Origin of the sequence: Saccharopolyspora sp. CA-218241 (assembly GCF_050954615.1) — a bacterium.
Classification (GTDB): Bacteria; Actinomycetota; Actinomycetes; order Mycobacteriales; family Pseudonocardiaceae; genus Saccharopolyspora; species Saccharopolyspora cebuensis.
This window is the reverse complement of sequence record NZ_CP191860.1, coordinates 2941957-3053024: the sequence shown is the minus strand read 5'-3', so window position 1 is coordinate 3053024 and position 111068 is coordinate 2941957. Positions and strand designations below refer to the sequence as shown.

Here is a 111068-nt window from a genome sequence, read left to right as displayed (position 1 = left end):
CCAGCCACGACGAGCGGCTCGGCGAGGTCGTCGACCTGCTCGACGGCGCGGACCCGGCCGCGGACCCGCTGCGCGTGCTGGCCGGGACCGCCGAGGTGGTGCTCGACATGTACCTCGCCGAACCCGCCGTGTCGCTGAAGCGGTTCGCCCTGACCCGCCAGGTGCCGTCGCTGCGGGACAAGGAGATCACCAGCATCGACCGCTACCAGCGGGTCTTCGCCCGGTTCCTGCGCGCCCGCTACGCCGACCGGCCCGGCGGGGAGCTGCACGCGGCCGTCGCCGCCGCGGCGGTGGTCGCCGCGCACAACCACGTCCTGCGGCAGTGGCTCAAGAGCGGGGGAGCGCGCGACGCCAAGGCCGAGCTGCGCACCGCGCTCGACTCCGTGCACGCCGCCCTGTCGGCACCGCGACCGGCGGAGCAGGACAACGTCGTGGTCGGCGTCCTGCGCACCGCAGCGCCGCCCGACGCGGTGCTCGCGCAGCTCGAACACGCCCTCCGCGACCTCCCGCAGCACTAGGCACCCGGTGCCACGAGACGGCCGCTCGGCTCCCTTTTTGGTTTAAGAACATCTATTACTTCAGTGTTGAATGAAATTAATACCTCCGACAACCCCCGAAAAGATCCGCCACGAGCAACACCGCCAAAGCTCATGACCTGGTTCAACACGACGGAGGAGCGGGGTGGCCCGCTAGCCTGGAGACCCACGGCGCCCACCGGGAGCGAGGGATCGGATGCCCCAGGAGAACCCGCTGCGGCGGGTCGTGCTGACCGTGGTGGGCAGCGTGCTGGTGCTCGCGGGAGTGGCGTTGCTGGTGCTGCCCGGCCCCGGCCTGCTGCTGGTGCTCGCGGGATTGATCACGCTCGCGGAGACGTTCCCGGCCCTCGAGCGCTACATCGAGCCGGTCCGGCGGCGGGCGCTGAAGGCCGCCGAGGACAGCGTGGCGACTCCGCCGCGGATCGCCGGGTCCGTGCTGGCCGGGCTGGCGCTCATCGGCGCCGGGATCGTGTGGGGCGTCGTGCCGCAGGTGCCTCTGGCAGGGTGGAGCACCTGCGCGAGCCTGATCCTTTCCGGGCTGGCGCTGCTCGGCCTGCTCTACTACAGCCACCGGCGCGTGCGGGCAGCGTCCAAGGGCCGAGCCCGCTAGGCGCGGACGTGGTGCTCCGATGCCGAGGCCGGTCCGCTCGCCGCGCCGGGAACGCCGACATCGCGATGCTCCACCGCGGCCGCGAGGTACCGGCTGGGGCCCCTCGGTGAGCTGTCATCGTGACCAGCCTGGCGCCAGGCGTGCCTCGTTCTGCGGGTGGGCTGGCGACCGTCGGTCCTGACCACCTCAGTATCCGCACCGCCCTCATCGCGGGCGGACTACGCTCGAGCGTCCTCCACGCACGCCATTTCGCTCTACGAATTCGGCGGCTCCCGGACGGCGTCGGCTGCCCCGGCTGAGCAAGACCCGTACCCGCGGGCCCGTGTTCGTTACCCACTGTCTGCCCGGCCCGGGCGAGGTGTCTCCCCGCGTGAGGCATGCCAGGACACCGGCCTCGCCCGCCTTTCCTGCGGTCAGGCCCGAGCCCTGTTCGCCGAGGTCCTGGGGAGCCTGGCTCGCCCTATGGGGGGTGTGACCGAGATATGTGCCAAAGGGGCAACGGGATGATCTTGAGCCCGTCGGCCGTCACCCATTCGGCTCAGTGTGGTTGGTGGTGATGTTGAGCGCCGTCTGGGGCCTGGGGTGGGTTGTGACATCGATTGAACGGACCGCGTATCCGCGGTTCAAGCGGCTGATCACCGCACATGAGCTGCACCTGTTCTTCTCTCCGAGCCGCGACGAGCTGGAGTGGGCGGCCGATGCCACGGACTGCGATGAGCATCTGCTGGCGCTGCTGCTGATGCTGAAGTCGTACCGGCGCATGGGGTGTTTCCCGGCGCTGGAGGACGTCCCGGAGATGGTGGTGGAGGCCGGGCTGGAGCTGCCCGGTTTCTCGACCTTCGACAAGATGGCCTCGAAGATCCGCACCGAGGTGAACGCCTCGATCTGCGCGGGTATCCACGACCGCATGAGCGCTGCTCAGCGGGCAGGACTCATGCGGCTGGCTGAAGAAACCCGCCAAGGGCCCGACCTGGTCGCACTTCAAGAACCTGACCAAGCGACTGGAATGGCTGGACGAGCTCGGCGACACCGAAGTGTGGATGGACGGAGTCGCCGCGGGGAAGGTCACCGACTTCGCCGGGGAAGCGGACGCGGCGGACGCCTCGGAGCTGCGGGACTTCGTCCCCGTCAAACGCATCGCGCTGGTCGCGGCCCTGACGCACAAGGCGCGGATGCGGGTGCGGGACGACCTGGCGACGATGTTCTGCAAGCGTGTGGCGACGAAGATCAAGAAGGCCAAGGCGGAGCTGGAGGAGATCCGGCTCGCCGAGCGGGAGATCGTCGAGTCCCTGATCGGGAACTACCGCACGGTGCTCAAGCACGTTGACGAGGGCGGCCCGGCCCAGGAGGCGCTCACGAAGGCCGCGGCCATGACCGCCGAGGTCCGCCAGGCCCTGGATGGTCTGGACGAGGAGGCGCCGGTGGACGAGGTTGCGACGCGGCTGGAGGGCAGGGTCTCCCCGGCGGTCCTCGCCCTGGTGAAGGCTCAGGTGGTGCAGGCGGGCGGGTTCGGCGCGGTCACCCGCGCGGTGGACGGCTTCGGCGGGTTCGCGAAGCAGTACGAGCAGATCGAGAAGGTCTCCGCCCATCACGGCAACTTCTGGGAAGTGCTGCTGTACGGGCAGATCGGCCGGGACCGGGCGGTGATGTTCGACCTTGCCGACAACGACAAGCTGAAGTTCACCGCGACCAGCGAGGACAGCCGAGTGCTGGACGCCCTCGCGCACGCCCAGCGGCACCAGGCGGCCCGCGGCGAGTACATCACCGCCTTCAACGAGGAGGGCAAGGAGGTCGACGTCTCCTTCGCCACCCAGAACTGGCGCAAGGCAGTGGTCGACAAGACCCGGACCGGGCAGTTCGTGCGCGAGCACTTCGAGGCGATGGTCTTCACCGCCCTCGCCGAGGAACTGCGCACCGGGGATGTCGCGGTGGCCGGCTCGGAGGAGTACGCCGACTGGTCCGAGCAGCTGCTGGCCTGGGAGGTCGTCCAGGAGACGCTGGGGTCCTACCTGGTGGAGGTCGGCCTGTGCGAGGCGGGCGAGAGCACCGAGTTCAACGCGAAGTTCTTCCGTCGGCAGCTGGAGGACAAGCTGCGAGGCGCCGCCGCGACGGCGGATGCCGGGTACCCGGAGAACGAGGGCCTGGTGATCGATCCGGAGACGGGCATCCCGTCGCTGAAGGCGTTCAGGGCTGACGGTCAGCGGCCCTCGGCGAAGCGGCTGGAGCAGGAGATCAAGGCGAGGATGCCCGAGCGTTCCCTGATGGGGATCGTGGCCCGGACCGCGTACTGGGTGGAGTGGTGGCGCCGCTTCGGCCCGCCGTCGGGCAACGAGCCCAAGCTCACCGACCCCTTGGGCCGCTACGTGATCGTGACCTTCGTCAAGGGCACCAACATGGGCCCGTACGAGGCCGCCCGGCATATCCCCGGTGTGAGCGGGCACGAGCTGTCGTACGTCGCCAACAAGCACTTCTCGATCGTGCTGCTGAACGAGGCGGTCGCCGACTTGGTGAACGCTCACGCCCGTCTGGACATCTCGCAGGCGTGGGGCGACACGGCACCGCCGTGGCTGCGGACGGCACCCACATGGACACCTATCTCGACAACCTGCTCTCCGAGACGAGCGTGAGGTACGGCAAGCCGGGCGGCATCGCCTACCACCACGTCTCGGACACCTACATCGCGCTGTTCACGCACTTCATCCCGTGCGGGGTGTGGGAAGCCGTCTACATCATCGAGGGCCTGCTGAAGAACACCAGCGAGGTGCAGCCGACCACCGTGCACGCGGATACCCAAGGCCAGAGCTTCCCTGTCTTTGCGCTCGCCCACCTGCTGGGCTTCGACCTGATGCCCAGGATGGAACTGGAAGGAACTGACCTTCTACCGACCCTCCAAGCAGACGGAGTACGTGCACATCGACGCCCTGTTCGGCGAGCCGGGCAAGAACACAATCGACTTCGACCTGATCGAGTCCCAGTTCCGCCACCTGATGCGGGTTGCCGTCTCCGTACGCGAGGGCACCATCTCCTCCTCCACACTGCTCAAGCGGCTGCGGTCGGGGTCACGGAAGAACGCCACCTACGCGGCCTTCCGCGAGGTCGGCCGCGTGATCCGCACCGTCCAGCTCCTGCGCTACCTCTCGGACGCGCCGCTGCGCCGGCGGGTGACCGCAGCGACCAACAAGGTCGAGTCGTTCAACCGGTTCTCCCAGTGGATCGGCTTCGGCAACCGCGGCGTCATCGCCGACAACGACCCCATCGAGCAGGAGAAGGCGATGAAGTTCAACGCGCTGCTCACGAACGCGGTGATCTTCCACAACGCCCTGGACATCGCGGAGATCGTGCGGCAGCTGCTGGAGGAGGGATGGGAGATCGACCCGGAAGACCTGGCACTCATCTCGCCGTACCTGACCGAACACATCAACCGGTTCGGCGAGTACAGCACCCACGAACTCGGCATCCAGCCCGACGCGTACGACCCGAAACTCGACGTCGATTTCACCCCGCTGCGCGAGCAGGATCTGACCGTCGCCGGACTCGGCCAGGCAGCTTGAGCCGACCGCGAGCCTTCTTGTGCGGGCACTGGTCGTACAGTCGAAGCGGCGCCCGAAGCCACCTCGCATGGCTTCGGGGGCCGCTTCTCGTGGTGCGGTGTCAGGCGCGGGTGGGAGCGATGTAGCGCCGGACGGCGACCATGAGGCCGAAGGCCAGGGCGAGACCGGCCAGATGGGAGCTGCCCAGGACGGTCTTGGCGGTGGCGCCGGTGAGGTCCTGTCGTGGGTGACGACCTGGCCAGTGGCGTAGTAGGCGCCCCAGGTGATCAGCATGGCCACCGTCAGGATGACGACGCGCGCGCCGACGGGGAGCCACTGCGGCCCCTTGGTGGCCCCGGTTTCCTATCTCTGACCCACGGTGCGAAGTAGCCATCGGTTCCCTGCCCCTCCCCGTTGCACGGCCAGGGATGCTTTTGAGGGTATGGCATCCGGGTGCGACCGCGCCGTACTGTCCATGCCCTGATCGAGCGCGGCGCGCTCGGCGTCGTCCGGTTCAGCGGTGCGCGGGACGTCCCCGGAGGAGTCCCCGAGCTCGTCGGGACGCTGTGGCGGCAGACCAGGCAAGGGCATGATCGCTTGCGTGTGCGGGCGGAGCCGCCGCTGGTCATGTCGTGCGGATCGGTCCCACACGGTGGGTTCCGGTGAGCAGGGCTTCGGCATGCTTACGGAAAGCGGTGACCAGACGGCCGCGGTCGCCGGAGCGCGTGGCGAGTACGACCTGGCTCGGTTCGACCCCGCGCAACGGGACGGTGGTCAGGCTGGGGTGCAGGCCGGTCGCGTGGTCGAGGGGCGGCCCGATGGCCACGGCCTGCCCGGCGGCGATGAGTTCGTGTTTGTCCTCAAGGGCCTCGACCAGGGGGCCGTCGGGCGCGGGCCGCCCGTCGGGCCGGGGATCGAGCCGCCAGTAGGCGTTCAGCAACGGGTCGGACTGGCGTACGTGGGGGATCGGCTCGTCGGCAATGTCGCCGAGGGTGACCGACTCCTTGCCGGCCAGACGGTGGTCCCGGGGCACGACCAGTACGCGCGGTTCGTCGTAGAGGACGGTGACGCGCAGCCGGTCGGTGGGGAACGGCAGACGCGTCACCACCGCGTCGACGCGGTGCTCCAGCAGCGCGCCGCGCGAGTCGTTCCAGGCGAGCAGGCGGGTGTGGACCTCGGCGTCGGGATTGAGGTCCCGCAGGGCCCGCACGGCCGCGGTGATGACCAGCCCCTTAGTGTAGCCGATGGTGATGCTGCTGGGCCGGGCCGCGGCCCGGGTACGGGCCATCGCCTCGACCGCGGTGCGCAGTAGCCCCTGGGCCTGGGACAGGAAAACCTCGCCGGCCTCGCTCAGCCGGGTGCCGCGCGTGGTGCGGTCGAGCAGGCGGACGCCCACTTGCTGTTCGAGGCGGCGGATCTGCCGGCTCAGCGACGGCTGGGTGGTGTGCAGCGCCTCGGCGGCACGGCCGAAGTGCTGGTACTCGGCGACCACCGTGAAGCACTGCACCAGCCGGAGATCGAGATCCACGGGTGCGGGGAAGTGTTCGGACACCACCCCACTCTAACTGGCTTTATACGCAGTCCGTATTACCTGTACCGGAACAATTATTGGACTGCGCGCTCGTCGTGGCCGCACCGTGGTGACCATGACATCGGACAGCGTGACACCGTTTCGTATCGACATCGCGGACAGTGCCCTGGAGGATCTGAAGGACCGGCTCCACCGGGTACGCCTCCCCGGCCGGGAGACAGCGCCGGACAGCAGCCAGGGAGTGCGGCGGGAGCGCCTGGAGGAGCTGCTGGAGTACTGGGCCACCGGGTACGACTGGCGCGATCTGGAGCGGCGGCTCAACGAGCTGGGCCAGTTCCGCACGACCATCGACGGTCTCGGCCTCCACTTCATGCACGTACGCTCACCCCGCCCCGACGCCACCCCCCTGTTGCTGCTGCACGGATGGCCGGGCTCGTTCCTGGAGTTCCTCAAGACCATCGGCCCGCTCACCGAGCACGGCTTCCACCTCGTCGTCCCCTCGATGCCCGGCTACGGCTTCTCCGACCAACCCGCCTCGACAGGCTGGGACCCGGACCGGATCGCCCGCGCGTACGGCGTGCTCATGCGACGCCTCGGCTATGACTCCTACCTGGCCCAGGGAGGCGACTGGGGCGGTGTCGTCGCGACCCGCATGGGGGCGCAGCGCCTGACGGGCCTGCGTGCGATCCACGTCAACTTCCCCGAGTTCCTCGCCGCACCACCGGTCGGCGACGACCCGGCCCCCGAGGAGAAGGCCGCACTCGAACAGGGCAGCCGCTTCTTCGCCGTCCATTCCGGATACCACGTCGTGCAGCGCACCCGGCCGCAGACCATCGGCTACGCCCTGACCGACTCCCCGGCCGGGCAGGCCGCCTGGATCTACGAGAAGTTCCTCGACTGGGCCCGGCCCGAGACGCCCTCACCCCCGACGAGATCCTCGACCACATCTCCCTGTACTGGTTCACCGGCACCGCCGCTTCCTCCGCCCGCCTGTACTGGGAGTACGCCCCGCAGCCGCTCGCTCCCACCGAGCTGGACCTTCCCGTCGGAGTCAGCGTCTTCCCGGACGAACTGACGCGTACCCCGCGCGTCTGGGCCGAGCGCGCCTATCGCGACCTGCGCTACTTCAACGACGACATCCCCGCAGGCGGCCACTTCGCCGCCCTGGAGCAGCCTGAGCTGTTCATCGAGGAGATCGTCAAGTTCGCGCGGACGGTGGCCGCGTGATGACGGTCGAGATCAGCGGGGGCACGGACGGCATCGGGCGTGGGGACTGGGTCGTGGCCGTCGGGACCGACAGGGCCAAGGCCGAGCCCGGCGCCCAGTTCCAGCGCCCCAGGCGTTCGGAGACCGCCGACGGCCCGGCGTCCGACTCCGCGCCGACCTACCTCATCCGTTTCCCGCTCAGCCACGGCCCGGCCGGCCTGCTCGGCCGCGCCGTCGATCCGGTCGTGCTCGACTTCGGCGGCGCCGGGCGTTTCGAGACCGCCGTCAAGGCGATCCCGGGCCCTCGGGCATTCTCCCTCGCCGACGCACGACGCCTCTACGACCGCACCCGGGAGGTGCTTGCCCGATGAAGTGGGTCAGCTACCGCTCCGCCGACGGCTCCACGCGCTGCGGCGTGATGCGCGACAACAAGATCCACGCCGTGGGCACGGGCCTGTTGGAGCTGCTGCGCGCCGAAGGCGGGCTGGAGGCCGCCGCAACCAGGGAACCGACCGAGATCGTCGAGCCGGCCACCGCCGACCTGCTGGCACCGATACCGGTCCCCCCAGCGGTCCGGGACTTCGCCGCGTTCGAACGTCACATCAGCAACGCGGGTAAGGCAGCCGTCGGCGACGGCAGGGTCAGCCCGGTCTGGTACGAGTATCCGCTCTTCTATTTCTCCAACCCGGCGGCGATCAAGGGACCGCACGACGAGGTCGCCATCGCCCCGGGCGCTCAACTGTGGGACTACGAGGTCGAGGTCGCTGCGGTGATCGCCGGGGACTGCTCGGACCTCGACGCCGCCACGGCGGAGAATCACATCGCCGGCTACCTGGTCTACTGCGACTGGAGCGCACGCGACATCTCCGCGAGCGAGATGGGATTCGTATACGGCCCCTCCAAGAGCAAGGACGCCTCGACCAGTCTCGGCCCGTTCCTCGTCACCCCCGACGAACTAGAGCCCTACCGCACGGGCCGGGGCTATGCGTTGCGGATGGACGGGTACGTCAACGATGAGCATTACGGCGGCGGCAGCTGGGACGAGATCCACTGGTCGTTCGGCGAGATGCTGGCGCACGCGTCGCGCGGCACCTCGCTGCGAGCCGGTGACATCATCGCCAGCGGCCCCGTGGGCACCGGCTGCATCCAGGAGTTGTCCGGCTGCCGCCCCTACCTGGCACCGGGAGACACGGTCCGGATCGAAGTACAGGAACTCGGCGCGATCTCCGCACGGATCACCGCGCCAGAGCCGTCCTGACTTACCGGACGCACCAAGAACGACCTTGACCATTCCACTTGCCGGGAGACCGCCACGATGCAGCTCGCCAGCAGCTTCGCTCGCGCCGACATGGATCTGAACGCCGTCCGCGAGGTCAGCCTCACCATCAACGCGACCCACCTGTTCGTCTACTTCATCCCCGAGGCACCGGAAGAGGCCGCCAAACTAGGCGTGACCGAGTACGGACCGGCGTACTTCGCGTTCCGCTCTGCCCCGATGGGCACAGTCCCATGGCAGGTCACGCTCGCGGCCTTCTACAACTTCAGCCCGCGGTCGGTGCGGGCCATGGCAGGCGTCTGGGACACAGCGCCGCCACCGGAGTGGCAGGCCGCTCGTTTCGCAGCCGTCGGCCGTGCGTTGCGGCGCGTCGGCGTGAGCCTCACCGCCGATCAGATCGCCGAGGCACGATCACTGATCGACCCGGTCGTCGCGAGCGCCGACCACGCCGGGAAGACGATGGCCGCCGCCAACGCCTCGGTCCCCCTGCCGGCCGATCCGCTCGTCGCGCTGTGGCAGCAGATCACAGTGCTGCGCGAGTGGCGCGGCGACGCGCATATCACCGTGCTCGCAGCGGACGGCCTCGGGCCGTGTGACTGCAACGTGTTGCAAACCGCGACAGGTCACTTCCCGGAAGCCATCGCGCGCGCCACCCGGCTGTGGGACGACGAGGAGGTGGCCGCGGCAACGACACGCCTTGTCGCACGCGGCTGGCTCGACGCCGACGGCACCGCTACCGATGCCGGCATCGCGGCGCGCGAGCAGATCGAGGTCGAGACCGACGAGCACTGCGCGGCGCTGTGGACGCCGATCGGCGACGCCGGCGTCCGTCGCCTCACCTCGCTCATCAGGCCGATCCACGACGCGTTCACCGCAGCCGGGACATACCCCTTCCGCGTGGAGACGGGAGACACGCGGCCCGCCGACCCGGAAGCCGCCAGGTAGGCCCCGTTCTCGCGCAGCCGTGACGAACGGACATGTAGCGCAGGGTGGCGCTGGGGGCTGGACCGAGCGCGAGGCCGGCGATACAGCGATCAGCGGTAGCAGTGATTCCGCTGTCGGACTATCGACACACCTGACGGCTCGCCAGGGTGGTGACGCAGTAAATGCCGGATTTACTGCGGCGGAGCCCCCACCGTGATCACCGCGACCTGCGGCGGGGTATTCCGGTTGCCGGGATGAGGTGTACGCATTTACTGCGGCAGCACTGGGAGGGCGGAGCGGGCGTGACGATCGAACCGGCGACCGATCTCGGGAGTGGGGGCGCACTTCGGTTGCCACGCGCTCGGGTCGTACCTCTGTCCGCCCCGCCGTGTCTTCCTGTCGAGGGAGGCCGAGGTGCCGCAGTGCTCGTTGCCGCCGGTCAGGTCGTCTCGGACCAAGGCAAGGAGCTGTGTGTGAGCTGCGAACGCCGCGCTCGACCACCTGGGCGGCATCGACGTGCTGGTGGCCAACGCCGGACGCAACACCCACGTGCCCGACGGTGTCCTCGCCGCGACCGACGACGACTGGCAGGCGACCTCGACGCCAACCTGCTATCGGTCGTCCGCCTCGACCGCGCGCTCGTGCCGCACATGACCGCCCAGGGTCACGGCACCGTCGTCCACGTCTCATCGAACGCCGCCCGTTACCCACCCAACGGCGCCGCCTACGCCGCCGCCAAAGCCGCCCTCAACTCCTACAGCAAGAGCCTCGCCCACACCTGCGGTCCGCACGGCGTGCGCGTCACCGCGGTCATGCCCGGCGTCATCGAGAGCGACGCCGTCGAAGCCAGCCTGCGGCAGGCAGCCGAACACGCCGGACGCGACCTGGCCACCATCCGCAACGAATTCCACCAGCGCCTTGCCGCCCCGCTCGGCCGCCCCGGGCAGCCTGAGGAAACCGCAGAACTGATTGCCTTCCTCGCTTCCCCGCGCGCCTCCTACCTCACCGGCATCGCCATCTCGGTCGACGGAGGCATGCTGCCAACGCCCTGACGCACGACAGCCCCGGTGCCAGGAAGTCGTGGCGGGACAGCGAACGACGTTCGCGGGGCTGCTGAATCTCAGTGCTCGCCCCGGCTGCCCAGACGCTCTCACGATCGCCCGGCCCGCGGTCCTCTGCGGGCCGGGCGATCCTGGCCTCGACAAGCCGGGCACCTGGATCATGGACCTGTCGCTGCTGTCGAAGACCGCGCGCCGCTTCGCCACGGAATTCCTCGATCGGCTCGTCCTGACCGCCACCAGCAGCCGCTGCCGCAGCCGTGCCCGATCAGCCAGGCTCATCGCGGCCCGCGACCGTCGCGAGCTGGCGGCGCCACTCTTCGCGGTCCGCGCCGACTCGTGCTGACCGAACGGGACGTCCTCGACGAGCTCCAGCAGCCGACGGACGTGCTCGACGGCCACGTCCGGAACGTCGGCGAGCTCCGGGAAATGGCCGAGTCGCTGGTACGCCTTCAGCCACACGACCAAGGCCAGAAGCTGCTGCTCGGTTCAAGTCCTGCCGCGCGCCCACGCGATCTCATCCATCGATCGTCGGCGTGAACGCCTCGGCCAGCTCTCGTGGAAGGAGATCGGAAGAACACTCCGCGATCGATCACGTAAGGGCCCGTCGCATTTCCTAAACTACACGATCTTTCACGAAACTATACATGCGTGTAGTATGATGCCCAGTTGGGTAGTATGGTGCACACGTGGGTAGGAAGGGTGATCATGCAGCCGGCTCCGGAGGAGGAGGACCTCACTGCTCGTGCTCGGATCCGGGACGCCGCGCTTCGGTTGTTCGGTGAGCAAGGATTCGATCGGGCGACGATCCGTTCGATCGCGGACGCCGCGGGTGTGTCTTCTGGGTTGGTGCGTCATCACTTCGGCTCGAAGGAGGCGTTGCGTGACGAGTGCGACGCGTATCTGGCCAGAGCTTTGGTGCGACTCAACGATCAGGTCCGCGCCCACATGTCCACGAGCGAGACGAACTACCTGGCTGTCGCGGTGTCGGTGTTCGCGCCGTACCGGAGCTACATCGCCCGGACGCTGGTCGAGGGCCGAGTGGCACCGTTGTTCGACACGCTGACCGACCTGGGCGCGGAACGGCTCGCGGAACTTGACGAGAAGCGTGCCGATCCACCGGAGGTTTCGCGGGATGCGCGGGCCACGGTGGCCGCCGCGATGTCGCTTTCGGTCAGCGTGCTCTACGAACACGTCTCCCGACGTCTCGGTGTCGATGTCTTCAGCGCCGAGGGACAGGGCTTGCTCGCCCGGATCCTCCTCGACATCTACTCGCACCCCTGGCTCGACCCGGAAGAGGCCGCCACGCTCCGGGCTCGTCTACCCGAGGGCAGCGGCTCCGGCGAAGGTTCCGTCGAGGAGAAGGCTCGCGATGACTGAACTGATCTCGGTGAGTGGACTGGTCAAGACGTTCGACGCCACCCGGGCGCTGGACGGGCTGGACCTCACCGTCAACGCTGGCGAAGTGCACGGCTTCCTGGGACCTAACGGTGCGGGGAAGAGCACCACCCTCCGGATCCTGCTCGGTCTGCTGCACGCGGACGCGGGCGCGGTCCGGCTGCTCGGCGGCGACCCGTGGAGCGAGGCGACCGAGTTGCATCGGCGCTTGGCGTACGTGCCGGGCGACGTCACGCTTTGGCCCGGACTGTCCGGAGGCGAGGTCATCGACCTCCTCCTGCAGTTGCGCGGCGGCCGAGTCAACACGTCAAAACGGGACGAGTTGATCGAGCGCTTCGACCTCGACCCGCGGGCCAAGGGCTGGGCGTACTCGAAAGGCAACCGGCAGAAGGTCGCGCTGATCGCCGCGCTGGCCTCCGACGTCGAGCTGTTGATCCTCGACGAGCCGACATCGGGCCTGGATCCGCTGATGGAGATGGTGTTTCGCGAGGTCGTACGCGAGGAGCAGGAGTGCAACGGTCGTACGGTCCTGTTGTCCAGTCACATCCTCGCCGAGGTGGAGGCGCTGTGCGAACGGGTGACGATCATCCGGGGCGGCCGGACCGTCGACGCCGGCAGCCTTGCGGAGATGCGGCACTTGACCCGTACCTCGATCCGGGCCGAACTCTCCTGTCCCGCGGACGGCCTCGCCAATGTGCGAGGCGTCCACGAGCTGCGGATCGATGGCGACATCAACGGTGACATCGTGCACTTCGACGTCGATGCCGAGGCATTGGGGCCGATACTGCGCTTCCTCGACTCGCACGGTGTGCGGGCCCTGACCAGCAGCCCCCCGACGCTCGAAGAACTGTTCCTGCGGCACTACGACAACACGACCGAGGCCGCGCGGTGAACGTGCCCACGGGAACGTGGCGCCTGGCACGGTTGGCCGTCCGCCGAGAGCGCAACATCGCGCCGTGGTGCATCCTGGCCGTCATCTGTCTGGGCCTGACGATGGTCTCCTACATCGACCGGAACATGGCGACTCCGAGCGTGATGGCAACCTACGTCGAGACGATCAACGACAACGCCTTCTTCCGGGCGCTCGGCGGCGGGACTTCGGTGATCGCCGACCGTGGGTTCATGTCCGCCTGGCGCAGCGGTGGTTTTCTCTACCTCATCACCGCGATCACCGCACTGCTCACGGTCGTGCGGCACACCAGGGCGGACGAGGACGCAGGCCGGACCGAACTGCTGCGTTCGGGTGCGGTGAGCCGGTTCGCCGCGCTGACCTCAGCGCTGCTGGTGGCCGCGGCGGTCTCGCTGGTCGCTGGTGCGCTGACCGCGGTCGGGCAGATCGGCGTCGGGTTGGCGCCGTTCAGTTCAGTGACCTACGGCGCCGCCATCACCGCAGCCGGCTGGTTGTTCGGTTCGTTTGCCGCCGTGGCCGCCCAGATCGCGCAGAACGCCCGTACGGCCAGGACGATCACGCTGTTCACCTTGGCGATCGCCTACCTCGCTCGCTACGCCGGCGACGCGAGCGGCCAGGCATGGCTGACGTACCTCTCGCCGATGGGGTGGATCCACGCGGTCCAGCCGTACCGGTACGACAGGTGGTGGGTGTTGGCCGTTCTGGTCGGGCTGGTGGCGATCCTGGTGACCGTCGCCTACCTCCTCAGCGCTCGCCGTGACCTCGGGGAAGGTCTGCTCCCCGAGCGCCGTGGGCGAGTCACCGCTCCGGCTTTGCGCGGTCCGATCGGGCTGTCCTGGCGGCTGCATCGCGGCCTTTTCGTGAAATGGGCGATCGGGATCGGCGTGTTCGCCATCGGTGCCGCCGGGATTGGCACGATCGTTCCTGACATCGACGTGCTGCCCTCGGGCAGCTTCGGTCTTCTGCAGCAGGGATTCGGCGGTGGCGGAAGCTCCGTCGACACCGCCGACTTCTTTCTGTGGGCTGTCATCCTGCTCTTCGCGCACGTTATAGGCATCGTTCCGGTGCTGATGATCCAGCGGCTGCGGGATGAGGAACGGTCAGGCCGGGCCGAGCTGGCTCAAGGCACTCCAATGACCCGTGTCTGGTGGGCGGCCGGGCTACTGGTCGTGACCGCGCTCGGCACGGCCGGGTTGTTCACGACGGCCGGGCTGGTCCTCGGTTTCGGCTACGGCTTGTTCACCGACGGACTTGCGGGCCCGCTGGGGCGGGTTCCCGTCGCCGCACTGAGCTGCGTCCCCGCGGCGTGGCTGATCGCGGCAATCTGCTTCCTGGCTTACGCGCTGGCGCCGCGGCTTGCTGTACCGGTCTCGTGGGCGGTTTGGGGCTGGACTACCCTGCTCGGAAAGGTCGCCGGACCACTTTACGACGTGTGGGGCGGCACGCCGTTCGAGCCGTACCACTACGTACCCAACACCCTGGCAGGCCAGCCGTTCAGCCCGTCCACGATCCTGACAATGCTGGCGATGACGGCCCTGCTCGTTTGGGTAGGGCTCAGCGCCCTGCGACACCGCGACTTCGGTCGATAGTTTTGCAGACGCGAACCACACGCTCATGGACGTCCGAGGTGGGTGCCGCCGTGATGGTCCACGACGGTCGCCCTCCTGATGACATGTAGCGACCGTTGCGTGCGAATACTTCGCCAGGTGACGCTGCGGTGGCCAACGAGACGGGCTCCGCTGCGGCCAGACGCCGAGCAGGGGCAGAGCTTGACCCCTTCTGGCGGTGAAGCGATCCGCGCGCTGCTATTCGTTCCTTGCTGAGCAAGGCTCAAGTACGATCCCGCTGCGCCAGCACATGGCCACCGACTCGGCAATGGCCGCCGGTCAGTCGCTATCCAAGCCGTCGGAGCGTTGTCGCCCCGACAGAAGGGGAGTCGGCGGTACGCCGGATGGCCGGAATGGGCCGTCAGCTTGGCGCGGACTCCGGATGAGGGCGTTGGGCTTGCCGGCCAGGATGGAGGCCACGTAGCGATCGACCACGGGTAGGCGGGCAAGGTTGAGCGTCGCACGCCGGATCCGTAGTTGCCAGCGCGACTCGGGCAGGAACCAGCGGGCACCGGCCCGACCGACCTTCTGCTTCTCCCGCGCCACAGGACGCCAGAGCTGCTCGTACTGGACCAACGCTTGGTCAATCGGCGCATGTGCCAACCGGTCGGCCAACAGATACGCGCCTGCGATGCCCAGCGACGCCCCTTGTCCGGCGAGTAGCGAAACGGCATAGCAGGCGTCTCCGACCAGCACGACCCTTCCTCTGCTCCACTGGGGCATTTCGATCTGGGCGACTTGGTCGTAGTAGATCTCCTTCGGTGGAGGGCACTGATCGAGCGCGGCGGGCGTCACCCAGCCCAACCCTGCGAAAGCGTTGACCACAGCCGCCCGGATGTCTTCGGGCAGCGTTGGATCAGGCGTGCGGCGCACCCCGAAGGTCGCGACGCGCCCGTCGCGCAAGGCGTAAAAGCCCATCTGCCGGTCAACAGTGTCGGTGAGGCAGGCTCGGTCTTGCAGTAGCGCGTGGATCTCCGGGGCATCGAAGCAGAATGCCGTGGTGTGGAAGCCGAGGTAGCGCAAGAACCGCGCCTCGTTGCCGAACACCAGGCTTCGAACGGTCGAGTGGATGCCATCAGCGCCGACGAGCAGGTCGGCATCGAGACGCGTCCCGTCCTCGATCTCGACTCGGACCCCGTCGCGGTGGTGGGTCACGGCGCTTGGGCTGGTGCCGAATCGCAGGTCGACGTCCGGCGACAGGTTTTCGCGCAAGACCCGCTCGAGATCCGGGCGCATCAGGTTCAGCAGGGGGCCGTTTGCAAACTGCCGGGGCCGCACGCCGGCACGACGTCGACCACGTTCGTCGACGAAGGTCGCCTCCGCGATGTCATAGGCGACGTCCTGGATCGCGGGCAGCAGGCCCATCGACTCGATGGCGTCGTAGCCGGGGCCGAAGAAATCCATCATGTATCCGTGCGAGCGAGGAACGGTCGCCCGCTCCAGCAGCACAACTTCGGCACCGAGCGTCGACAACCGGTTCGCCAGGGCCAGGCCGGCGATGCCGGCACCGGAGATCACCACCTTCATCAGCTTCCTCCTCTGCGGTGTTCAACTAACGAGGCGGTTGCGGTGTTCAACTAACGAGGCGGTGCAGAATGACCGCGGTCGGACCGGTGTCCATGCCCGTGCCGAGCCCTCGATGCAGCAGCAGGCCGTCGACCACGGCGATCAAGGCAGCGGCGGTCTCCGTGGGTGCGGATACACCGCGCTCACCCAACCACCGGCCGAAGCGCTGCCGGAACTCCGCGACTACGACGCCGATCTCCCCGCGGAGCTGCTCGTCCCTGGTTGCTGCCAGGTATGCCTCGATGAACAGCAGTGACGTCGGATCGTCCCCGGTATACCGGTCGACCGAGGTGAGCATCGCGTCGACCGCCTCGGCCGGGGTGGCCACCGCGCCCAGGAAACCATCCACGTCGGCCAACACCTTGCGCATGAGACCGACCACGGCCTCGTTCAGCAGCGCCGGCAGGGACGGGAAGTGGTAGTGGACCACGCTCGGCGTCACCCCGGCGCGTTCGGCCAAGATACGCGTGCTCACCGCCGTCCAACCGCGTTCGGGGATGAGTTCCGTCGCTGCGGTCAGCAATCGTTGTCGGACCTCGTGCCCGCGGGCGGCTGCCGGAGAACCCATAGCGCTCCTCCCTTTGTGCAAATGTACAGGACGAACGACCTGAACGACTGCACTAATCGTAGATCATGGTCGGATGGTGGGGCCAGCGGCAGTGCTTCGCCCAGGCGTGCATTGGGGCCGGATCGATGGCGGACGTCGCGGGTCGTTCGCATCGGAGCTGACAGCCGTAGCAGCACGTCAGCGGGCAGTTGAGCGTTCTGGAGCGGATCTTGCGGCGATGGCATTGATGGATGGTCGGGTGCGAAGCCGGATGAGGGTGGCGCCAGCTTCAGGCCGGCGTGGATTGGCGGGCTTTCTTGTGGAATCGGGTGGCGATGCCCCGCCATTGCTTCAGGCGATGGATGCAGCGTTCGGGGGTCCCCGCAGGTACTCGCCGAAACGGGCGGATCTGGTGGGGGTTGGGGAAGTCGTTCGCGGCGACGCAGGTGTTCGCGAACGAGGGCTGGAGCGCCTGCGGCGGTTCCCGGAGATCGGCCGGGACGAGCTGGCGACGTTCTTTGCGGGGGACCTTCGCCGGCTGGTCTTACGGAGGCGCGGTGCACCCGCTGGACGGAGTGCTGGTGACCGACCCGGAGACCCGCATGACCCGGTTGCGGTGACTGGCCACCGGGCCGGTCGGGGCCTCCCCGCGGCGGTGAGAGCCGAGGTGGCGAAGCTGGGAGTTCCTGCGCCCGCTGGGCGCGGACAGCTTGGACCTTTCGACGCTGCCGCTGAGCGGCGCCGGTTCCTGGCCACGGTCGGGCGTCGGCTGACCGCGCAGGCCGTGCAGCGGCGCGATCCGCAGCGCCGTTGCACGGCCTGCTGACGCTGCTGGCGCAGTCGGGGATCGACGTGCTTTGACGAGGTTGTGCAGCTGTTCGACCAGGCGGTTCAGCCGGTGGCGGGGCGGGCGCGCACGTGGATCCGTTCGCCTTGGGCGCCGAAGAGGCTGAGGAACTCGACGGGTTGGTCTCCGGCGTTGCCGAAGCCGTGGGGGGTGCGGGTGTCGAATTCGGCGGCTTCGCCGGGGGTCAGGACGACGTCGTGGTCGCCGAGCAGCAGTCGGAGGCGGCCGGAGAGCACGTACAGCCACTCGTAGCCTTCGTGGCTGCGCTGTTCCGGGGCGGCGCTGGTGCGGGCCACGGGCATGATCTGCTTGAAGGCGCGCAGGCCGCCGATGTCCCGGGTGAGCGGGATGAACGTCATGCCGTGGCGGGTGAACGGGCGCGGGTGGACGCGGGGGTCGCCGGTCTGGGGTGCGCCGACCAGTTCGTCGAGGGGGACGCCGTAGGCGCGGGCCAGCGGCAGCATGAGTTCCAGGGTCGGTTTGCGGTTGCCGGATTCCAGGCGGGACAGCGTGCTGGTGGAGATGCCGGTCGTGTCGCTGAGCTGGGTCAGGGTGATGCCGCGGTGCTTGCGCAGGGCGTGCAGGCGGGGTCCGACCTCGCTGAGCACGGCGGTGAAGTCGTCGTTCATCCTTCCATTGCCGGACCGGCAAAGAAATTTGTCAAGCGGGGCGGTGGTCCGGAGTATCGCCGGTGTGGACGAGACGAGGAGGAGCGGGATGGCGACCGAGCGGTATTTCGACGTGGTGGTCGTGGGCGGTGGAGCGGCCGGGCTCGGCGGGGCGTTGACGTTGGCGCGGGCGCGGCGGTCGGTCCTGGTGGTCGATGCCGGGGAGCCGCGCAACGCCCCGGCCGCCGGGGTGCACGGGTACCTGGGGCATGACGGGTTGCCGCCCGCGGAGCTGCTGTCCCGGGGGCGCGCGGAGGTGCGCGGTGCCGGTGGGGAGATCGTGCGGGGCGAGGTGGTCGGGCTGCGGCGGCGGGACACCGGGGAGTTCGAGGTGTCGCTGGCCGACGGTTCGTCGGTGTCGGCGGCTCGGTTGCTGGTGGCCACCGGGTTGGTCGACGAGTTGCCGGAGGTGCCGGGGCTGGCGCGGCGGTGGGGTGCGGACGTGCTGCACTGCCCGTACTGCCACGGTTGGGAGGTCCGGGACGAGCCGATCGCGGTGCTGGCGACCGGGCCGATGGCGGTGCACCAGGCGTTGCTGTGGCGGCAGTGGAGCGAGGACGTGACGCTGCTGGAGCACACGGCGCCGGGGCCGGACGATGCGGAGCGGGAGCGGTTGGCGGCGCGGGGCGTCGCGGTGGTGCCGGGTGAGGTGACCGGGGTGGAGGTCACCGGCGACCGGCTCAGCGGGGTGCGGCTGGCCGATGGCCGGGTGGTGCCGTGCCGGGCGCTGGTCGTGGCGCCGCGGTTCACCGCTCGTGCGGAGGTGCTGGCGGGGCTGGGTCTGGAGCCGGTCGCGCAGGAGCGCGGTGGTGCGGTCCTGGGCAGCGGCGTGGAGCCCGGTGCTGCGGGGGCGACGCGGGTGCCGGGGGTCCGGGTGGCGGGCAACGTGTCCGACATCGCCGGCCAGGTGGTCGGGTCGGTGGCGGCCGGGGTGCAGGCCGCGGCGGCGCTGAACGCGGAGCTGGTCGAGGCGGACACCGAGCGGGCGGTCGCGGCGCAGCGGGCGGAGGTGCGGGCCTACTGGGAGGACCGCTACGGCGGTGGGGACCGGGTCTGGACCGGTGATCCGAACGCGACGTTGGTGCGGGAGGTCGCGGAGCTGGTGCCGGGATCGGCGTTGGACCTGGGCTGCGGGGAGGGCGGCGATGCTGTGTGGCTGGCCGCGCGGGGCTGGCGGGTCACGGCGGTCGACGTCTCGGAGAACGCGGTGGCGCGGGTGGCCGGGGCGGCGGCGGAGGCCGGTGTCGCGGGGCGCGTCGACGGGCAGCGGCACGATCTGGCGGAGTCGTTCCCGGAGGGCGAGTTCGATCTGGTGTCGGCGCACTTCCTGCACACGTGGGGCGGGATGCCGCGGGAGCGGATCCTGCGGCGGGCGGCGGAGGCGGTGGCGCCGGGTGGTGTGCTGCTGGTCGTCGGGCACCAGGGGCCGCCGCCGTGGGATCCGGAGGCCCACGCGGAGGTGCACCTGCCGACGGCGGAGGAGGTGCTGGGGTCGTTGGAGTTGGCGCCGGGCCGGTGGGAGGTGCTGCGCTGCGGTCCGCACGAGCGCGAGCAGCGGGCGCCGGACGGTGCGGTGGTCACGCGCACGGACAACGCGGTGAAGGTGCGGCGGGTGCGGTGAGGGGCGGCTGGGGCCGCCCGGTGGTCGGCCCCAGCCCGTCGGCCTGTCGGGCGAGCAGGCGGGCTTCGCACTGTGTGCCGAAGCTGCTCCGCGGAGAACTCCGCTTCGGGGGTGGGTGGGGCCGATTACGATGCTGGGCCAGCATCCCGACCTACCCGCCGGAGTGACGTTTTCGTGCAGCTCGACACCGCTGTCTTCCACCTCTTGCGCCGCGCGATGCAGGAGCACAGCGCGCGGTGGCAGGCGCGCCTGCCGCAGGTGACCAAGCCCCAGTACGCGGTGCTGCGGGTGATCGGGGCGCGGCCGGGCATCGAGCAGAGCGCGCTCGGTGTCCAGGCGGCCATCGACAAGGCGACGTTGGCGGCGATGCTGCTGCGGATGGAGGAGCGCGGGTTGCTCCGGCGTTCCGTCGATCCGGGGGACCGGCGGCGTCGGCTGCTCGAGCTCACCGCTGCGGGGCACGCCGAGTTGCGGTCGGCGGCCCCGGTGGCCGATCGGGTCGATGCGGAGATGCTGGACCGGTTGTCGCCGGAGGAGCGGGCGCAGCTCCACGACCTGCTGGTCAAGCTCGCCCCGGTGGAGTGAGGGCGGGGCTTGGCGATGAGTTCGCGGCCCGGTGCTGGTCCACCCTCGGGAAGGACCGTGAGGAGGAGAGGGCCGTGCGCACACTTGCGATCACGCAGAACGTGACCGTCGACGGGTCGATCGAGCTGCTGGGGGACTGGTTCGATCCGCAGGGACAGGCCGATACCGAGGATCTGCTGGCGGAGCTGCACCGCCAGGACGAGCGCGCCGACGGGTTCCTCGTCGGGCGCCGCACCTTCGAGGATCTGCGCGGGTACTGGCCGGGGCGGACCGACGATCCGACGGGCATCAGCGCCTACCTGGACCGGGTGCAGAAGTACGTGGTGTCGTCGACTTTGGTGGATCCGGGGTGGCAGCGCACCGAGGTGCTCGCCGGTGATGCGGTGGCGCGGGTGCGCGAGGTGAAGGAGCGGGCGGGCCGGGACGTGGTGGTCACCGGCAGCATCGCGCTGTGCCACACCTTGATCGAGGCGGGCTTGGTGGATGAGTTCCGGCTGTTCGTCTACCCGGTGGTGCAGGGGCGCGGCCGGAGGTTGTTCCCGGACGGGGTGCCGTTGTCGCTGCGGTTGCTGGAGTCGAGGTCCTTCCGCAGCGGTGTCACCTTGTCGCGTTACGCCACGGGGTGAGGTCGGGAGCGGATCGCGTCCGCGCTGTCCCGTGGCGTCGAGGCGGGGTGTCCGCCGGTGTCGCGGGGCGGGGGTGGCGCCCGGTGGTTCAGTCGTAGCCGCGGATCAGGTGGCTTTCGTCGTCGTGGTCGCCGCGGGTCTCGGCGGGTTCTCGGTCGGCGACCGGGACGTCACCGACCAGGGCGGAGGTGTCCTCCGGGCTGGTGCGGAGGTCGAAGGTCGTCATGGGGCGGCTCCTCTCCTGGCTCTGGCGCCGATGGTGCTCGCACTTCCGGGTGATCGCACCTTCGGGTGATCACCGGTGCGATCCGCGGGGCCGGGTGCTGACCTCGGCGAATGATCCAGATCACAGTACAACGTTTCGATCACGCCCCGCACCTCGGGTGACGTTGCACGATGGTGCTTCCCGTCGGTTCAGCAGGAACCGAGAACACCACCACCACCAGCTCACCCATCCGGGAAATCCCCCGGGCGCGGACCGCGCCGAGGGGAAACCTTCCGGTAGCTCCGATCCGGGGGGCCGCGGCACCGGCCGCGGCCCGTGGTGCTGTGCTGGAGGCCGGAAGGAGGTGCGCGGTGCACGGTGAGTACAAGGTTCCGGGCGGCAAGCTCGTGGTGGTCGACCTCGACGTGGTCGACGACCGGCTGTCCGGGGTGCGGTTGAGCGGGGATTTCTTCCTGGAGCCCGACGAGGCGCTGGAGGCGATCAACGGGGCGCTGGCGGGCGCGTCGGTGGAGGCCGACGCCGCGGAGCTGGCGGCGCTGGTGCGCGCGGCGCTGCCAGCCGGGGCGCGGCTGGGCGGTTTCAGCGCCGAAGCGGTGGCCGTGGCGGTGCGCCGGGCGGTGGCGCGGGCCTCGGAGTGGACCGACCACCGGTGGGCGCTGGTGCGGGAGGGCCCGCGCGCGCCGCTGATGCACATGGCGCTGGACCAGGCGCTGGCCGAGGAGGTCGCGGCGGGTCGTCGGCCGCCGACCCTGCGGTTGTGGGAGTGGGCCTCGCCCGCGGTGATCATCGGCAGCTTCCAGTCGGTGCGCAACGAGGTCGACGAGGCCGGGGCGCGGCGGCACGGGGTGGAGGTGGTGCGCCGGGTCACCGGTGGCGGGGCGATGTTCGTGGAGCCCGGCAACACCGTGACCTACTCGCTGTACGCGCCGTCATCGCTGGTGGCGGGCATGTCCTTCGCCGATTCCTACGCGTTCCTCGACGACTGGGTGCTGGGCGTGCTCGGCGAGCTGGGGCTCAACGTGTGGTACCAGCCGCTCAACGACATCGCCTCCGGCGGCGGCAAGATCGGGGGCGCGGCGCAGAAGCGGGTGGCCGCGGGCGCGGTGCTGCACCACGTGACGATGTCCTACGACGTCGACGCGGCGAAGCTGGGCGAGGTGCTGCGGGTCGGGCAGGAGAAGCTGTCGGACAAGGGGTGACCAGCGCGGTCAGGCGGGTCGACCCGCTGCGGCGGCAGACCGGCCTGGCCCGGGAGGTCGTCATCGAGCGCCTGGTGGAGGGGTTCCGGGCGCGGTTCGGCCTGGTGGACGGTCCGGTGACCGATCCGGAGCTGGCCCGGGCGCAGGAGCTGATCGACACCAAGTTCGCCACCCCGGAGTGGCTCCACCGGGTGCCGTGATCAGGTCGGCAGGCCGGGCAGGCCGGGGGTGGTGCGGCGGCGCCGCAGCCACACCTGGCGGGTGCCGTCGGCGTAGAGCAGCACGCGGGAGAGTTCCCAGCCGGAGAACTCCGCATGGATGCTGAGCTGGGTGGCGGCGCTGAGGCGGGTGACACCGGGCGGCAGGCGCAGCGGCCGGTACTCCCAGTCGCGGTCGTCGGTGGCCGTCACGGCGTCACCACCTGAATGCCGCCGCCGGTGGCGGACCCGATGTGGACGGCGCCGGCGGCGGGGTCCACGGCCACCGAGTCGGGCTGGCCGAGGGTGGGCAGGCGGTGGACCTCGCGGGGTTGCCCGCCGGCGACGTCGTAGGCGACGACCTCGTTGGTGGCGGTGAGGGTGATCCAGGCGAGATCGCGGGCGGGGTCGTAGGCGATGTCGTAGGGGGCGCCGGGCACGGGGTAGCGCTGCTTCATGATCAGCGGGTCGGTGGAGAAGGCGAGCAGTTCCCCGCCGCGGGTGTCCACGGCGAGGATGCGGCCGTAGCGGTCGGTGGTGGCCTGGGTGGCGCCTTCCCCGGCGCGCAGCCCGGGGCCCTTGCTGCCGTCAGCGGTGTCGACGGGGGTCAGCGAGGTGGTGAGGGAGTCGAGCAGGTGGAGGGTTCCGCCGGTGGCGATGAGCTGTTCGGGCCCGGTGAAGCCGTCGGAGGTGACCGGGGGGCGCCCGTCCTGGCGGATGGTGACGGCGCGGGTGTCGCGGTGGGCCACGGCCAGCCGTTGCGCGTCGAGGTCGAGGGCGTCGACGGGGGCGCCGGGCACGTCGGTGATCTCGGTGCGGGCGGTCGTCAGGTCGGTGCGCACGACCTGGTCGGTGTCGGGCAGCGCGGTCAGGGCGTGCCCGTCGGTGACGCGGAGGCTGGCGGGGGCGCTGGGCAGTGCGACGGTGCGGTCGGGCCGCCCGTCGGTGCGCAGCAGCAGGGCGTTGCCGGTCGCGGCGACGAGGGTGCGCGTGGCCGGGTCGTAGGCGAGGTGCTGCACGGGGGGCGCGGGGGTGGTGGTGCCCGCGGGGTCGGCGGTCACCGGTGGTGAGGTGGCCGGGGTGGCGGCCACGAGCGTGTCGGTGACCTGGAGCGGGTCGCCGCCGCCGTCCATGCCGCAGCCGGTGAGCAGGGTCGCGGCCAGACAGGTGACGACCAGGCGACGCAACGGGGGGACCTCCTTGGCGCGGTGCTCGCGGGGTGCGGGGCAGCTCTCCCCCAGCATCCCCGATGGCTTCGCGGGCCCGGTCGGGTGGTTGCTCGCGGCGGGTGGTGCGGGCGGGCGGGGCTAGTCGGCGCCGGGGTCGCTGACGTCGTCGAGGGCGGCCCGGATGGCGGCGGGGAGGGTGAGGTCCTCGCTGGCCAGCGCGGTGGTGAGCTGGTGGCCGGTGCGGGCGCCGAGGACCGGGGCGGTGACGCCGGGGCGGTCGCGGACCCAGGCGAGGGCGACGTGGGCGGGGGCGGTGCCGAGTCCTTCGGCGGCGGTGAGCACGGCGTGCACGATGCGGGCGGCGCGTTCGGTGCGGTGGTGTTCGACGTAGCTGGCCAGGTGCGGGGTGGCGGCGCGGGAGTCGGCCGGGGTGCTGTTGCGGTACTTGCCGGTGAGCACGCCGCGGCCCAGCGGCGCCCAGGCCAGCACGCCGAGGCCGTGGTGGGCGGCGGCGGGCAGCACTTCGCGTTCGGCGTCGCGTGCGAGCAGGGAGTACTCGACCTGGGTGGCGATGAGGGGGGCGCGGCCGGGAGTGGCGCGCTGGTGGGCGGCGGCGGTGGCGGTCTGCCAGCCGGTGTAGTTGGCGACGCCCGCGTAGCGGACCTTGCCGCTGGTGACGGCGGTGTCGACGGCGGCGAGGGTTTCGTCGAGGGGCACGGTGGCGTCCCAGCCGTGCAGCTGCCACAGGTCGATGTGGTCGGTGCGCAGTCGGCGCAGGGAGCCGTCGAGGGCGGTGAGCAGGGCACCGCGGGAGGCGCCGCCGCCGACGGGGCCGGGGGCGCGGCGGGCGGCGGCGGTGGTGGCGATGACGAGTTCGTCGCGGGGGACGTGGTCGTGCAGCAGGCCGCCGAGGATCCGTTCGGCGTGCCCGTCCTGGTAGACGTCGGCGGTGTCGACGAGGGTGCCGCCGGCGTCGTGGAAGGCGGTGAGCTGCTCGGCGGCGTGCTCGGCGTCGGTGTCCTGCCCCCAGGTCATGGTGCCGAGGGCGAGGCGGGAGACGCGCAGTCCGCTGCGTCCGAGCTGTCGGTGTTCCACGAGTGGTGAGCGTATTCGGTGCGGGCGTGGCGGGCGGTGAGGTCGGTGGGGTGTCGCTGCCACGAACGGATCGTGTGCCGGATCACAACCGGGTCGCCCTGCAGCGTGCGGCGGTCGCTGTCGGTGATCGAGCGCGGGTGACCTGCGGTGGGGGTTCCGGCGGGGTGCGGCCCGGCCGGTGGGGGCGATGCTGCAAGATTCGGCGCGGGGTAGGGGCATCGGCGCAGGTCCGGTGGTCAGGTTTCTTTCGAACGTGGGAGTGGATTCGTGTCGTGGTTGCAGGCCATGGTGCTGGCCGTGGTCCAGGGGCTCACCGAGTTCTTGCCGATCTCCTCGTCAGGTCATCTGGCGATCGTGTCGGAGTTGTTCTTCGGTGCTGATGCGGGCGCGTCGTTCACGGCGGTGACGCAGATCGGCACGGAGCTGGCGGTGGTGATCTTCTTCGCCAAGGACATCGTGCGGCTGGTGGTGACGTGGTTCCGCGGCATGGTGGACGCGGAGGTGCGCAAGACGCAGGACTACCGGCTGGCGTGGTACGTGATCGTGGGCAGCATCCCGATCGGGGTCCTGGGGCTGCTGTTCCAGGACTACATCCGGTCGGCGCTGCGGAGCCTGTGGATCACCGGGGCGATGCTGATCGTGTTCGGCGTGCTGATGGGGCTGGCCGAGCGGTACGGCAAGCAGCGCCGCGGCCAGGACCAGCTGACGTTGCGCGACGGTGCGGTGATGGGTGTGGCGCAGGCGATGGCGCTGGTGCCGGGCGTGTCGCGGTCGGGCGGCACGATCACCGCGGGCCTGACGTTGGGGCTGGACCGGCCGACGGCGGTGCGGTTCTCCTTCCTGCTGGCGATCCCGGCGGTGTTCGCGGCGGGCCTGTCGGAGCTGCCGCACGTGTTCGACGAGGGCGGTCCGGGGCTGCAGCCCACCGGGGCGCAGATGATCGTGGCGACGCTGGTGGCCGGTCTGATCGGGTACGCGTGCATCGCCTGGCTGCTGCGGTACGTGGAGCGGCACAGCGTGTACCTGTTCGTGTGGTACCGGATCGGGTTGGGTCTGCTGGTGTTCGCGCTGCTGGGCTTCGGCGTCATGCAGCCCTGACCGCGGCGCTCGGACAACGCGGCCCGGTCCCCGCTCGGGGGGCCGGGCCGTCGTGTTCGCGCGGTGACTACCCTCGGCGACGTGGCGACTCTCATCCTGGTGCGACATGCCCGGTCGGCGGCCAACGGCGCGGGAACCCTGGCGGGCCGCACGCCCGGCGTGGGTCTCGACGAGACGGGGCGGGGGCAGGCCGCCGGGTTGCCGGAGCGGCTGTCCGGGCTGGGGGTGCGCCGGGTGGTGGTGTCCCCGCTGCAACGCTGCCAGGAGACCGCGGCGGGGGTGGCGGCCGCGCACGGGCTCGAACCGGTCGAGGAACCCGGGCTGGCCGAGGTCGACTACGGCGACTGGACCGGGCGCCGCATCGCCGACCTGACCGAGGAACCGCTGTGGAAGGTGGTGCAGCAGCACCCGTCGGCGGCGGTGTTCCCGGGCGGTGAAGGGCTGGCGCAGATGCAGGCGCGGGCGGTGGCCGCGCTGCGCGAGCACGACCGCGCCGTGGAGCGCGAGTTCGGGGAACGGGCGGTGTGGGTGGCCTGTTCCCACGGCGACGTGATCAAGTCGGTGCTCGCCGACGCGCTGGGCACCCACCTGGACGCGTTCCAGCGCATCGTCGTCGAGCCCTGCTCGGTGAGCGTGGTGCGCTTCACCGAGACCCGCCCGTTCGTGCTCAAGGTCAACGACACCGGCACGGACCTGTCGGGGCTGGTGCCGCCGGAGCACCCCGCGTCGGACGCGGTGGTGGGCGGCTCGACCGGCACCCCGGAGTGACCCGGTGCCGCGGCCGGTACCGGACCTGCCGGAGTTCCTGACCGGCCGGTGGGAGCTGCGGCGCCGCATCACCGACCCCGCCGGGCGGCTGCTGGGCACCTTCACCGGGCACGGCTGCTTCACCGCCGCCGAAGCGGGGTGGCTGGACTACCGGGAACGCGGCGAACTGCGACTGGGCGAGCACGAGGGCCCGGCGTCGCGCCACCTCCGCTACGAGCTCACCGGCCCCGGGCAGGCGCGGGTGCACTTCGGGTACGGCGGGTTCTTCCACGACCTGGACCTGCGTCCCGGGCGGTGCCGCGCCGAACACCCGTGCCGCGCCGACCGCTACCGGGGGGAGTTCGAGGTGGTCGACGCCGACCGCTGGTGGCAGCGGTGGACCGTGACCGGCCCGGCGAAGGACCACGTGCTCACCACCTGGCTGCACCGCTGCCCGCACGACGAGAGCTGACCACCCGGGCGCCGGAGTTCGGGGCGGGGCGGTCCCGGCGTCGGGGTCGGTCAGTCCGCCGTGCGCCCGGTGCGGCGGGTGTAGGCGCGGGCGGCGCGGGCGCGGTCGCCGCAGCGGGTGGAGCACCAGTGGCGGCGGCCGTGCCGGAGCAGGAACCGGTTGCAGGGGCTGGAGCCGCAGGCGGTGAGGCGTTCGGCGTCGGGGCCGGTGAGCAGGTCGGCTGCGTCGGCGGCCAGCGTCGCCAGGGCGTGCTCGACGACCTGCGTGGTGGGGTGCGGCGCCGCCCGGTAAGGACCGGTCGTGTCGTCCCAGTGCAGCAGCGGAGCGGTCGGCGCCCTGGTCAGCGCGTCGTTGATCGCGGACACGGCGGCGGGCAGCGCGGGCAGGCCGGCCGCGCGGGAAGCCAACAGCGACCGCACCTGCTCGCGCAAGGCGCGCAGCTGGCCGGCGCACATCTCCCGCATGTCCGTCCCGGCCGGCGCGAGGTCGCGTTCGGACAGCCACTCGTTGGCCGCGGCGGGACTGCCGAGCAGGTCGACGGAGTGCCCGCCGGGCAGTGCGACGGAGCTGTTGGCTAGCGCGAGGGAGAGGTATCGCTGCGCCCCCGGGGCGGGCGGCAGGCCGGTCTCGACGGACGCGATCTCCTCCATGCCCCTCATGTTACACGCCCCTCCATCCATGAGTATCACGCTTTATTTGCGTTCATCCGTGACTCTGGCCTAGCGTGGCTCTCACGTTTTCAACATTCGCAACCGTGAGAGGTTCTTCCGTGTCTTCATCCGGCGCCCCGCAGTTCCCCGTCCGCGTCTTCGGCGGCCCGACCGCCCTGTTCGAGTACGGCGGCCTGCGCTTCCTGACCGACCCGACCTTCGACGCCCCCGGCGACTACCCGGCACCGGACGGGCCGTCGCTGACCAAGACGGCCCCGCCGGAAGGCGTCCCGGCCGACCTCGGCCGGGTGGACGTGGTGCTGCTCTCCCACGACGAACACCCCGACAACCTCGACGACTCCGGCCGCGCGCTGCTGGCCGAGGTGCCGCTCACCCTCACCACCCCCGGCGGCGGGCAACGCCTCGGGGACCGGGCCCGAGGGCTGGCCGACTGGGAGTCCGTCGAACTGGACCGCCCCGGCGGCGGCACGATCACGGCGACGGGCGTGCCCGCCATCCACGGTCCCGGCGACCGCGAGGACGTCGAGCCGATCGCCGGGCAGGTCGTCGGCTTCGTCCTGACCGGCGAGGGCCTGCCGACGGTCTACATCAGCGGGGACAACGCCTCGCTCGACGCGGTTCGCCAGATCGCCGAGCGCTTCGGCCCGGTGGACACCGCACTCCTGTTCGCCGGGGCACCGCGCTTCACCGGCCTCTTCGGCGGTGAGCCGATCGTCCTCGACAGCGCCCAGACCGCCGAGGCCGCCCGGCTCCTCGGGGCCCGCCGCGTCGTGCCCGTCCACTACGACGGCTGGGCCCACTTCACCGAAGGCCGCGACGCACTGGAGTCCACCTTCACCGCTGCCGGCCTCGCCGCCCGCCTCGACTGGGGCCGCGACAGCTGACCACCCGTGCAGCGCCCGCCCGGAGCGGGCGGGCGTCAGTCGCGGAGCTCGACGACGTGGCAGCGGGTGCCGGTGGGCAGGAACCGCTGGGTGCCGCCGGTGAAGCGCACCAGCACCTGGTCGTAGCGGGTGGGGGTGACCTGGTCGACGACCCCGACGGGCCCGATCGGGCCGAACAGGCGCACCTCGGTGCCCGGTTCGAGGTCTTCGGCGGGGACCCGGTCGACGTTGACGGCGGTGGAGGACGGCCACACCCAGCGGGTCGCCACCCGCCAGCAGGTCCAGCCCGCCAGCGCCAGCACCGGAACCGCCCACGTGGTGAGCCCGCTCAGCACCAGCCCCGCGGCCAGGCCGCCGAGCAGCGCCCACCACCCGGAACTCACCGGCCAGCGGCCCAGCTGCAGCCAGCCCGTGGTGCGGATGGTGCCGTCGCGGCGGGTGCCGCGGGCGCGGGGGCGGGTGGTGTCGTGCTCGCCGTAGTCGTCCCCACCGGTGTCGTCGACCAAGCCCCGGCCCCCGTCGACGTCCTCGCCCTCGGGGAGCCGGATCTCGGTGGTGTCGGCGACGGCGTCGGCGCAGGCGCGGGCCGCCGCCGGTGGCTCGTCCGCGAGGCGCTCCGGCGGCGGGCTGGGGAGGCGGGGGAGCTCGGTGGTGCGAGCGGTCGAGGGGTTGTCCGGGGGCACGGCCAGCGGCACGTCGAGCCGCTCGCGGGCCGCGTCGGGGTCGAGCAGGTTGCTGAGCATGGTCAGCCGCAGGTCACCGGCGGCGTCGGGCCGTGGCTCGTCGGCCAGCAGCGCGCGCACCGGCAGCCGGTCGGTGGGCGGTTCCTCGTCGCGGTTCACCATCGTCCGGTCCACTCCAGGTCGCCGTCGTCGTCGCGCTGGCAGCTCGCGGCCGCCCCGGAACGCAGCACGGCGCTGTCGCCTTCGCGGTCGCAGCGCTGGCCTTCGCGGACGACCCGCATCCCCTCGTCATCGTCGTCGTCGCTGGACGTCGTGGTCGTCGTCGAGGTCTCCGGGGTGTCGTCCTCGCGCGGCGGCAGCGGCGCCGGTGGGGGAGCCGGCGTGGGCGGGGACGGCGGCGGTGGGGTCGTGGTGGGTTCGGACGAGTCGTCGCCGGTCGTCGACGTCACCTCGCCGGTGGAGGTGTCCTCGCTGCGGGTGGCCGGGGCCGGCGGTGCGGTGCTGCTCGGCGCGCCGGTGGTCGTGGTCGCCGCGACCGGGCCCGGGGCGGGCGCCGGTGCCGGTGCCGGGACGACCGGTGCCGCGGTGGGGCGGGGGCTGTCGGGCAGGGCCACCAGCGCGCTGGCGCCGGTGGCGGTCAGCAGCGCCACCGCGGGCAGCAGGCGCGCAGCCAGCGGTGTCCTCCACCACCAGCGGCGGAGCTGATCGGGATGGTCGGCGGGCAACTCGTTCTCCTCGTTCGGCGATGCCGATGTGCGTTTCGCGTTGTCCCCGACCTGGCCGGTGGATCGTAACGAATCCGAGTCCTCCCCGTCACCGCCGCGACAGCCGCAGCAGGGGCCGGCGGCGGCGTGCGCGGCGGGAACGGCGCCGCTGTGAACCCGCCCACCCGCGGCGGCATCCACAGTGCCCAGCGGGCCGGACACGCCGCGTGCGCGGCCACCGCGGGCACCGTCCACAGCGGAGCGCACCGGGCGGCGGCGGCAGCGGGCGTTGAACCGGGCATGAGGCCGGCTTGAGGTCGCCGACGTCCCGGCGCGGCCCCGGGTGCGGCTCGGTAGGGTCCGTGGCGGGGGTGGCACGTGATCGAACTCAAGAGCTCCGGGGAGCTCGACGTGATGCGCGAAGCGGGGCGCGTCGTGGCCCGCGCGCTGCACGCGGTCCGCGAGCACGCCGCGCCGGGGGTCAGCACCGGCGAGCTCGACGCCGTGGCCCGCGCGGTCATCGACGACGCGGGGGCGCAGCCGCTGTTCCTCGGCTACCAGCCGCGGTGGGCGCCGAGCCCGTTCCCGGGGGTGATCTGCGCGTCGGTCAACGACGCGGTCGTGCACGGCATCCCGGGTCCGCTGCGGCTGGCCGACGGCGATCTGGTGAGCATCGACTGCGGGGCCCGGCTGGAGGGCTGGTGCGCCGACGCGGCGATCACCTTCACCACCGGCACCCCCGACCCCCGCGACGAGGTGCTGCTGGCCACGGCCGAGCAGGCGCTGACCGACGGCATCGCCGCCGCCCAGCCCGGCGGGCGCGTCGGGGACATCTCGCACGCCGTCGGCATCGTGGGGCGCAGCGCCGGGTACGGCATCCCGGCGCCGGTCGGGGGCACGGGGTGGGCCGGGAGATGCACGAGGCGCCGTTCGTGCCCAACGACGGCGCCCCCGGGGCCGGTCCGCCGCTGCGGCCAGGCCTGGTGCTGGCGCTGGAACCGATCTTCCTGGCCGGGGGCGCCGACGCGCTGCGCGACGGGGCCGACGGGTGGACGTTGTTCACCGACGACGAGTCCCGCGCCGCGCACGTCGAGCACACCGTGGCGATCACCGCCGAGGGGCCCCGGGTGCTGACGCTGCCCTGACGTGCTGCGCGACCCGGCCGGTGGGGTGACGATGGCCTGGCCCGCGGTTCCCGCCCGACAGGAGGCGCCGAGCATGACCGGCACCCGCAGCAGCGTCACCAGCACCGGCGTGGACTGGCCGGTGCTGCGCGTGGACGACTGGGCCGAGACCCGCCGGACGCTGCACATGTGGATGCAGGTCATCGGCAAGGTCCGGCTGGCGCTCGGCCCGATGGTCAACCACTGGTGGCAGGTCCCGCTCTACCTCTCCGCGCGGGGCCTGACGACCTCGCCGATGCCGCACCGGGGCAGGCTGCTGGAGATCGAGTTCGACTTCTGGGACCACGAGCTGCACCTGCGTTCCAGCGCGGGACCGACCCGGCACCTGGTGCTGGAGTCGCAGCCGGTCGCGGCGTTCTACCAGCGGGTGCTGGACGTGCTGGCGGAACTGGGCATGCCGGTGCGCATCGACACCACCCCCACCGAGGTGACCGAGGCGATCCCGTTCCCGCGCGACACCCAGCACAGCACCTACGACGCCGGGCAGGCGCACCTGTTCTGGAAGCAGCTCGTGGCGGTGCAGCAGGTCTTCACCGAGTTCCGGGCCCGGTTCATCGGCAAGGTCAGCCCGGTGCACTTCTTCTGGGGAGCGATGGACCTGGCCACCACGCGGTTCTCCGGCCGCCCGGCGCCGCGGCACCCGGGCGGGGCGCCGCACTGCGCGGACTGGGTGATGGTGGAGGGCTACTCCCACGAGCTCAGCAGCGCCGGGTTCTGGCCCGGCGGCAGCGCGGAAGGCACCTTCTACTCCTACGCCTACCCGGAGCCGCCCGGCTACGCCGAGCGGCCCGTGGAACCGGCCGCGGCCGGCTACGACCGGCAGGTCGGGGAGTTCCTCCTGCCCTACCAGGCGGTGCGGTCGGCGGCCGACCCGCGGGGCGCGCTGCTGGAGTTCCTGCAGACCACCTACGCGGCGGCCGCCGAGGCCGGGCGGTGGGACCGGCAGGCGCTGGAGGACGACCCGCTGCGGCGCGCCTCGCCGCGCTGATCAGCTCGCCCGCGCCCGCGCGGCCGCCCAGTAGCGGTGCACCTGGTGCGGGGCGAACGTGCCGCGGTCGGTGGCGATGGTGGTGACGAACTCCGGGTCGGTGACGTCGAAGGCCGGGTAGCGGCCGGTGACGCGGTCGCTGGCGGTGCGGGCGCCGAGCGCGTGCAGCACCTCGTCGCCGTCGCGGTACTCGATGGGTACGTCGGCGCCGGTAGCGGCGTCCGGGTCGGGCGCGTGGCACAGGGCGTGGAAGGGCACGTCGAAAGCGCGGGCCGCCACCGCCAGCCCCAGGGTGCCGACCTTGTTGATGACGTGACCGTCCATCGTGACGCGGTCGCTGGCGGTGACCACCGCGTCGATCTCCCCGGCGCGCAGCAGCGCGGCGGGCATCCCGTCGGTGACCAGCGTGGTCGGCACGCCCATCTCGGCGAGGGTTTCCGCCGTGAGCCGGGCGCCTTGCAGGTAGGGGCGGGTTTCGGTGCACACGAACGACACGTCCGCGCCGCGCCGCAGCAGCGCCCGCACCAGCCCGACGAGGTAGAGGTCGCCGAAGCAGTGGGTGAGCACCCGGGCCCGGTCCCCGAACAGGGCGGCTGCCGCGGTGCCCATGTCGGTGCTGCGGCGGCGGTAGTCGGTGTCGGCGGCGCGGGCGCCGCGTTCGGCGGCGGCGGCCACCTCGGTGTCCCCGGCGTCCAGGGCCTCATCGACGGCCGCCAGCACCTTCGCCACGGCGCGGCGCGGCTGGTCGTTGGTGGGGCGGGTGGCGATGAACCGCTCACCGGCGCGTTCCAGGGCGCGGCGGGCGGTGGCCGGGTCGGTGCCGCCGGTGCCGCGGGCGGCCAGCACCATGCCCCACAGCACCGCGAAGTAGGGCCCGGAGGACTGGGTGACCATGTCGCGGATGGCCTCGGCGACCTCGTCGGGGGTGCGGGCCAGCACCCAGGTCCGCTGGAACGGGAACACCCGGCGGTCCAGCAGGTGCACGCCGTCGTCGGCCAGGCGGACGCTGTCGGCCAGCACGGGCAGTTCGGGGTGGGCGGAAGCAGGCACCATCGGTCGTCCTCGTCCGGGTGAGGGGGTGGTGCTCAGCGTACGGGGGCGGGGTGCGGGGCCGACGTGGCCCTGGGACCGGCGCAGGATGCAGGTCTGCGCCGGAGCCAGGGCCACCCGGTCACCGCTTCTTCTTCGGCGGGTCCTTGCGCAGCAGGTCGGGACCGATGACGCGGCGCACGACCCGGCGCATCAGGCTGCGCCGCCGCGGCGGGGCCGCGGGGGCGGGCTGCGGCGCCGGGCGGGGCTGGGTGACCGTCGGCTGCTCCCCGGTGTTCGGTGCGGGGGTGTTCGGTGCGGGAACGGCCGGAGCGGCCGACGGTGGGGTGCCGGTCAGCGCGGGGGACGGCGTCGGGGTGGGGGCGGGTGCCGGGGGCGGGTCCGGGTTGAGCCGCTTGGCGAACTCGGGTTGTTCGTCGCGGATCGCCGGGATGTAGGGCTGGGTGACCTCGACCCGGGGCACGTCCGGCCACAGCGATGGGCGGGCGCTGCCCCGGGCGGGCAGCGCGTCCAGCGGGAGTTCACCGCTGATGCGGGTCGTCGGCCGACCCGGCTCCGGTCGTACCTGCTTCTGCTGCACATCCGAGGGGACCACGGGCTGGAACCACGGTCGCGCAAGATCGTCTTGAATGGTCATCCGTATCGACTCTGCGGGTGAACGGCCAGGGTCACCGGAACGGGGGCGCTCCGGCTGATCAGACCCTACCGGTAACGGACCGATAAAGCACACCCCTGTGTGCGCTCGCTCTCCGGGACGCGCCCGGTGCGTCCGGTTTCGCCCGGTGACCGGGTGATCACTGCTGGTCGGATTCCACCGCCCGGCGCAACCGCGCGAACTCCGCGGCGAGGCTGGCGGCGCTCCAGTGCGCGTTGAGGCCGCTGGGGTTGGGCAGCACCCACACCCGGGCGCCGGCGATGCCCCGGTCGTGCGGTCCGACCATCGCGTTGCGGACCCCGAAGGCGGTGCGGAACGCGGTCAGCCCCACCACCGCGACCCACCCCGGCCGGTACTGCCGCACCTTCTGCTCCAGCGCCGCCCCGCCGGCGGCCAGCTCTTCGTTGGACAGCTCCGCGGCGCGGGAGCTGGCCCGGGCCACCAGGTTGGTCAGCCCGAGGCCTTGGTCGAGCAGTGCGTGCTGCTCGTCGGGCCGCAACTGGCGCGGGGTGAACCCCGAGGAGTGCAGGGCGGGCCAGAACCGGTTGCCCGGGCGGGCGAAGTGGTGCCCGGTGGCGCCCGACCACAGGCCGGGGTTGATCCCGCAGAACAGCACCCGCAGCCCGGTGTCGAGCACGTCGGGGATCACCGCGCCTTCGGCCGCGGCCAGTTCCTCCGCGCTGGGTCGGGTTCCGCTCACCGTCGCCACCTCCACTGCTCGCCGGTCCGTCGCGGCAGACCGTATCTGGCGGCCCGGCGGGCCCCGACGGCCGCACCGTTCTCCACTGTGGAGCGACACTGGGTCCTGCCGGGTTCCGCCGAACCACGCGGAAATCCGCCGTGTGGCGACCACAGTGGACCCGACATGAATTGTCACGGTGACGGATCGGGTGGCCGGGTGGGCGGCACCGGGTCAGGCGTGGGCCTGCTCCCGGCAGAACCGCAGCGCATCGCGCCCGTCGTAGGAGCCGCGGGCCGGATCGGCGAACACCGCGCCGCGGCGCAGGGCGGCGAACAGGTCCCGGCGCAGCACCGCCCCGGCGGCCAGCACACCGCTGGTGGTGGCACCGAGCACGCCCGGACCGGCCCGGGTGCCCGCCCCGGCGAGGTACAGGCCGCTGATCGCGGTGGTGGCCCCCGGCCGGTGCCTGCCGAACTGGTCCGGCGCGGCCGCCAGCCCCAGCGCCGCGCCCCCGCTGGCCAGCGTGTAGCGCTGCTGGGTGAGGGGAGTGGAGGCCTCCTGCCACACGACGTGCTCGCGCAGATCGGGCACCACCTCGGTGGCCAGCCGCAGCATCTCCTCGACGACGGCGGCCTTGCGGCTGCGGTAACCGGGGTCGCGGCGGTAGCGGTCGCCGCCGCGCACGCCCCAGGACTCCGGGTGCGGAGGCGCGAAACCCATCAGCTCCAGGGTGCTGCGCCCTGGCGGTGCGTGGTGCGCGGAGTCCGGGTCCTTCACCGCAGCGGAGCTGACGAACAGCCCGCCGACCGGGTGCGCGCCGTCCACGCCCCGGTAGAACCCGGCGGGGTCGGTATCGCGGTGCAGCCAGTAGTTCGTGTTCGGCATCCGGGCGGACAGGTCGATGTCGAGTCCGAGGTAGACGGTGCAGAACGGCGGGGACATCCGGTAGCGCCCGGCGCTGCGCGCGGTGCGGTCCGGGACGCGCTCCAGCAGTTCCAGCAAGGTGCGCGGCAGGTCGGCGCCGGAGACCACCACCGGGGCGTGCAGGTGCTCACCGCCGCGCAGCGCGACACCGCGGACCCGGCCGCCGTCGAGCAGGATGCGTTCCACCCGCTGCCCGGTGCGCAGCCGCCCGCCGTGCCCGGTGAGCACGTCCACCAAGTGCGCGACCAGTTCCTGCCCGCCACCGCGCGGGAAGTAGGTGCCCGACTTCAGGAAGTGGTGCAGCAGGGCCGCGTGCAGCGCGGCGGGCGCCTGGTCCGGGGGCGCGCCGTAGTCGCCCGATTGAGCGCAGAGCACCGCGCGGGCCGCCGGGCTCAGGCCGCAGCCGTCGAGCAGCCGCGACAGCGGCCGGGCCGACCAGTAGGCGGTGCGCGGGCAGCGCACCGGGAACAGGGCCGTCTGCGCGGCGGTGGTGGGGATCGTGGTGCGCTCGGTCTCCCGCCCGATGCGGCGCAGCACCCCGACGCAGGTCCGCAGCCCCCGCTCCTCGCGGGGGAACGCCTCGACCAGCGCCTCCAGGTAGCGGTCCCACCCGCGTGGCACCCGGAACCGGCGGCCGGGCAGCAGCAGCGTGTCGAACCCGTCGGGGTCCATCGGGCGGAACTCGATGCGGCCGTCGAGCCCCACCCCGCGCAGGATCGTCGGGATCACCCCACCGGGCCCGCAGTCACCGAGGTAGTGCACGCCCACGTCGAACTGGAAACCCTTGCGGCGGAACGCCTGGGCGCACCCGCCGGCGACGGCGGCCTGCTCCAGCACCACGGTGCGCAGCCCGTGGGCGGCCAGGTAGGCCGCGGCGGTCAGGCCGCCCAAGCCCGAGCCGATGACGATGACGTCCCAGGACGCCGCTCCCCGAACCGACATCGCGTGGCCCTCCTCGACGTGTCACCCGCAGCACACCAGCCCCCGGCCCCAGCGACAATGATCTCCACCTGGTCGCGTGACCGATGTCGCGCCGCCTCGCGGTGGAGCTCATCGACGGTTCCGCCCGCGCCCACCACCCCGCCCGGACCGCACGGCGCTGAGGCCCCTCACCTCGCGCTCAAGCGCGAGGCGTCCTCCGTCGCGAGCAGGCTGGCGAGCACGCGCAACCGCTCGGCGTCCGCGGACCCGGGAACCGCGGTGTAGGCGATCAGCGCGGGGCCTGGCCTGCCCGGCAGGGGGTAGGCGTCCCAGTCGAGCGTGACGGTCCCGACCTCGGGGTGCTCGAACCGCTTGCGCCCCCGGGTCTTCTCCCGCACGTCATGCCTGGCCCACAGCTCGCGGAAGTCGGAGCTGCGCACGCTCAGTTCGCCGACCAGCTCCTGGAGCCGCGGGTGGTCCGGGTCGGCGGCCGCGGCGGCGCGCAGCATGCCGATGTACTCGACGGCGCTGGCTTCCCAATCGGGGCAGACGTAGCGGGCGTCGGGGTTCAGCACGATCGCGCGCAGCACGTTGCGCTCCGGGGCGGGGACCGCGTCCAGCCCGCCGAAGAGGCTGCCGGCCAGCGGATTCCACGTCAGCACGTCGAGATGGCTGCTGAGCACCATCGCCGGTCCGGTGATCGTGCGCAACAGCCGGTGGGTCGTTTCCGGCACCCGCTCCGGGACGCGGCGCCGAGGCCCGGCCGGATGCCGCGCGGCGTGGCCCAGCGCGCGCAGGTGCCGGAACTCCTCCTCGGTCAGGTCCAGCGCCCGGCCCAAGGCGTCGAGCACCCGGTCCGACGGCCGGACACCCCGGCCCTGTTCGATGCGCTGGTAGTAGTCCGTGCTGACGCCCGCGAGCATCGCCAGCTCCTCGCGCCGCAACCCGGCGACCTTGCGGCGGCTGCCGGACTCGAGGCCGAGATCGGCCGGGAGCACCCGGCCGCGACGGATGCGCAGGAACTCGGCGAGGCGCTGTGCCGGGGTCGTGGCCATGCCGCCATTCTCCCGCAGTCGGGCGAACCACGGTGGGACTGCGGATCCCAGGCACATCGTGACGCCCCAGCCGCCACCGGTCTCGGCGAAGCTCGCCCCGACCGGCAGTTCGCCTCTTCGAAAGGACATCCCATGTCCACCGACACCATCACCCGTCCCCGCCCCGCGCTGCTCGACGCCGGCGTGCTCGGCTTCTACGTCGATGGGCGCTGGCAGCGGCCGCGCTCAGCCGAAACCGTCGCCACCGCCGACCCGACCACCGAGCAGGTGCTCACCCGGATCGGTGTGGCCGGCCCGGACGACGTCGACGCCGCGGTGCGGGCGGCTCGCCGGGCCTTCGACGGCTGGGCGGCGCTGCCCCCGCAGCACCGGTCGAGGGCGCTGCTGCGGATCGCCGACGTGCTCGAGGCCCACCGCGACGAACTGGCCGCGCTGGACTCGCTGGACATGGGATCGCCGCTACCGCTGTCGCGCGGCATGGTCGACCACGCCGTGGAGATCTACCGGCACTACGCGGGATGGCCGACCAAGCTGACCGGGCACACCACCCCCGCCGAGCCGGGCCAGTTGCACTACACGCTGCGCCGGCCGATCGGGGTGGTCGCGGCCATCGTCGCCTGGAACGGGCCGATGCTGCAGGCCGCGTGGAAGCTGGCCCCGGCCTTGGCCGCCGGCAACACCGTGGTGCTCAAACCGTCCGAGCACAGCTCCCTGTCCGCGCTGCGGCTGGCGCAGCTCCTCGGCGGGACCGAGCTGCCGGCCGGTGTGGTCAACGTGATCACCGGGCTCGGCGGGAGCACGGGGCAGGCCCTGATCAGCCACCCCGGCGTGGACAAGGTCTCCTTCACCGGGTCCGAACCGGTGGGCAAGCACGTCCTGCGCACCTCGGCCGACACGCTCAAGCGGGTCACCCTGGAGCTGGGCGGGAAGACCCCGCTCATCGTGTTCCCGGACGCCGACCTGGACGTGGCCGCCGCCGGTGCCGCCGCCGCGTTCTGCATGGGCACCGGGCAGGGCTGCGTCGCGGGCACCCGCATCCTGGTGCACCGCGACATCCGCGAGGAGTTCGGCGGGCTGCTGCGCCGGGCGATGGCCGAGTACGTACCGGGGGACCCGTTCGACCCGGCGACCACGATGGGGCCGCTCGCCTTCCCCGCGCACTTGGACCGGGTCACCGGCTACGTCGACCTCGCCCGATCCGAGGGCGCCACGATCAGCACCGGGGGCACCGCCTGGACCGGCCGGGACTGTTCCTCGCGCCCACCCTGCTGGACGACGTGCGCAACGACATGCGGGTGGCCCAGGAGGAGATCTTCGGCCCCGTCGCGGCACTGATCGGCTTCACCGACACCGCGGAAGCCGTGCGGCTGGCCAACGACACCAGCTACGGCCTGGCCGCCTCGGTGTGGACCCGGGACCTGTCCGCCGCGCACCGGGTCAGCGCGGAGCTGCGCGCGGGCACGGTCTGGGTCAACAGCTGGGGCGCGATGGCGCCCGGCACCCTTCCGTTCGGCGGGTTCAAGCAGTCCGGCATCGGCCGCGAGCACGGCCCGGACGCGTTGCTGGCCTACACGGAGACCACCAGCGTCATGGTCGCCCTCTGACCCGCGGAACCACCCGGGAGGCGCCGCGGTCGCCTCCCGGGGCCGCCACCGGACACCGCGACGGGCTCACGTGACCGAGGTCGCTCCGCCTTCCCGCCCCGCGGTCTGGACGGGGCAACTCCGAAGGGATAAGGAAGACGCGTGCACTCGCTTCCTGCCCACGACACCCCCCGCCGAGCCGGGAGGTGCGCGTGAACGCGCCGCTGGCCCGGCGGCTGGGCACCGCCGACGCCACCGCGATCGGCCTCGGCTCGATGCTGGGCGCCGGGGTGTTCGCCGCGTTCGCCCCCGCCGCCGCGGCCGCCGGAACCGGACTCCTGCTGTCGCTGGGCATCGCCGGGCTGATCGCCTACTGCAACGCGGCGAGCTCGGCGCAGCTGGCCGCCGTGTACCCGGTGTCCGGCGGCACCTACATCTACGGCCGCGAACGACTCGGGCACTGGTGGGGATTCACCGCCGGGTGGGGGTTCGTGGTCGGCAAGACCGCGAGCTGCGCGGCGATGGCGATGACCTTCGCCGCCTACACCGCACCCGGCTACGAACGCCCCGCCGCGATCGCCGCCGTCGTGCTGCTGGTGGCGGTCAACCGGGCCGGGATCACCCGCACCGCCGCGCTGACCCGGGTGCTGCTGGCGGTGGTCCTCGTCGTGCTGCTGCTCGTGGTGGGCCTGGCGGCCACCGCCGCCGACCCGGCGCGGGCGGTGACCGGCGGCGGGTGGTTCCCGCACGGCGCCGCCGGGGTGCTGCAAGCGGCCGGACTGCTGTTCTTCGCCTTCGCCGGGTACGCCCGCATCGCCACCCTCGGCGAGGAGGTCCGCGACCCGGGCCGGACCCTGCCCCGCGCGATCCTCGCCGCCCTGGCCCTGGCGGTGGTCGTCTACGCCGCGGTGGCCGCGGCGCTGCTGCTGGTCCTCGGCCCGGAGCGGCTCGCCGAGTCCACCGCGCCGGTGGCCGAGGCGGTCACCGCCGCCGGGCACGGGCCGCTGGCGGTGCTGGCCCGCGTCGGCGCGGCCGCCGCCAGCCTCGGGGCGCTGCTCGCGCTGATCGCCGGGGTCGGCCGCACCGGGCTGGCGATGGCCCGGCACGGCGACCTGCCCGGGTCGCTGGCCGCCGTGCACCCGCGCCACCACGTCCCGCACCGCGCCGAACTCGTCGTCGGCGCGGTGGTGATCGCCCTGGTGCTGTTCACCGACCTGCGGGAGGCGATCGGCTTCTCCAGCTTCGGGGTGCTGATCTACTACGCCATCGCCAACGCCGCGGCCTTCACCCAGCCCGCCGAGCACCGCCGGTGGCCGCGCGCGGTTCCCGTCGTCGGCCTGGCCGGGTGCCTCGTGCTGGTCGTCACGCTGCCCGCGGTCTCGGTGATCGCCGGGGCCGCGGTGTTCGCCGCCGGGCTGCTCGGGCGGCTGGTCCTGCGTCGGCGCCGAAGCTCACCCTGACGCCGGTTCCCCCGCCGCGCCCCGCTGGCTACGGTGTCGACGCTGAGCGACCTCGCCGGGCAGGAGGACCATGCAGCCGCTCCGGATCGGCATCCTCGGTGCCGCCCGCATCACCGAACGCGCCGTCCTGGTCCCGGCCCGCGACGCCGGGCACCGCCTGGTCGCGGTGGCCGCGCGCGATCCGCGCCGCGCCGCCGACGTCGCGCACCGGCACGGCATCGAGCGCGTCCACGACCACTACGCCGACGTCCTGGCCGACCCCGACGTCGAGGTCGTCTACAACCCGCTGCCCAACGGGCTGCACGGGCCGTGGAACCTGGCCGCGGTGCGGGCGGGCAAGCACGTGCTCACCGAGAAGCCCTTCGCCAGCAACGCCGACGAAGCTCGCGAGGTCCGCGCCGCGGCCACCGCGGCGGGCGTGACCGTCGTGGAAGCGTTCCACTACCGGCACCACCCGCTCGCCCACCGGCTGCGCGCCCTGCTCGCCGACGGGGAGCTCGGCGAGCTGCGCACCGTCGAGGCGGAGATGAGCACGCCCGCCCCGGCCGACGACGACCCCCGCTGGTCGGCGGCGCTGGCCGGGGGCGCGCTGATGGACCTCGGCTGCTACAGCCTGCACCTGCACCGCGCGCTGGCGCCCTGGGCGGGCGGAGCACCCCGGGTGCGCACCGCGACCGCCGCGGAGTGGGCACCGGGCGTGGACCGGTGGCTGGAGGCGGAGCTGGCGTTCCCCGGTGGCGCCACCGGGCGGGCGCGCTGCGACATGGCCGCCGCGCACCGCCGGTTCACCTGCCGGATCACCGGCAGCCGCGGCAGCGCGGAGGCCGCCGACTTCGTCCTGCCGCACACCGACGACCGCCTCACCGTCACCACCGGCGCCGGCACCCGCGTCGAACACCTCGGGCGGCGCTCGTCCTACGCCTACCAGCTCGACGCCCTGGCCGCCCACCTGCGCGACGGCGCCCCGATCGCCACCGACGTCGACGACGCGGTCGACACGATGCAACTCATCGACGACTGCTACCGCGCCGCCGGACTCGGCCCGCGCCCCCGCGCCGAGCGGCCCTGAGCGACCTCGCCGCGGGCCTGTACGGCGAGCGGCCGGGTCGGGCAAGGTGGCCGATCATGAGCGCCTCGACCGACGTCCCGGCCCCCTCCCGGCGGTGGCCGGCCCTTCTCGGCCTCGCCGCGCTGGTGCTGCTCGCGGTGCTCACCGTGCTCGCGGGCCGCCCGGCCGCACCCGTGGCCGCCGACGCCCCGGCGTCGGTGTTCAGCTCCGGGCGGGCGATGGACCACATCGAGCGGCTCGCCGCCGCGCCGCGCACCCCCGGCTCCGAACACCACGCCGCGACCCGCGAGCACCTGGTCGACCTGCTCACCTCGTGGGGGTGGCGCACCGAGGTGCAGCGCGAGGTCGGCGCGGCGGTCGGTGACGGCGGCACGCAGCGGCTCGCCGCGGTGTCCAACATCGTCGCCACCCTGCCCGGCACCGACCCGACCGGCACCGTGCTGCTCGCCGCGCACTACGACTCGGTCCCGAATTCGCCGGGTGCCGCCGACGACGGCATCGGCGTGGGCACCCTGCTGGAAACCGCCCGGGCGATCGGTGCCGGCGGTGCCGCACCGCGCAACGACCTCACCATGCTCATCACCGACGCCGAGGAGGTCGGGCTGCTCGGCGCCGAGGCCTTCGTGCGCCACCACGCCGACGAGCTCGGCACCGCAGTGCTGCTCAACCACGAGGCGCGCGGCAACGCGGGCACCCCGACGACCTTCCGCACCACCTCGCCCAACGGGGCGCTGCTGGAGGTGCTGTCGCACGCCCCGGGGACGGTGGCGAACTCCGCGTTCGAGGCGGCGTTCGAGTCGCTGCCCAACGACACCGACGTCACCCGCTTCACCGAGGGCGGCCTGCACTCCTACGACACCGCCATCACCGGCGGCGGCGCCTACTACCACACCCCGCTGGACACCCCGGAACGGCTCAGCGAGTCCTCCGTGCAGCACATGGGCCGCGCCAGCCTGGCGATGACGCGGGAACTCGCCGCCGCCGACCTGGCCGCCGTGCCCGCGGCGGGCGAGGACCTGGTCATCACCCTGCCGTGGGGGCCGGTGCCCTACCCGCAGGCCGCCGAAGGGCCGCTGGCGTGGGTGCTGCTGGGGCTGGCCGCGGTCGCGGTCGGGCTGGCCCGGCGCCGCCGGGAACTGACCCTGCCGCGCACCGCGCTCGCCACCGCGGGCACCGCCGTCGCCCTGGTCGCCGCCGGGGCCGCCGCGTTCGCGGTGTGGCAGGTGGCGGTGGCGCTCGACCCGGGTCAGGCCTCGGCGTTCGCGGGCGTGCCGTACCGGCCCGAGCCGTACTCGGCGGCGCTGCTGCTGGCCGCGCTCGGCGCCGTCCTGGCCGTGCACGCGCTGCTGCGCGGGCCGCTGGGCACCGCGGCGCTGGCTGCGGGCGGCTGGGTCGTCTTCGCGGTGCTGGGCGTGGTGGCGGCCACGACGATGCCGGGGGTGTCGGCGCTGCTGGTGCCGCCCGTGCTGCCGGTGGTGGCCGGTGCCGTGGTCACCGGTCTGCTGCCCCGCGGGTGGGAACCGGCCCGGGTGGTCGTGCTGGTGCTCAGCCTGGTGCCCGCGGTGCTGCTGCTCGCCCCGGACGTGATCAACTCGTTCCACGTCGACCTGGAATTCGGCGGGGTGCTCGGCGCGCTGCTGCTGGCGGTGCTGGTGTGGTCGGCGCTGCCGCTGCTCGGCAGGCTCCGGTCCGGGCGGGCCCGCACCCCGCTGCGCGCCGCCGGCGCCCCGGTGCTGGGGATCGCGCTGGTCGCGGCGGTCACCGCCGCCGGGCTGGTCGCCAACCGCCCGGAATTCACCCCGCCCCGCCAGGAACGGGTCTTCTACTCCGTCGACGCCGACACCGGAACCGCCCACTGGGCCTCGCCGATCACCCCGCGCACCGACTGGGGGCGGTCGCTGCTGCCCGAGCCGCCCGCGGTGCTCGACGAGGCGTTCCCGTGGCTGGACGACGAACCGCTCGCGCACGGACCCGCACCGGCGGCGGACCTGCCCGCACCCGAACTCCACGTGGTCGCCGACCGCCCGCTGCCCGACGGCACCCGGGAACTCGCCCTGCGGCTGGTCTCGCCGCGCGGCGCCACCGCGCTCGGGTTGTGGATCGACGGCGACCAGGCCGCGGTGCGGGCCGCGACCGTCGCGGGCCGGGACCTGGACCTCGGTGCGGGCGGGGACTTCGGGTTCATCTTCGCCGGGGCGCCCCGGCGGGGACTGGACGTGCGGCTGGTCGTCGACCCGCACCACGAGGCCCTCACCGTCCGCGTCGCCGACCGCGGCCACGACACGCGCGCGGTCCCCGGCTTCCGCGCCCCCGACGACGTGGCGCTGGTGACCCCGGCCGTCGCGGTGACCCGGACCCGGACGCTGTGACGGAGGAGTCCGGGTCACCGCGGGAGGCGGCAGCACGGCTAGAGCTGGGTGGCGCCGCCGTCGACGAGCAGTTCCGCGCCGGTGGTGAAGGTGCTCTGATCACCGGCCAGGTAGAGGGCGGTGGCGGCGACCTCGTTGGGGCGGCCGGTGCGGCCGAGCGGGGTCGGTGGGGCAGGTTCGGCCGTGGGCCGGTCGCCGTGCGGGAAAGCGGCGCGGAGCTCGTCCCCGCCCGGGGTTGCGACAGGGCCGGGGGTGAGGGTGTTGACGCGGATGCCGCGGTCGGCCAGCTCGGCGGCCCAGGTGCGGGCGAGGCTGCGGATCGCGGCCTTGGTGGCGGCGTAGACGCCCAGGCCCGGGGTGGCCCGCAAGGCCGCGCTGGAGGAGAGCAGCAGCACCGAGGCGCCGGCCGTCAGCAGCGGCAGCGCCTTCTGGACGGTGAAGACCGTGCCCTTGAGATTGATCGAGGTGGTGCGGTCGTACTCCTCCTCGGTGATCGCGCCGAGCGGGCCGTAGTCCCCGACCCCGGCGTTGGCCACCACGACGTCCAGGCGACCGCTGCGGTCCGCGATCTCGGCGAAGAGCCGGTCGAGGTCGCCGAGGTCCGAGACATCGCCGCGGAGGGCGATGCCGCGGGCGCCGACCTGCGCGACGGCGGCGTCCAGCTCGGCCTCGCGGCGGCCGGTGAGGTGGACGGTCGCGCCCTCGGCGGCGAAACGGCGGGCGATCGCCAGGCCGATGCCGCTGGAGGCGCCGGTGACGAGGGCGCTCTTGCCGTCCAGCTGTCCCATGGGGTTCTCCAATCCTTGTCGTAACAATTTTTGTTACATCGATGACCGCAGGAGGTGATCCCCTCGTCGCGGGGGAGTCGGCGTCCGAGGTCAGGCGGCGTTCAAGACGTCCCGCAGCACGTCCTCCAGCGTGGTCCTGGCCAGCTCCCCGCGCAGGGCGGCCTCCACCTCGTCGTACACGGCGGTCATCGCCGGTCCGATGCCGCGGCCCACGACGCACTCGGGGTCCGGCGCCGCGCGGTGCAGGGCGAAGACCGGACCCGGCTCGATCGCCTGGTAGACGTCGAGCAGGGTGATCGCCGCCAGGTCCCGCACGAGCATCCAGCCTGCCCCCGCCCCCCGCTGCGAATCGGCCAGGCCCGCCTTGCGCAGCTCGGCCAGCAGGCGGCGGATCACCACCGGGTTGGTGTTGACGCTCGTGGCGATCTGCTCGGAGGTGGCGACCTCGTGGCCGCGCCGCTGGTACAGCCCGATCCACGTCAAGGCGTGCGCCGCGATGGTCAGCCTGCTGTTGGCGCTCACGCCGGAATCCCGCCTCTCACCCCTCGGTCCTGGTCGTAACATTAATTGTTACAACGACGCGCCGCAAGCCCCGCGCGAACCCCGGCGAAGCCGTGGCCCCGGGTGCGCGGGTGACCGGTCAGCCCGCGCCCAAGCGGGCGTCCAGCGCGTCGAGATCCGGGAGGAACCACACCTGCCGGGACCGGTTCGACTCCCGGACGAGGGCGCGCAGGGCGGAACTCGCCTCCAGGTGGCGGGAGATGTCGCCGAGGACCACCAGGCGCAGCCGGTAGTTGGCGAACTTCTGCAGCACCTCCCCGGCGAAGCGGTTGCCCAGCGAGAAGAAGCGCTCGTCGAGGCGGCTCGCGGGCACGGCCACCACCTCGGCGCCGAGGAACGCCGCGCCGATCAGGTCCAGCGCGTCCTGCTCGGTGGTCACCGCGGGCCCGTCCGGGTCGCACACCAGCACCGGCACCCCGGCCCGCTCCTGCAGCACGTCAGGCATTCCCGGCCTCCTCGCCCAGCAGTCCCGCGTCGGGATCGAGCACGGAATCCAGCAGGTGCAGCAGATCGGCGGTGGCGGCGGCCCCGCCCAGGACCACGAACTTCATCCGGTGGCGCTCCTCGTCGTGCACGGTCTGGACCCGCAGCGGGTGCCGCGCGTCCCCTCCGGCGGCGGCCAGCACGAGCGTGCTCAGCCGGTCGGCCGCGGCCCGGTCGACCCCGTCGACCTGCACGATGCTCGACACCTCCACCGCCGCGGGCCCGGCGGGCCGTTCCGGTGCGGCGCGGCCGGTCAGCGCGTCGAGGTCGGTGCGGGCGATCCGGTACTGCTTGCCGATCCGCACCGCGGTCAGCCGCCCGGACCGGATGTAGCCGCGCACCGTCCGCACGTGCAGGCCGAGCAGGTCGGCGACCTGCTCGACGGAGTACATTTCTTCCGTCATCGTTCCCTACCATAGCCGCTTCGAGGAACGTTGGGGAATCTTTTCGTGCGGCGGATCGATCCTCGTCCCGGCGAGCGCGCCGTGCGATACTGACCGGCTGACCTCGTGGCGAAGGAGCAGCCGATGGCACCGGACCATCCCCCGACCAGCGACGCGGACCTGCGGGAGCGCACCGTGGGAGAGGCGCCCCCGCACGAGGCCCCCATCGCCCTCGCCGAGTACGACCCACGCTGGCCCGGGCGGTTCGCCGGGGAAGCCGAGCGGATCCGCCGCGCCCTCGGCCCGGTGCGGGTGGAGCACGTCGGTTCGACCTCGGTGCCGGGGCTGTGCGCCAAACCCGTCCTGGACGTGCTGCTGGTCGTCGCGGACTCCGCCGCCGAGCGGGACTACGTCCCGGCGCTGGAGGCGGCGGGCTACGCGCTGCGGATCCGCGAACCCGACTGGTTCGAGCACCGGATGCTCACCCGCGCCGATCCCGCCGTCAACCTCCACGTGTTCAGCGCCGGCGCCGCCGAGATCGACCGGATGCTGCGCTTCCGCGACCGGCTCCGCGCCCACGACGCCGACCGGGACGCCTACGCCCGCGCCAAACGCGACCTCGCGCGGCGCACCTGGCGCCACGTGCAGCACTACGCCGAGGCGAAAACCGCGGTGGTGGAGGAAATCCTGGACCGCGCCGGCGAGTAGGGGATCACCGCAGGCGGTAGTGGTAGCCGTAGGCGTGGTCGAACCCGGCGCGCGCGTAGAGCGACCGCGCGGCCGCGTTGGACTCGGCGACCTGCAGGTACAGACCCGGGATGCCGTGCTCGGCGGCCCACCGCGCCCCGGCCCGCAGGATCGCCGCCGCCACGCCCCGCCCGCGGTGCTCGGGACGGGTGGTCATGCAGTAGATCCCGGCCCACCGGTCGTCCCCGCCCACCACCAGGCCGATGCCGAGGACCCGGTCGCCTGCGGTGACGCTGGTGCGGGCGGCGGGCAGCCGGATCGCCGCGACCACCTCCTCGGCGACCTCGCGGGCGTCGTCCTCCCCGTCGAGCTCGACGAACGCCTCCTGCCAGCGCGCGGTGGGCCCGGCCTCGACGTCGACCGCCCACCCGGGTTCGGCGCGGGCGACGGTGCCGGTGGCGGCGGTGAGCACGTGCACCGGCACCTCCCGGCGGTAGCCGCGGGCCTCCAGGTGCGCATCCAGCGCGCGGTGCCGCGCGGCCGGGCTGACCTGCACGGCGGTGGGCAGGCCGCGCTCCCGGTAGAACTCCTCGACCTCGGCCAGCGGGGCGGGCCCGTCACCGGGCAGGGCGGCGTTGCCGGAGCGCAGCCGCCGCACCCCCGGTGTGTGCCGCACCCACCAGCCGCCGACCCGCCGGGTGACCGGGGCGGGCCAGGCGTGGAACGCGTGCCGTTCGATCCGCTCGTCCATCGCGCTCACCTCGCACCGTGCCGCCCGCGGCGGGCGGCGTCGCGCATCCTACGGCGCGGGGGTCAGCGCAGGACGGGCAGCGGCGAGCGGCTGCTGCGCCCGGTGGCGGCCTCGATCAGCCCCACCGGTTCGGCGACCTCGGCGAGCAGGTGGGCCGTCTCGCGCAGTGCCGCCGGTGCGACCTCCGGGGCGCGTCCCAGCGCGTCGAGCACGTCGAGGAGGTGCACCACCGACTCCATCAGCACGATCCGGATCGCCTCGGACCACGGTGCCACCGCACCGGAGCCCGGCCAGGGACCAGCGCCGTGGCCGGGCGTTGCCGCAGCGCGGTGACGGCGCGGGCCCCGAGGTCGGCGTAGTGGGCGACCAGCTCGGCCCGGTCCAGGGTGGAGGCGGTGTCCCCGGCGGACGGCCCCGCCCGGATGGGCCACGAGTTCATCGGCATCGTCGAGGACACCGGCTCCGAGGTGACCACCGTCAAGGCGGGCGACCTCGTCGTCGCCCCCTTCGCCCTCTCCGACAACACCTGCGAGTTCTGCCGCGAGGGCCTGCACACCTCCTGCGAGCACGGCACCTTCTGGGACGGCGGTGTGCCGGAGGAGGGCGGCCAAGCCGAAGCGGCCCGCGTCCCGCTCGCCGACGGCAGCCTCGTCAAGCTCCCCGTCGCGCCGGACTCGGCGCTCATGCCGTCGTTGCTGACGCTCTCGGACGTGTTCGGCACCGGCTACCACGCCGCCGTGGCGGGCGGGGTCAACGCGCGCACCCGCGTCACCGTGATCGGTGACGGCGCCGTCGGCCTGCTGGCGGTGCTGGCGGCCAAGCGCCTCGGCGCCGAGCAGATCATCCTCATGGGCCACCACCCGGCGCGCACCGACCTCGGCCGGCAGTTCGGCGCCACCGACGTCGTGGCCGCCCGCGGCGAGGAAGGCATCGCCGCGGTCCGCGAGCTCACCGGCGGGCACGGCACCCACGCGGTCCTGGAGGCCGTCGGCCACCTGCCCGCCTACGAACAGGCCCTCGGGGTCGTCCGCCCCGGCGGCGTCATCAGCCGCGTCGGCGTCCCGCAGTACGAGGACGCACCGATCGGCTTCGGCAGCCTGTTCCGCCACAACATCCGCCTCGCCGGCGGCCCGGCTCCGGTCCGCGCCTACATCGAGGAACTCATGCCCGACATCCTCGACGGCAGCATCGAACCGGGTAAGGTCTTCGACGCCACCACCGACCTCGACGGCGTCCCCGCCGGCTACCAGGACATGGCCGACCGCACCAGCCTCAAGGTCCTCATCAAGCCCTGACCCCAGGGGGCACCACGGCGGGGGAGGTCTTCGACCTCTCGCAGAGCCGTGACGGGCAGGCCGCGACCGGCGATGCGGTGCGGGAATCCCGCCACGAGCTGGCCCGGGATGGAGGACCAGCTCGGTGCACTCGGCTGGTCCGCAACGCCATCGTGCTGTGGACCACGAAGAACACCGACGCCGCCGTCGCCCAGCTTCACGTCGAAGGCCACGAGGTCCGAGACGAGGACATCGCCCGCCTGTCGCCGCTCGAGCACCGCAACCTGAACCTGCTCGGCCGCGGCGGGCAGGAGTGGGTGTCAGGAGTCGATCGGATCCGTGACGGGCAGGCACTCGGCGAGCAGGGCGACGATGTCGCGCCAGGCTCGCCGTGCGTGCCGTGGGTGGTAGCCGACGCCGGGAGGCGCGGTGTGGTCGACCGGTGGGTGGTGGAAGGCGTGGAGGGCTCCTCCGTAGACCACGAGGCGCCAGTCGACGCCCGCGGCCTGCATCTCCGCGGTGAACGCCTCCCGTTGCGCGGGCGGCATGATCGGGTCTTCCGACCCGACCCCGGCCCACACCGGGCAGCGGATGCGTGCCGCCTCGCCCGGTCGGCCCGTGGTCAGTGCGTTGACCGTCCCGATCGCGCGCAGGTCGACGCCATCGCGACCGAGTTCCAGTGCGACTGCGCCCCCGGTGCCGTAGCCGACGGCGGCGGTCCGGTCGGGGTCTGCCCGTGATTCGGCACGCAGCACACCGAGCGCGGCGTGACCGATTCCGCGCATGCGGTCGGGATCGGCGAGCAGCGGCATGCAACGGGCCAACATGTCCTCCGGGTCTTCCAAGTAGCGTCCGCCGTGGAGGTCGAAGGCCAGCGCCACGTACCCCAGCTCGGCCAGGGCCTCGGCCCGCCGGCGCTCGACATCGCTGAGTCCCATCCCCTCGGGTCCGATCAGGACTGCGGGCCGGCGCTCGGCACCGGCCGGGAGCGCGAGGTACCCGATCATCGTCAGGTCGTCGGCCGGGTATTCGACCGCACGGGTGGTGACCGCCGTCATGCGACTGGACGGTAATGACCGTTGGGCCCGCCCGGGGTGGTGTTCACCGATGGCAAACAGCGGTCTGCCCACTGCCAGCCGCTCGACGGCGGCCAGGGGCCGGGTCGGCTCAGGCTTGGGGGTCGAGGTCGGCGTCGTGGACGAGTAGGGCGATTTGGACGCGGTTGTCGAGATCCAGCTTGGTGAGGATGGCCGAGACGTGGGTCTTGATGGTGGCCAGGCCCAGGTGGTGGCGGGCGGCGATTTCGGCGTTGGAGCGCCCGGCGCCGACGTCGATGGCCACGGTGCGTTCGCGCGGGGCGAGGGTGTCCAGGCGTCGGCGTGCTGCTTCGGCGCGGGCGTCACGTCCGGGTTCCGCGCCCGCGACGCGGTCGATGAGGCGGCGCGTGACCTCGGGCGAGAGCACCGGTTTGCCTTGCGCGGCCTGACGGATGGCGACGACGAGTTCCTCGGGCGGGGTGTCCTTGAGCAGGAAACCAGCCGCGCCCGCGCGTAGGGCGCGCAGGACGTGGGCGTCGGAGTCGAAGGTGGTGAGCACGACGATCTGGGGGGTGTCGTCGCGGGCGCGGAGGGTCTCGGTGGCGGTGATGCCGTCGGTTCCGAGCATGCGGATGTCCATCAGGACCACGTCGGGTGCGTGGCGGGTAGCCAGCTCGATCACCTCGGAGCCGTCGCACGCCTCGGCGACCACCCGCACGTCGGCGGCGCCGCGCAGCATCATGGTCAGCCCGAAGCGCGCGACCGGATCGTCGTCGGCGATCAGCACCGCGATGGCCGGGGCGTCGCCCGGTGCTTCCTCGGTCACGTCTGCCACGGTAGCCGGACCGCCAGCCGCCAGCCGCCAGCGCGGGTCGGGCCGTGCCGGAGGTCGCCGCCGACGAGCGTGACCCGTTCGGCCAGGCCGCGCAGCCCCACCCCGGAGCCAGCCGGTGCCGCCGCGGGGCGCACGGGTGGCGCTTCGTTGACGACCTCCGCGCTCAGGTGCGCGCCGGGTTCGGCCGTGATCGTGACGGCGACCGGCGCGGCGGGAGCGTGCTTGCGCGCGTTGGTCAGTGCCTCCTGCACGAACCGGTACAGGGTGCGACCCAAGGCCGTCGGGACCGCGTGGGCACCGGTGCACACGCCCGGCTCGTCGCGCAGCCGTACGTCGGTGCCGGTGCGGGCGGTTTCCTCGACGAGTTCGGCGATGTCCGTGACGCCGGGAAGCGGCACGTCACCGTCCGGGGCGCGCAGCACCGAGATGACCTCGCGCAGGTCCTTGAGCGCGCGGTGGGCGCTTTCCCGGATCAACTCCGCGGCCCGTTGGGTCTCCTCGGCCGTGGCGGCGCGGTGGTAGGCCAGTGCGCCCGCGTTGATGGTGAGCAGGGACAGCCGGTGACCGAGCGCGTCGTGCATCTCCCGGGCCAGCGCCTCGCGGGCCTCGAGCCTGGCGTGCTCGGTGCGCAGCTGGGCCTCGACCTCGGCGGCGACGGCCCGTTCCCGCAGCGACGCGATGAGCTGGTGGCGGCCGCGCCGCAGCAGACCCCACGCGACGACCACGACGTGCACGAGAAGGAGCCACGAGACGAACACCCACATCGACACCATGGGCATCGGCCGCAACGTCAGGTAGACGGTGTGGGTGAGCACGCTGCTCACGGCGAGCAGCACGACGGTCCACGTCGAGCGGTGGACGGCCATGGTGAACAACATGATCAGCGCCGCGGGTGAGGCGGTCTCCGAGAAGGTGGTCAGTGCCACCAGGATGGCGGCCAGCACCGTCGGGTAGCGGCGTCGCCACCAGAGCGCGAGACAGCCGAGCGCCCCGACGGCGGCGTCGGCGGTCATGATCCAGCCGGGTGCCGGCGCGATCTCCCGCCGGAGGACCGCCACCGCGAGCCCGGCCAGGACCGCGAGCACGAACAGCCCACCGTCGGCGGCCCGGTCCCGGCGCCGGCTGTGCGCTGCGTCGTTCACGGTGCCGAGTCTAGACAGGTGACCGCCCCCGCCGGCTCCCACCGAAGACGGAGGCGCGGTTCCGACTTCGGTCAGGCGTTCCGAGTCCTGCGGTGGATCCGCGTGAGCGACCGGCGGTCCTAGCGTCGATGCGGCAAGTCACCCCTACCAAGGAGTTCCTGTGTTCGGTACGCGCTCGAAACTGCTCGTCATGGGAGCCGCGTCGCTGGCTCTCGCGAGCGCCTGCGCCACACCGCCCCCGCCCGAGGCACCGCCACCGGACCTGACCGAATTCCACGACCAGCAGGTCGCGTTCGAACCGTGCGGCCCCTTCGCGACGACGCCCACCGACGAGAAGCTGTTCGCCAACGAGCGCCTCGACTGCGCGCGGGTGCAGGTTCCCTTGGACTACGACAACCCGGACGGGGCTCGCGGTGAGATCGCCCTGCTGAGGATCCCGGCCAGTGGCGAGAAGATCGGGTCGCTCTTCGTCAACCCGGGCGGTCCCGGCGGTTCGGGGATGAACTTCGTCGCCACCATGGCCTCGTCGAATCCACTGTGGACCACGGGAGTGCTCGGGCGGCGGTTCGACATCATCGGGTTCGACCCCCGCGGTGTTGGCGCCTCGTCGCCCCGGTTGGACTGCTTCACCGATGCCGACGCTGATGATCGTGCCGCGGGCTTCGACAACGCGCTGGACCAACACGGCGCCGCCAGCGAGGAGCACGCCCGGGAGATCATGCGGCGGTGCGCGGAGAGCGCGGGGGGAGCGGACGCGCTCACCAGCGTCGGCACCCGGGAGACCGCGCGGGACATGGACGTGCTGCGGGAGGTCCTGGGCGACGAGAAGCTGACCTTCCTCGGCTACAGCTACGGGACCGAGCTGGGCGGGGTCTACGCGCAGACGTTCCCGGAGAAGGTGCGCGCGCTGGTCCTCGACGGTGCGGTCGACCCCGGCAAGAACCCGGTCGAGCTGACCATCGCGCAAGCCGCGGCAAGCCAGGAGGGCTTCGACCGGTTGGCCGAGGAATGCGCGGAGACTCCGGACTGTCCACTGGGGACCGACCCGGCTCGCGCGACCGAGAGGTTCCAGGCGTTGACGCGGCCACTGGTCGACCAGCCCGCGCCGACCACCGACGGCCGCGGCCTTGGCTACAACGACGCTATCACCGCTGCGGCGACCGGGATGCGCGCCGAGCGTCTGCTTCCCCAACTCATCGACGGGCTCACCGAACTGGCCGAGGGTCGGGGTGACATCCTGCTCGCGCTGCGCGACCAGATGACCGGCCGCGGACCGGACGGCCGCTACAACGGTTTGATGGAGAGCTTCCTCGCGATCCGGTGCATGGACTGGCCCCGCCGCACACCGGCCGAGCAGACCGAGATGAACCGCCGGATCCGCGAAGCGGCGCCGTTCATGGACGACGGCAGGCCGGTGGAGCGGAGCCACTACGCGTGCGAGGCATGGCCGAAACCGCCTTCCAGGACCGGCCCCTGGCTCGCCGACGACGTCGCCGGGCTGCCACCGACGCTGACCGTGTCGACCACCGGGGACGTGGCCACCCCATACCAAGCCGGCCTCGACCTGGCCGAGGCACTCGGCGGCAGCCTGCTGACCGTGGAGGGTGAGCAGCACGGTGTCGCACTGGTCGGTGACAACGCGTGCATCAACGACAACGTCCTCGCATACCTGGTCGATCTGAAGACACCGCCCGAAGGTGCCCGCTGCGTCCTGTGACCCACTCGCCCGGGCTCAACCGCCAACAGGGTGCGTAGCGCGTGGCCCGGCTGTACGCCCTCCTGCCCGGCTGGGTTCGTCAGCCGCTGACGCAGTCGGGCCACGTCCCTCCCACTCGACGTGCATCAGGTACCTGAGCTGGCCTTCTGTGCGGCAACGGCTCTGGACGCCGGGACCGGGCCTCTTCCGAGCTGCGCGCGCTCATCGGCATGAGAGTGCGTCCGCCAGCGATCCAATAGTTCGGCCTGGCATAGTCCAGTGAAGTCTCACACCCTGACCATGATCGTTCTCAGCGCCCACCGCTGTCCCGATGTTCCCCGAAGCCGGAGAGGATGGGCGGCTTGCCCGACGTCACGGCCGATGACCCCGCGCGGCGGGGAGCCGACCGGTCACGGCCCGCCGTATCGTGGCCGCCGTCCGCGACCGCGGACCGCGGTGCATCGGCGCCCCGCAGCACCGCCGCTCCGGCAGCACGATCCCTGGAAGGACCTCCCGGTGAGCACCCACGAGATCGACCAGCTCCCTCCCACGAGCCGCACAGTCGCCGCCGCGCTCCGCCAGGCGGGCATCACCTCGACGGTGCGGCACCTGCCCGACTCCACCCGCACCGCCGCCGACGCGGCCCGCGCGCTCGGCTGCCCGATCGCCGCGATCGCCAACAGCCTGGTGTTCCGCTGCGACGAGGCCCCGCTGCTGGTGATGACCAGCGGTGCCCACCGCGTCGACCCGGCGGCGCTGGCCGCCCGCCTCGGCAGCGGCCCCATCACCCGGGCCACGCCCGACCAGGTGCGCGCGGCCACCGGGCAGGCCATCGGTGGGGTGGCACCCGTGGGGCACCCGGCGCCGATCACCACCGTGGTCGACGAGAGCCTCGCCGAGCACACCGTGATCTGGGCGGCCGCGGGAACCCCGAACACGGTCTTCTCCACCACCTACGACGAGCTGCGGGTCATCACCCGCGGCCAGCCGATGCGCGTGACGACCTGACCCGGCGGTGGGGTACGAGCCCCGCCACCCCGCGCGGGCATCAGGGGGTGAGGGCCTGGGCCAGGAGTCCGGTCGGGGAGAGGGCTCCGGTGACGTGGCCGAGGCCGGTGCGCCGGTCCTCGGTCGTGCTGCGGGGGTCCAGGACGACGCCGGCGAGTTCGGCGAGGTCCTCCAGCACGCGGGCGCCGCGGTAGTAGGCGAGCAGGTCGCCGTCGACGTCGTGCGGGCCGTAGCCGTCGAGGAACCACGCCTGCTGCTGCGGTGTGGCGGGCAGGTCGGCGAGGACGCCGCCACCGAGGACGAACATCAGGTCCCGCTCGCGGGGTGCGAGGGTGGCGTCGTCGAAATCGATCAGCGCCACGGCGCCGTCGGCGGTGCGGACGAGGTTGCCCCGGTGCGGGTCGGCGTGGCACGGGACGAATTCCGGGAGCGCGGCCCGGGTCCGCAGCGCCCGCCCCAGTCGGGTGGTGCGCTCGCGCACCGCGCGCAGGTCCTCGCGGCGGTCCCGCCATGCCACGGTCAGGTCCCGGGTCAGGTCGTCGGCGGGTCCGGGCACGTCGAGCGCGGCATCGACGCGGTCGAACAGGTCCACCCACCGGCTCGGGTCGAACTCCTCGCGCGGCACCCACCGGCGCAGTTCCGCGGTGCGGGGAAGGTCGTGCAGGGCGGCGAGGAGGTCTCCCAGCGCGTGCCACTCCGCGCGCCCGAGGTCCGCGTCGAGCGCGCTGGTGCCGGGGACCCACTGCACCACCGACAGACGTCCTCCTGCGGTGTCGACCCACAGCGCACCGGTGCGCGAGGGGAGTGGTCGGGGCGCGCTGCCGGGTCGGGCGGTGTCCAGCGCGGCGGGCAGGACGAGACCGGCGGGTGACCCGCCGCCGGTCCACTTGACCGCGAACCGGCCGCCGTCCCGGTCGGTTGCCCGCCACAAGCTCGCCGCGAGGTCGGCCCCGGTGCCGACCGGGACGAGATCGTGCACCTGGAGGTCGTAGTGCTCGGCGAGCACGGCGATCAGGTCCGCCCGGCTCACATCGGGCTCCCTTCGGTCGTCGCTTCCCGGTGGTCGCTGAAGCCGGATATTAGGAGGCGAAGCACGGTCGGTGCCTGCTATTTTTCCCGCCCGGTGTCGCTGGGAGGGAGTACGAGTGGCCGCGGCCGTCCTGGGGTGGAGGTTCTGGCGGTTCTGGAGCGCCTCGTTGACCTCGAACCTCTCCGACGGGGTCGCGCTGATCGCCCTGCCGTGGATCGCGACCACGGTGACCGACGAGGCGTTCCTGGTCGGCGCCGTCGCCGCGGCGGGGCGGTTGCCGTGGCTGGTCGCCGCGATCCCCGCCGGGGCTGTGATCGACCGCCTCCCGCGGTTCGCGACGATGGCCGCGGCGGCGACCGTCCGGGCGTTGCTGTGGGCGGGGCTGGGCCTGGCTGCGGTCACCGGCCGGTTGTCCCTCGAAGCGCTGCTGGTCGTCGCGTTCGCGCTCGGTCTGGCCGAGGTGTTCTACGACACCGCCGCGGTAACGGCGATCCCCCGGCTCGTCGCCCGCGGGCACCTGGAGGCGGCCAACGGCCAGTTCCGCACGGCGGAGATCACCGCGCAGGAGTTCCTGGGGCGCCCCGCCGGTGGTTTCGTCCTGACCGCGGGCGCCGCGCCCGCGCTGTTCCTCAACGCCGGGATCTGCGCGCTGGTCCCGGCGTTGCTCCTCCGCCTGTGCCGGGACGAGCACCGGGAACCGCGCCTCGCGGACGACCGGGACTCGGGGTGGCGCCGGTTCGGCGCCGGTATCACGACGATCCGGGCCTCGCCGCTGCTGCGGCGCCTGGTCGGCGTGACGATGCTGTTCAACCTCGCCTACGCGACCGTCCTGGCCACCCAGGTCCTGTTCGCCCGAACGACTCTGGGGTTGGGCTCCGCGCAGTTCGGCCTGCTCATGCTCACCGCGGCCGCCGGCGGGATCCTCGGCGGCCAGTTCGGCGGGCGGGTCGCCGCGCGCCTGCCTGCGGGCTGGCTGCCCATGACCGGCCTCGCCGGCACCGGGATCTGCCACCTCGTGATGGCCGCCGCACCCGTGGTGCCGGTGGTCGCGGTCATGCTGTTCGTCTCCCACGCGTGCGTGCTGCTCTGCACCGTGTCGGTGTCCTCGCTGCGCCAGCGGGTCACCCCGGCTGCGCTGCTCGGCCGGGTCAACGCGGCCGCGGGCACGGCGTCGTGGGGTGTCGCGACGGTGGGGATGGTCGCGGGAGGTGGCCTGGTGAGCCTCGCGGAGCGCTGGCTGACCGACAGCGACGCGCTCCGGGTTCCCCACGCCCTCACCGCGGCCGTCCTCCTCGTCCTGGTGTGCACCGTCGGCCGCAGCACCACCCGCCTGAGCGCGCAGGTGTGAGCGCCGGACGCCCTCGGGGGCCTCGGCGTGCTGCGGGCCGCCCGGGCAGCGGGTGACCGATCAGCGTCGCGGGCCGTCGCGCACGTCGGCCGCTGCAGCGCCGGCGAAGTGCCGACCGGAAAACCGCTTGGGTTTCCCCGCGCGTTGCCGTAGGTTTCGTGCGGCCCCATCGCAGTGAGGACAGAGGACAAGATCACGTGACCCCGCCTGCTCTGTAGACCTGACACCTTTTCCCGCTCGCCGTCGAGCCGACCGTCCCGTCGGCTCCGCCGGGCTGCCCGTCGGCGCCCGGTCATGCGGCGTTCGAGGCCGCGTGCGAGCGGCCTCGTGTCAGATCTGGAGAGCTCATGTCTTCACCACCTCATGCCGTGCTGCCTTGGGTCGTTCGTCGGACCCGGCTGCCCCTGCTGTCGTTGCGATGCGTGGACTGCCGGTCGGGGTCGGCCACCACCGGCCCGGGCAGGTTCCGCGTCAACGCCAACGGCAAGCTGCTGGACGTGTGGTTGCTGGTCCGCTGCACATCCTGCGACCGGACGAGCAAGCTCACCGTGCACGAGCGAGTGCCGGTCCGATCCGTCGATCCGGTCGAGCTCCACGGCTACCGCGTCAACGATCCGGAGCTGGTGGCGTCCAAGCTGCTGGATCCGCGGCTCGCCCGCCGCAACCGCTTCGCCCTGGACTGGACGGGGGCCTGGCGGTTGGACACCCGGTCGGCATGGCCGGGAAGGGTGTGGCCGGTCCGGGTGGAGGTCGTCTTCGCGGACCCGGTACCGGTGCGCCCGGAACGGCTCCTCGCGGAGGGGCTCGGCCTCAGCAGGAAGGAGGTACTGCGCCGTACCCAGGCCGACGTTCCGCTGCGCCGCCCGACGAGCGCCGGATTCACCTCGACCGTGGTGGCCGGGGACTAGGGGGCTGAGCAGCACCGACGTCGGATCGTGCGCCTGCTCATCCCGCGCACGATCCGACGCGGTCGTTCCCCGCCCCGGGGCCGGGTGCCGCGGTGCCGCTCGACCGGCACGCGGCCGGCGCGAGCGGGTGGACGGCAGCGTCCGGCTCCGGCGGCGAAGGCACCGCGCCACCCGGCCCCGGCCCGCTATGCGGGGTACTCGTCGCGTTTGCGGGGCCAGCCGGAGAAGTCCTCGCCGCGACCGCGGGGTGCGCGGTCGAGCAGCTGCCAGGTCGCGTTCAGCGCCTCGGTGCCGCGATCGTAGGTCGAGTAGGTGTGGTACACGATCCCGTCCTCCAGCGCGAAGCAGCTCAGCGCCATCAGCTCCATCACCTCGAGCATGCTGCCGCTGCCCGACCCGTAGTCCCGGTGGGGCGTCGGGACGTGCATGTAGGAGAAGAAGTCGGCGTCGAAGTCGCTGCGGCCGGAGGACACCCACTCGACGTCCCAGCCCATCCGCTGCTTGTACGCGGTGAGCACCGGCAGCGGCGAGCGCGAGGAGAGCAGGAACGTCACGTCCCGGCGCGCCAGGTGCGGCACCGCGCCGATCAGGTTGTCCGTTTCGAAGGTGCAGCCCGGGCAGCCCTCCGGGGTGTTCGGGCCGTGCATGAAGTGCCGCACGATCAGCTGCGAGCGTCCGTCGAACAGCTCGGCGAGCGTGCGCGGACCGGAGGTGGTGTCGAACCGGTACTGCTCGTCGACCCGCACCCACGGCAGCTCCTGGCGCTGCCGGGCCAGTTCGGTGGCCCGGCGGGTCAGCTCCTTCTCCTCGGCCAGCTGCTTTTCGTAGGCGGCTCGCCACTGTTCGCGCGTCCCGACCGCGTGCGTCGTCATCCTGTCCTCCCGGTGGTGCGGATGGGTCCACCCGTGCAGACATCCGGTGACGCCGGAACTCATCGGCCGGGCTCGGCCTCGCGGGGCGGCCGCCCCGCGAGCCAGCGGTCCTGGGTGATCGCGTACTCGATTTCGCCCCGTTCGGTGCCGGGTATCGGATCCTGCCACCGCCGGTGGAAGGTGCGGACGTGGTCCATGCCGATGGAGGCCATCGTGGCGCGGGAAGCGGCGTTGACGGCCATCGTCTCGGCGAACACCCGCACCAGCCCGAGGTCCTCGAACCCGTGCCGGAGGAGTTCGCGGCCGCCTTCGCTCGCGAGGCCCCGGCGCCAGTAGCGCCGCAGCAACCGGTATCCGAGTTCGGCCTGCCCTGCCACCGGCCCCTGGTCCTCGCGTTCCGGCGGTTCGAGAATCCACCAGCCGACGAAGCACCTGCCGACGAATCCGGCCCAGAAGCCCAGGCCGGGCACGCGCGCAGCCACCGCGATCCGACGCCGGTGGGCCTGCTCGACCTCCTCGCGGGTGCGCGCGGCGCCGTCGCCGAGGTAGCGCATCACTTCCGGGTCGGAGTCCAGCTCGACCTCGTGCTCGAGGTGTTCGTCCGACAGCGGGACGAGCGTGATCCGGGCGGAACGCAGGATCGACTGGGGCACGAGCCGATCCTCGCTGTCGCCGGCGGGGCCGTCCAACGGATCTCCCGGCCGGTGCCCGGACTTTTCGGTCTCGGCGACCCGCTCCCGTGGTCTCCGGCGCGGCGCGGTCCGTTCACCGGCCAGGGCCGGGCCGGTCGACCTGTGCGCCGAGCCCGTGGAGCGCACCATCACCCGGTGGGTTCGAACCCGTCCCGCCGGAAGAGCCGGACGGCACCGAGCTGCTGCTGGAGACCGACGGTCATCCCGCCGTGAAGCCGTACAAGGCGGCGCTGGTCAACGACGGCATCCCGGCCGCCTCCTTCGCCGTGGCCGACGTGCCCGCGGAGTTCGACCGGCAGCGCGACCTCGGGGTCCGGTTCGCCCAGGACGGGCCCGGTCACCACAGCGGTCCTCGACGACAGCTGCGGCAACCTCATCCAGATCGTGCACAGCGAGTAAGCACCCGCCCAGGCATCGGCGCCGCTCGCGGGCTCTCAGTCCCGCGCGTCCCGGTCGCGCGGCCAGGGGTTGCCCTCCAGCGCCTCGATGTCGATGTTGAACCTGGTCAGCAGTTCGGCGAAGGCGGCGATGCGTTCCTGCGGCCAGTCGGTGACGACCATGGCCACGCCTTCGCGGCTGCGTTCGCGGTCGGCGGCGAGCAGGTCCAGCCCTGCTTCCGTGGGGCGCAGCCTGCGCGCCATGCCCCCCTGGGGGTCGGCGAACCGCTCGACGAGCCCGTTCTTGAGCAGCGTCGCGACCTGGCGGTTGATCGTGGAGATGTCGAGGCGGAACGCTTCGGCGAGTTCGCGCAGCGACATCGACCCGTCGGTCTCCAGGCGCGTGAGCAGCAGGTACGCCGAGCGCTCCAGGTGCTGACCCGGGCGGGACTGCTTGAGGGACAGGTGGTGCCGGGAGAACAGCAGGAGCTCGCGCTCCAGATCGTCGATGTACCGGTCCTGCGTCACGGCGCACTCCTCGCTGTCCCTCGTCACCGCCGCGCGGCGGAACCCGATATGTATGCTACACATGATGTGTATGGTGCACAAGGATGCCCGGTGGAGGTCGCGCCAAGCGATCCGCCGCAGCGCACGAGGGGGAACCGGCGATGCGCACCGGCCCCGCGGCAGCGGGGGAGCCACCTCGCCGCAGCGCTGTCCTGACCCGGGGGCACCGGCCGCCGCTCGCTGCCCGGAACCGAACTAGCAGCAAAGGAATCCCGTGACCGTCCTCCCTCGTGCCTCGCCCGGCACGATCACCGCGATCCTCTCGGCGTGCGGCGTCGTGGTCTCGCTCATGCAGACGCTGGTCGTGCCGATCATCCCCGTGCTGCCGCGGCTGCTGGACGCCTCGCCGACCGCGACGTCGTGGGTGGTGACCGCGACGCTGCTCGCCACCGCGGTGATCACCCCGATCAGCGGCCGCCTCGGCGACATGTACGGCAAGCGCCGCGTGCTGATCGCCAGCATGGTCGCGCTGGTCGCCGGATCGCTCGTGTGCGCGATGTCCGGCTCGTTGACCCCGATGATCATCGGGCGCTTCCTGCAGGGATGCGCCACCGGTGCCATCCCGCTGGGGATCAGCATGCTGCGCGACGAAATGCCGCCGGAGCGGGCGGGCACCTCGGTGTCGCTGATGGGCGCCACGCTCGGCGTCGGTGGCGCGCTCGGGCTGCCGCTGGCCGCCGCGGTCACCCAATTCGCGGACTGGCAGCTCCTGTTCTGGCTCTCCAGCGCGCTCGGTGCGGCGTGCCTGGTGCTCGTCGTGCTGCTGATCCCCGAATCCCCGGTGCGCACCCCGGGCCGGTTCGACGTGGTCGGGGCCCTGGGGCTCACGGCCGGGCTGGGCTGCCTGATGCTGGCGATCATCCAGGGCAGCGCCTGGGGCGCCGGGGTCACCGCGGCGTTGCTCGCCGCCGCCGCGCTGATCCTGCTCGGGTGGGCGCTGGTCGAACTGCGCTCACCGCAACCCCTGGTGGACCTGCGGGTTTCGGCCTCCCGCCCGGTGCTGTTCACCAACCTGGCCTCGGTGCTGGTCGGCTTCTCGATGTACTCGATGTCGCTGACGTTCCCGCAGCTGCTGCAGGCACCGCCGAGCACCGGCTACGGCTTCGGGCAGTCCATGCTGGCCGCCGGGCTCGCCCTGGCGCCCGCCGGTCTGGTGATGATGGCGCTCTCCCCGGTCTCGGCCCGGATCTCGGCCAGCCGGGGACCGCGCACCGGGCTGATGGCCGGACTGCTGGTCATCGCCTGCGGATACGGCTTCGGGCTGCTGCTGATGGACGAGGTGTGGCAGATCGTGCTGTCGTCGCTCATCACCGGCGCCGGGGTCGGCATCGTCTACTCCACCATGCCCACGTTGATCATGGCCTCGGTGCCGCGGACCGAGAGCGGGGCGGCCACGGGGCTCAACGCGCTGATGCGCTCCATCGGCACCTCCACCTCGAGCGCGGTGATGAGCGTCGTCCTGGCCCGGATGACCACCTCCCTCGGCACGGCCCAGGTGCCGACCGAGCAGGCCTTCCGGCTGACCTTCGTGCTCGCCATCGTCGCCGCGCTGGCCGGTATCGGACTGGCCGCCCTGATCCCCCGGAGCCCCACCGGCGCACCCGGTGACACCCCCGCCACCCCGGCCGCGGACGTGGCCCGTTGACCCGAAAGGACGCACCCATGCACCGGCTCGACGACAAGACCGCGGTCATCACCGGGGCCGCCGGCGGCATCGGTTCCGCCGCCGCCCGGCTGATGGCCGCCGAAGGCGCCCGCGTGCTGCTGGCCGATCTGGACCTGGAGCACGTGGACCACCTCGCGCGCACGATCCGGGAGGAAGGCGGCAACGCCGTCGCCACGACCGTCGACGTCCTCGACGAGAACTCGATCGCGGCGATGATCGACAAGGCGGTCGCCGAGTTCGGCGGACTGCACGTGCTGTGCAACCACGTCGGCGGCAGCGACCCGAGCAAGGACACCGACCTGCTGAGCCTGGACCTCGCCGAGTGGGACCGGGTGATGGACCTGAACGTGCGCAGCACGGTGGTGGCCTCGCGGCTGGCGATACCGCACATGATCGCCGCGGGCGGCGGCTCCATCATCAACACCGCCTCGGTCGCCGGGGTGCAGGGCGATGCGGTGCAGTGCGCCTACGGGACGGCCAAGGCCGGGGTCATCAGCCTCACCCGCTACATCGCCACCCAGTACGGGCCCAGGGGAGTCCGCTGCAACGCGATCGCGCCGGGAGCGACCATGACCCCGGCGTTGCGGGACAACCTGCCCACCGAGGTGGTCGACGAGATCCGGCGCAACACCTCGCTGCGCAGCATCGGGGAACCGGCGGACATCGGTCACGCGATGGTGCACCTGGCCTCGGACGAATCCCGCTACACGACCGGTCAGCTCCTGGTGATCGACGGTGGGCTGACCACCCAGAGCGCGTTCGCACCGGGACGGCGCGGCGGCTCCTGACCTGCCCGCCCGTCAGCCGGAGGCGCGCAGGGCAGCGTCCAAACCGCTCATGAGCTGCCCGACGCGATTCCGGGCGGTGGGCGCCGCGGGATACCGGCGGAGGACGTCGACCAGGACCGGTGTGGCGCGCCGCCGCGCCTGCTCGATCCGCAGCTCGCCGACCGCCGGATCCTCGCCCGCGGTCAGCTCGGCGACGCGCGCGGCACTCGCGGCGGCCCGCAGGATGTGCCCCACCTGCGTGGCCTTCGCGATCGGGTGCAGGTAGGCGGCGGAGGCGGCATCACCGGCGGAGCGCGCCGCGAGCCGAGCGGCTTCGCCGGTGGCCTGCCGGGCGGCGCGGTGCGCGTCCAACGAGGTGACGCGCTGCAGCGCGGTGCGTTTCGCGCCCCCGACGAACTGCCATGCGGCGTCGAGGGCCGCGCGCGGACGACGGTCACCGGGCACGGCGTCCTCGAACACCGGGAGGACGTCCTGCGCGCTGTCGGCCGCGAACCGCGCGACGACCCGCAGTTCGTCCATCGTCAACTCGAAATCACCGGCCGCGGTCGCCACGACCCCGATCCTTCCACCGGCTGACCGCCCGCCGAGAGCGACCTCCCGCAGCTGGGGCATGGGGGTCGGTCCGGCGGGTCACGGGCGGAGCCATCGGCGGCGGCCACCGGTACTGTGGCCCCGCATGACCGACCCCGAGATCGAGATCACCGCGGACCTGGTCCACGACCTGCTGGCGGAGCAGCATCCGGACCTCGCGGGGCTGGCCCTCCGCGAAGTAGCGGGCGGGTGGGCCAACCACATGTGGCGCCTCGGGGACGAGTTGGCCGTGCGCATGCCGCGTACCGACGGTGCCCCGGGGCTCCAGCGCACGGAGCGCCGGTGGCTGCCCGTCCTGGCCCCGCGCCTGCCGCTCCCGGTCCCCGGCCCGGTACGGATCGGTGCACCATCCGCGCGCTTCCCGAAGCCCTGGACCATCATGACGTGGGTCCCCGGCGAGCCGCTGGACCACACCTCCCTCAGCCGCGGCGACCACGCGGCCGACGCCCTGGCGGGTTTCCTCACGGCACTCCACGTGGCGGCGCCCGAGGACGCGCCGGTCAGCGCGGACCGCGGCGACCATCCCAAGAACTGCTCGGACGGGTTCGACCACTTCTTCCACGCCGTCGTCCCCGAGGACCTCGCCGACGGTGTCCGGGCCGTCTGGGACGACGCCGTCGCGGCACCCGAGTGGGCGGGTCCGCCGCTGTGGGTGCACGGCGACCTGCATCCCGCGAACGTCGTCGTCTCGGACGGGACGCTCTCGGGCGTGCTCGACTTCGGTGACATGTTCGCCGGCGATCCGGCCTGGGACCTCGCGGCCGCATGGGTCATCCTCCCCACCGGCGCCGCCGCACGCTTCTTCGACGCCTACGCGCAGGCGGACGAGGGGACGATCCGGCGCGCCCGCGGCCTGGCCGCCCTGAAGGGCCTGGTCCTCATGCTGATCGGCCGGAACGGGGACCGGGGCCTTCCAGGCGGCAAGCCGACATGGGGACCCGCAGGCCGGGCGGCACTCGATCGTGTGCTGTCGTAGAGCCGCTGGGCGAGTCCGTGCCGACTACGGGTTCGCCCAGCGGGGTCTGCGCCGGTGCGGCACGGTGTCCAGGACGAGGTCGTAGGAGCCGGTCACGCAGTCCTCGACGAATTCCGCGGTGATGCCGCGGCCGGCGCCCACGGAGATCCAGTGGTCCTTGTTGAGGTAGCGGCCCGCGGTGATCGAGGGGTAGCTGTGCCGCAGCGCTCGCGCCTGCTCGGGCTCGGACTTGACGGTGATGATCCGTTCGTCCGGATCGTCGGTGACGATCAGGAAGACTTTGCCCGCCACCTTGTGGACGTCGAGCTTGTCGACGAAGGGCCGCCCGCGGGTGACGCCGGGCAGTCCGGCGGCCGCGCTGCGGGCGAGGTGCTGCAGCGTCTGGCCGGTCAGGGCCCCGGCGGGCGGGTCGCGGTCAGGCACCGACCGCCTCCGGGGCGAGGGGGCGACGGGAGCGGGGCAGCGTGTCGAGCACGAGGCGGTAGGACTCGGTCACCAGCTCCTCGACCAGCTTCGCGTCGATGGAGTCGCCGGGAGCAAGGGTGATCCAGTGCTTCTTGTTCATGTGGTAACCGGCGGTGATGTCGGCATACGCTTCCCGCAGCGTTGCCGCGTCGCTGGGATCGGCCTTGACGATCACGACCGGCTGACCGGCCACGACCCCGGCGTCGCGCACGCGGGAATGCCGCGGGACCTCGGTCATCAGCAGGAACCACTTCTCGTGCACCCGGCACGCCTCCCAGCCGGGCTCGAACGAGTACAGCGTGGTCGCCGGCAGGTCCAGCGCACACCGCTGCGCCGCTTCCTGCAAGGCCTTGCCCTTCATCGTCGTCGCTCTCCTCATCCACGCGGATACAGCCGACGGCGGGCAGGGCTGCGCGCCCCCTCCACCGCCACTCGCAGGTCTACCCAGCCGGGAAACAGGCCATCCGCTTCCGGAAGCGGACCACGGTTCACGCCGGCTCAGCATGCTGCCCAGCGGCTCGGCCTGGCACACCGAAATCTCAGCTCCGCCCGCGGGCCTGACCTGAGCCACCGAGCACGGTAGCCCGTGCCGGCAGCACGCGAGGTCGGCGACCAGCGTTCTGCGGCTCGGCGGCCTCGTCGTCGCTGTTGTCGGCGCAGCACGGATGGTCGGCTGTGTTGGCCGGCCCGGCCCCGGCGGGCCCGACCCGACGGGACTCACGAGCCGTCCGGATGGAAACTTAGCCGTTGCGCTCAGCATCAGGGTCAAGTGATACTTAGCCCGATGGCACAGTATTCGTCGCAGTTGGACGGCGTGTTCGTCGCGCTCGCCGACCCGACCAGGCGCGCCGTCGTCCGGCGCCTCGGGCGCGGGTCGGCGAGCGTCGGCGAACTCGCGCGCGAATTCCCGATGACCCTCCCCTCGTTCATGAAGCACGTGCGGACGCTCGAATCGAACGGGCTCATCCGCACGGTCAAGTCCGGCCGGGTGCGCACCTGCGTGCTCGACCGCGAGCGGCTCGCCCTCGTCGACGACTGGCTCGCCGAGCAGCGCCGCACCTGGGAGGAGCGCACCGACCGCCTCGAACAGTTCGTCACCGCCCCGGAGGAGAGCACGCCGTGAACCCCGATCTCGACCTCGGCCTGGAGCGGATCATCCGCGCCCCGCGTGCCACCGTGTGGAGCGCCTGGACCGACCCGGCCCGGCTCGCGCAGTGGTGGATCCCGGCGCCGACCCGCTGCCAGGTGGACCGCCTCGACGCCCGGCCCGGCGGGGCGTTCGTGACGCGGATGAGCGACGACGGGGCCGAGTTCGTCCCGCACCTGGACGCGTGCTTCCTCGCCGTCGACGAACTCGAGCGGATCGTGTTCACCAACGCGGTCGACAGCTCGTGGCGTCCGGCGAACCCCGCCCCAGTCGCGATGACCGCCACGATCACGTTCGGGGAGCACCCGGATGGCACGGACTACCGGCTCGTCATCCGCCACGCCGACCCGCACGCCCGCGCCCTGCACGGAAAGCTCGGCTTCGCCGAGGGCTGGGGCACGGTCGCGGCTCAGCTGGCCACGTTCGTCGAGCAGGAGGCGGCACGATGAAGATCACCCTCACCGAGTTCGTCACGCTCGACGGCGTCAGCCAGGGACCGGGCTCGCCCGACGAGGACACCACCGACGGGTTCACCCGCGGCGGCTGGCTCGTGCCCTACCTCGACGAGACCTTCGTCCGGCGCACCTCCGAATGGCTCGACCTCGCGGACGGCCTGCTGCTCGGCAGGCGCACCTACGAGGCATTCGCGCGCGACTGGCCGGAGATCACCGATCCGGCCGATCCCTTCACCGAGCGGATGAACGCGCTGCCGAAGTACGTCGTGACGAACACCCTCACCGAGGGGACCTGGCACCCCACGACCGTGCTCACCGGCGACCCGGTCGTGACGGTCGCCGAACTCAAAGCACGACCGGGACGGGAACTCCAGATCCACGGCAGCGCTCGCCTCGGCGACGCGCTGCTGTCAGCAGGCCTGATCGACACGCTCCGCCTCGCGGTCGCGCCCACAGTGCTCCGCACCGGCCGACGCCTCCTGACCGGCGCGGATGGTGGCGCGTCCGGTCTCCGCCTGGTCCGCCACGACGCGACGCCCAACGGCCTGCTGCTCCTCGAATACGCGGCAGCGGGCCAAGCACCCCGGGCCCACTACGAGGGCGTCACCGCCTTCATGTGAGCGGGCGGGCCGGTCGTGGACCAACGCCGCCAGCGCCCGGCGGCGGTCCAGGCCCGCGTCCTCACGCACCTGGGGGCGAGGAGGACTGCTGCAGGATCTGGCGGTAGCCCCGGGGTGGGACGACGGTACCGGCTTGTCCTGTTCGCGACCCCTGCGCGACCCGCACGGGTGATCTGCCGGGGTAGCACCCAGGCACGATGGTCAACGGGCAGGCGTGGCTCAGGCGGTGTTCACTCGCCGCGCATGGCTTCCTGGGTGGCTTTGACCATGCCATCCAGAGTCTGACGTGCGCGGGCCAGTTCCTCCGCCTGGGTGTCGATGCGCTCGAGTTCGGAGACGAGCTGGCGCAGGACCTGCGGCGGGCAGCGCTCCCCGTTGTTCTTGATGTGCGGCAAGAGCGCAGCGATGGTCGTGCTGTTCATCCCCACGGCGAAGAACTGCCGGATCAACACCACACGGCTCACGGCGTCCTCGCCGTAGTGGCGCTGCCCACTGGCGCTGCGTTCGCTGGACAGCATGCCCTGCTTCTCGTAGTAGCGCAGGGAACGCACGCTGGCTCCAGTCCGCTCGGCCAGCTCCCCGATCCGCACGAACGGCCTCCGTTCCGATTTGCCCCTGACACCAATGTCAGGTCCTAGTGTAGCGGCGCGGCCGCCACCAACCACCAGGACGTGGTCGTGCGGTGTGCGCGTGAACCGACCCCACCCGGAAGGAACCGTCGTGCCTGACAGTCCCCGTGCCTTCACCGACATCGTGCGCTCCCGGCGCTCGGTCCGGGGCTTCGTCCCGGATCCGGTGCCCGCGGCCGACATCCGTGCGGTGCTGGAGGACGCACAGAAGGCGCCGTCCAACTGCAACACCCAGCCCTGGCAGGTGCACATCGTCTCGGGCGCGCAGCGCGACGCCCTGAGCGCCGCGCTGCTGGACGCGGACAGGGACGGCCGGTTCTCCTCCGACTTCAGCTTCGACTACGCCGACTTCGGCGAGGGCGTCTACCTCCAACGCGCTCGTGAGCAGGGCGCGGCCTATTACCAGTCCCTGGGGGTGGAGCGTTCCGACGCACCAGGGCGCCGCGCCGCCGCGCTGCGCAACCTGGAGTTCTTCGGCGCCCCTCACGTGGCTCTGCTGTTCATGCCCCAGTTCGGCGACGGGGTTCGTGTGGCCGGTGACGTGGGCATGTACGCGCAGACCTTCCTTCTCGCGTTGGAGGCGCGCGGCCTGGCGGGCATTCCGCAGACGATGCTGGGCTCCTACGCCGACGTGGTGCGTGAGTCCTTGGATGTCAAGCCGCGGATGAAGCTGTTGTTCGGCATGTCCTTCGGCCGGGCCGACCCCGAGGGGCCTGCGAAGGAGTACCGGATGGGTCGGGTACCGCTGGCCGAGAGCGTGGTGCTGCACGACACTCCCGGAGTCCTGGACGGGGCGCACTAGCGACCAACGAAGGGCCCACGGGCTCTGACTCGACCGGCGGCACGCAGGCGCCCGCTCCTGCTGCGGTCAGGTGTGTCGCTGTCGCTGGCGTCCACCGCCCGGGCGTCGGCGCGAGAACGGTGCGGGGCCGACCAGTTCCGCTTCACCACATCCATCACCACACAGGAGACCCACCGTGAAGATCGGCATTGTAGGAGTCGGGCACATCGGCAAGACCCTCACCCAGCGGTTGAGCGCTGCCGGACACGACGTGAAGGTGGCCAACTCGCGCGGACCGCACACGATCGCGGCCGACGTGCTGGCCGTGGGAGGGCGAGCGGTCTCAGCGGCCGAAGCCGTGGTGGACGTGGACGTCGTGATCCTGTCGATCCCGATGAACCGTCTTGCGCAGATCGCGTCGCTGATCGCCGGGGTGCCTGCTGAGACGGTCATCATCGACACGTCGAACTACTACCCGATGCGCGACGACCGGATCACGGCCATCGAGGCAGGCCAGGTCGAAAGCCTGTGGGTGACCGAACAGCTGGGCCGACCCGTGGTCAAAGCATGGAACGCGATCGGTTCCGACTCCTTGGCCAGGAAGGGCACGCCCGCGGGAAGTCCGGGGCGCATCGCCATCCCGGTCGCGGCCGACAGCGACGGGGAGCGCGACGTGGGGATGGCGCTCGTCGAGGACACCGGGTTCGACGCATTCGATGCCGGAACGCTCGCGCAGTCATGGCGGCAGCAGCCGGGTGCTCCCTGCTACTGCACCGACCTCACCCGACAGGAGATGCCGACCGCGCTGGAAGCGGCCGATGCGGCGCGCTTGCCCAAGCGGCGGGACCTGGCGGTCGCTGCGATCCGGGAAAGGGTCGGGGACGCCGTGACCAATCCCGACGCGGAATACGGTGTCCGCCTGAGCAGGGTCCTGTACATGTGAACCCAAGAGGCGCAACCAGGGACCAGGAAGCCCGTTGCCGGATCGAGCGAAAGCCGCGGCCACTCATCAGTCGATGGTGATCCCCGCCAGGCGGTGACCGTGGCTCCGGGAGATTCGAGCCCTTCGGTGCGGCCGCTACCTGCGTCCTCGCCGGAGCGTCCTGGGCACTCATGAGAGCCTCCGCCGATTCTGCGGCGGGGGCTCTCACATGTGGCCAGAAGGTGCGCTCGGCCACCTTCACGCGTCGGATCCCCTCCAGGTCGGCGCGCAACTCCTCGGCCCAGCCCGGCGCGGCCGGGGCCTGCATCATCTGCTCGACCGGCACTGCGGGGTCGGCGAGTAGATCTGGGTGTAGGCCCCTGGCCCAGGTTGGGCGGCAAGGACCGCACCGTGCCCCTGCACACCCGGCCCGTGCCTCGATCGAGGCGCTCCTGGACGACCAGGGCCGACCAAGTCCGGGCCGCCCATCCACAACCGCGACGGCGGGGCGGTGTCCACGTGGGCCCGCGGTATCCCGCCCCCGGAGCCGGGACGAGATCGGCCCCCGGCCGACAACGGCGAGGCCTTCGGCCCGCACGTGTTGCGCCACATCTTCGGCACTGACCTCCTGCGCGGCCGCGGCGACCTCGCCGCCGAGCTGGTCGGACACGTCGACCTCAACGCCACCCGCCGCTAGGCCCTGCCCACCACGGCTCACCGGTCGGTGGTCAGCGCCTCCAGGGCGCAGGCCTCGTCGGCGCCGCCCGGGACAGCGATCAAGGCCGTCAACGAGCTGGGCAGAGCTTCGATGGCTTGGCCCCAGTTCCCGCCTGATTACGTTGCAGGTCTTGCGAAAACGTTTTTATAGAAACGAAACGATAAGGCGTGCCCGATGATCCCCGCGCAGGAGTGCGCGCATAATCACGCTTATGTGCGCTATGATGGGCACATGAAGATCGACACCGCCGGGGCGGGGGAGACGGTGCCGCTGCGGCCGCAAACGGAATTGCTGGCGGCGACGGGGCGGACCGGGCACACCGTGGGGGCGCTGGTGTCGGCGTGGCTGGGGTCCTACGCCGAGTCGGCCGACACGCGCGCCGCCTACGCCCGGGACCTGCGGGAGTACCTGGCCTGGTGCACGCGGCGGTCGCTGGACCCGCTGGCGCTGCGGCTGCCGGAAGTGCAGATGTACGCCACCGAGCTGGCGTCGGTACCGCACCCGCGCACCGGCCGGGTGCTGGCGGCCTCGACGCGGGCCCGCAAGCTCGCGGCCGTGTCGAGCTGGTACACGTTCCTGGTCCGCGCCGGGGTCCTCGACGCCAACCCGGCCCGCGACGCGGCCCGGCCCCGCTACGACCGGGGCCACTCACCGACGGCGAGCGTGTCCCAGCAGCAGGCCGCGGCGATGGTCACCGCCACCGGGCAGCGCGGGCACCGCACCCTCGGCGCGGAGGCCGCCGCGGTGGTCGTCGGTCTGCTCATCGGGCTCGGGCTGCGGGTCTCCGAAGTGTGCCAGGCGCGGCTGTCCGACCTCGGCCAGCGCGACGGGATGCGGGTGCTCACCGTGCGGATGAAGGGCGGCAAGGTCCGGACCCGGCCGGTGCCCGCGCCGCTGGCGCCCGCGCTCGACGCCTACCTGGCGGTGCGGCCCGCCTCGGACGCCGAGGCGCTGATCCTGACCCTGGGTGGTGCTCCGGTGAACCGGCACCAGGTGTACCGACTGGTGCAGCGGATCGCGGCCGAAGCCGGCGTCCCGACCCCGAAGCGGATCACGCCGCACTCGATGCGGCACACCTTCAACACCATCGCCCGGGAGCGGGGAGCGGCGCTGGAGGACCGCCGGGACGCGCTCGGGCATTCCTCGGCGGCGATCACCCAACTCTACGACCACGTCGCACTGTCGGTCACCCGCGACCCGGCGCACCTCGTCGCCGCCGCCACGAGCACCCCCGGGCCCGCGGAAGAACCGGATCAAGGCACCCCTCACCCCTGACCATTTCCATCACGGTGACGAAAAGAAGGTGAGGGGAGGCGGCTGATCCTCGGAGGCGGGCAACGCCGCGCCGCGGCTCAGCGCAGCGCGTCGAGGACGAAGTCGACCCGGTCGGCCACGCTCGACTTCGGCAGCACCAGCAGCCGGTACCCGTACTCGGTGTAGGCCTCCACCATGGCGTGAAAGGTCGCCTCGGCCTCCTCCGGGGACTGGCCGCGCTCGGCATCCACGCCGTAGATCTCCGGCCAGAACGGAGCCAGGAACACCTCCCGCCGATAACCGAAACCGCGCGCCGCCGCATCGACGTGCGCGGGCACCTCACGGCCCCGCACGCGCAGGAACCCCACCAGATCCGGCATCCCGCGATCGAAGAACACCACACCCGGGCGCGACTGCGCCCATCGGTAGGACCGCAGCTCCCAACTCAGCATCAGCTCCGCGAACAGCACCTCGTCCCGCCACGGCACCCCGGAACCCCCGATGCCGACCTGATCGACGATCACCCCGCGGCCGGCCTCCGGGGTCCGCGCATGCCCGCGCTGCGCCAGCGCCTCGACCAGCGTGCTCTTGCCCGACCCGGGACCGCCGGTGATCACCACGAAACGCCGGTCCTGCGGCACCCCACCACCTTCTCCGATGACGAGCGGTCAGGCGTTCAGGGTAGCGGCAGCGACCCCACCGCCAGCAGCTCCCGCAACTTCGCCACCGGCATCGCCCGCGCGAACAACCAGCCCTGGAACGTATCGGCGCCCATCGCGGTCAGCAGCTCGAACTGCGCCGCGGTCTCCACGCCCTCGGCCACGCAACTGCGCCCGGTGGCGTGCGCCAAGTCGATCGCCGAGCGCACGATCGCCCGGTCGGCCTCCTCCTGCTCCAAACCCGACACGAACTGCCGGTCCAGCTTGATGATCCCGGCGGGCAGGTCCTTCAGCCGCGCCAACGACGAATAGCCCGTGCCGAAGTCGTCCACCGCGAACGTCGCACCCCGCTCGATCAACCGGCCCATGCCCTCCCGCGCCACCGTCGACACGTCGACCAGCGAAGTCTCGGTCACCTCCAGCACCACCCGCCGCGCATCGATCCGGCACCCGGTCAGCGTCTCGTCGATGGTCTCCAGGAACGCCAGCTCGGTGGTGATCTTCGCGCTCAGGTTCAACGCGACCCGCACGTCCCGGCCGTGCACCCGCGGCCAGTCCGCGGCTTCCCGCAGCGCCGTCCGCAGCACCCACAGGTCCACCTCCCGCAACAGGTCGCCCTGCTCCGCGGTCGACAGAACCACATCCGGCCCCAGCAGCCCGAACTCCGGATGCGGCCAGCGCAGCAACGCCTCGGCCGTGACGATCCTGCGCTGCGCGTCCACCACCGGCTGGTAGTACAGCTCCAGCCCGTCGGTGCGCAGCGCCTCGGCGAGCTCGCCCTCCATCCGCACCTGCTGCGCCGCCCGCGTCGCCATCGCCGGATCGGCCAGGGCCACCTGCCCCGTGCCCGACCGCTTGGCGCGGAACACCGCCGCATCGGCGAAGCGCAGCAGATCCTCCCCGGTCATCTCCCCGGAGGGGAACATCGCCGCCCCCACCGACGCCGTCACCCGCACCAGGTGCTCCCGGATCGGCGAGACCATCCGCAGCACCCGCGCGACGTGATCGGCGCACCACCGCAGCGACTCCACCGACTCCACATCCTCGAGCACCACCAGGAACTCGTCACCCGACAACCGCGCCACCGCGCAGCCCTCCGGCAACGCCGCCGCCAGCCGCCGCCCGGCCTGCACGATCAGCTCATCCCCGGCGGCGTGCCCCAGCGAATCGTTGACCCGCTTGAAGTTGTCGATGTCGCACAGCAGCAACCCCATCCGCTCCGACGAGGACGCCAGCAGCTCCGCGACACCCTGCCGGTTCGGCAACCCGGTCAGGGGATCGTGGGTCACCTGGTACCGCAGCTCCTCGGTGCGGCGAATGCGTTCGGTGACGTCCTGGAACACCACCAGCCAGAACCGGCTCCCGTCGTCCTGCACCGACAGAGCACTGCGCACCTCGCACACCACCCGCTGCCCGTCGGAGCGCGCCAGCACCCGCTGACCCGCTCCGCCCCCGGCCTCCTTCCGGGCCCGAGGTGCGGTCAACCCGAACTCCTGGTCGTCCGGGTGCAGCAGCTCCAGCCCCCGCGCCCCCAGCAGCTCGGCCCGGGACCGCCCCAGGAGCCCGCACAGCGCGTCGTTGCACTCTCGCACCCGATCGGCCTCGTCGAAGAACGCCACCCCGACCGGGGCCAACCCGAACAGATCGGTGAACCGCTGGTACGACCGCTGATGACGGGCGTGGGTCTCGGTCTCGTCGCGGATCACCTTGATGAAACCCCGCAAGTCACCGGACTCGCCCTGCTGGGCGGCGAGCACCGTGTAGGCCCAGAACCGCGTCCCGTCCCGGCGCACCCGCCAACCCTCGTCGACGTGCACCCCGATCTCGGCGGTCCGCGTGAGCTCCGCATCCGGGAAACCTTCCGAAACCTCCTCCGGCGGGTAGAACACCGAGAAGTGCCTGCCGATGATCTCCTCACCGGTGTAGCCCTGCAGCCGCTCGGCCTCGGCGTTCCACGTCACCACGCGACCGCCGACGTCCAGCGACACGATCGCGACCGTGCCCGCACCGCTGTGCTCGCGCAGCACCGCACGACTCCGCGACAGCGCCTCGCGGTCGGACGGTGCGGCACCGCCCTCAGGATCGGTCATCACTCGCCACCCAGCGAACGCGGTCGGTTACCGCCCCCATCAAACCCGCATCCGGCCGGGCGCACACGCCGCCCACCCAGCACCCCCACCCCGAAGGAGTGACAACCGCTCCGACGCGGCCCGCCTGGGACATCAGCTCCCGAGCAGCCCCCGGACCACCCGCACCAGGTCATCACCCACCACGTCGGGCGGGGCGAACACCGCGCCGTAGCGGCCCTCCAACCGCGAGCACCACCCGGCCGCGCAGCCGGCCCGCTTCGCGCCGTGGCAGTCCCACGCGTGCACGGCCACCACCGCCAACCCGCCCAGCGGCACGCCCAGGCGCTGCGCCGCCGTGCGGTACAGGCCGGGGGAGGGCTTCCACACGCCGGCCTCGCCCGCGGTGATCACCGGCCCGACGTATCCGTCCAGCCCCGCACCGGCCAGGAACCGCGCCGTCACCTCCGGGTCGCCGACCGTCAGGCATCCCACCGGCATCCCGGCCTCGGTGAGCCGCCGCAGCGCCGGTTCCGCATCCGGATGCGCGGGCAGCTCCCCGAAACCCGACAGCACGTGGTCCAGCTCGTCCTCCGCGGCGGTGTGCCGGGTCTCCGTGCGCAGCGCCTGCCGCGCCACGGCGCCGAACTCCGCCACATCACCGGCCAAGGTCAGGGCCATCGCGTCGCGCTGCAGCCGCAGGAACCAGGGTTGCAGCAGCTCCGGCGGCTGACCGACCGCGGCCAGCCGCGACCGCATCGGCCCCAGGTCCAGCAGCGTCTCCAACACGTCGAACGCGACGGCACGCACCTGTTCCACGCGCACTCCCTCCAGCACGGCTGCACGTGCACCCGACGGTACGGAGGGCCACCACGGCGCTCAAACCGGGAGCACCACGCGGCAGGACGGGGGAGCGGCGGCGCCCTACGGTGCTCCCGCCGCCCCCGGTGCGGTCAGCACACCGGCGATCGCGTCGATCAGCCAGGTCAGCCGCTGCTCGTCCAGACCGTCCGCGCTGCTCCGGGCGTGCGCTTCGAGATCGGCGGCACCGGTGATGAGCAGCCGTGCGCCCAGCTCGAGCCGGAACCGGGCGACGTCGACGGACACCTGCTCGGTCAGCAGCTCCTCGAGACGCGCGATCACCGGCACCGCGCTGCCCACCAGACCGTAGCCCGGCAACTCCGCCACGGTCCGCCCGACGTGGTCGTAGAGCCTGGCGACGAACCGCGCGTAGTGGCTGCCCGGCCGCGCGGCCTGCTCGGCGAACGGGCGGGCCAGCACGGCGGCGAGGTGCCACGGATCCCGGTCCCGGCCGCGGGCGCGCGCGATGTCGAACAGCTCGTCGCGGCGCTGGTCGATGTCGGCGAGCCGGTGCGTGAAGATCGCGGTGATCAGCTTGTGCTTGTCCCCGAAGTGGTAGTGCGTGGCGGCCACGTTGCGCTGCCCCGCCCCGGCGGCGACCTGCCGGAGCGAGACGCCGTCGATGCCGTGCTCGGCGAACAGGCGTTCCGCGGCGAGCAGCAATTCCGCACGAGTATCCACCCGGGAATCCTCGCGCACCCGGAACAAGGCCGTCAATGTCGTATAAAACACTTGAATTAATAGGGTCCCGCTGGGAGAAGTGGAAGGGGAGAGGGCCCCGAACAGCAGCAGAGGAGCCGAAGTGCAACCGATCAACAGGCGGCAGTTCGTAGCCGGCGCGGCGGTGGCGGCCGCCGCCGTGACGACCACGGCCTGCACGCCCACCGGACCGGGTTCCCGGCCCACCGCGACGGTCTACCGCGGCCGGCCACCGGTCGACACGTCCGCACTCCCGTACGCCGACCGCACGGACTTCGCCAACGCCGACCGCGGGTTCCTCGGCCGCCTCGAACCCGGCAAGGTCACCGGCCGGGACGGCACCGTGGTCTACGACGCCGACGCGTACTCGTTCTTGTCCGGCGAAGCCCCCGCCACCGCCGACCCGAGCCTGTGGCGGCAGGGCCAGCTCGCCGCCAAGCAAGGCCTGTACCAGGTCACCGACCGCATCTACCAGGTCCGCGGGCTCGACCTCGCGAACATGACCCTCGTCGAGGGCGACACCGGCGTGCTCGTCATCGACACGCTCACCAGTTCCGAGACCGCCGCGGCAGCGCTCGGGCTCTACCGCAGGCACCGCGGCGACCGACCCATCACCGGCGTCATCTACACCCATTCGCACGTCGACCACTTCGGCGGTACCGGCGGAATCTCGCCACCGGACGGCGTGCCGGTCCTCGCACCCGAGGGGTTCATGGAGCACGCGGTCACCGAGAACGTCTACGCCGGCACCGCGATGAGCCGCCGCGCCGCCTACATGTACGGCGCCCCGCTCGAACGGTCCCCGGAAGGGCAGATCGGCTGCGGACTCGGCCAGGCGGTCGCGACCGGGACGACGACGCTCGTGCCACCGACCGAGATCATCGCCAAGACCGGTGAGCGCCGGACCATCGACGGGATCACCATCGAGTTCCAGATGACCCCGGGCGGGGAAGCGCCCGCGGAGATGAACTTCTACTTCCCGGACCTGAAAGCCCTGTGCGTGGCGGAGAACCTGAACCACACCATGCACAACATCATCACCTTGCGGGGCGCCCAGGTCCGCGACGCCCGGCAGTGGTCGCACTACCTCACCGAGACCATCACGCTGTTCGGCGGCCGAGCCGAGGTCGCCTTCGGCAGCCACCACTGGCCGACCTGGGGCACCGACGAGATCACCGACCTGGTGGGGCGCCAGCGCGACCTGTACGCCTACCTGCACGACCAGACCCTGCGGCTGATCAACCAGGGCCGCACCCCCGCGGAGATCGCCGAAACCCTGGTGCTGCCCCCGGTGCTGGACCGGGAATGGGCCAACCGCGGCTACTACGGCTCGCTCAGCCACAACGTCAAGGGCATCTACCAGCGCTACATGGGCTGGTTCGACGGGAACCCGGCGCACCTGTGGGAACATCCACCCGCCGAGCAGGCCAAGCGCTGGGTCGAAGTGATGGGCGGTGCCGCGGCAGGCATCGAGCAGGCCCGCTCCTACGCCGAGCGGGGCGACCTGCGCTTCGCGGCCACCCTGCTCAACCACTGCGTGTTCGCCGAGCCGGACAACGACCAGGCCAAGCGGGAACTCGCGAACGTCCACACCGCGCTCGGCCAGATGTCGGAGAACGCGGTGTGGCGGAACTTCTACCTGACGGCCGCGCTGGAACTGCGCGAGGGCCGGAAACCGGGCGGCCCGTCCAGCTCCAGCCCGAGCATGATGGCCGCGCTCACGGTGGACCAGATCATCGACTCGATCGCGATCCGGGTGAACGGGCCGGAGGCGTGGGACCTCGCCCTCGCCATGGACTGGGAGGTGACCGACGAGAACCGGATCTGGCACCTGAGACTGGCCAACGGCGTGCTGACCTACCGCAGCGACGAGGTCCCGGACACCGACGCCCGGCTGGTCCTGTCGCTGACCAAGCAACAACTGCTGGACCTGCTGCGCGAGCCGGACCTGACCGGGATCCGGCACACCGGGGACCCGGGCGTGCTGGCGGCCCTGGTGGGGGTGCTGGACCAGCCGGATCCCGGATTCGGCATCGTCACCCCGTGAAGTCCGCGACGGCCACCAGGCCGGGCCGGACCGGCGTAGCGCGGGGAGCGGTCGTCACCTGACGCGCCGTGCGCAGTCGTCGGCGGGGCAGCCCGGACCGGCCGCCTCGCCGGTGACGCGGCGCCCGGTGGGGAAGTGCTCCCGGCGAGGCGCCGAACGTGCTACTTAACATAATGTGCATTATCGGCACTGTGCTGAGCTGCGCGGACATCAGGAAAGCGGTCCGCTCCGGCAGCACGACCCGGCCGCGCGCGCCACTCCGGGCGCACGACGCATCCGGTGCACGGCACCGGCAGCCGCGGCGCGCACACGAGTCCGCCCGGACGTCCGCCGGAACAGTCGATCCCGCAGCGGCGCGCATTTCCCGGCCCAGGACTATTCGCCGCGCCGCCAATGGAACGGACCAGCACGCCACGTTCGGATCCCGTTCCCGTGCGAAGGTGGAATCGACCCCGCGCGACCATTCAGCACAGCAGGTGATCGCCAGGAGAATTCCCCGACGATCACACCAGCGAAAAAGGAGGAAAATCCGGCTCTGGACCTGGCGCTCGCCGACCTCCTGCGCCGTCCACGCCTCGACCATGCACATCGCCGCGCCCGTCACGCTCGCGAGGGCGAACCGGATGACGACGCGAACCTGGACGAGCTCGACCTCATCACCTGGGACCGCGCCCGCTCTCCTCCCCGCGCGGCCGGAACCGCAACTCCAAATGATGGATAATGAACGTTATCCACCATAGTGGTGTTCATGTTCGCTGGGCGGTTCCGGCGGGCCGTCCGGTGCCCGCCGGGGGTCACTCCCCTGTACCGGGCGATCCGCACCGCTGATCACGGTTCCCCTCCCCCTCATCGGGGTGACCGCCGGCAGTGTCCCCGGAGCACTGGAGCGCGCCGCACCACTGCCCTCCCCCGGCCTGTTGCTCCGGGCGGGTGTCGGCCGTTCCGGCGTGCGCCGGTGGTTCTTAGGGTGTCCGCATGGCGGCGACGGTGGTGTTGGTGCACGGCGGATTTCTGGGCCCCTGGTCCTGGCGGGACGTGGTGGTGGCGTTGGCGCGGGCCGGGGTGCGGTCGGTCCCGGTGGAGCTGCCGAGCGGGATGGGCGGTTCGGGTGCGGCGGGTGATCTGCACGACGACGCCGACCGGGTGCGGGAGGTGCTGGACGAGGTGCCCGGTCCGGTGGTGCTGTGCGGGCATTCCTACGGCGGGGCGGTGATCAGTGAGGCGGCCGCCGGGCCGCATCCGCGGGTGCGGCGGTTGGTGTACGTGGCGGCGGCGGTGCCGGACGTGGGTGAGAGCGTGGCGGATCTGGCGCCGGTGGCACCGTCGGCCGGGGTGGCCGAGGCGGTGCGGGTGCGGGCGGACGGGCTGCTGGAGCTCACGGCGGAATCGGCGCGGGAGGCGTTGTTCCACGACGTGGCGCCGGAGCGGGCGGCGGAGGCGATCGGGTTGCTGCGGCCGAACAACCCGGCGACCGGGACGCAGGCGGTGCGGGGTGCGGCATGGCGGGAGGTGCCGATGACGTTCGTGCGCGGTGCGGCGGACCGGATGCCGGAGCTGGTGTCGTCGGGGGTCCGCTGGGGTGACGTGGAGTCGGTGGTGGTGCCCGGCGGGCATTGTCCGCAGTGGAGCAGGCCGGGGATGGTCGGTGAGCTGCTGGCGGAGTCGGCGGGCTGTCCGGGGCGGTGACGACGGTGCCCCCTCCCGCCGGGGCGGGAGGGGGCACCGCGAAGTCCGTTCACGGCCGTGGCCGGCCGGGACGGGGACTCAGAGGGCGCGCACGCCGGAGGCCTGCGGTCCCTTCGGGCCCTGGGTGACTTCGTAGGTCACCGCCTGGTTCTCGTCGAGGGTGCGGAAGCCGCTCGCGTCGATGGCCGAGTAGTGGACGAAGACGTCCGGTCCGCCGTCGTTCGGCGCGATGAAGCCGAAGCCCTTCTCGGAGTTGAACCACTTCACGGTGCCCTCTGCCATACCTGTCTCCTACTTGAACTGGATTTTGACGAACCACCACACTTCGTGGCGCCCGGGCCTTCAGACAACGGCTTCTCCAGCAGAACCAAAGACAGCAACATGTCCGCGCGACATCCTGCGAGCATGCACAGACACGATCCCAGAAAGGCTTACGACCCGCGTTCACGCTACCACGTGTCGGGGGTCGGCGCGCGGATCAACCGGAAGGCGTCGGCGTGTCGGGCCGGCGGCGGTGGTGCGGCGCGAGCGCGGCGGTGACCAGCGCGGCGGTGTCGTCGGCGATGCGGCCGTCGGGCAGGACGAGGGTGTCCTCCAGGCCGATGCGCGCCGGTCCCCCGCCGCGCCGGGCGAGGGCGAGGACGGTCCAGGCGCCGGGGCCGGTGCCGTGCAGCAGGACGGGGGCGGTGAGCGGGCGGAGCCGGTCGCGCAGGGCCGCGGCGGTGGTGGTGGCTCCGCCGGTCGGGTCGGTCACGCGGGCCACGACGCGGGTGATGCGGTCGCGCAGCGGGCTGCGCAGGAGGGCGTCGTGGGCGTCGGTGCCGGAGGGCACGACGGCGTGCACGGCGATGCCGCGGCGCAGCAGGGCGTCGGTGACGTCGGCGGCGCCGGGTTCGTGCCAGTCGACGGTGGCGTGGTCGGGCAGCGCGGTCCAGGCGCGCAGCGCGCGGATGCGGGCGGCGGCGTCGGGGGTGCTCCAGGTGCTGGTGGTGATGCCGACGGGGGTGCGGGGCACGGCGGCGCGGACGGTGCGCAGGGCGGCGGCGACCAGGTGGGGGTCGAGGCTGTCGGTGCCGTCGTGGGCTTTGGGGTGCAGGTGGATCTCGTCGGCGCCCGCGGTGACCGCGTCGGCGGCGGCTCGGGCGAGTTGTTCGGGACGTACGGGGAGCTGGTAGTGCTCGCGGGGCGAGCGGGCGCCGTTGAGGCAGGCCTGCAGCATGCCCCGATTGTCGCGTGCGGGGCGTCGGGGGTGCTAGCCGCGGTGGCCGGTGGTGATCAGGTGGTGACCATCGGAGGCCCGGTGGGTGGCGCCGCTCCCCCGTCGCGGCGCGGGTCGGTGGCTCCGCGGGCGGCCGTCCGGGGGCCGTAGCGTGGTGGGGTGCTGCTGAGCGGTCGGGTGTTGCGGGACGTGGTGGCGGGTCGGATCACGGTGCTGTTCCGGCGGTGGGCCAGTCCGCAGGCGCGTCCGGGTGCGCGGGTGGAGACGCCGGAGGGCGTGGTGGGTGTCGGTGCGGTGACGCGGGTGGATCCGGCGGCGATCGGTGAGGAGGAGGCCCGCCGGGCGGGGTTTTCGGGGGCTGCGGGGTTGCGGTCGTCGTTGGCGCGGCACGGGAGCGGGCCGGTGTACCGGGTGGAGGTGGCGTACCTGGGGCCGGTGGCGGCGGAGGCGGAGCCGGTGGTGCTGTCGCGGGGTGAGCGGGCGGAGCTGGATCGCCGGTTGGCCCGGTGGGACGTGTCGGCGCCGCGGGGTCCGTGGACGCGGGTGCTGCTGGGGGCGTTGGTGGGCCGGGCGGGGGTGCGTCCCGCGGAGCTGGCCGGGGAGCTGGGGCGGCCGGTGTCGCGGGTGAAGTCGGATCTGTGGCGGTTGCGGGAGCTGGGGCTGGTGGAGCCGGTGGCCGGTGGGGTGCGGTTGTCGGCGCGCGGGTCGGGCTACCTGGGCGGGTGAGGGTCCGGCACCGCGGGTCGGTGCCGGACCTGGGGCGGGGGTCAGTAGCGGGTGCCCATGGCGGTGCGGACCTGGTCGAGGGTGCTCTCGGCGTGGTCGCGGGCGCGGGCGTTGCCTTCGCGCAGGAGGCGCCGGAGGTGGGTGCGGTCCTGGGCGAGTTCGGCGCGGCGGGCGCGCAGCGGTGCCAGGTGGGTGTTGACGGCGTCGGTGACGGTGTTCTTGAGGGCGGCGGCGCCCGCGGAGCCGAGGTCTTCGGCGATGCGGTGCGGGTCCTGGCCGGTGCAGAGGGAGGCCAGCAGGAGCAGGCTGGCGATCTCGGGGCGGGTGTCGGGTTCGTAGGTGATGTGGCGTTGGGAGTCGGTGGTGGCGCCGCGCAGCAGCCGGGCGGTGCGGTCGGGGGTGTCGGCGAGGTGGATGGCGTTGCCGCGGCTCTTGCTCATCTTGGTGCCGTCGGTGCCCAGCACGAGGGGTGCCGGGGACAGCAGCGCTTCGGGTTCGGTGAACACGGGTGCGTAGCGGTCGTTGAAGCGGCGGGCGAGGGTGCGGGTGAGTTCGAGGTGCGGGAGCTGGTCCTGGCCGACGGGGACGACGTTGGCGCCGCAGAAGAGGATGTCGGCGGCTTGGTGGACGGGGTAGGTGAGCATGAGGCCGTTGACGGAGGCTTGGCGGGAGTGGGTGATCTCGTCCTTGACGGTGGGGTTGCGGTGCAGTTCGGGCAGTGAGACCAGGCTCAGCAGCGGCAGCATGAGCTGGTTGAGGGCGGGCACGGCGCTGTGGGTGAACGGGGTGCAGCGTTCGAGGTCGAGGCCGGCGGCGTAGTAGTCGAGGAGGAGTTCTTCGACGTGCTCGTCGAGGTGTTCGGCGGTGTCGCGGTCGGTGATCACCTGGTAGTCGGCGATGACGAGGTGCAGCGGGACGCCGAGGCGTTGCAGCCGGACGCGGTTGTGCAGGGTGCCGAAGTAGTGGCCGAGGTGCAGTCGTCCGGTGGGCCGGTCGCCGGTGAGCACCCGGAACCGGTCGGGGTGGGCGCGGAGCCGGGTGTCGAGGTCGGCGCTGCGCTGCTGGGCGGTGGTGGTCATGGTGTCGTCTCCCGTGGTCCGGTGGTGGCCGGGCGGTGCGGTGGACGGCACCGGGGTGTCCGGGAGGACGAGGGACGGGCCGTCCGTGTCGAACGGCCCGCGGTGGTGGGTGCGCGTGGGTGGGTGGCCGCTCCTAGGGGGAGCGCCACCAGGCCTGCTGCGCGCACGTCATGGTGGGCAGTGTAGCGGGGTCAGGGCACGGCGAGGGTCATGGTGGTGTCGACGACGGTGAACCCGAGGCGTTCGTAGAGGCGTTGGGCGGGGTTGCCCGCGGTGACGGCGAGGCCGGCTTGGGGGTGGCCGTCGGCGGCGAGGTGGGCCAGGGCGCGGCGCAGCAGCAGGCCGCCGAGGCCGGGGTGGTCGGGGTCGCGGAACAGCTCCCCACCCACGGCAGGCCGCCGCGGTCGTTGATGACGATGCCGGCGATGACGTCGTCGCGGGCGTCGACGACCAGGGCGCTGCTGTCGAGGACGGTGCCGAGGACGACGCCGGAGAGCAGGGGGCGGAGCACGTCGGTGAGGGCGCGTTGGTCGTCGCCGTCGGCGCCGTCGGGGTGGCCGGGTGGGAAGGCCCGTTGCCAGGCGGGCAGCAGCGCGGTGGCGTCGCGGTCGCAGGGCACCACGTGCCGGGGTGGTGCGGGGTGTTCGCGGGCCCAGTCGGCTGGTGGTGGCGGGGTGGCGAGGTCGCGGCGCATCTCGTGGGCGTGGCGCTTGAGCTCGGCGCCGTGGGCGATGAGGGTGCGGGCCAGGTCGACGGGGGCGAGCAGGTCCCGGCCGGCCAGGTGGGTGCGCAGGGCGTGCAGCGGGTCGGGGCCGTGGACGTCGACGAGTCGGATCCGCTGCTCGTACCCGGGGGTGTCCACGTAGGTCACCGTGGTGGAGTCGACCACCACCTGTTTGCGCCGCAACACCCCGCGATCCCATCGCGATGGTGCCTCGTGGCGCAAGCGGTTCGGCGGGACCGGTGCCGGGTGGGGTGGCCGGGTGGGGGGTCGCCGCACTTCAGCGGGGTGGTGGGGTGGTGCTGAGAGGTCGGTCGCAGTCCCGGGCGGGGAATTCGGTGGGCGGCGGGACGGGGTGCTGCGATCATGGCTGGTGGGCCTGGTGGCGGGGCTCGTGTCCGCCGCCGGGGGGCGGTGAGCGTGGGCCTCGGGTGCTGGGGGTGGGGGTGCTCTCCCCTGCCGGGTGCGTGGCTGAATCGGTCCGGGGGGTGGTCCACTGTGATCCGTGGCGGGTCCGCAACGCCACCGCACCGGCGGGGATAGAGTCCCGGGCAGGCATTCACCCGGCGAGCAGGAGAACGAAATCCCATGACGCAAGCTCCCGTCACCGTGACCGTCACCGGTGCGGCCGGTCAGATCGGCTACGCGCTGCTGTTCCGGATCGCCTCCGGTCAGCTCATCGGGCCCGACACCCCGATCAAGCTCCGCTTGCTGGAGATCCCGCAGGCCGTGAAGGCCGCGGAGGGCACCGCGATGGAGCTCGACGACTGCGCGTTCCCGCTGCTGCGGAGCATCGACATCACCGATGACGCCGGGGTGGCCTTCGACGGCACCAACGTCGGTCTGCTCGTCGGTGCGCGGCCCCGTTCGCAGGGCATGGAGCGCGGTGACCTGCTGCAGGCCAACGGGGGCATCTTCAAGCCGCAGGGCGAGGCGATCAACGCCGGCGCCGCCGAGGACGTGCGGGTGCTGGTGGTGGGCAACCCGGCCAACACCAACGCGCTGATCGCTCAGTCCCACGCCCCGGACGTGCCGGCGGAGCGGTTCACCGCGATGACCCGGTTGGACCACAACCGGGCGTTGACGCAGCTCGCGCAGAAGTTGGGGACGTCGGTCACCGACATCAGCAAGCTCACGATCTGGGGCAACCACTCGGCGACCCAGTACCCGGACCTGTTCCACGCCGAGGTCGGCGGGAAGGTCGCCGCCGAGCAGGTGGAGCGGTCCTGGCTGGCCGACGAGTTCATCCCGACGGTGGCCAAGCGCGGTGCGGCGATCATCGAGGCCCGCGGGGCGTCGTCGGCGGCGTCGGCGGCCAACGCCGCGATCGACCACGTGCACACCTGGGTGAACGGGACGCCGGAGGGTGACTGGACTTCGGCGGGTGTGGTGTCCGACGGTTCCTACGGGGTGCCGGAGGGTCTGATCTCGTCGTTCCCGGTGACCGCCCGCGACGGCAGGTTCGAGATCGTGCAGGGCTTGGAGATCGACGAGTTCTCCCGGGAGCGCATCGACGCTTCGGTGCGGGAGCTCACCGAGGAGCGCGACGCGGTCCGCGAGCTCGGCTTGATCTGAGGCGTGGCTCGTCCCGGGCCCGCACCGCCGCGCGCGGTGCGGGCCCGGGTGCGTCCGGGGGCGGCGCGGCGGCCGCGGGACCTACGGTGGGGCGCATGGGTGCGGGTCGCAGCAGCGGTGAGTCCCACGTCCGGCGCAGCGCCCACGTGGGGTTGCAGACCGCCGTCATCGACAACAGCGCGGCGTTCGGGTTCTCGATCATGATCACCTCGTCCTACGGTGCGCTGAACCAGCTGGTGGGGTCGCCGTCGCTGGCCGACATCGTCGGGTTCGCGATGTCGGCCGCCGCGGCGTTCACGCTGCTGCAGGCCGTGACCACCCGCGGGTTCCGGCGGCGGCTGGGGGCCGCGCCGCGGGCGGTGGTGCTGCTGGGCACGGCGTTCGACATCGTGTCGGTCGCGTTGGGCCTGGGCATGGCCGTGGTCGTCGCCCTGACGGTCCCCCGGGGTGCGGCGTGGCCGGTGGGGGCGTTGCTGGCGGTCCTGGTGTTCGCGCTGAGCCAGGCCGTCGAGTTGATGATCGCCGCCCGGCTGGAGCGGCTGCGCGGCGAGCCCGGGGCGGAGGACCCGGACAGCTGATCGGGCCGCCGCCCGCGGGTGCTCCTACGGGGACGCCGGTTTCGGGTCGCCGTGGTCGGTGGTGCGGGTGGCGCGGAGCTGGTCGGTGAGGACGTCGAGCTGGGCTTCGGCGCGCTCGGCGCGGGCGCGGCTCTGCTCGCGGGCGTCGTCGACGGCGGCCAGCCGCGCGGCGGCGGTGTCGCGTTCCTCCCGCAACCGCTGCTGGTGTTCGGTGCGGAGCCGGTCGAGTTCGGCGGTGTGCTCGCGGCGCAGCGCGGCGAGTTCCTCGCGGGCGGCGGTGGTGTCCTGGCGGGCCTGGTGCAGCGCGGTTTTGGTTTCGGTGAGCTGCTGCTGGGCGGTCTCGGCGGTGTGCTCGGCGCGGGCGGCGCGCCGGTCGGCCTCGTCGCGGGCGGCGGTGTGCTCGGCGATGCGCTGCTGGGCGTCCTGTTCGGCCGCGGTGGCCCGTTCGGCGGCGGCGTCGGCGGCGCGCTGGGCTTCGGCGCGGGCGGTGTCGATGCGCTGCTGGGCGTCGCGGTGCGCGGCGGCGATGGCGACGTCGGCTTCGTTGCGGGCGGCGTGGACGTCTTCGGTGGCCTGCTGCTGGGCGTGGTCGGCGCGGGTGAGCGCTTCGTCGCGTTGGGTGCGGGCCTGGTCGGCGTCGCGGGTGGCGTCCTCGGCGGCCGCGGCGGCGTCGTCTGCGGCGGCGACCGCGTCGGCGGCGGTCTGCTCGGCGCGGCGGCGGTGCTGCTGGGCGGTGGCCAGGGCTTGTTCGGCTTGGGCGACGCGGTGGGCGGCTTCGGCGTGGGCGGCCTGCACCTGGGCTTCGGCGGCGCTGGGGTCGGCGATGGCGCCGAGTTCGTCGATGGCGGCGCGCAGGGTGCGGGCGAGCTGGTCGCTCAGCGACCGGTACTGGCGCAGCAGGTCGTCGGCGCGGACGCGGGCGCCGTCGAGGTCGGTGGCGGGGAGGACGGGGTCGGGCTGCTGGTCCTGTTCGGCGTGCAGCCGCTGGCGTTCCTTCCAGGCCCGCCACCGGGTGTGCTCGGGCAGGTCGCAGTACTCCGGGGGCCGCCCGGGGCCGCTGTGGCGCGGTACCGGGCGGGTGCATCCGGGGAACTTGCAGGTCGTGCCCGTCGGTTCCCCGGCTGGTTCGGTCATGGCGGGGACCGTACCAAGTGGACCGGGCCCGGGAGGTGATCGTCCTGGGTGGCGGGTTGTCGCCAGGGGGTCGGTCCACGGGGGCGCGGCGGGGCACGCTCGGGGCCCCTTCCCCACCCCGACATCCCGGAGGAGTCGTCATGGTCCTCGGTCCGAGGATGGCCCGCCGCACGCTGCTGGCCGCGGGTCTGGCCGTCACCGCCGTCGGCGCGGCCGCAGCGCCCGCCGCCGCGTCCGTCCCGCGCCGTCTCGCCGCGCCCGACATCGCCGGCACCGGTGACTGGGAGGCGCGGGATCCACGCGGCAGCATCGACGTGCGCGGCACCGCACCCGACAAGATCATCGTGCACCACACGGCCACGGAGAACGCGCAGGACACCTCGCGGGCCCACGCGTTCGCCCTGTCCCGGAGCATCCAGGACTACCACATGGACGGCAACGGGTGGATCGACACGGGCCAGAACTTCACCAACAGCCGCGGCGGGCACCTCACCGAGGGCAGGCACCAGAGCCTGGCGGCGCTGCGCTCGGGGTCCGAGCACGTCGTCGGGGCGCACGCGGGGGCGCAGAACGCGGTGTCGATGGGCATCGAGAACGAGGGCACCTACACCGGCGCCGAGGTGCCTGCCGCGCTGTGGGAGTCGCTGGTGGCGCTGTGCGCCTACGCGGTGGCGCAGTACGGCATCGCGGCCGGGGCGATCTACGGGCATCGCGACTACATGGCCACCGAGTGCCCCGGGGAGGTGCTCTACGGGCGGTTGGGCGAGTTGCGGGAGGCCGTCGGCGCGGCCACCGGGGCCGCGGTGGTGCACCCGGTGACGTGGCCGCTGCTGCGGCCGGGGGCGTCGGGGCCGGTGGTGGTGGCGTTGCAGCGCCTGTTGCGGGCGCGGGGGCACGAGGTGGCCGTCGACGGCGTGTTCGGTGGCGCGACGCGGCGCGCCGCCGCGGGTCTGGCGGTGCCCGCCGAGGCCTGCTACGCCGCGCCGGTGGCCGAGGCGGGGCTGTTCGGCGGGACGGCGTGGGCGCGGCTGGCTCCGGAGCTGGCCGCCGGGGACGGTGGTGAGGCGGTGCGGGCCGCGCAGGTGCTGCTGACCGCGCGGGGGGCCGCGGTGGCGGCTGACGGCCGGTTCGGTTCCCGGACGGTGGCGGCGGTCCGGGATTTCCAGGCGGCGCGCGGGCTGGCGGTGCGCGGCGCGGTGGACGGGGTGACGTGGCGGCACCTGCTGGGGGTCAGCGGCGCACCCGCACGGTGAGGATCTGGAACGGCCGCAGGTCCAGGTCGAGGGTGCCCGGGCAGTGCCGCGGTGGGTCCAGGGGGCGTTCCAGCAGGTCGGTGGTGGTGACGGTGGCGGGCCCGTCGAGGGTGAGGGTGGTGCGGGCGCGGGTGCCGCGGGATTCGTAGAGGCGCAGCACGAGGTCACCGCTGCGGTCGTCGGCGAGTTTCACGGCTTCGACGACCACGGCGTCGTTGTCGACGGCGACCAGCGGGGCGACGTCGTGCCCACCGGTGCGGCGGCGCGGCGGCAGGTTGATCCGGTAGCCCTCCCGCACCGCCGCGGCGATGCCGGCGCCGACCACGAGTCGGTAGCGCAGGTGGTGGGGGCCGTGGTCGGTGTCGGGGTCGGGGAAGCGGGGGGCGCGCAGCAGCGACAGCCGCACGGTGGTGGTGGTGCCCCCGCCGGGGCGGGTGTCGCGGGTGACGTCGTGGCCGTAGGTGGAGTCGTTGACCAGGGCGTGGCCGTAGCCGGGTTCGCCGACGTGCAGCCAGCGGTGCGCGCAGATCTCGAACTTCGCCGCTTCCCACGAGGTGTTGGTGTGGGTGGGGCGGAAGACGTGGCCGAACTGTGTTTCGGCGGCGCTGCGGTCGGCGTGCACGTCCAGCGGGAACGCGGCTTTGAGCAGCGCTTCGGTTTCGTGCCAGTCGACGTCGGTGTCGATGTCGAGGTGGCGGGCGCCGGGCGGCAGGCTGAGGCGCTGGCGGATGCGGGAGCGCCCGGTGGCGCGGTGCACGTGGACGTCGGTGCCGTCGACGTACAGCGCGTCGAGGTCGGTGAGGTCGCGGACCTGGTGGCGGTAGAACCCGTCGATGTCCCAGGCGTCCCAGGCGTTGGGGTGGTCGGGGTGCAGTTGCAGCAGGTTGGCGGGGCCGGCGAGGGCTTCGCGGTCGGCGGTGAGGTCGTGCACCGAGGTGAGCAGTCCGCGGTGGTCGACCATGACCCGCAGCAGCCCGTTGTCCAGGACGATGGTGCCGTCGCGGCGTTCGGCGGTGGTCTGCGGGCGGGGGTCGGTGGCGGTGGCCGCGCCGAGGGCGGGGACGCCGTCGTGGGCGTGCGGGGTGGCGTTGAACGTCACGGTGCTGTCCCCGTCGCCGCACAGCCGCTGCTGCGCCCGGTCGATCAGCGCGGTGAGCGCGGTGGTGGTGCGGGCGTAGGCGGCTTCGGCGTCGCGGTGGACCCAGGCGATGGAGGAGCCGGGCAGGATGTCGTGGAACTGGTGCAGCAGCACGGTGCGCCACGCCTGCTCCAGTTCGTCGTGGGGGTAGTCGGCGCCGGTGCGCAGCGTGGCGGTGGCCGACCACAGCTCGGCTTCGCGCAGCAGGTGTTCGCAGCGCCGGTTGCCCTGCTTGGTGCGGGCCTGGGAGGTGTAGGTGCCGCGGTGCAGTTCGAGGTACAGCTCCCCGGACCACACCGCGGGGTTGCGGTGGTCGGCTTCGGCGGCGGTGAAGAACGCCGCGGGGCTTTCCAGCCGCACCCGCGGTGCGCCTTCGAGATCGGCGGTGCGGTGGGCGCGGGCCAGCATTTCGCGGGTGGGGCCGCCGCCGCCGTCGCCGTGGCCGAACGGGATCAGCGAGCGGGTGGCGTGGCCGTGTTCGGCGAAGTTGCGCTGGGCGTGGGCGAGTTCGGCGCCGGTGAGTTCGGCGTTGTAGGTGTCGGCGGGCGGGAAGTGGGTGAACACGCGGGTGCCGTCGATGCCTTCCCACCAGAAGGTGTGGTGCGGGAACCGGTTGGTCTGGTTCCAGGAGATCTTCTGGGTGAGGAACCAGCGGGATCCGGACAGCGCGACCAGTTGCGGTAGCGCGGCGCTGTAGCCGAAGGAGTCCGGTAGCCACACCTCCTGGGTGTCGATGCCGAACTCTTCCAGGTAGAAGCGCTTGCCGAAGGTGAACTGGCGGGCCATGGCCTCCCCGCCGGGCATGTTGGTGTCGGCTTCGACCCACATGCCGCCGACGGGCACGAACCGGCCTTCGGCGACGCGGGCGCGGACCCGTTCGAACAGCGCGGGGTGCTGGTCGCGCAGCCACGCGAGCTGCTGGGCCTGGCTCATGGCGAACACGAAGTCGGGGTCGGTGTCCATCAGGGCGCACACGTTGGCGGTGGTGCGGGCGACCTTGCGGACGGTTTCGCGCAGCGGCCACAGCCACGCCGAGTCGATGTGGGCGTGGCCGACGGCGGAGAGCACGTGGGCGCTGGGGTGGGCGGGGCGGGCCAGGGCGTCGGCGAGCGCGGTGCGGGCGTGGGCGGCGGTGCCGGCGATGTCGTGCAGGTCGAGCCGGTCGAGCATGCGTTCCAGGGCGCGCAGGATCTCATGGCGGCGCGGGTCGGTGCCGGGCAGTTCCCGCATGAGCTGGTCGAGGACTTCGGCGTCGTGCAGCAGGTCGCGGACCGTGGTGTCGACGACGGCGAGGTCGGCGCGGTGCAGCCGGTACAGCGGCCGGTCCCCGGCGGTGGCGGGGTCGCCCAGCGGGGTGGGTTGGAAGCCGCGGGGGCCGAGGATGAGGGGGTTGGCGGCGGCTTCGACGTACCAGGTGCGGGTCCGGGCACCGTCCTCGGTGGACACCGGCAGGTGGGTGTTGCGGGGGTGCAGTCCTTTGACGGGGCGGCCGTCGGGGGTGTGGGCGAGCCCTTCGCACTGGAAGCCGGGGCGGTCCTGGTCGAAGCCGAGGTCGACGATGGCTTCGACGGTGCGCCCGGCCCAGGAGGCGGGCAGTTCCGCGTGGATGCGGAACCAGCTGGTGCCCCACGGCGGGCCCCACGGTTCGCCGACCGCGGTGGGCCGGTAGTCGGCGCGCAGCGCCTCGGCGGCGGGGACGGGTTCGCCGGGGGCGTGCCACACGGCCACGTCGCACGGTGCGGTGTGGGGGTGCACGGCCGGGAGGAGCCGTTCGGCGAGCACGCGGTCGAGGCGGTCTTCGACGATGCGGCGGTCGTCGTGCATGTGCTCCCCCGGGTTCGGCGGCGTCGCGTCGCGATCATGCTGGCACAGCGGGGGTGGGTGGCGCGCCGCCGAACCGGGTGGTGGTGTCCGGTTGCCGGTCACCGGCGGTGGCCGCATCCTGTCGTGGTCAACGACCGGATCGGGGAGGCGGTGGGCCCGTGGGCACCTGCGACGTGTGCGGCAACGACTATTGGATGACCTTCGAGGTGCGCACCACCGGCGGTGGGGTGCACACGTTCGATTCGCTGGAGTGCGCGGCGCAGCGGTTGGCGCCGGTGTGCGAGCACTGCCAGTGCCGGGTGCTGGGGCACGGGGTGGAGGCGTCGGGGCGGTTCTTCTGCTGCGCGCACTGCGCCCGGATGGTCGGTGCGGTCACCGGCGACGAGCTGCGCGACGCGGTGGGTTCGCACCCGGGCTGACCCCGCGCGACCCACCCGCGACAAGGAGTTATCGATTCGTGATCAAACGCTTGAAACATCGCCCCCACCTGCGACGACATGGCGGGTGAGACATCCCCTTGTCGCCCAGGCGGGGCGTTGTCGGGGCAAGAGCACTTGACAACGCACAAGGTCGTGTCGACCACATCCCTTGAGCTGTAGTGGAGGACCCGCGATGGCAGGTCTGGTTCGTTGGCTGGGCAGCTTGGCGCGCGAGATGCAGCGGGCCCGCACGGTGATGCGGCACCCGCAGTCGAGCACCCTGACCTGGCACTGAGACTGAGCGGCGCCCGCACCGCGGGCACCGGCGACACACCGGTCCCGGCCCCTCTCGGTCCGGGACCCCGATGACCACCGGCGCGGTGGCCACCCGTCGAACGGGCGGCCACCGCGCCGTTCTCGTGCTCAGCCCGCCAGCGCCGCCCGGTGCTTGGCGGCGTTGGCCACGTACTTCTCGGCGGCCACCGCCAGTTCGGCGCGCTCCGGGTCGCGCAGCTCCCGCCGCACCTTCGCCGGGGTGCCCGCCACCAGCGACCCCGGCGGGATCTCGGTGCCCTCCAGCACCACCGCTCCCGCCGCGACCAGCGACCCGGCCCCGACGCGGCAGCCGTTGAGCAGCACCGCGCCCATCCCGATCAGCGCCCCGTCCTCCACGGTGCAGCCGTGCAGCACCGCCCGGTGCCCCACCGTGACCCCCTCGCCCACCGCGCACGGGAATCCGGGGTCGGCGTGCACCACGCACCCGTCCTGCACGTTGCTGCCCGCCCCGACGCTGATGTGCTCGGTGTCGCCGCGCAGCACCGCCCCGTACCAGACGCTGGCCCCCGCCCCCAGCCGGACGCGGCCGATCAGGGCGGCCCCCGGCGCCACGAACGCTCCCGGGTCCACCTGCGGGCTGAACCCGTCGATGGTCACGATCGGTCCTGCGCTCACCGCTGCTCCTCTCGCTGCCGGCGCAACCACTCCAGCGCCTCCTCGGTATGTCCGTCCACCTTGGTCTCGATGCCGTCCAGGAACGTCCGGTCGCCGTGGCGGGCCAGCTCCGCCAGCACCCGCGCCGGTTCCCCCTCCTCCACCAGCGCCAGCAGCCGCTCGTGGCGGGCGACGTCCTCGGTCAGCGTCTCGTCCTCCCGGGCCCGCCGGTTGAGCGCCATGCTCAGCATCAGCTGCAACTGCAACGACCGGTAGGCCTCCTCCAGCCGCTGGTGCCCGGACAGCCCCACCACCGACACGTGGAACTCGAACGAGCACTCCAGGTACGCCGACTGGTCCGCCGCCCCCGCGGCCTCGGCCATCCGGTGCAGCGCCGTGCGGCAGCGGCGCAACCGCTCCGGATCCCGCACCGGCACGCCCAACCGCACCGCCAGGCCCTCGAACTCCGCGCGCAACGTGCAGATCTCGTAGATGTCGTGCAGCGTCAACGGCGTCACGATCACGCCCTTGCGCGGCACCTGCCGCACCAGGCCCTCCCGCTCCAGCACCCGCAGCGCTTCCCGCAGCGGCGGCCTGCTGATGCCCAGCTCGTGGGTCAGCCGGTTCTCCACCACCCGCTGCCCGCACAGCAGATCCCCGCCCACGATCATCCGCCGCAACGCGTCGGCGGCCAACTGCACCAGCGACGGCGGCCCCACGATGCTCGGGGCCCGCGCCACCGGCGCGCTCAGTTCGTCCTCTCCGGTCACGGAAAGCAGTGTCCTTCCACAGCGGGCCGCACGAAGCGCCCGGGGGCACCGGCAACCGGGCGGCTGCTCCGCCCGGGGCAACCTTGGCACACCACCTTGCCACCGCGGAACTGCCTGCTGTAGACAAAAGTCCGGTGATGCCGATCACGGCGCACGGTACGCGACGACCGCTCTGGAGCCGCGCATGACCACCACCCCGCCCCCCGCCGCGCTGCACGGCGTGCGCGTGCTGGAGATCGGCGCCTTCATGGCCGCCCCCTTCGCCACCATGCAGCTCGCCGACCTCGGCGCCGACGTCATCAAGATCGAGAACCCGCACGGCGGCGACCCCGTCCGCCAGACCGGCCCGTTCCTCGACGAGCACAGCTCCCCGTTCATCCGGCTCAACCGCAACAAGCGGTCGGTGGCCCTGGACCTCAAGACCGAACGGGGCACCGCGCTGCTGCGCACCCTCCTGGACAGCGCCGACGTCCTGGTGGAGAACCTGCGGCCCGGCGCGCTGGCCGCCCTGGGCTTCGGCTACGACGCCCTGCGCACCACCCACCCCCGCCTCATCTACGTCTCCGCCTCCGGCTGGGGCCAGGACGGCCCGCTGGCCGCCCAACCCGGCCTGGACATCATGGCCCAGGCCCGCTCCGGGCTGATGAGCGTCACCGGCGCCCCCGACGGCGACCCCACCAAGATCGGCGTGCCCGTCTGCGACCTCGTGTGCGGCCTCTACGCCGCCACCGCCACCCTCGCCGCGCTGCGCGCCCGCGACACCACCGGCCACGGCCAGCACATCGACGTGTCCCTCCTCGAAGCCGGGGTGTCCCTGACCGTGTGGGAAGCCGGGACCTACCACGCCACCGGCGAAGCCGGCCGCAAGCACGGCTCGGCGCACCAGAACAGCGCCCCCTACCAAGCGCTGCGCTGCCGCGACGGGTGGGTCACCGCCGGGGCCACCACCACCAAGACCTGGCCCGCGTTCTGCCACGCCCTCGGCCTCACCGCCCTGCTCGACGACCCCCGCTACACCCACTCCTACGACCGCTACCAGCACCGCGACGACCTCATCCCGGCCATCGAAGCCGCCACCACCACCCGCACCACCAGCGAGGTCGTCGACCTGCTCGTGGCCGCCGGGGTGCCCTGCGCACCCATCGCCACCACCGATCAGGTCTACACCGACGACCACCTCACCGGCCGCGGCTACTTCTGGGACGCCCCGCACCCCGACCTGGGCACCGTGCGGCAACTGGGCTCCCCGATGCGGCTGTCGCACACCCCCGCCCGCCGCGACACCGCCGGCCCCGGCCTCGGCGCCCACACCCGCGACGTCCTCACCGAAGCCGGCCTCGGCAGCACCGAACTCGACGAGCTCCACGAAGCGGGCATCATCCGCTGACCCCACCGCGACGCCAGCTCGAGGAGGAGCGATGCGCGCGCACCGCACCGCACTGGCCGCGCTGACCACCGCGCTGGTGGCCACCGGCTGCGCCCCGGTCACCGCCGACGACGTCCAAGGCGGGCCGCGCCCGGTCGGGGAAGTGACGATGGTCGTGCCCTTCGGCGCCGGCGGCGGCAGCGACATCGCCGGGCGCGCCATGGCCGCCGGGCTCACCGCCGCCGACCCGACGCTGTCCATCACCGTCGACAACCGCGAAGGCGGCCAAGGCGCCGTCGGCTACTCCTACTTCCTCGGCAAACGCGGCTCCACCCACCACCTGCTGGCCACCGAGACGTCCCTGCTGTCGCTGCCCGCGGGCATCGACGTCGCCTTCTCCCACCGCGACTTCACCCCCATCGCCAAAGTCGGCGAGGACTACACGCTGCTGGTCGCCCGACCCGGCTCGCCGATCAGCAGCTGCGCCGACGCCGTCGAGCAGAGCAAGCGGCGCCGCGTCCTGGCGGGGATCTCCGGTGCCCTCGGCCCCGACGCGGTCGTGTTCACCCTGATGCAGCGCCGCGCGGGCGCCGACTTCGACCGCGTGCCCTACCAGTCCGGCAGCGAAACGATGGCCGCCGTCCTCGGCGGCCACGTCGAACTCGCCTCCCTCAACCCCAGCGAAGTCATCGGGCAACTGCGCTCCGGGCGGCTCACCGCGCTGTGCGCGTTCGCCCCGCAGCGCTACCACTACCCCGAACTCGCCCACATCCCCACCGCCGCCGAACAAGGAGTGCCGGTGTCCTTCGCCCAGTTCCGCGGCGTCATCGCCCCCGGCGGCCTCGATCCCCGCGCCCGCCAGTACTGGATCGACCTGGCCCGCCGCTACGCCGCCTCACCCGCCTACACCGACTACGTCGAATCCGAATACCTGCAACCCGTCACCGCCTTCGGCGACGAGTTCACCGCCTACCTGCGCGACAACCAGCGCCTGCTCGCCGACGTGGTGGGCCGGTGAGCACCCGCCGCCGCAGCACCGGCCCCCTCGTCCTGTTCAGCGGACTCGCCCTGCTCGGCGGCGCGTTCGCCACCACCGCCGTGCCCTACGGGGTGCTGGTCGACGACAACCGCATCGGCCCCGGCTTCCTGCCGCTGGTCGCCGGATCCTTGCTGGCGGTGTTCTCCCTGCTGCTGCTCGCCCGCGAACTCCGCACCCCCACCGCACCCGAACCCGACCCGCCCGGCGAGGACCGCGACGACGCCGGGCGCAGCGCCACCGAACGCCGCCGCATCCTGCGCCGCGTGTTCGGGCTGCTGCTGCTCACCCTGCTGGCCGTGCCCTACCTCGGCATGGTGCTGTCCTTCGGGCTGCTGGTGCTGGCCATCTCCACCTGGCTGGAACGCCGGCGGCTGCCGCAGGCCCTGCTGATGAGCGCCGCCACCGCCACCGCCATGCACCTGCTGTTCGCCGTCCTGCTCGACATCCCGCTGCCCACCGGCGTGCTCGGGTTCTGAGGAGGAGGCCCGCGTGATCGACAACCTGCTGCTCGGCGCCGCCACCGCCCTCACCCCCACCAACCTGCTGTGGTGCCTGCTCGGCGTCGTGCTGGGCACCGTCATCGGCCTGCTGCCCGGCCTCGGGTCCAGCACCGGCGTGGCCATCCTCATCCCGCTGACCCTCACCGTCGAACCCGTCACCGCGCTGATCATGCTCGCCGGCATCTACTACGGCTCCCAGTACGGCGGCACCATCACCTCCGTGCTGCTGTCCACCCCCGGTGAAGCCGCCAGCGTCGTCACCACCCTCGACGGCTACCAGATGGCCCGCCAAGGCCGGGCCGGCGCCGCCCTGGCCATCGCCGCCATCGGCTCCTTCGCCGCCGCACTGCTGTCCCTGCTGCTGCTGGCCGCCCTCGCCCCGCCCTTCGCCGCGTTCGCGCTGCGCTTCGGGCCCCCCGAGAACCTCGCCGTGATGGTGCTGGCCCTGGTCACCATGGTCATCCTCAGCACCGGGTCGAAACTGCGCGCCGCCGCCATGGCCTGCGTCGGGATCCTGCTGGCCTGCGTCGGCATCGACGCCGGGACCGGCGAAGCGCGCTACACCTTCGGCAGCATCAACCTGCTCTCCGGCCTGCCCTACATCGAAATCGTCATCGGCCTGTTCGCCGTCGGCGAGGTCCTGCACCAGATCCGCATCGGCGCCGCCCGCCCCATCCGCGCCCGCTTCCGCGACCTCGTCCTGCGCCGCCAAGACCTGCGCGACTCCACCGGCGCCATCGCCCGCGGCAGCACCATCGGGTTCCTCCTCGGCACCATGCCCGGCGCCGGCTCCACCCTCGCCTCGTTCCTCGCCTACGGCCTCGAAAAGCGCCTGTCCCGCAACGCCGACCAGTTCGGCCACGGCGCCATCCAAGGCGTCGCCGCCCCCGAGAGCGCCAACAACGCCGCCGCCAACGCCAACTTCATCCCCACCCTCACCCTCGGCATCCCCGGCGGCGCCACCACCGCCGTCCTGCTCGGCGCCATCACCGTCTACGGCCTGCAACCCGGACCGCTGCTGTTCACCGAACAACCCGCCCTGGTGTGGGGCCTGCTGGTGTCGTTCTTCATCGGCAACGTCATCCTGCTGGTGCTCAACCTGCCGCTGGCGCCGCTGTTCGCCCAACTGCTGCGCATCCCCTACGGCTACCTCTACCCGATCATCCTGGTCACCAGCTTCACCGGCGCCTACGCCATCGACAACAACACCTTCAGCGTCTGGCTGGTGTTCGTCTTCGGCCTCCTCGGCTACGGCATGAAACGCTTCGCGCTGCCGATGGCGCCGCTGGTCGTCGGCGTCGTCATCGGCGGGCTGTTCGAGAAGGCCCTCGTGCAGTCCTCCGCGCTGCTCGACGGCAACCTGTGGCTGCTGCTCACCCAACCCATCGCCGTCACCCTCCTCGCCCTGGCCGCCCTGCTGCTGGCCGGACCACCCCTGCTCACCCGACTCCGCACCCGCCGCCACGAGGAGGACAACCATGTCTGACGACCTGCTGGTCACCCGCCACGGCCCCGCCCTGCACGTCACCTTCAACCGCCCCGCCCAGCGCAACGCCATGACCTGGGCCATGTACGACGGGCTGCTCGCCGCCTGCGACACCGCCGAATCCGACCCCGACCTGCGCGTGGTCGTGCTGCGCGGCGCCGGGGACGACGCCTTCGTCGCCGGCACCGACATCGCCCAGTTCACCGACTTCACCGACGGCGACGACGGCGTCGCCTACGAACGCAAGATGGCCGCCATCCTCGACCGCCTCGAATCGGTCACCGTCCCCACCATCGCCGCCATCAACGGCTACTGCGTCGGCGCGGGCATCGCCCTGGCCGCCGTCTGCGACCTGCGCGTGGCCACCACCACCGCCCGCTTCGGCGTCCCCGTCGCCCGCACCCTCGGCAACTGCCTGTCCATGAACACCTACTCGCTGCTGGTGCACCACCTCGGGCCCGGCCGCGCCCTCGACATGCTGCTGCGCGCCCGGCTGCTGGGCGCCGACGAAGCCCACAGCGCCGGATTCGCCACCGAACTCTGCGACCCCGCCGAGCTCACCGGCACCGTCGACGACCTCGTCACCCGCCTCGCCGGGCACGCCCCGCTGACCATGTGGGCCGCCAAACAAGCCGTCCGCCGACTGCGCCTGGCCACCCTGCCCGACGGCGACGACCTCGTCCGCACCGTCTTCGACAGCCACGACTTCCACCACGGCGTCCGCAGCTTCCTCGACAAAACCCCACCCCAGTGGACCGGCCGCTGACCGGCGCACCTTCCCCGGGCGGACGACCCGTCGCCCACGAGGTGCAACACCGCCACCTCACCCGGGACGCCACGAACTGGTTCGTGCGCATGCCCGAGGACGCCCACCAGAACTTCGCCCCCCGACCAGGGGTCCCAGCAGTATCCGGGAAATTTCGGGCGGAAATGGCCTGACCAGCCGTCATCAGCCGGCGGCGCGGTGGTCGGAGAGGACATTGTGGACCGTGCCAACGGACAGCTTGGTGGCGCGGGCGTAGGCTCTCAGGATGCGGATCGGCGAGCTGTCCAAGCGCACGGGCGTGAGTCCGCGCTCACTGCGGTACTACGAAGAGCAGGGCCTGCTGACCAGCTCACGCTCCGACGCCGGGCAGCGTCACTATTCCGATGCCCAGGTCGAGCGCGTGTCGCTCATCCGACAGCTGTTCGACGCGGGTATGTCCAGCCGGGTGATCGCGACTGTGCTGCCGTGTGTGGACATCCCCGGTGACCTAGGCGTCGCCGAGGAGACGTTCACGGTGATGACGCGTGAGCGCGACCGGATCGACGCCGACATCGCGCACCTGATCGAAACCCGGGATGCACTCGACGTGCTGATCAAGGCCAACCGGCGGCACCGGGCGGAGCTGTCCACGGCCCCGGAACCGGTGACACGGCCGGCCTGATGCTGTGACCTGCACCTCAGCCGCTTGTCCCTTACATCGATGTCAGCGGTGAGGATGGCGACAGCACCCGGAACCACCGGGTCGGTCATCCGGGAGGCGGCAGAAAATGGGACAAGCGTGGGGTTTCGGCAGGTATGGCGGGCCGGAGGATCAGGAGTTCTTCGATCGTCCCGATCCCGTCCCCGATCGCGGCGAGGTGCTGATCCGGGTCGAGGTCGCCGGTGTGAACCCCCTCGACCACCTCCTGCGCTCGGGTCTGGTCCCCGGCCTCGACGGCGGGCGTCCGTTTCCCCGCGTGCTGGGCATGGAGGCAGCGGGAACCGTTCTCGCCCTGGGCGAGGACGTCGACGGGCTCGAGGTGGGCGATGCGGTCTTCGGCTTCGCACTCACCGGTGGCGGCACCTACGCCGAGACGACGGTGCTGTCCGCGCCGAACACCGCGCGCATCCCGACGGGCCTGTCCGCGACCGTCGCGGCAACGCTGCCGGTGGCCGGGTCGACCGCGGTGGACGCGCTCGACCAACTCGGCCTCCCAGCCGGTGCCACGGTCCTGATCAACGGAGTCGGCGGCGGGGTCGGCCTCGCCGTCGCCCGGCTGGCCATCGAGCGCGAGCTGCGGGTGATCGGCACCGGGAGTACCGCCAAGCGCGAGCACGCCGAAGCCATCGGGGTGCGGTTCATCGACTACGCCGCCGAGGACGTCGTCGCCGCGGCACGCGAGCTGGTTGCGGACGGCTTCGACGGGATCGTCGATCTGGTCGGAGGAACTTCGCTTCGGACGGTCGCCCCACTGGCCCGGGATCCCCGCAACGTCATCGCCGTGGGTGATATGTCTGTGCCCGATCTCGGTGGGCGTTTCGTCGAGCGTCGCCTCGACCGCGAGAACCTGGAGCGGTCCGCCCGGCTAGCCCTCGACGGAGTCCTCGCACCCATGATCACCGCAGTCCACCCGCTCTCCGACGCCCCGGCCGCCCTCGCCACCGTCGAGAACGGTCACACCTCGGGCAAGGTTGTCATCAAGGTGGCATGAGAGGCGTCGAGCTCCTTGAGGTCCAGCGTCGACGGAAGGCCCCCAAGTACTGCGCGGCCAGCCGAAGGTGCTCAGTGCGGGTCGGGTCTTCACCCGCCGGCCGTAGGACCGCAGCTCGACGGGGCGACACTGAACTGGTCGGTCGCTGGACCGGCGCCCGGGTCCGGCGCGGAACCGACCGCGCCCGACCCGGGCGCACCACGGCGCCGGGCTACTCCTTCGGGGGATGTTGGCCGGTGGCAGGTCCGGGCCGATGGGCGAGTACTTCTCCCGGGCCACGATCCGCGGCGGCGGCCAGGTGATGCCCCGCGGCGGCCAGGACTGCTGGGTGCGCTCCAGGAACCAGTCCGGCGGACGGTGCACCGGCGGCTGGTAGTCATCGGGCAGCATGCTGCGCCACCGCGTCCTCCTGGTGCGGGCGGCGTGCTCCTCCTTCAACCCCCGCAGCAGCTCCGGTTGGGTCAGCAGGTCCACGCTGACCGCGGCCAGGTAACGGGCCGCCGCCACCATCGCCACGTGCCCGGCGTGCGACCCGGTCGCCCCCGTGCGCAGCCACGAGTGGTTCTTCGTGCCGGTGGGGATACCGGCCGTACCCATCCGGATCGTCGGCACGTTCCAGCTGATGTCGGCCACGTCGGTGGACCCACCACCGGTGTACACCGACTCCGGCGGCTTCAGCTCCCCGATCGTGCCGTCGAAACCCGTCGGCTCCACCCCCACGCTCTCCTGCAGCCCCCGGCCGTAGCGCTGATCGGCTTCGGAGAACACCGGCGGCCCCACCTGCCGCATGTTGTCGTGCATCAACTCCGCACCCAGCTGCAACGGCACCATGTTCCACGCCGCCGCGGTGGTGCGGTGGCTCATCTGGGTCTGGGTGGCGATCGCAGCACCCCGAGCGCAATCGACGATCTTCTCCGACAGGATCCGCACCCGCTCAGGGCTGCCCTCCCGCACGAAGAACCAGATCCCCACCAGGGACGGGTTCACGTTCGGCACCGCCCCGCCATCGGGGATCGTGAAGTGCAGCCGCGCGGTGCCGTCCACGTGCTGCTCCCGGATCATGTCGCTGAGCAGCGCGGTGGCCCGGGCCGCGTTGAGCGCGCTCTTGTTGCCGATAGGACTGCCGCCGTGCCCGTTGGTGCCGGTGAAGTTGAACGCGATCGAGCGCAGCGCGTTCGACGAACTCCACGACGCGCTGTTGCCGCTCGCCGGATGCCAGTCGACGAACGCGTCCAGACCTGCGTACACCCCCCGCTTCACGGCGTAGGCCTTGCCCACCAGCTGCTCCTCGGCGGTGGAGCCGAAGAACTTCAGCGTGCCGTCCAGCCGGTGCCGCTTCATCGCGTGCGCCACCGCCACCGCAGCCCCCGCCGCCGCCGCGCCCAACGCCGAGTGGCCGCAGCCGTGCCCGTAGCCGTAATTGGGGGCGTACGGGTCGTCGTCGTACACCAGCGGATCGTGCTGGGTGGAATTCGGCTTCTGCGACAGCTGGGGCAGCGCGTCGTACTCACCGCTGAACCCGATCACCGGCTTGCCGGACCCGTTGCTGAAGGTCGCCACGAACGTGCTGGGCAGCCCACCGGCACCCCACTCGATGGTGAACCCGTGCTTGCGCAGGAACTCCGCCTCGGCCAGCGCGGAATTCCACTCCGCCAGCGACGGCTCGGCGTACTCCCAGATCCGGTCGTTGAGACCGACGATGTCCTGGTCGCCCCGGTCGATCCACCCCAACGCGGTCGCCTTGGCCGGGCTGTCCTTGGCCAACCCGGACGGCGCTTCGTAATCCACCGCGTCCGGGTCCTTGGTGGCCCCGGCCAAGCCCGTGGTGGCCGCCAGCGCCGGATCCGCCATCCCCGCGCCCACGCCCAGACCGGCGGTGACCGCACCCGCCGTGCCTGCACCGGCCATCCCCAGGAAGCCGCGTCGGCTCATCCCGTCGTTGGGTTCGAGGTGATCGGTGTCGCACACAGCATTCCTCCTGCCCTCGCCCGAAGGCGAATCAGTGCCGAGAAGGTATGGACGGGTGCGCACCCATTCCCTGAAAATCCCTTTCCATACTGGCGTTCTGACGCTATATAACGACTCGATCAGCCGTCAATCGACTCCCATTAGGACAATCGAGTGGCGCCCAAACCCGAGCCAGCGCCCGCTCGGGCGCCCGTCGTCCCACCTCGACCGCACAGAGAACCCGACGGCAACACCCCCCCAGCACGGGCACCGCGCTACACTGCGCTCGCGGCGCGCACCGACGCCCCGCATACGACCACCCGGCGTGATCACGCGCTCCCCCGGCGGACAGGACCACCACCCAGCCGGTGCGAGATAGCCGCGCCGACGTGCCGCGCGAGCCCCGCGAACCGAGCGGCTGCGCGAGCCTCCCCCGAACACCGGGACCCCCACACCGGGCCCCCACAGTGCTCGGCCCCGCCCGCCACACCGAAACCGGGCACCACCACCTCGACGCGGCCACCAACACCCGCGAAGGAGAACACCCGTGCACGTCCCGACCCGCCTCACCGACGCCCCCGAACGGCAGATGCTCGACTACGTGTTCGACCACACCCGGGCCGAACTCGTCGACACGGTCCGCGGCCTCTCCGAAACCGACGCCCGCCGCCGCCTCGCCCCGTCCATGACGACACCGATCGGCCTGCTCAAACACGCCGCGTTCGCCGAACGGAAGTGGTTCCAGAGCATCCTGGCAGGACTACCGGACTCCGAATGCGACGGTGCCATGTTCACGGTCAGCGACGACGAAACGGTGGCCGACGTGATCGCCGAATTCCAACGCGCCGGCCACCGCGCACGAACGATCGCCACGGACATCGACCTCGACGCCACCCGCCAGCACCCCACCATCAGCCTGCGATGGACCTACCTGCTCATGATCCAGGAATTCGCCCGCCACGCCGGCCACGGCGACATCCTGCGCGAGCAGACCGACGCCACCCGGCGAACCTGAACCAGCCCCGCGGTGGTCACGCACCACCGAAGAGCCCCGCGGCACGCAAGAGCGTCACGAAACCGCACCCCACGCCACCGGCCACCTCACCCACCCCGACGAACGCGCCCTCCTGCACCGCTGCGCCGCCGCCCTCACCGACGTCCTCCCCGAACCCGGCGACCGGCTGCTGCACTGGGACCTGCACTACGACAACGTCCTCGCCGCCGACCGCGAACCCTGGCTGGCCATCGACCCCCAACCCCTCGCCGGCCACCCCGCCTTCGAACTGCTGCCCGCCCTCGACAACAGGTGGGACGACATCCCCCGCGCCGTCCGCCGCCGCTTCCACGCGCTCACCGAACACCTCGACCTCGAACGCGACCGCGCCACCGCCTGGACCCTCGCCCGCGTCCTGCAAAACTGCCTCTGGGACATCGACGACGGAGCCACCGCACTCGCCCCCGCCCAACGCGCCATCGCCGAAGCCCTGATCAGCGCGCGCTGACCTCCTCCACCCCCGGGCCCGGCCGACCCCCCATCGCCGCACCCACCGCGGCGCTCACCCCCGGCAACCCCGTCAACCGCACCCCGGCCCGCCGCACCCCCGCACCCCACCGCGAAGCCGGCACGAACCACGCCGCACCCCGGCGACCACCCCGCTGCCGCCGCACCACCTCCGGACGCCACCGCCGCTCGTACGCCGCCGCCTCCGCCGCCGCAGCCACCGCGCGCGGCACCACCCACCCCAACGACCCGTACACCGCACCCACCACCGACCGCGGCCGCTCCGGCCGACGCGGCACCGCACTCCGATGCGCCCCGAACGCCGTCACCCACCCCGCACCCGCCGCCGAGGCGGCTCCGCTCCCGCAACCCCGGCAGCACCCCCATCCGGCGCGCCGCGTCCACGCCCAACCCCCAGAAATCGAGCACGAACCCCTGCTCCCGAGGCCCCGCCGCCCGCTCCGCGACCAGCACCTCGCAATCCCGCCGCCGCCAACCGGTGCGCCACCGCCAACCCCGCGATACCCGCACCGCACACCCCGGGCACACCCTCACCCACGAGCCCGCGCCAACGCCTCCACCGCGCTGTCCGGGCACACGAACCGCTCCGCCACCCCCGACAACTCCAGCACCCGCCGCACCGGACCGTCCCCGGTCACCACCATCAGCTCGATACCCCGCATGTCCGACCGCCGCTGGGCGTGCAGCAACAACTCCACCCCCGCCGTGGAGCAGAACGCCACCCCCGACAGATCCACCACCACCACCCGCAACGACGCCGCCGTCAGCCGCTGCCGCATCAGCTCCGTCACCACCGGCACCGCCGCCAGGTCCACATCACCCGCCAAGCGCACCAGCACCACACCCGGCTCCGGCCACTCCACCGCCATCCGCAGCCCGCCCTGCCGGGACCGCCCGGGCAACGCATCCGCCGGCGAACGCGGCGCCACGATCGCCGGAGTGCCCGTAGTCCACCCGGGCCTCGTCGATCCGGATCTGAAGCCGATCACGCTTCCCCCCTCGAACGCCACCACCGACACCGCCAGCACCAGCCGTCACCAGGCCAGACGGCCCATCTCGCCCACCGTAGGAGCAGCACCACCGACCAACAAGCAGAACCGGACCCCCCGCACCGGCGGCAGCAACCGCCCCACCGGCACCACCGACCAGCTCACCCCCGGAGCTCCACCGCCGACTCCTCCACCGCCGCGTGCCGACCCCCCGACACCGGCTCCCACACCGTCGACACCGACCACGCCAACTCACCCGATTCCACCCCCACCGACACCTGATCGCCCGCCGAAACCTCCCCGGCCAACACCATCGACGCCAACCGGTTGTCCAGCTCCCGCGCGATCACCCGCCGCAGCGGACGCGCCCCGAACTCCGGCTGGTACCCCCGCGCCACCAACCACGCCACCGCGTCGTCGTCCAACCGCAACTCCACGCCCTTGGCCCGCAACTGCGCCGCCGTCCGCTCCAGCAACAACCCCGCGATCCGCAGCAACGCCTCCTGCCCCAACGGCGCGAACACCACCACATCATCGATCCGGTTGATGAACTCCGGCCGGAAGAACGCCCGCAACTCCTCCAGCACCACCCGCGCCGCCTCGTCATCACCCCGCGGCTGCGCACCGGCGATCCGCTCCGCCCCCAAGTTCGACGTCATGATCACGACCACGTTGCGGAAATCCACCAACCGGCCCTGCGCATCGCTCAACCGCCCCGCGTCCAACACCTGCAACAACGTGTTGAACACATCCGGATGCGCCTTCTCCACCTCGTCCAGCAGCACCACCGAATACGGCTGCCGCCGCACCCGATCGGTCAACTGCCCCGCCTCCCCGTACCCCACGTACCCCGGCGGCGCCCCCACCAGCCGAGACACCGTGTGCTTCTCCTGGAACTCCCCCATGTCGAACCGCAACAACCGCTGCGCGTCCCCGAACAACGCCCGCGCCAACGCCCGCGCCAACTCCGTCTTGCCCACCCCCGTGGGCCCCAGGAACAGGAAACTCCCGATCGGCCGATCCGGATCCGCCAACCCCACCCGGGCCCGCCGCACCGCCTCGGCCACCGACCGCACCGCCGCGTCCTGCCCGATCACCCGCTCCTGCAACACCTCCTCCAGCACCAGCAACCGCTGCCGGTCCTCCACCGACACGTCCGACACCGGAATCCCGGTCCGCCCCGACACCACGTCGGCCACGTCATCGGCCCCCACCGACGGCTCGAACACCGCCGACTCCCGCACCTGCCCACCACGCCGCAACCGCACCCGCGAACACGCCTGGTCCAGCAGATCCACCGCCTTGTCCGGCAAGAACCGGTCCACGATGTAGCGCTGCGCCAACTCCGCCGACGCCGTCAACGCCGCCTCGTCGATCCGCACCCGGTGATGCCGCTGGAACCGCTCCCGCAGCCCCCGCAACACCTCCACCGCTTCGGCCACCGACGGCTCCGGCACCGCGATCGGCGCGAACCGCCGCTCCAGCGCCGGATCCTTCTCGATGTGCCGCCGGTACTCCTCCACCGTCGTCGCACCGATCAACCGCACCTCACCGCGCGCCAACGCCGGCTTGAGCATCGTCCCCGCATCCATCGACCCCTCACCGGCACCGGCCCCCACCAGGCTGTGCACCTCGTCGACGAACACCAGCACCTCGTCCCGGTTCGCCCGGATCTCCCCCAGCACATCGCGGAACCGCTGCTCGAACTCCCCCCGGAACTTCGCCCCCGCCACCATCCCGGACAGGTCCAGCGACACCACCCGCTTGTCCGCCAACGACCACGGCACCGCACCCGACACGATCCGCTGCGCCAAGCCCTCCACGATCGCCGTCTTGCCCACCCCCGGGTCCCCCACGAACACCGGGTTGTTCTTCGACCGGCGCCCCAGCACCTCGATCGCCTGCTCGATCTGCTCCCCTCGGCCCACCACCGGATCCAACGCCCCCGACCGCGCCAGCTCCGTCATGTCCACACCGAACTCGTCCAACTTCGGTGTCACGCTCAACACCGGACGACCCCCTCGATCCCCCCGCTCGATGGCCCGCGCCAACGCCCGACCCGCCACCGAATCCGCATCCGTGGCCAACCCCAGCAGCAGGTGCCGCGCCGCCACCACATCCGCACTCTCACCCAACGCCTGCCGGTACGCCCCCAGCAACGCCCGGCGCGCCGACGACGACAGCACCGGCGAAGCCCCGGCCGCCACCGCCCCGGCCACCGGCGACGGCGGCCGCACCGCCGACGCCAGCTCCTCCACCCGCACCCCCGACGACGACAACAGCTCCGCCGTCGCGGGCACCTGCGTCACCGCCCACAGCAGGTGCGTGCTGTCCAATTCGGCACCGCCCCGCTCCACAGCGGCCCGCATCGCCACCGACAACACCTGCTGGGCCTGGGCGTCCAGCAGCGTGCCCAGCTCCAGCCCCCGCCGCGCAGCCGGTTCGCCCGCGAACACCTCGCCGAACAGCGAATCGAACGCGGCCGAGGAATCACCGACGCCGTGGCGGTCCACCCGCGCACCTCCACACACACCGCAGACACGCCGCCTGCCACCTACCGGTCCGCCGACCAGCGACGACGCACCCGCGGGAACGGGCCGTCGCCCGCCCGCCCGCGCCGCGCTGATCCCCTCGCGACCACCCCGTGCGAGCCGGTGCGGCCGGGCGGACCCGCGAAGCACCACTCGATCACCGCGGCCGCGGTGGTGGCACCAACATACTGAGAGCACCACCGCGTCCCCGAGGCCGCCCGCACCGCGGCGCGTGACCACCGACGTGTGCCGATCACACCATCCGGGTAGGTCCCGACCAGCGGCCGGTCACCGGCCGCTGACTAACCCACGAACCGGCCTCCGGAGGTGACTCGTGGAACCCATGGAACGCGAGAGCGGCAAGCACGGAGCCCGCCAGGACGACGCGATGGAGAAGGAACTCGAAGGGATGCTCCGCGGCAACCACCCGACCCGGGCCGAGGAGTTCCTCGACGCCGAGCCGCCCGCCGACGACGACCCGGACGCCCCGCTGGCCGAACGCCCGGAGCGCCCGGGAAGCTCGGAGGGCTCGGAGAGCTCGGAGGGCTCGGAGAGCTCGGAGGGCTCCGGAAGCCCGGAGAGCGGCGAGGAGGAGAGGTAACCCGGTCAGCTCGCGCGCTGCTGGGCCTGGTCGATGACCTCGGCCAGCCTGGTCAGCTCCTTGCTCGCGTGGGCCAGGCGGTCGGCCACCACGCTGGCGTGCCCGGACAGCGCGCCGGCGTGGCCGGCCGCCCGCAACCACTCGGTCACCCCGGTCACCCCGGTGGACATGCCCTCCACCGCCGCCGAGAACCCGCGCATCACCTGCTCGATCTCCTCGACCGAATGCGCCACCCCGGGGTCGCTCAACCGAGCGCCCAGCGCCGTGGTGGCGTCACCGACCTGCCAGGCCACCTCCGCTGAGTAGCCGTGCCCGCCGGAATCACCGCGCCGCCCGCTCGCACGCCCTTCCGGCGCGTGCCTACCAGCCTGCGGCGGCTGCTCATCGGAACGTCCACTGGCACCCATAGCCGACCAATCAACCCCATACCGGGTTCGGGATCCAACCCAACTCGCCCGAAACCGCCCGACCGGGCATGAAAACCACCCGATCTCCGGCTGCGGAGCTTGTGTGCGCCGAGCTTAGCCGTCGTGGCGGGTCTTGGCGATTGCGCATCGCGAGGATTGATTTTGGTCGACACTGAAGTGACAGAGATTTTCAACTCGAACCATCCGCAGGGAGCTGGTTCCGGCGTGTGGTCAGGACTCGGCCCAGGCCCGTCCGATCGTGCAGCGGGCCCGGCCGGGGCGATCGTCGTACTCGGTGGGCGCAGCGGTCATCAGGCAGCCGCCCGTCAGCAGCGGCGCTTCCAGGCCGTCCACGGAGTTCCCACGCATTGCGCGCTGCCGCCAGCCCGGCACGAAGGCGCCCTCCGCACCGGATATGACCTGATCGGGTGGTTTCGTGCAGTGTGCGCGTCGTCAGGCGAAGCTGTGGAGGATGTCCAGGATCTCGGCGTCCTCGGTGGCCTTGAAGTCGCGGTACCACTGCCCCACCGCGGCGAAGTCCGCCGGCCTCAGCACGCTGATCACCTCGTCGGCCTCGTGGGACAGCGACTCCACCGCATCGGGCGCGCCGACCGGGACGGCCAGCACGATCCGGCTCGGTCCGGCTTCGCGGAGCATCCGCACCGCCGCGCGGGCGGTGGCACCGGTGGCCAGACCGTCGTCGACGAGGACGACGTCGCGATCGGCCAGCGGCACCCGCTCCCCCACCTGGAACCGCTCCTCCCGGCTGCGGGCTTCCTCCCGCTCCTGGTCGGCGGCCTCCCGCATCCCCTGCTCGTCGAGGCCGAAGGAGCGCACCATGCGCTCGTCGTAGGTCGCCGGGCCCGCCGCGGTGACCGCTCCGATGGCGAGTTCGGCGTGCCCGGGGGCGCCGATCTTGCGCGCCACGCACACGCGCAGCGGCGCCCCCAGGCCGCGCGCCACCTCGGCGGCCACCGGCACGCCACCCCGGGCGAGGCCCAGCACCACCGGATCGCGCAGGTCGGCGTCACCGAGCCGCTCGGCCAGGACCTGCCCGGCCTGCACGCGATCGGCGTAGCCCTCCGCGGCAGCCATCATCCGCCTCCCTCGCGGCGCGTCGGTCGCACCCTGCGCCCCCAAGGTCCCCCCGGACGGGCCAGGACAAACCTCCGCCGGCAGGTGGCGCCTCAGTCCGCGAAACCCGACACCCGCAGCACCCGCAGCCGGTTCAGCGCGGCGGCGAGCTCGAAGCGGCGCGGCACGGCGAAGTCCCCGGCGTAGCGGTCGTCCACGGCGAACACACCGCGGCGGCCGGCCTCCTCGTCGAAGGCGTCGAGCACCTCGGCCACGGTGCGCGACCCGTCGAGCAGACCGCTCCGGGCGCAGCTCACCAGCGCCAGACCGATCCCGGTGACCTGCGCGGGGTCGACGAGCTGCTCCACGGCCCGCAGCTCCACGGTCGATTCGCCGAGGGTCAGCGCGTCGGTGCCCCGGGCCCGGACCTTCGGCCGGTCGGTCGGGATCGACCGCGGGTCGGGCACCCGGTCGCGCACCGGCGGGAAGACGTCGGCCTCCGGGCTGCGGCCGGTCGACTCCGCCGCCAGCTCGCGGGCTCGCGCGGTCACGTCGAACGCCCGGTAGGCGTCCATCATCAGCACCTGGTCGGCGACGTCCATGTAGTCGCCGGAACCGCCCATCACCAGCACCGTGGACACCCCGCGCTGCTCGTGCAGCGGCCGGATCAGGTCCACGAACGGGGTGAGCGGTTCGGCGTCCTTGGCCACCAGCGCCTGCATCCGGGCGTCGCGGATCATCAGGTTCGTCGCGGCGGTGTCCTCGTCGACCAGCAGCGTCCGCGCCCCGGCCTCGACGGCCTCCACGATCGCCGCGGCCTGCGACGTGGACCCGGAGGCGTTGTCGGTGGAGAAGTCGGCGGTGTCGGCGCCGGTGGGCAGGTGGCTGACGAACGGGCTGACGTCGACCCGGTGCACCCGCCTGCCGTCCTCGGCGCGGACCTTGACGGTGTCGTCGCGGCACACCACCAGTTCCCGGCCGTCGCCCGGCACGTGGTCGTAGATCCCGAACTCCAGCGCCCGCAGCAACGTCGACTTGCCGTGGAAACCGCCGCCGACGATCAGCGTGATGCCTTCCGGCAGCCCCATGCCGGTGACCTCGCCCCGGTTGGGCAGCTCGACGGTCACCCGCAGCGACTCCGGTGAGCTGAACGGGATCGCGTCGGTCAGCGGCCGGTCGTCCACTCCGGAACGGCGGGGCAGGATCGCCCCGTCGGCCACGAACGCGACCAGTCCCCGCGAGGGCAGCATCCGGCGCAGCGCGTCGGTGTCCTCCACCGAGTCCACGAAGGACGCCACCTGCCGGGCATCGGTGTTGACGTGGCGCAAGGCGTCCTCGACGGCGTCGGGCAGGTCCTCGCACAGCGCCTGCTCCGCCTGCCTGCCGTCGATGGTGCGCCCCCGGCCCGGCAGGTCGATGCCCAGCCGCAGCACCACGTCGCCCCCGTCGATGCGGCAGGAACTGCGCTCCAGCACCTCCTGGTGACCGGCGTCGACGCGCAACCTGCTGTCGCGCAGCACCCGGTGGGCGGCGCGGACCAGGAACCCGGCGAGCGCGCGCGCCCGCACCGGGGTCGACCACAGCTCCCGGGGGAAACCGGCGACCTCGGCGGGCACCCGCACCTCGCAGCGGCTGGCGGGCGCGTAGGGGTCCGGCTGCACGCGCTGGACCTCCAAGGTGAACGCCTCGAACGCCCACTGCCCGGTCAGCGCCTTGTACCGGCCGTAGCTCGACCCGTGCATGCCGCGCAGCTCCTGGCGCAGCCCCCGCTCGTCCCGGTCGGCCGACCGCCTCGCGGGGCGCTGCCCCCGGTCGTCGCGTCGCCTGCCGGGTCCCCCTGCTCGTTGTGCCATGCCCCGAGACCTACCCGACCTGCTCCGGAATCTCCACTCGGGAGAGCCACCTCACCCACCCACCACAGTGGAACACGCGCGGCCGCCGAGATCGGGCGAGCGCCCGGGACCCGCGCTATTCTCCCTCCGCGCATGATCCGCTACCCGATGTGACGACCCCGCAGCCATGCGCGTCGAGGAGGGAAACCCCGTGGCACGTCCGCAGATCCCCGAGCAGCACCGCGGGCGGCGAGCGCTGCGCCGCGCCGTCGCCTCCGCCGCGGCGCTGCTCGCGGCGCTGGCCTTCGCCGCCCCGGCGGTCGCCGCCGACCAGCCCGCCACCCCCCGACT

General features: G+C 72.5%; 113 protein-coding genes and 7 pseudogenes (2 of these 120 only partly in view). 67 read left to right on the top strand and 53 right to left on the bottom strand.

Annotated features, from left to right (window positions below; translation table 11 throughout):
- The 5 genes and pseudogenes from ACQP0T_RS14555 to ACQP0T_RS14535 all read left to right on the top strand — a co-directional run.
- On the top strand, nucleotides 1-518 hold the 3' portion of the coding sequence (locus ACQP0T_RS14555; protein WP_433868552.1) for a TetR family transcriptional regulator. Its footprint begins 208 nt before the window's first position; 518 of the gene's 726 nt are visible here — the last part of the coding sequence; its start codon lies off the left edge, out of view; its stop codon occupies nucleotides 516-518.
- Nucleotides 519-732: 214 nt separating this feature from the next.
- On the top strand, nucleotides 733-1146 hold the full coding sequence (locus ACQP0T_RS14550; protein WP_433868551.1) for a PGPGW domain-containing protein: 414 nt from the start codon (nucleotides 733-735) through the stop codon (nucleotides 1144-1146).
- Between the two features lie 556 nt (nucleotides 1147-1702).
- Nucleotides 1703-1942 (top strand): annotated as a pseudogene (locus tag ACQP0T_RS14545) (DUF4158 domain-containing protein); the annotation flags it as partial.
- Nucleotides 1943-2186: 244 nt separating this feature from the next.
- Nucleotides 2187-3773, top strand: a complete 1587-nt coding sequence (locus ACQP0T_RS14540; protein WP_433868550.1) for a Tn3 family transposase — start codon at nucleotides 2187-2189, stop codon at nucleotides 3771-3773.
- Nucleotides 3731-4697 (top strand): annotated as a pseudogene (locus ACQP0T_RS14535) (transposase). Before ACQP0T_RS14540 ends, ACQP0T_RS14535 begins: the two are co-directional and overlap by 43 nt.
- Before the next feature lie 604 nt (nucleotides 4698-5301).
- Here ACQP0T_RS14535 and ACQP0T_RS14530 read toward each other — a convergent pair.
- On the bottom strand, nucleotides 5302-6228 hold the full coding sequence (locus ACQP0T_RS14530; RefSeq protein WP_433868549.1) for a LysR family transcriptional regulator: 927 nt from the start codon (nucleotides 6226-6228) through the stop codon (nucleotides 5302-5304).
- 109 nt (nucleotides 6229-6337) lie between these two features.
- Here ACQP0T_RS14530 and ACQP0T_RS14525 point away from each other — a divergent pair, with 109 nt between their 5' ends.
- The 10 genes from ACQP0T_RS14525 (at nucleotide 6338) to ACQP0T_RS14480 (ending at nucleotide 14568) form a co-directional block, all read left to right on the top strand.
- The gene (locus ACQP0T_RS14525; protein ID WP_433868548.1) at nucleotides 6338-7282 is read left to right on the top strand and encodes an epoxide hydrolase family protein; all 945 of its coding nucleotides are present in this window, start codon (nucleotides 6338-6340) and stop codon (nucleotides 7280-7282) included.
- Between the two features lie 151 nt (nucleotides 7283-7433).
- Nucleotides 7434-7784, top strand: coding sequence for a hypothetical protein (locus tag ACQP0T_RS14520; protein ID WP_433868547.1), 351 nt, complete (start codon nucleotides 7434-7436; stop codon nucleotides 7782-7784).
- On the top strand, nucleotides 7781-8671 hold the full coding sequence (locus ACQP0T_RS14515; RefSeq protein ID WP_433868546.1) for a fumarylacetoacetate hydrolase family protein: 891 nt from the start codon (nucleotides 7781-7783) through the stop codon (nucleotides 8669-8671). The genes ACQP0T_RS14520 and ACQP0T_RS14515 overlap by 4 nt, the downstream gene beginning before the upstream one ends.
- A gap of 57 nt (nucleotides 8672-8728) precedes the next feature.
- A complete protein-coding gene (locus ACQP0T_RS14510; protein ID WP_433868545.1) occupies nucleotides 8729-9634 on the top strand; it encodes an SCO6745 family protein in 906 nt (301 codons plus the stop codon).
- Nucleotides 9635-9795: 161 nt separating this feature from the next.
- Nucleotides 9796-10665, top strand: a complete 870-nt coding sequence (locus ACQP0T_RS14505) for an SDR family oxidoreductase (RefSeq protein ID WP_433868544.1) — start codon at nucleotides 9796-9798, stop codon at nucleotides 10663-10665.
- A gap of 28 nt (nucleotides 10666-10693) precedes the next feature.
- A complete protein-coding gene (locus ACQP0T_RS14500) occupies nucleotides 10694-11017 on the top strand; it encodes a hypothetical protein (protein ID WP_433868543.1) in 324 nt (107 codons plus the stop codon).
- The gene (locus ACQP0T_RS14495; RefSeq protein ID WP_433868542.1) at nucleotides 11011-11211 is read left to right on the top strand and encodes a hypothetical protein; all 201 of its coding nucleotides are present in this window, start codon (nucleotides 11011-11013) and stop codon (nucleotides 11209-11211) included. Before ACQP0T_RS14500 ends, ACQP0T_RS14495 begins: the two co-directional genes overlap by 7 nt.
- A gap of 168 nt (nucleotides 11212-11379) precedes the next feature.
- Nucleotides 11380-12051, top strand: a complete 672-nt coding sequence (locus ACQP0T_RS14490; protein ID WP_433873720.1) for a TetR/AcrR family transcriptional regulator — start codon at nucleotides 11380-11382, stop codon at nucleotides 12049-12051.
- Nucleotides 12044-12961, top strand: coding sequence for an ATP-binding cassette domain-containing protein (locus tag ACQP0T_RS14485; RefSeq protein ID WP_433868541.1), 918 nt, complete (start codon nucleotides 12044-12046; stop codon nucleotides 12959-12961). The genes ACQP0T_RS14490 and ACQP0T_RS14485 overlap by 8 nt, the downstream gene beginning before the upstream one ends.
- Nucleotides 12958-14568 (top strand): ABC transporter permease, encoded by a 1611-nt coding sequence (locus ACQP0T_RS14480; RefSeq protein WP_433868540.1) that lies wholly within the window; start codon nucleotides 12958-12960, stop codon nucleotides 14566-14568. The genes ACQP0T_RS14485 and ACQP0T_RS14480 overlap by 4 nt, the downstream gene beginning before the upstream one ends.
- Nucleotides 14569-14865: 297 nt before the next feature.
- Here ACQP0T_RS14480 and ACQP0T_RS14475 read toward each other — a convergent pair whose 3' ends face one another.
- Both ACQP0T_RS14475 and ACQP0T_RS14470 read right to left on the bottom strand, forming a co-directional pair.
- A complete protein-coding gene (locus tag ACQP0T_RS14475) occupies nucleotides 14866-16113 on the bottom strand; it encodes an FAD-dependent monooxygenase (RefSeq protein WP_433868539.1) in 1248 nt (415 codons plus the stop codon).
- 46 nt (nucleotides 16114-16159) lie between these two features.
- Entirely contained in the window at nucleotides 16160-16720 is a 561-nt protein-coding gene (locus tag ACQP0T_RS14470) for a TetR/AcrR family transcriptional regulator (protein WP_433868538.1), read from the bottom strand.
- A 398-nt stretch (nucleotides 16721-17118) separates the two neighbouring features.
- On the opposite strand from ACQP0T_RS14470, the gene ACQP0T_RS14465 reads away from it, so the two are divergent.
- Nucleotides 17119-17319: a hypothetical protein gene (locus ACQP0T_RS14465; RefSeq protein WP_433868537.1), complete on the top strand. Its 201-nt coding sequence runs from the start codon at nucleotides 17119-17121 to the stop codon at nucleotides 17317-17319.
- Between the two features lie 271 nt (nucleotides 17320-17590).
- Here the strand turns inward: ACQP0T_RS14465 and ACQP0T_RS14460 are convergent, their stop codons facing one another.
- Nucleotides 17591-18175: a helix-turn-helix domain-containing protein gene (locus tag ACQP0T_RS14460; protein ID WP_345366143.1), complete on the bottom strand. Its 585-nt coding sequence runs from the start codon at nucleotides 18173-18175 to the stop codon at nucleotides 17591-17593.
- An 88-nt stretch (nucleotides 18176-18263) separates the two neighbouring features.
- Here ACQP0T_RS14460 and ACQP0T_RS14455 point away from each other — a divergent pair, with 88 nt between their 5' ends.
- From ACQP0T_RS14455 to ACQP0T_RS14445, 3 genes are all read left to right on the top strand, one after another.
- A complete protein-coding gene (locus ACQP0T_RS14455) occupies nucleotides 18264-19835 on the top strand; it encodes an FAD-dependent oxidoreductase (RefSeq protein WP_433868536.1) in 1572 nt (523 codons plus the stop codon).
- A 174-nt stretch (nucleotides 19836-20009) separates the two neighbouring features.
- Nucleotides 20010-20420, top strand: coding sequence for a MarR family winged helix-turn-helix transcriptional regulator (locus ACQP0T_RS14450; RefSeq protein WP_433868535.1), 411 nt, complete (start codon nucleotides 20010-20012; stop codon nucleotides 20418-20420).
- A gap of 74 nt (nucleotides 20421-20494) precedes the next feature.
- Nucleotides 20495-21046, top strand: coding sequence for a dihydrofolate reductase family protein (locus tag ACQP0T_RS14445; protein WP_433868534.1), 552 nt, complete (start codon nucleotides 20495-20497; stop codon nucleotides 21044-21046).
- An 88-nt stretch (nucleotides 21047-21134) separates the two neighbouring features.
- On the opposite strand, the gene ACQP0T_RS14440 is transcribed toward ACQP0T_RS14445, so the two are convergent.
- Nucleotides 21135-21272: a hypothetical protein gene (locus tag ACQP0T_RS14440; protein ID WP_433868533.1), complete on the bottom strand. Its 138-nt coding sequence runs from the start codon at nucleotides 21270-21272 to the stop codon at nucleotides 21135-21137.
- A 350-nt stretch (nucleotides 21273-21622) separates the two neighbouring features.
- On the opposite strand from ACQP0T_RS14440, the gene ACQP0T_RS14435 reads away from it, so the two are divergent.
- Nucleotides 21623-22471: a lipoate--protein ligase family protein gene (locus tag ACQP0T_RS14435; protein ID WP_433868532.1), complete on the top strand. Its 849-nt coding sequence runs from the start codon at nucleotides 21623-21625 to the stop codon at nucleotides 22469-22471.
- On the top strand, nucleotides 22468-22671 hold the full coding sequence (locus tag ACQP0T_RS14430; protein WP_433868531.1) for a hypothetical protein: 204 nt from the start codon (nucleotides 22468-22470) through the stop codon (nucleotides 22669-22671). Before ACQP0T_RS14435 ends, ACQP0T_RS14430 begins: the two co-directional genes overlap by 4 nt.
- Here the strand turns inward: ACQP0T_RS14430 and ACQP0T_RS14425 are convergent, their stop codons facing one another.
- From ACQP0T_RS14425 to ACQP0T_RS14415, 3 genes are all read right to left on the bottom strand, one after another.
- Nucleotides 22672-22881 (bottom strand): DUF5703 family protein, encoded by a 210-nt coding sequence (locus ACQP0T_RS14425; RefSeq protein WP_345366155.1) that lies wholly within the window; start codon nucleotides 22879-22881, stop codon nucleotides 22672-22674.
- On the bottom strand, nucleotides 22878-23855 hold the full coding sequence (locus ACQP0T_RS14420) for a YncE family protein (RefSeq protein WP_433868530.1): 978 nt from the start codon (nucleotides 23853-23855) through the stop codon (nucleotides 22878-22880). The genes ACQP0T_RS14425 and ACQP0T_RS14420 overlap by 4 nt, the downstream gene beginning before the upstream one ends.
- Nucleotides 23856-23975: 120 nt before the next feature.
- On the bottom strand, nucleotides 23976-24932 hold the full coding sequence (locus tag ACQP0T_RS14415) for an aldo/keto reductase (protein ID WP_433868529.1): 957 nt from the start codon (nucleotides 24930-24932) through the stop codon (nucleotides 23976-23978).
- A 267-nt stretch (nucleotides 24933-25199) separates the two neighbouring features.
- Between ACQP0T_RS14415 and ACQP0T_RS14410 the strand changes: the two genes are divergently transcribed.
- From ACQP0T_RS14410 to ACQP0T_RS14400, 3 genes are all read left to right on the top strand, one after another.
- Nucleotides 25200-26030: an undecaprenyl-diphosphate phosphatase gene (locus ACQP0T_RS14410; protein WP_345366161.1), complete on the top strand. Its 831-nt coding sequence runs from the start codon at nucleotides 25200-25202 to the stop codon at nucleotides 26028-26030.
- Nucleotides 26031-26111: 81 nt separating this feature from the next.
- Nucleotides 26112-26798 (top strand): histidine phosphatase family protein, encoded by a 687-nt coding sequence (locus ACQP0T_RS14405; RefSeq protein WP_433868528.1) that lies wholly within the window; start codon nucleotides 26112-26114, stop codon nucleotides 26796-26798.
- Nucleotides 26799-26802: 4 nt separating this feature from the next.
- Nucleotides 26803-27249 (top strand): DUF6314 family protein, encoded by a 447-nt coding sequence (locus tag ACQP0T_RS14400; RefSeq protein WP_433868527.1) that lies wholly within the window; start codon nucleotides 26803-26805, stop codon nucleotides 27247-27249.
- A gap of 50 nt (nucleotides 27250-27299) precedes the next feature.
- On the opposite strand, the gene ACQP0T_RS14395 is transcribed toward ACQP0T_RS14400, so the two are convergent.
- A complete protein-coding gene (locus ACQP0T_RS14395; protein WP_433868526.1) occupies nucleotides 27300-27899 on the bottom strand; it encodes an ABATE domain-containing protein in 600 nt (199 codons plus the stop codon).
- A 119-nt stretch (nucleotides 27900-28018) separates the two neighbouring features.
- Here ACQP0T_RS14395 and ACQP0T_RS14390 point away from each other — a divergent pair, with 119 nt between their 5' ends.
- Nucleotides 28019-28804, top strand: a complete 786-nt coding sequence (locus ACQP0T_RS14390; protein WP_433868525.1) for an MBL fold metallo-hydrolase — start codon at nucleotides 28019-28021, stop codon at nucleotides 28802-28804.
- A 35-nt stretch (nucleotides 28805-28839) separates the two neighbouring features.
- On the opposite strand, the gene ACQP0T_RS14385 is transcribed toward ACQP0T_RS14390, so the two are convergent.
- Both ACQP0T_RS14385 and ACQP0T_RS14380 read right to left on the bottom strand, forming a co-directional pair.
- The gene (locus ACQP0T_RS14385) at nucleotides 28840-29649 is read right to left on the bottom strand and encodes a hypothetical protein (RefSeq protein WP_433868524.1); all 810 of its coding nucleotides are present in this window, start codon (nucleotides 29647-29649) and stop codon (nucleotides 28840-28842) included.
- Nucleotides 29643-30212 carry a hypothetical protein gene (locus ACQP0T_RS14380; protein WP_433868523.1) on the bottom strand — a complete coding sequence of 190 codons (570 nt, stop codon included), beginning with the start codon at nucleotides 30210-30212 and terminating at the stop codon, nucleotides 29643-29645. Before ACQP0T_RS14380 ends, ACQP0T_RS14385 begins: the two co-directional genes overlap by 7 nt.
- A gap of 357 nt (nucleotides 30213-30569) precedes the next feature.
- Between ACQP0T_RS14380 and map the strand changes: the two are divergent.
- Nucleotides 30570-31336: pseudogene (map, locus tag ACQP0T_RS14375) on the top strand (type I methionyl aminopeptidase).
- Nucleotides 31337-31409: 73 nt separating this feature from the next.
- Nucleotides 31410-32363: a DUF5996 family protein gene (locus tag ACQP0T_RS14370; RefSeq protein WP_433868522.1), complete on the top strand. Its 954-nt coding sequence runs from the start codon at nucleotides 31410-31412 to the stop codon at nucleotides 32361-32363.
- Here the strand turns inward: ACQP0T_RS14370 and ACQP0T_RS14365 are convergent, their stop codons facing one another.
- From ACQP0T_RS14365 to ACQP0T_RS14345, 5 genes are all read right to left on the bottom strand, one after another.
- Nucleotides 32364-33416, bottom strand: coding sequence for a s-methyl-5-thioribose-1-phosphate isomerase (locus tag ACQP0T_RS14365; protein ID WP_433868521.1), 1053 nt, complete (start codon nucleotides 33414-33416; stop codon nucleotides 32364-32366).
- A 118-nt stretch (nucleotides 33417-33534) separates the two neighbouring features.
- Nucleotides 33535-34008 carry a hypothetical protein gene (locus tag ACQP0T_RS14360; protein WP_433868520.1) on the bottom strand — a complete coding sequence of 158 codons (474 nt, stop codon included), beginning with the start codon at nucleotides 34006-34008 and terminating at the stop codon, nucleotides 33535-33537.
- 199 nt (nucleotides 34009-34207) lie between these two features.
- Nucleotides 34208-34768 (bottom strand): G/U mismatch-specific DNA glycosylase, encoded by a 561-nt coding sequence (mug, locus tag ACQP0T_RS14355; protein ID WP_433868519.1) that lies wholly within the window; start codon nucleotides 34766-34768, stop codon nucleotides 34208-34210.
- Between the two features lie 213 nt (nucleotides 34769-34981).
- The gene (locus ACQP0T_RS14350) at nucleotides 34982-36616 is read right to left on the bottom strand and encodes a phytoene desaturase family protein (protein ID WP_433868518.1); all 1635 of its coding nucleotides are present in this window, start codon (nucleotides 36614-36616) and stop codon (nucleotides 34982-34984) included.
- 167 nt (nucleotides 36617-36783) lie between these two features.
- Nucleotides 36784-37650, bottom strand: a complete 867-nt coding sequence (locus tag ACQP0T_RS14345) for a helix-turn-helix domain-containing protein (RefSeq protein WP_433868517.1) — start codon at nucleotides 37648-37650, stop codon at nucleotides 36784-36786.
- 132 nt (nucleotides 37651-37782) lie between these two features.
- On the opposite strand from ACQP0T_RS14345, the pseudogene ACQP0T_RS14340 reads away from it, so the two are divergent.
- The 4 genes and pseudogenes from ACQP0T_RS14340 to ACQP0T_RS14325 all read left to right on the top strand — a co-directional run bounded on the left by ACQP0T_RS14340 (nucleotide 37783) and on the right by ACQP0T_RS14325 (nucleotide 44131).
- Nucleotides 37783-39254 (top strand): annotated as a pseudogene (locus ACQP0T_RS14340) (aldehyde dehydrogenase family protein).
- A 191-nt stretch (nucleotides 39255-39445) separates the two neighbouring features.
- Nucleotides 39446-40693, top strand: coding sequence for an APC family permease (locus ACQP0T_RS14335; protein WP_433868516.1), 1248 nt, complete (start codon nucleotides 39446-39448; stop codon nucleotides 40691-40693).
- A gap of 70 nt (nucleotides 40694-40763) precedes the next feature.
- Entirely contained in the window at nucleotides 40764-41762 is a 999-nt protein-coding gene (locus ACQP0T_RS14330; protein WP_433868515.1) for a Gfo/Idh/MocA family protein, read from the top strand.
- Between the two features lie 56 nt (nucleotides 41763-41818).
- Entirely contained in the window at nucleotides 41819-44131 is a 2313-nt protein-coding gene (locus tag ACQP0T_RS14325; RefSeq protein ID WP_433868514.1) for a M28 family peptidase, read from the top strand.
- A 38-nt stretch (nucleotides 44132-44169) separates the two neighbouring features.
- Here the strand turns inward: ACQP0T_RS14325 and ACQP0T_RS14320 are convergent, their stop codons facing one another.
- The 4 genes from ACQP0T_RS14320 to ACQP0T_RS14305 all read right to left on the bottom strand — a co-directional run bounded on the left by ACQP0T_RS14320 (nucleotide 44170) and on the right by ACQP0T_RS14305 (nucleotide 46367).
- A complete protein-coding gene (locus tag ACQP0T_RS14320) occupies nucleotides 44170-44919 on the bottom strand; it encodes an SDR family NAD(P)-dependent oxidoreductase (protein ID WP_433868513.1) in 750 nt (249 codons plus the stop codon).
- Nucleotides 44920-45009: 90 nt separating this feature from the next.
- The gene (locus ACQP0T_RS14315) at nucleotides 45010-45441 is read right to left on the bottom strand and encodes an Rrf2 family transcriptional regulator (protein WP_433868512.1); all 432 of its coding nucleotides are present in this window, start codon (nucleotides 45439-45441) and stop codon (nucleotides 45010-45012) included.
- Nucleotides 45442-45559: 118 nt separating this feature from the next.
- A complete protein-coding gene (locus ACQP0T_RS14310; protein ID WP_345366199.1) occupies nucleotides 45560-45925 on the bottom strand; it encodes a DUF4180 domain-containing protein in 366 nt (121 codons plus the stop codon).
- Nucleotides 45918-46367, bottom strand: coding sequence for a helix-turn-helix domain-containing protein (locus ACQP0T_RS14305; RefSeq protein WP_433868511.1), 450 nt, complete (start codon nucleotides 46365-46367; stop codon nucleotides 45918-45920). Before ACQP0T_RS14305 ends, ACQP0T_RS14310 begins: the two co-directional genes overlap by 8 nt.
- A gap of 123 nt (nucleotides 46368-46490) precedes the next feature.
- Between ACQP0T_RS14305 and ACQP0T_RS14300 the strand changes: the two genes are divergently transcribed.
- Nucleotides 46491-47054 carry a GrpB family protein gene (locus tag ACQP0T_RS14300; protein ID WP_433868510.1) on the top strand — a complete coding sequence of 188 codons (564 nt, stop codon included), beginning with the start codon at nucleotides 46491-46493 and terminating at the stop codon, nucleotides 47052-47054.
- A 4-nt stretch (nucleotides 47055-47058) separates the two neighbouring features.
- On the opposite strand, the gene ACQP0T_RS14295 is transcribed toward ACQP0T_RS14300, so the two are convergent.
- Together ACQP0T_RS14295 and ACQP0T_RS14290 are read right to left on the bottom strand one after the other, a co-directional pair.
- Complete coding sequence (locus tag ACQP0T_RS14295) at nucleotides 47059-47784, bottom strand: GNAT family N-acetyltransferase (RefSeq protein WP_433868509.1); 726 nt, start codon at nucleotides 47782-47784, stop codon at nucleotides 47059-47061.
- Between the two features lie 62 nt (nucleotides 47785-47846).
- Nucleotides 47847-48059, bottom strand: a complete 213-nt coding sequence (locus tag ACQP0T_RS14290; RefSeq protein WP_433868508.1) for a hypothetical protein — start codon at nucleotides 48057-48059, stop codon at nucleotides 47847-47849.
- A gap of 120 nt (nucleotides 48060-48179) precedes the next feature.
- Here ACQP0T_RS14290 and ACQP0T_RS14285 point away from each other — a divergent pair, with 120 nt between their 5' ends.
- Both ACQP0T_RS14285 and ACQP0T_RS14280 read left to right on the top strand, forming a co-directional pair.
- The gene (locus ACQP0T_RS14285; protein ID WP_433868507.1) at nucleotides 48180-49079 is read left to right on the top strand and encodes a zinc-binding dehydrogenase; all 900 of its coding nucleotides are present in this window, start codon (nucleotides 48180-48182) and stop codon (nucleotides 49077-49079) included.
- Nucleotides 49080-49156: 77 nt separating this feature from the next.
- Nucleotides 49157-49300 (top strand): annotated as a pseudogene (locus tag ACQP0T_RS14280) (hypothetical protein); the annotation flags it as partial.
- Nucleotides 49301-49378: 78 nt separating this feature from the next.
- On the opposite strand, the gene ACQP0T_RS14275 reads toward ACQP0T_RS14280, so the two are convergent.
- The 3 genes from ACQP0T_RS14275 to ACQP0T_RS14265 all read right to left on the bottom strand — a co-directional run bounded on the left by ACQP0T_RS14275 (nucleotide 49379) and on the right by ACQP0T_RS14265 (nucleotide 52072).
- Nucleotides 49379-50116 carry a dienelactone hydrolase family protein gene (locus ACQP0T_RS14275; RefSeq protein WP_433868506.1) on the bottom strand — a complete coding sequence of 246 codons (738 nt, stop codon included), beginning with the start codon at nucleotides 50114-50116 and terminating at the stop codon, nucleotides 49379-49381.
- A gap of 109 nt (nucleotides 50117-50225) precedes the next feature.
- Nucleotides 50226-50930: a response regulator transcription factor gene (locus ACQP0T_RS14270; protein WP_433868505.1), complete on the bottom strand. Its 705-nt coding sequence runs from the start codon at nucleotides 50928-50930 to the stop codon at nucleotides 50226-50228.
- Complete coding sequence (locus tag ACQP0T_RS14265) at nucleotides 50918-52072, bottom strand: sensor histidine kinase (protein WP_433868504.1); 1155 nt, start codon at nucleotides 52070-52072, stop codon at nucleotides 50918-50920. The genes ACQP0T_RS14270 and ACQP0T_RS14265 overlap by 13 nt, the downstream gene beginning before the upstream one ends.
- 190 nt (nucleotides 52073-52262) lie before the next feature.
- Here ACQP0T_RS14265 and ACQP0T_RS14260 point away from each other — a divergent pair, with 190 nt between their 5' ends.
- Together ACQP0T_RS14260 and ACQP0T_RS14255 are read left to right on the top strand one after the other, a co-directional pair.
- On the top strand, nucleotides 52263-53789 hold the full coding sequence (locus ACQP0T_RS14260; protein ID WP_433868503.1) for an alpha/beta hydrolase: 1527 nt from the start codon (nucleotides 52263-52265) through the stop codon (nucleotides 53787-53789).
- Nucleotides 53790-54284: 495 nt separating this feature from the next.
- Nucleotides 54285-54776, top strand: a complete 492-nt coding sequence (locus ACQP0T_RS14255) for a YbaK/EbsC family protein (protein WP_433868502.1) — start codon at nucleotides 54285-54287, stop codon at nucleotides 54774-54776.
- A 40-nt stretch (nucleotides 54777-54816) separates the two neighbouring features.
- Here the strand turns inward: ACQP0T_RS14255 and ACQP0T_RS14250 are convergent, their stop codons facing one another.
- A complete protein-coding gene (locus ACQP0T_RS14250; RefSeq protein ID WP_433868501.1) occupies nucleotides 54817-55806 on the bottom strand; it encodes a phosphotransferase enzyme family protein in 990 nt (329 codons plus the stop codon).
- 115 nt (nucleotides 55807-55921) lie between these two features.
- Here ACQP0T_RS14250 and ACQP0T_RS14245 point away from each other — a divergent pair, with 115 nt between their 5' ends.
- Both ACQP0T_RS14245 and ACQP0T_RS14240 read left to right on the top strand, forming a co-directional pair.
- The gene (locus ACQP0T_RS14245) at nucleotides 55922-57154 is read left to right on the top strand and encodes an MFS transporter (protein ID WP_433868500.1); all 1233 of its coding nucleotides are present in this window, start codon (nucleotides 55922-55924) and stop codon (nucleotides 57152-57154) included.
- Nucleotides 57155-57501: 347 nt separating this feature from the next.
- Nucleotides 57502-58062 carry a DUF1062 domain-containing protein gene (locus ACQP0T_RS14240; protein ID WP_433868499.1) on the top strand — a complete coding sequence of 187 codons (561 nt, stop codon included), beginning with the start codon at nucleotides 57502-57504 and terminating at the stop codon, nucleotides 58060-58062.
- A 185-nt stretch (nucleotides 58063-58247) separates the two neighbouring features.
- Here ACQP0T_RS14240 and ACQP0T_RS14235 read toward each other — a convergent pair whose 3' ends face one another.
- The gene (locus ACQP0T_RS14235) at nucleotides 58248-58934 is read right to left on the bottom strand and encodes a DUF899 domain-containing protein (protein WP_433868498.1); all 687 of its coding nucleotides are present in this window, start codon (nucleotides 58932-58934) and stop codon (nucleotides 58248-58250) included.
- Between the two features lie 59 nt (nucleotides 58935-58993).
- Nucleotides 58994-59587: a GNAT family N-acetyltransferase gene (locus tag ACQP0T_RS14230; RefSeq protein WP_433868496.1), complete on the bottom strand. Its 594-nt coding sequence runs from the start codon at nucleotides 59585-59587 to the stop codon at nucleotides 58994-58996.
- Nucleotides 59588-59775: 188 nt separating this feature from the next.
- On the opposite strand from ACQP0T_RS14230, the pseudogene ACQP0T_RS14225 reads away from it, so the two are divergent.
- Nucleotides 59776-60025: pseudogene (locus ACQP0T_RS14225) on the top strand (VOC family protein); the annotation flags it as partial.
- A gap of 35 nt (nucleotides 60026-60060) precedes the next feature.
- Here the strand turns inward: ACQP0T_RS14225 and ACQP0T_RS14220 are convergent.
- Nucleotides 60061-60531 (bottom strand): MarR family winged helix-turn-helix transcriptional regulator, encoded by a 471-nt coding sequence (locus ACQP0T_RS14220; RefSeq protein ID WP_433868495.1) that lies wholly within the window; start codon nucleotides 60529-60531, stop codon nucleotides 60061-60063.
- Between the two features lie 253 nt (nucleotides 60532-60784).
- Between ACQP0T_RS14220 and ACQP0T_RS14215 the strand changes: the two genes are divergently transcribed.
- A complete protein-coding gene (locus ACQP0T_RS14215) occupies nucleotides 60785-62215 on the top strand; it encodes an MFS transporter (protein ID WP_433868494.1) in 1431 nt (476 codons plus the stop codon).
- A gap of 17 nt (nucleotides 62216-62232) precedes the next feature.
- Nucleotides 62233-63024 (top strand): SDR family NAD(P)-dependent oxidoreductase, encoded by a 792-nt coding sequence (locus ACQP0T_RS14210; RefSeq protein ID WP_433868493.1) that lies wholly within the window; start codon nucleotides 62233-62235, stop codon nucleotides 63022-63024.
- A gap of 12 nt (nucleotides 63025-63036) precedes the next feature.
- On the opposite strand, the gene ACQP0T_RS14205 is transcribed toward ACQP0T_RS14210, so the two are convergent.
- On the bottom strand, nucleotides 63037-63576 hold the full coding sequence (locus tag ACQP0T_RS14205) for a putative immunity protein (RefSeq protein WP_433868492.1): 540 nt from the start codon (nucleotides 63574-63576) through the stop codon (nucleotides 63037-63039).
- A gap of 124 nt (nucleotides 63577-63700) precedes the next feature.
- On the opposite strand from ACQP0T_RS14205, the gene ACQP0T_RS14200 reads away from it, so the two are divergent.
- Nucleotides 63701-64591: an aminoglycoside phosphotransferase family protein gene (locus ACQP0T_RS14200; protein ID WP_433868491.1), complete on the top strand. Its 891-nt coding sequence runs from the start codon at nucleotides 63701-63703 to the stop codon at nucleotides 64589-64591.
- Nucleotides 64592-64615: 24 nt separating this feature from the next.
- On the opposite strand, the gene ACQP0T_RS14195 is transcribed toward ACQP0T_RS14200, so the two are convergent.
- The gene (locus tag ACQP0T_RS14195) at nucleotides 64616-65014 is read right to left on the bottom strand and encodes an MmcQ/YjbR family DNA-binding protein (protein ID WP_433868490.1); all 399 of its coding nucleotides are present in this window, start codon (nucleotides 65012-65014) and stop codon (nucleotides 64616-64618) included.
- Nucleotides 65007-65417 carry an MmcQ/YjbR family DNA-binding protein gene (locus ACQP0T_RS14190; RefSeq protein ID WP_433868489.1) on the bottom strand — a complete coding sequence of 137 codons (411 nt, stop codon included), beginning with the start codon at nucleotides 65415-65417 and terminating at the stop codon, nucleotides 65007-65009. The genes ACQP0T_RS14195 and ACQP0T_RS14190 overlap by 8 nt, the downstream gene beginning before the upstream one ends.
- Before the next feature lie 423 nt (nucleotides 65418-65840).
- Here ACQP0T_RS14190 and ACQP0T_RS14185 point away from each other — a divergent pair, with 423 nt between their 5' ends.
- The 3 genes from ACQP0T_RS14185 to ACQP0T_RS14175 are packed head-to-tail and all read left to right on the top strand — an operon-like array spanning nucleotide 65841 to nucleotide 67278.
- Complete coding sequence (locus ACQP0T_RS14185; protein WP_433868488.1) at nucleotides 65841-66179, top strand: ArsR/SmtB family transcription factor; 339 nt, start codon at nucleotides 65841-65843, stop codon at nucleotides 66177-66179.
- Entirely contained in the window at nucleotides 66176-66652 is a 477-nt protein-coding gene (locus ACQP0T_RS14180; RefSeq protein WP_433868487.1) for an SRPBCC domain-containing protein, read from the top strand. The genes ACQP0T_RS14185 and ACQP0T_RS14180 overlap by 4 nt, the downstream gene beginning before the upstream one ends.
- Complete coding sequence (locus ACQP0T_RS14175; protein ID WP_433868486.1) at nucleotides 66649-67278, top strand: dihydrofolate reductase family protein; 630 nt, start codon at nucleotides 66649-66651, stop codon at nucleotides 67276-67278. The genes ACQP0T_RS14180 and ACQP0T_RS14175 overlap by 4 nt, the downstream gene beginning before the upstream one ends.
- A gap of 230 nt (nucleotides 67279-67508) precedes the next feature.
- Here the strand turns inward: ACQP0T_RS14175 and ACQP0T_RS14170 are convergent, their stop codons facing one another.
- Entirely contained in the window at nucleotides 67509-67868 is a 360-nt protein-coding gene (locus tag ACQP0T_RS14170) for a MerR family transcriptional regulator (protein ID WP_433868485.1), read from the bottom strand.
- Between the two features lie 130 nt (nucleotides 67869-67998).
- Here ACQP0T_RS14170 and ACQP0T_RS14165 point away from each other — a divergent pair, with 130 nt between their 5' ends.
- The 4 genes from ACQP0T_RS14165 to ACQP0T_RS14150 all read left to right on the top strand — a co-directional run bounded on the left by ACQP0T_RS14165 (nucleotide 67999) and on the right by ACQP0T_RS14150 (nucleotide 71603).
- The gene (locus ACQP0T_RS14165; protein WP_433868484.1) at nucleotides 67999-68709 is read left to right on the top strand and encodes a nitroreductase; all 711 of its coding nucleotides are present in this window, start codon (nucleotides 67999-68001) and stop codon (nucleotides 68707-68709) included.
- Between the two features lie 175 nt (nucleotides 68710-68884).
- The gene (locus ACQP0T_RS14160; RefSeq protein WP_433868483.1) at nucleotides 68885-69631 is read left to right on the top strand and encodes an NADPH-dependent F420 reductase; all 747 of its coding nucleotides are present in this window, start codon (nucleotides 68885-68887) and stop codon (nucleotides 69629-69631) included.
- Nucleotides 69632-70121: 490 nt separating this feature from the next.
- Nucleotides 70122-70307: a hypothetical protein gene (locus ACQP0T_RS14155; RefSeq protein WP_433868482.1), complete on the top strand. Its 186-nt coding sequence runs from the start codon at nucleotides 70122-70124 to the stop codon at nucleotides 70305-70307.
- Between the two features lie 252 nt (nucleotides 70308-70559).
- Complete coding sequence (locus tag ACQP0T_RS14150) at nucleotides 70560-71603, top strand: tyrosine-type recombinase/integrase (protein WP_433868481.1); 1044 nt, start codon at nucleotides 70560-70562, stop codon at nucleotides 71601-71603.
- A gap of 77 nt (nucleotides 71604-71680) precedes the next feature.
- Here the strand turns inward: ACQP0T_RS14150 and ACQP0T_RS14145 are convergent, their stop codons facing one another.
- The 4 genes from ACQP0T_RS14145 to ACQP0T_RS14130 form a co-directional block, all read right to left on the bottom strand.
- Nucleotides 71681-72223 carry an AAA family ATPase gene (locus tag ACQP0T_RS14145; RefSeq protein ID WP_433868480.1) on the bottom strand — a complete coding sequence of 181 codons (543 nt, stop codon included), beginning with the start codon at nucleotides 72221-72223 and terminating at the stop codon, nucleotides 71681-71683.
- Nucleotides 72224-72258: 35 nt separating this feature from the next.
- Entirely contained in the window at nucleotides 72259-74331 is a 2073-nt protein-coding gene (locus tag ACQP0T_RS14140) for a putative bifunctional diguanylate cyclase/phosphodiesterase (RefSeq protein WP_433868479.1), read from the bottom strand.
- A 132-nt stretch (nucleotides 74332-74463) separates the two neighbouring features.
- Nucleotides 74464-75126, bottom strand: coding sequence for an HAD family hydrolase (locus ACQP0T_RS14135; protein ID WP_433868478.1), 663 nt, complete (start codon nucleotides 75124-75126; stop codon nucleotides 74464-74466).
- Between the two features lie 105 nt (nucleotides 75127-75231).
- Nucleotides 75232-75849 carry a TetR family transcriptional regulator gene (locus tag ACQP0T_RS14130; protein ID WP_433868477.1) on the bottom strand — a complete coding sequence of 206 codons (618 nt, stop codon included), beginning with the start codon at nucleotides 75847-75849 and terminating at the stop codon, nucleotides 75232-75234.
- Nucleotides 75850-75970: 121 nt separating this feature from the next.
- On the opposite strand from ACQP0T_RS14130, the gene ACQP0T_RS14125 reads away from it, so the two are divergent.
- Nucleotides 75971-77914, top strand: a complete 1944-nt coding sequence (locus ACQP0T_RS14125; protein WP_433868476.1) for an alkyl/aryl-sulfatase — start codon at nucleotides 75971-75973, stop codon at nucleotides 77912-77914.
- 975 nt (nucleotides 77915-78889) lie between these two features.
- Complete coding sequence (locus tag ACQP0T_RS14120; protein WP_433868475.1) at nucleotides 78890-79600, top strand: alpha/beta fold hydrolase; 711 nt, start codon at nucleotides 78890-78892, stop codon at nucleotides 79598-79600.
- Nucleotides 79601-79678: 78 nt separating this feature from the next.
- Here the strand turns inward: ACQP0T_RS14120 and ACQP0T_RS14115 are convergent, their stop codons facing one another.
- Nucleotides 79679-79882 carry a cold-shock protein gene (locus ACQP0T_RS14115; RefSeq protein WP_345366276.1) on the bottom strand — a complete coding sequence of 68 codons (204 nt, stop codon included), beginning with the start codon at nucleotides 79880-79882 and terminating at the stop codon, nucleotides 79679-79681.
- 196 nt (nucleotides 79883-80078) lie between these two features.
- Complete coding sequence (locus tag ACQP0T_RS14110) at nucleotides 80079-80819, bottom strand: 3-keto-5-aminohexanoate cleavage protein (RefSeq protein ID WP_433868474.1); 741 nt, start codon at nucleotides 80817-80819, stop codon at nucleotides 80079-80081.
- A 159-nt stretch (nucleotides 80820-80978) separates the two neighbouring features.
- Between ACQP0T_RS14110 and ACQP0T_RS14105 the strand changes: the two genes are divergently transcribed.
- Entirely contained in the window at nucleotides 80979-81545 is a 567-nt protein-coding gene (locus ACQP0T_RS14105) for a hypothetical protein (RefSeq protein ID WP_433868473.1), read from the top strand.
- A 41-nt stretch (nucleotides 81546-81586) separates the two neighbouring features.
- Here ACQP0T_RS14105 and trpS read toward each other — a convergent pair whose 3' ends face one another.
- Together trpS and ACQP0T_RS14095 are read right to left on the bottom strand one after the other, a co-directional pair.
- On the bottom strand, nucleotides 81587-82624 hold the full coding sequence (trpS, locus tag ACQP0T_RS14100; RefSeq protein WP_433868471.1) for a tryptophan--tRNA ligase: 1038 nt from the start codon (nucleotides 82622-82624) through the stop codon (nucleotides 81587-81589).
- Nucleotides 82625-82815: 191 nt separating this feature from the next.
- On the bottom strand, nucleotides 82816-83547 hold the full coding sequence (locus tag ACQP0T_RS14095) for a GNAT family N-acetyltransferase (RefSeq protein ID WP_433873718.1): 732 nt from the start codon (nucleotides 83545-83547) through the stop codon (nucleotides 82816-82818).
- 386 nt (nucleotides 83548-83933) lie between these two features.
- Between ACQP0T_RS14095 and ACQP0T_RS14090 the strand changes: the two genes are divergently transcribed.
- Both ACQP0T_RS14090 and ACQP0T_RS14085 read left to right on the top strand, forming a co-directional pair.
- Entirely contained in the window at nucleotides 83934-84920 is a 987-nt protein-coding gene (locus ACQP0T_RS14090; protein WP_345366288.1) for a malate dehydrogenase, read from the top strand.
- A gap of 95 nt (nucleotides 84921-85015) precedes the next feature.
- Nucleotides 85016-85498, top strand: coding sequence for a hypothetical protein (locus ACQP0T_RS14085; protein ID WP_433868470.1), 483 nt, complete (start codon nucleotides 85016-85018; stop codon nucleotides 85496-85498).
- Between the two features lie 24 nt (nucleotides 85499-85522).
- Here ACQP0T_RS14085 and ACQP0T_RS14080 read toward each other — a convergent pair whose 3' ends face one another.
- Entirely contained in the window at nucleotides 85523-86632 is a 1110-nt protein-coding gene (locus ACQP0T_RS14080) for a hypothetical protein (protein WP_433868468.1), read from the bottom strand.
- A gap of 140 nt (nucleotides 86633-86772) precedes the next feature.
- On the opposite strand from ACQP0T_RS14080, the gene ACQP0T_RS14075 reads away from it, so the two are divergent.
- Nucleotides 86773-87885 (top strand): peptidoglycan recognition protein family protein, encoded by a 1113-nt coding sequence (locus tag ACQP0T_RS14075; RefSeq protein WP_433868467.1) that lies wholly within the window; start codon nucleotides 86773-86775, stop codon nucleotides 87883-87885.
- On the opposite strand, the gene ACQP0T_RS14070 is transcribed toward ACQP0T_RS14075, so the two are convergent.
- Nucleotides 87863-90847 (bottom strand): alpha-mannosidase, encoded by a 2985-nt coding sequence (locus ACQP0T_RS14070; RefSeq protein WP_433868466.1) that lies wholly within the window; start codon nucleotides 90845-90847, stop codon nucleotides 87863-87865. The genes ACQP0T_RS14075 and ACQP0T_RS14070 overlap by 23 nt on opposite strands.
- A 158-nt stretch (nucleotides 90848-91005) precedes the next feature.
- On the opposite strand from ACQP0T_RS14070, the gene ACQP0T_RS14065 reads away from it, so the two are divergent.
- Nucleotides 91006-91266: a Prokaryotic metallothionein gene (locus ACQP0T_RS14065; RefSeq protein ID WP_433868465.1), complete on the top strand. Its 261-nt coding sequence runs from the start codon at nucleotides 91006-91008 to the stop codon at nucleotides 91264-91266.
- A 423-nt stretch (nucleotides 91267-91689) separates the two neighbouring features.
- On the opposite strand, the gene ACQP0T_RS14060 is transcribed toward ACQP0T_RS14065, so the two are convergent.
- Complete coding sequence (locus tag ACQP0T_RS14060; RefSeq protein WP_433868464.1) at nucleotides 91690-92217, bottom strand: gamma carbonic anhydrase family protein; 528 nt, start codon at nucleotides 92215-92217, stop codon at nucleotides 91690-91692.
- A complete protein-coding gene (locus ACQP0T_RS14055) occupies nucleotides 92214-92966 on the bottom strand; it encodes a GntR family transcriptional regulator (RefSeq protein WP_345366300.1) in 753 nt (250 codons plus the stop codon). The genes ACQP0T_RS14060 and ACQP0T_RS14055 overlap by 4 nt, the downstream gene beginning before the upstream one ends.
- Before the next feature lie 184 nt (nucleotides 92967-93150).
- Between ACQP0T_RS14055 and ACQP0T_RS14050 the strand changes: the two genes are divergently transcribed.
- From ACQP0T_RS14050 to ACQP0T_RS14020, 7 genes are all read left to right on the top strand, one after another.
- Entirely contained in the window at nucleotides 93151-94353 is a 1203-nt protein-coding gene (locus ACQP0T_RS14050) for a CaiB/BaiF CoA transferase family protein (RefSeq protein WP_433873561.1), read from the top strand.
- A 31-nt stretch (nucleotides 94354-94384) separates the two neighbouring features.
- Nucleotides 94385-95350 (top strand): tripartite tricarboxylate transporter substrate binding protein, encoded by a 966-nt coding sequence (locus ACQP0T_RS14045; RefSeq protein ID WP_433873560.1) that lies wholly within the window; start codon nucleotides 94385-94387, stop codon nucleotides 95348-95350.
- Nucleotides 95347-95847 carry a tripartite tricarboxylate transporter TctB family protein gene (locus tag ACQP0T_RS14040; RefSeq protein ID WP_433873558.1) on the top strand — a complete coding sequence of 167 codons (501 nt, stop codon included), beginning with the start codon at nucleotides 95347-95349 and terminating at the stop codon, nucleotides 95845-95847. The genes ACQP0T_RS14045 and ACQP0T_RS14040 overlap by 4 nt, the downstream gene beginning before the upstream one ends.
- Nucleotides 95848-95860: 13 nt before the next feature.
- The gene (locus ACQP0T_RS14035; RefSeq protein WP_433873557.1) at nucleotides 95861-97357 is read left to right on the top strand and encodes a tripartite tricarboxylate transporter permease; all 1497 of its coding nucleotides are present in this window, start codon (nucleotides 95861-95863) and stop codon (nucleotides 97355-97357) included.
- Complete coding sequence (locus ACQP0T_RS14030; protein ID WP_433873556.1) at nucleotides 97350-98123, top strand: enoyl-CoA hydratase/isomerase family protein; 774 nt, start codon at nucleotides 97350-97352, stop codon at nucleotides 98121-98123. Before ACQP0T_RS14035 ends, ACQP0T_RS14030 begins: the two co-directional genes overlap by 8 nt.
- Before the next feature lie 265 nt (nucleotides 98124-98388).
- A complete protein-coding gene (locus tag ACQP0T_RS14025; RefSeq protein ID WP_433873555.1) occupies nucleotides 98389-98784 on the top strand; it encodes a MerR family transcriptional regulator in 396 nt (131 codons plus the stop codon).
- A 106-nt stretch (nucleotides 98785-98890) separates the two neighbouring features.
- Complete coding sequence (locus ACQP0T_RS14020; RefSeq protein ID WP_433873553.1) at nucleotides 98891-99814, top strand: NADP-dependent oxidoreductase; 924 nt, start codon at nucleotides 98891-98893, stop codon at nucleotides 99812-99814.
- Nucleotides 99815-100411: 597 nt separating this feature from the next.
- On the opposite strand, the pseudogene ACQP0T_RS14015 reads toward ACQP0T_RS14020, so the two are convergent.
- Nucleotides 100412-101665: pseudogene (locus tag ACQP0T_RS14015) on the bottom strand (amidohydrolase); the annotation flags it as partial.
- 685 nt (nucleotides 101666-102350) lie between these two features.
- Between ACQP0T_RS14015 and ACQP0T_RS14010 the strand changes: the two are divergent.
- Nucleotides 102351-102776, top strand: a complete 426-nt coding sequence (locus ACQP0T_RS14010; protein WP_433873552.1) for a DinB family protein — start codon at nucleotides 102351-102353, stop codon at nucleotides 102774-102776.
- 112 nt (nucleotides 102777-102888) lie between these two features.
- A complete protein-coding gene (locus ACQP0T_RS14005; protein WP_433873716.1) occupies nucleotides 102889-103263 on the top strand; it encodes an aminoglycoside phosphotransferase family protein in 375 nt (124 codons plus the stop codon).
- Here the strand turns inward: ACQP0T_RS14005 and ACQP0T_RS14000 are convergent.
- From ACQP0T_RS14000 to ACQP0T_RS13990, 3 genes are all read right to left on the bottom strand, one after another.
- The gene (locus ACQP0T_RS14000) at nucleotides 103250-103519 is read right to left on the bottom strand and encodes a hypothetical protein (RefSeq protein ID WP_433873551.1); all 270 of its coding nucleotides are present in this window, start codon (nucleotides 103517-103519) and stop codon (nucleotides 103250-103252) included. The genes ACQP0T_RS14005 and ACQP0T_RS14000 overlap by 14 nt on opposite strands.
- Before the next feature lie 294 nt (nucleotides 103520-103813).
- Complete coding sequence (locus ACQP0T_RS13995; RefSeq protein WP_433873550.1) at nucleotides 103814-104212, bottom strand: STAS domain-containing protein; 399 nt, start codon at nucleotides 104210-104212, stop codon at nucleotides 103814-103816.
- Between the two features lie 221 nt (nucleotides 104213-104433).
- On the bottom strand, nucleotides 104434-106785 hold the full coding sequence (locus ACQP0T_RS13990; protein WP_433873549.1) for an ATP-dependent Clp protease ATP-binding subunit: 2352 nt from the start codon (nucleotides 106783-106785) through the stop codon (nucleotides 104434-104436).
- Between the two features lie 361 nt (nucleotides 106786-107146).
- Between ACQP0T_RS13990 and ACQP0T_RS13985 the strand changes: the two genes are divergently transcribed.
- Complete coding sequence (locus ACQP0T_RS13985; RefSeq protein ID WP_433873548.1) at nucleotides 107147-107404, top strand: hypothetical protein; 258 nt, start codon at nucleotides 107147-107149, stop codon at nucleotides 107402-107404.
- 5 nt (nucleotides 107405-107409) lie between these two features.
- Here ACQP0T_RS13985 and ACQP0T_RS13980 read toward each other — a convergent pair whose 3' ends face one another.
- The 4 genes from ACQP0T_RS13980 to ACQP0T_RS13965 all read right to left on the bottom strand — a co-directional run bounded on the left by ACQP0T_RS13980 (nucleotide 107410) and on the right by ACQP0T_RS13965 (nucleotide 110738).
- On the bottom strand, nucleotides 107410-107697 hold the full coding sequence (locus ACQP0T_RS13980; RefSeq protein ID WP_345366338.1) for a hypothetical protein: 288 nt from the start codon (nucleotides 107695-107697) through the stop codon (nucleotides 107410-107412).
- Nucleotides 107698-108042: 345 nt separating this feature from the next.
- Nucleotides 108043-108180: a TetR family transcriptional regulator C-terminal domain-containing protein gene (locus ACQP0T_RS13975; RefSeq protein ID WP_433873546.1), complete on the bottom strand. Its 138-nt coding sequence runs from the start codon at nucleotides 108178-108180 to the stop codon at nucleotides 108043-108045.
- Nucleotides 108181-108264: 84 nt separating this feature from the next.
- Entirely contained in the window at nucleotides 108265-108906 is a 642-nt protein-coding gene (locus ACQP0T_RS13970) for a phosphoribosyltransferase (protein WP_433873714.1), read from the bottom strand.
- A 92-nt stretch (nucleotides 108907-108998) separates the two neighbouring features.
- On the bottom strand, nucleotides 108999-110738 hold the full coding sequence (locus ACQP0T_RS13965) for an ABC-ATPase domain-containing protein (RefSeq protein ID WP_433873545.1): 1740 nt from the start codon (nucleotides 110736-110738) through the stop codon (nucleotides 108999-109001).
- 190 nt (nucleotides 110739-110928) lie between these two features.
- Between ACQP0T_RS13965 and ACQP0T_RS13960 the strand changes: the two genes are divergently transcribed.
- Nucleotides 110929-111068 carry the 5' end (the start) of a lysozyme gene (locus tag ACQP0T_RS13960; protein ID WP_433873543.1) on the top strand. 706 nt of this gene lie beyond the right edge of the window, so the window shows 140 of its 846 coding nt (coding positions 1-140); its start codon is at nucleotides 110929-110931; its stop codon lies off the right edge, out of view.

Coding starts and splice junctions, on each gene's coding strand:
- ACQP0T_RS14070 (WP_433868466.1), bottom strand. CDS start 90,847: ATGCACGACGACCGCCGCATCGTCGAAGACCGCCTCGACCGCGTGCTC.
- ACQP0T_RS14115 (WP_345366276.1), bottom strand. CDS start 79,882: ATGGCAGAGGGCACCGTGAAGTGGTTCAACTCCGAGAAGGGCTTCGGC.
- trpS (WP_433868471.1), bottom strand. CDS start 82,624: ATGACCACCACCGCCCAGCAGCGCAGCGCCGACCTCGACACCCGGCTC.
- ACQP0T_RS14515 (WP_433868546.1), top strand. CDS start 7,781: ATGAAGTGGGTCAGCTACCGCTCCGCCGACGGCTCCACGCGCTGCGGC.
- ACQP0T_RS14440 (WP_433868533.1), bottom strand. CDS start 21,272: ATGACGACCTTCGACCTCCGCACCAGCCCGGAGGACACCTCCGCCCTG.
- ACQP0T_RS14190 (WP_433868489.1), bottom strand. CDS start 65,417: ATGAAGGGCAAGGCCTTGCAGGAAGCGGCGCAGCGGTGTGCGCTGGAC.
- ACQP0T_RS14260 (WP_433868503.1), top strand. CDS start 52,263: ATGGGAGCCGCGTCGCTGGCTCTCGCGAGCGCCTGCGCCACACCGCCC.
- ACQP0T_RS14520 (WP_433868547.1), top strand. CDS start 7,434: ATGACGGTCGAGATCAGCGGGGGCACGGACGGCATCGGGCGTGGGGAC.
- ACQP0T_RS14090 (WP_345366288.1), top strand. CDS start 83,934: ATGACGCAAGCTCCCGTCACCGTGACCGTCACCGGTGCGGCCGGTCAG.
- ACQP0T_RS14505 (WP_433868544.1), top strand. CDS start 9,796: ATGCCGGATTTACTGCGGCGGAGCCCCCACCGTGATCACCGCGACCTG.
- ACQP0T_RS14010 (WP_433873552.1), top strand. CDS start 102,351: ATGCTCGACTACGTGTTCGACCACACCCGGGCCGAACTCGTCGACACG.
- ACQP0T_RS14385 (WP_433868524.1), bottom strand. CDS start 29,649: ATGGTGAACCGCGACGAGGAACCGCCCACCGACCGGCTGCCGGTGCGC.
- ACQP0T_RS14330 (WP_433868515.1), top strand. CDS start 40,764: ATGCAGCCGCTCCGGATCGGCATCCTCGGTGCCGCCCGCATCACCGAA.
- ACQP0T_RS14240 (WP_433868499.1), top strand. CDS start 57,502: ATGTCTTCACCACCTCATGCCGTGCTGCCTTGGGTCGTTCGTCGGACC.
- ACQP0T_RS14275 (WP_433868506.1), bottom strand. CDS start 50,116: ATGACGGCGGTCACCACCCGTGCGGTCGAATACCCGGCCGACGACCTG.
- ACQP0T_RS13985 (WP_433873548.1), top strand. CDS start 107,147: ATGGAACGCGAGAGCGGCAAGCACGGAGCCCGCCAGGACGACGCGATG.
- ACQP0T_RS14395 (WP_433868526.1), bottom strand. CDS start 27,899: ATGGAGGAGATCGCGTCCGTCGAGACCGGCCTGCCGCCCGCCCCGGGG.
- ACQP0T_RS14345 (WP_433868517.1), bottom strand. CDS start 37,650: ATGGCCACGACCCCGGCACAGCGCCTCGCCGAGTTCCTGCGCATCCGT.
- ACQP0T_RS14510 (WP_433868545.1), top strand. CDS start 8,729: ATGCAGCTCGCCAGCAGCTTCGCTCGCGCCGACATGGATCTGAACGCC.
- ACQP0T_RS13965 (WP_433873545.1), bottom strand. CDS start 110,738: ATGGCACAACGAGCAGGGGGACCCGGCAGGCGACGCGACGACCGGGGG.
- ACQP0T_RS14350 (WP_433868518.1), bottom strand. CDS start 36,616: ATGTCGGTTCGGGGAGCGGCGTCCTGGGACGTCATCGTCATCGGCTCG.
- ACQP0T_RS14025 (WP_433873555.1), top strand. CDS start 98,389: ATGCGGATCGGCGAGCTGTCCAAGCGCACGGGCGTGAGTCCGCGCTCA.
- ACQP0T_RS14485 (WP_433868541.1), top strand. CDS start 12,044: ATGACTGAACTGATCTCGGTGAGTGGACTGGTCAAGACGTTCGACGCC.
- ACQP0T_RS14075 (WP_433868467.1), top strand. CDS start 86,773: ATGGTCCTCGGTCCGAGGATGGCCCGCCGCACGCTGCTGGCCGCGGGT.
- ACQP0T_RS14050 (WP_433873561.1), top strand. CDS start 93,151: ATGACCACCACCCCGCCCCCCGCCGCGCTGCACGGCGTGCGCGTGCTG.
- ACQP0T_RS13970 (WP_433873714.1), bottom strand. CDS start 108,906: ATGGCTGCCGCGGAGGGCTACGCCGATCGCGTGCAGGCCGGGCAGGTC.
- ACQP0T_RS14045 (WP_433873560.1), top strand. CDS start 94,385: ATGCGCGCGCACCGCACCGCACTGGCCGCGCTGACCACCGCGCTGGTG.
- ACQP0T_RS14110 (WP_433868474.1), bottom strand. CDS start 80,819: ATGCTGCAGGCCTGCCTCAACGGCGCCCGCTCGCCCCGCGAGCACTAC.
- ACQP0T_RS14150 (WP_433868481.1), top strand. CDS start 70,560: ATGAAGATCGACACCGCCGGGGCGGGGGAGACGGTGCCGCTGCGGCCG.
- ACQP0T_RS14490 (WP_433873720.1), top strand. CDS start 11,380: ATGCAGCCGGCTCCGGAGGAGGAGGACCTCACTGCTCGTGCTCGGATC.
- ACQP0T_RS14235 (WP_433868498.1), bottom strand. CDS start 58,934: ATGACGACGCACGCGGTCGGGACGCGCGAACAGTGGCGAGCCGCCTAC.
- ACQP0T_RS13975 (WP_433873546.1), bottom strand. CDS start 108,180: ATGCGTGGGAACTCCGTGGACGGCCTGGAAGCGCCGCTGCTGACGGGC.
- ACQP0T_RS14295 (WP_433868509.1), bottom strand. CDS start 47,784: ATGGACGAGCGGATCGAACGGCACGCGTTCCACGCCTGGCCCGCCCCG.
- ACQP0T_RS14300 (WP_433868510.1), top strand. CDS start 46,491: ATGGCACCGGACCATCCCCCGACCAGCGACGCGGACCTGCGGGAGCGC.
- ACQP0T_RS14210 (WP_433868493.1), top strand. CDS start 62,233: ATGCACCGGCTCGACGACAAGACCGCGGTCATCACCGGGGCCGCCGGC.
- ACQP0T_RS14475 (WP_433868539.1), bottom strand. CDS start 16,113: ATGAAGGTGGTGATCTCCGGTGCCGGCATCGCCGGCCTGGCCCTGGCG.
- ACQP0T_RS14370 (WP_433868522.1), top strand. CDS start 31,410: ATGACCGGCACCCGCAGCAGCGTCACCAGCACCGGCGTGGACTGGCCG.
- ACQP0T_RS14320 (WP_433868513.1), bottom strand. CDS start 44,919: ATGGGACAGCTGGACGGCAAGAGCGCCCTCGTCACCGGCGCCTCCAGC.
- ACQP0T_RS14470 (WP_433868538.1), bottom strand. CDS start 16,720: ATGGGTTCTCCGGCAGCCGCCCGCGGGCACGAGGTCCGACAACGATTG.
- ACQP0T_RS14540 (WP_433868550.1), top strand. CDS start 2,187: ATGGACGGAGTCGCCGCGGGGAAGGTCACCGACTTCGCCGGGGAAGCG.
- ACQP0T_RS14120 (WP_433868475.1), top strand. CDS start 78,890: ATGGCGGCGACGGTGGTGTTGGTGCACGGCGGATTTCTGGGCCCCTGG.
- ACQP0T_RS14185 (WP_433868488.1), top strand. CDS start 65,841: ATGGCACAGTATTCGTCGCAGTTGGACGGCGTGTTCGTCGCGCTCGCC.
- ACQP0T_RS14020 (WP_433873553.1), top strand. CDS start 98,891: ATGGGACAAGCGTGGGGTTTCGGCAGGTATGGCGGGCCGGAGGATCAG.
- ACQP0T_RS14030 (WP_433873556.1), top strand. CDS start 97,350: ATGTCTGACGACCTGCTGGTCACCCGCCACGGCCCCGCCCTGCACGTC.
- ACQP0T_RS14550 (WP_433868551.1), top strand. CDS start 733: ATGCCCCAGGAGAACCCGCTGCGGCGGGTCGTGCTGACCGTGGTGGGC.
- ACQP0T_RS14325 (WP_433868514.1), top strand. CDS start 41,819: ATGAGCGCCTCGACCGACGTCCCGGCCCCCTCCCGGCGGTGGCCGGCC.
- ACQP0T_RS14140 (WP_433868479.1), bottom strand. CDS start 74,331: ATGACCGATCCTGAGGGCGGTGCCGCACCGTCCGACCGCGAGGCGCTG.
- ACQP0T_RS14455 (WP_433868536.1), top strand. CDS start 18,264: ATGGCGACCGAGCGGTATTTCGACGTGGTGGTCGTGGGCGGTGGAGCG.
- ACQP0T_RS14085 (WP_433868470.1), top strand. CDS start 85,016: ATGGGTGCGGGTCGCAGCAGCGGTGAGTCCCACGTCCGGCGCAGCGCC.
- ACQP0T_RS14175 (WP_433868486.1), top strand. CDS start 66,649: ATGAAGATCACCCTCACCGAGTTCGTCACGCTCGACGGCGTCAGCCAG.
- ACQP0T_RS14460 (WP_345366143.1), bottom strand. CDS start 18,175: ATGAACGACGACTTCACCGCCGTGCTCAGCGAGGTCGGACCCCGCCTG.
- ACQP0T_RS14080 (WP_433868468.1), bottom strand. CDS start 86,632: ATGACCGAACCAGCCGGGGAACCGACGGGCACGACCTGCAAGTTCCCC.
- ACQP0T_RS14310 (WP_345366199.1), bottom strand. CDS start 45,925: ATGCCTGACGTGCTGCAGGAGCGGGCCGGGGTGCCGGTGCTGGTGTGC.
- ACQP0T_RS14365 (WP_433868521.1), bottom strand. CDS start 33,416: ATGGTGCCTGCTTCCGCCCACCCCGAACTGCCCGTGCTGGCCGACAGC.
- ACQP0T_RS14095 (WP_433873718.1), bottom strand. CDS start 83,547: ATGGGATCGCGGGGTGTTGCGGCGCAAACAGGTGGTGGTCGACTCCAC.
- ACQP0T_RS14200 (WP_433868491.1), top strand. CDS start 63,701: ATGACCGACCCCGAGATCGAGATCACCGCGGACCTGGTCCACGACCTG.
- ACQP0T_RS14305 (WP_433868511.1), bottom strand. CDS start 46,367: ATGACGGAAGAAATGTACTCCGTCGAGCAGGTCGCCGACCTGCTCGGC.